The 115,343-nt window shown below is 43.9% G+C and carries 96 protein-coding genes, 2 tRNA genes and 6 pseudogenes (1 of these 104 running past the window's edge); 63 read left to right on the forward strand and 41 right to left on the reverse strand.

Annotated elements, in window-relative coordinates; translation table 11 throughout:
* Positions 1-46: 46 nt before the first annotated feature.
* Both AB4161_RS16100 and AB4161_RS16105 read right to left on the reverse strand, forming a co-directional pair.
* Positions 47-742, reverse strand: coding sequence for a VC0807 family protein (locus AB4161_RS16100; RefSeq protein ID WP_137001954.1), 696 nt, complete (start codon positions 740-742; stop codon positions 47-49).
* 321 nt (positions 743-1,063) lie between these two features.
* On the reverse strand, positions 1,064-1,636 hold the full coding sequence (locus tag AB4161_RS16105; RefSeq protein WP_372083620.1) for a YceI family protein: 573 nt from the start codon (positions 1,634-1,636) through the stop codon (positions 1,064-1,066).
* A 276-nt stretch (positions 1,637-1,912) separates the two neighbouring features.
* Here AB4161_RS16105 and AB4161_RS16110 point away from each other — a divergent pair, with 276 nt between their 5' ends.
* Both AB4161_RS16110 and AB4161_RS16115 read left to right on the forward strand, forming a co-directional pair.
* The gene (locus AB4161_RS16110; RefSeq protein ID WP_017069837.1) at positions 1,913-2,629 is read left to right on the forward strand and encodes a DUF1826 domain-containing protein; all 717 of its coding nucleotides are present in this window, start codon (positions 1,913-1,915) and stop codon (positions 2,627-2,629) included.
* Between the two features lie 343 nt (positions 2,630-2,972).
* Positions 2,973-4,859 (forward strand): methyl-accepting chemotaxis protein, encoded by a 1,887-nt coding sequence (locus AB4161_RS16115; protein WP_081228642.1) that lies wholly within the window; start codon positions 2,973-2,975, stop codon positions 4,857-4,859.
* A gap of 106 nt (positions 4,860-4,965) precedes the next feature.
* Here AB4161_RS16115 and AB4161_RS16120 read toward each other — a convergent pair whose 3' ends face one another.
* The gene (locus tag AB4161_RS16120; RefSeq protein WP_372083622.1) at positions 4,966-5,367 is read right to left on the reverse strand and encodes an ACT domain-containing protein; all 402 of its coding nucleotides are present in this window, start codon (positions 5,365-5,367) and stop codon (positions 4,966-4,968) included.
* A gap of 145 nt (positions 5,368-5,512) precedes the next feature.
* Positions 5,513-6,415, reverse strand: a complete 903-nt coding sequence (locus tag AB4161_RS16125) for a LysR family transcriptional regulator (RefSeq protein ID WP_372083623.1) — start codon at positions 6,413-6,415, stop codon at positions 5,513-5,515.
* Between the two features lie 160 nt (positions 6,416-6,575).
* Here AB4161_RS16125 and AB4161_RS16130 point away from each other — a divergent pair, with 160 nt between their 5' ends.
* The 3 genes from AB4161_RS16130 (at position 6,576) to AB4161_RS16140 (ending at position 10,906) form a co-directional block, all read left to right on the forward strand.
* Entirely contained in the window at positions 6,576-7,475 is a 900-nt protein-coding gene (locus AB4161_RS16130) for a Vmh family MBL fold metallo-hydrolase (RefSeq protein ID WP_372083625.1), read from the forward strand.
* Between the two features lie 310 nt (positions 7,476-7,785).
* Positions 7,786-8,601, forward strand: a complete 816-nt coding sequence (locus AB4161_RS16135) for a TauD/TfdA dioxygenase family protein (RefSeq protein WP_372083627.1) — start codon at positions 7,786-7,788, stop codon at positions 8,599-8,601.
* A gap of 256 nt (positions 8,602-8,857) precedes the next feature.
* Positions 8,858-10,906, forward strand: coding sequence for a response regulator (locus tag AB4161_RS16140; RefSeq protein WP_372083628.1), 2,049 nt, complete (start codon positions 8,858-8,860; stop codon positions 10,904-10,906).
* Between the two features lie 150 nt (positions 10,907-11,056).
* Here the strand turns inward: AB4161_RS16140 and cqsA are convergent, their stop codons facing one another.
* Both cqsA and AB4161_RS16150 read right to left on the reverse strand, forming a co-directional pair.
* Entirely contained in the window at positions 11,057-12,238 is a 1,182-nt protein-coding gene (gene cqsA / locus AB4161_RS16145; RefSeq protein WP_372083629.1) for an alpha-hydroxyketone-type quorum-sensing autoinducer synthase, read from the reverse strand.
* 282 nt (positions 12,239-12,520) lie between these two features.
* Positions 12,521-13,807 (reverse strand): annotated as a pseudogene (locus tag AB4161_RS16150) (PLP-dependent aminotransferase family protein); the annotation flags it as partial.
* Between AB4161_RS16150 and AB4161_RS16155 the strand changes: the two are divergent.
* A pseudogene (locus AB4161_RS16155) lies at positions 13,798-14,529 on the forward strand (DMT family transporter); the annotation flags it as partial. The pseudogenes AB4161_RS16150 and AB4161_RS16155 sit on opposite strands and share 10 nt — an antisense overlap.
* Before the next feature lie 117 nt (positions 14,530-14,646).
* Here the strand turns inward: AB4161_RS16155 and AB4161_RS16160 are convergent.
* Positions 14,647-14,784, reverse strand: a pseudogene (locus AB4161_RS16160) (GTP-binding protein); the annotation flags it as partial.
* A gap of 449 nt (positions 14,785-15,233) precedes the next feature.
* Between AB4161_RS16160 and ihfA the strand changes: the two are divergent.
* A complete protein-coding gene (ihfA, locus tag AB4161_RS16165) occupies positions 15,234-15,530 on the forward strand; it encodes an integration host factor subunit alpha (RefSeq protein WP_004734853.1) in 297 nt (98 codons plus the stop codon).
* Positions 15,531-15,702: 172 nt separating this feature from the next.
* Here ihfA and AB4161_RS16170 read toward each other — a convergent pair.
* Together AB4161_RS16170 and AB4161_RS16175 are read right to left on the reverse strand one after the other, a co-directional pair.
* A pseudogene (locus AB4161_RS16170) lies at positions 15,703-16,679 on the reverse strand (ABC transporter substrate-binding protein).
* A 211-nt stretch (positions 16,680-16,890) separates the two neighbouring features.
* Positions 16,891-17,667 carry a RelA/SpoT domain-containing protein gene (locus AB4161_RS16175; protein ID WP_017059130.1) on the reverse strand — a complete coding sequence of 259 codons (777 nt, stop codon included), beginning with the start codon at positions 17,665-17,667 and terminating at the stop codon, positions 16,891-16,893.
* Between the two features lie 324 nt (positions 17,668-17,991).
* On the opposite strand from AB4161_RS16175, the gene AB4161_RS16180 reads away from it, so the two are divergent.
* Positions 17,992-18,645, forward strand: a complete 654-nt coding sequence (locus AB4161_RS16180) for a thiopurine S-methyltransferase (RefSeq protein ID WP_372083630.1) — start codon at positions 17,992-17,994, stop codon at positions 18,643-18,645.
* 114 nt (positions 18,646-18,759) lie between these two features.
* Here the strand turns inward: AB4161_RS16180 and purT are convergent, their stop codons facing one another.
* The 5 genes from purT to sbcB form a co-directional block, all read right to left on the reverse strand.
* Entirely contained in the window at positions 18,760-19,935 is a 1,176-nt protein-coding gene (gene purT, locus AB4161_RS16185; RefSeq protein ID WP_017059132.1) for a formate-dependent phosphoribosylglycinamide formyltransferase, read from the reverse strand.
* A gap of 167 nt (positions 19,936-20,102) precedes the next feature.
* On the reverse strand, positions 20,103-20,990 hold the full coding sequence (gene cdd, locus AB4161_RS16190; RefSeq protein ID WP_372083632.1) for a cytidine deaminase: 888 nt from the start codon (positions 20,988-20,990) through the stop codon (positions 20,103-20,105).
* Positions 20,991-21,347: 357 nt separating this feature from the next.
* Entirely contained in the window at positions 21,348-22,025 is a 678-nt protein-coding gene (locus tag AB4161_RS16195) for an LrgB family protein (protein ID WP_004734865.1), read from the reverse strand.
* 2 nt (positions 22,026-22,027) lie between these two features.
* Positions 22,028-22,399, reverse strand: coding sequence for a CidA/LrgA family protein (locus AB4161_RS16200; protein WP_004734867.1), 372 nt, complete (start codon positions 22,397-22,399; stop codon positions 22,028-22,030).
* A 25-nt stretch (positions 22,400-22,424) separates the two neighbouring features.
* On the reverse strand, positions 22,425-23,849 hold the full coding sequence (sbcB, locus tag AB4161_RS16205; protein ID WP_017091224.1) for an exodeoxyribonuclease I: 1,425 nt from the start codon (positions 23,847-23,849) through the stop codon (positions 22,425-22,427).
* 1,043 nt (positions 23,850-24,892) lie between these two features.
* On the opposite strand from sbcB, the gene AB4161_RS16210 reads away from it, so the two are divergent.
* Genes AB4161_RS16210 through AB4161_RS16225 form a run of 4 tightly spaced genes read left to right on the forward strand, consistent with a single transcriptional unit; the run spans position 24,893 to position 29,010 of the window.
* Positions 24,893-25,327, forward strand: a complete 435-nt coding sequence (locus AB4161_RS16210) for a DUF4402 domain-containing protein (protein WP_004734871.1) — start codon at positions 24,893-24,895, stop codon at positions 25,325-25,327.
* Between the two features lie 52 nt (positions 25,328-25,379).
* Entirely contained in the window at positions 25,380-25,817 is a 438-nt protein-coding gene (locus tag AB4161_RS16215; RefSeq protein WP_054546464.1) for a DUF4402 domain-containing protein, read from the forward strand.
* Positions 25,814-26,524, forward strand: coding sequence for a molecular chaperone (locus tag AB4161_RS16220; protein ID WP_017090896.1), 711 nt, complete (start codon positions 25,814-25,816; stop codon positions 26,522-26,524). Before AB4161_RS16215 ends, AB4161_RS16220 begins: the two co-directional genes overlap by 4 nt.
* Before the next feature lie 47 nt (positions 26,525-26,571).
* Positions 26,572-29,010: a carboxypeptidase-like regulatory domain-containing protein gene (locus AB4161_RS16225; RefSeq protein ID WP_372083633.1), complete on the forward strand. Its 2,439-nt coding sequence runs from the start codon at positions 26,572-26,574 to the stop codon at positions 29,008-29,010.
* Between the two features lie 15 nt (positions 29,011-29,025).
* Here the strand turns inward: AB4161_RS16225 and AB4161_RS16230 are convergent, their stop codons facing one another.
* Positions 29,026-29,874 carry a sterol desaturase family protein gene (locus AB4161_RS16230; RefSeq protein ID WP_372083634.1) on the reverse strand — a complete coding sequence of 283 codons (849 nt, stop codon included), beginning with the start codon at positions 29,872-29,874 and terminating at the stop codon, positions 29,026-29,028.
* A gap of 87 nt (positions 29,875-29,961) precedes the next feature.
* Positions 29,962-30,975, reverse strand: coding sequence for a DUF2804 domain-containing protein (locus AB4161_RS16235; protein WP_372083635.1), 1,014 nt, complete (start codon positions 30,973-30,975; stop codon positions 29,962-29,964).
* 169 nt (positions 30,976-31,144) lie between these two features.
* Between AB4161_RS16235 and AB4161_RS16240 the strand changes: the two genes are divergently transcribed.
* Complete coding sequence (locus AB4161_RS16240; RefSeq protein ID WP_372083636.1) at positions 31,145-32,179, forward strand: AraC family transcriptional regulator; 1,035 nt, start codon at positions 31,145-31,147, stop codon at positions 32,177-32,179.
* 4 nt (positions 32,180-32,183) lie between these two features.
* On the opposite strand, the gene AB4161_RS16245 is transcribed toward AB4161_RS16240, so the two are convergent.
* Positions 32,184-33,134, reverse strand: coding sequence for a chromosome partitioning protein ParA (locus tag AB4161_RS16245; RefSeq protein ID WP_372083675.1), 951 nt, complete (start codon positions 33,132-33,134; stop codon positions 32,184-32,186).
* A 39-nt stretch (positions 33,135-33,173) separates the two neighbouring features.
* Positions 33,174-34,508, reverse strand: a complete 1,335-nt coding sequence (locus tag AB4161_RS16250) for a sphingomyelin phosphodiesterase (RefSeq protein ID WP_372083637.1) — start codon at positions 34,506-34,508, stop codon at positions 33,174-33,176.
* Positions 34,509-34,923: 415 nt separating this feature from the next.
* Here AB4161_RS16250 and AB4161_RS16255 point away from each other — a divergent pair, with 415 nt between their 5' ends.
* A complete protein-coding gene (locus AB4161_RS16255; RefSeq protein WP_010441213.1) occupies positions 34,924-35,445 on the forward strand; it encodes a DUF2058 domain-containing protein in 522 nt (173 codons plus the stop codon).
* 128 nt (positions 35,446-35,573) lie between these two features.
* Here the strand turns inward: AB4161_RS16255 and AB4161_RS16260 are convergent, their stop codons facing one another.
* Together AB4161_RS16260 and AB4161_RS16265 are read right to left on the reverse strand one after the other, a co-directional pair.
* Complete coding sequence (locus AB4161_RS16260; RefSeq protein WP_017059142.1) at positions 35,574-35,795, reverse strand: hypothetical protein; 222 nt, start codon at positions 35,793-35,795, stop codon at positions 35,574-35,576.
* Positions 35,796-36,102: 307 nt separating this feature from the next.
* Positions 36,103-36,987 carry a LysR family transcriptional regulator gene (locus AB4161_RS16265; protein ID WP_372083638.1) on the reverse strand — a complete coding sequence of 295 codons (885 nt, stop codon included), beginning with the start codon at positions 36,985-36,987 and terminating at the stop codon, positions 36,103-36,105.
* A gap of 132 nt (positions 36,988-37,119) precedes the next feature.
* Here AB4161_RS16265 and AB4161_RS16270 point away from each other — a divergent pair, with 132 nt between their 5' ends.
* Together AB4161_RS16270 and AB4161_RS16275 are read left to right on the forward strand one after the other, a co-directional pair.
* Positions 37,120-38,130, forward strand: a complete 1,011-nt coding sequence (locus AB4161_RS16270; protein WP_372083639.1) for an aldo/keto reductase family oxidoreductase — start codon at positions 37,120-37,122, stop codon at positions 38,128-38,130.
* Between the two features lie 9 nt (positions 38,131-38,139).
* Positions 38,140-38,532, forward strand: coding sequence for a heme-binding protein (locus AB4161_RS16275; protein WP_017066157.1), 393 nt, complete (start codon positions 38,140-38,142; stop codon positions 38,530-38,532).
* A 112-nt stretch (positions 38,533-38,644) separates the two neighbouring features.
* On the opposite strand, the gene AB4161_RS16280 is transcribed toward AB4161_RS16275, so the two are convergent.
* Both AB4161_RS16280 and AB4161_RS16285 read right to left on the reverse strand, forming a co-directional pair.
* On the reverse strand, positions 38,645-40,018 hold the full coding sequence (locus AB4161_RS16280; protein WP_017059148.1) for an L-cystine transporter: 1,374 nt from the start codon (positions 40,016-40,018) through the stop codon (positions 38,645-38,647).
* 185 nt (positions 40,019-40,203) lie between these two features.
* Complete coding sequence (locus AB4161_RS16285; protein ID WP_372083640.1) at positions 40,204-40,899, reverse strand: NAD-dependent epimerase/dehydratase family protein; 696 nt, start codon at positions 40,897-40,899, stop codon at positions 40,204-40,206.
* 718 nt (positions 40,900-41,617) lie between these two features.
* Here AB4161_RS16285 and AB4161_RS16290 point away from each other — a divergent pair.
* The 11 genes from AB4161_RS16290 (at position 41,618) to AB4161_RS16340 (ending at position 52,803) form a co-directional block, all read left to right on the forward strand.
* Entirely contained in the window at positions 41,618-42,229 is a 612-nt protein-coding gene (locus AB4161_RS16290) for a flavin reductase family protein (protein ID WP_017065519.1), read from the forward strand.
* A gap of 57 nt (positions 42,230-42,286) precedes the next feature.
* The gene (gene cobT, locus AB4161_RS16295; RefSeq protein ID WP_136984745.1) at positions 42,287-43,333 is read left to right on the forward strand and encodes a nicotinate-nucleotide--dimethylbenzimidazole phosphoribosyltransferase; all 1,047 of its coding nucleotides are present in this window, start codon (positions 42,287-42,289) and stop codon (positions 43,331-43,333) included.
* Positions 43,333-44,139, forward strand: coding sequence for an adenosylcobinamide-GDP ribazoletransferase (locus tag AB4161_RS16300; RefSeq protein ID WP_372083641.1), 807 nt, complete (start codon positions 43,333-43,335; stop codon positions 44,137-44,139). Before cobT ends, AB4161_RS16300 begins: the two co-directional genes overlap by 1 nt.
* A 9-nt stretch (positions 44,140-44,148) precedes the next feature.
* On the forward strand, positions 44,149-44,751 hold the full coding sequence (gene cobU / locus AB4161_RS16305) for a bifunctional adenosylcobinamide kinase/adenosylcobinamide-phosphate guanylyltransferase (RefSeq protein ID WP_372083642.1): 603 nt from the start codon (positions 44,149-44,151) through the stop codon (positions 44,749-44,751).
* A gap of 9 nt (positions 44,752-44,760) precedes the next feature.
* Complete coding sequence (locus AB4161_RS16310) at positions 44,761-45,378, forward strand: histidine phosphatase family protein (protein WP_372083643.1); 618 nt, start codon at positions 44,761-44,763, stop codon at positions 45,376-45,378.
* Between the two features lie 140 nt (positions 45,379-45,518).
* Positions 45,519-47,315 (forward strand): M3 family oligoendopeptidase, encoded by a 1,797-nt coding sequence (locus tag AB4161_RS16315; protein ID WP_372083644.1) that lies wholly within the window; start codon positions 45,519-45,521, stop codon positions 47,313-47,315.
* Between the two features lie 278 nt (positions 47,316-47,593).
* Positions 47,594-48,622, forward strand: a complete 1,029-nt coding sequence (locus tag AB4161_RS16320) for a succinylglutamate desuccinylase (protein ID WP_017057427.1) — start codon at positions 47,594-47,596, stop codon at positions 48,620-48,622.
* A 133-nt stretch (positions 48,623-48,755) separates the two neighbouring features.
* On the forward strand, positions 48,756-49,751 hold the full coding sequence (gene btuC / locus AB4161_RS16325; RefSeq protein WP_048658530.1) for a vitamin B12 ABC transporter permease BtuC: 996 nt from the start codon (positions 48,756-48,758) through the stop codon (positions 49,749-49,751).
* Positions 49,738-50,496, forward strand: a complete 759-nt coding sequence (btuD, locus tag AB4161_RS16330) for a vitamin B12 ABC transporter ATP-binding protein BtuD (RefSeq protein WP_102320088.1) — start codon at positions 49,738-49,740, stop codon at positions 50,494-50,496. The genes btuC and btuD overlap by 14 nt, the downstream gene beginning before the upstream one ends.
* Before the next feature lie 29 nt (positions 50,497-50,525).
* A complete protein-coding gene (locus AB4161_RS16335; protein ID WP_102320089.1) occupies positions 50,526-50,885 on the forward strand; it encodes a DUF6559 family protein in 360 nt (119 codons plus the stop codon).
* Positions 50,886-51,372: 487 nt separating this feature from the next.
* Entirely contained in the window at positions 51,373-52,803 is a 1,431-nt protein-coding gene (locus AB4161_RS16340) for a lytic polysaccharide monooxygenase (protein WP_372083676.1), read from the forward strand.
* A gap of 224 nt (positions 52,804-53,027) precedes the next feature.
* On the opposite strand, the gene AB4161_RS16345 is transcribed toward AB4161_RS16340, so the two are convergent.
* From AB4161_RS16345 to AB4161_RS16355, 3 genes are all read right to left on the reverse strand, one after another.
* The gene (locus AB4161_RS16345; protein WP_102393880.1) at positions 53,028-53,261 is read right to left on the reverse strand and encodes a hypothetical protein; all 234 of its coding nucleotides are present in this window, start codon (positions 53,259-53,261) and stop codon (positions 53,028-53,030) included.
* Between the two features lie 59 nt (positions 53,262-53,320).
* The gene (locus AB4161_RS16350) at positions 53,321-54,040 is read right to left on the reverse strand and encodes a hypothetical protein (RefSeq protein ID WP_102393881.1); all 720 of its coding nucleotides are present in this window, start codon (positions 54,038-54,040) and stop codon (positions 53,321-53,323) included.
* Positions 54,041-54,138: 98 nt separating this feature from the next.
* Complete coding sequence (locus tag AB4161_RS16355) at positions 54,139-54,978, reverse strand: LysR family transcriptional regulator (RefSeq protein WP_017068280.1); 840 nt, start codon at positions 54,976-54,978, stop codon at positions 54,139-54,141.
* Between the two features lie 193 nt (positions 54,979-55,171).
* On the opposite strand from AB4161_RS16355, the gene gntH reads away from it, so the two are divergent.
* From gntH to AB4161_RS16375, 4 genes are all read left to right on the forward strand, one after another.
* The gene (gene gntH, locus AB4161_RS16360) at positions 55,172-56,797 is read left to right on the forward strand and encodes a guanitoxin biosynthesis MBL fold metallo-hydrolase GntH (RefSeq protein ID WP_102393882.1); all 1,626 of its coding nucleotides are present in this window, start codon (positions 55,172-55,174) and stop codon (positions 56,795-56,797) included.
* 126 nt (positions 56,798-56,923) lie between these two features.
* Positions 56,924-57,439 (forward strand): hypothetical protein, encoded by a 516-nt coding sequence (locus AB4161_RS16365; protein WP_017068282.1) that lies wholly within the window; start codon positions 56,924-56,926, stop codon positions 57,437-57,439.
* Positions 57,440-57,624: 185 nt separating this feature from the next.
* On the forward strand, positions 57,625-58,134 hold the full coding sequence (locus AB4161_RS16370; RefSeq protein ID WP_102398476.1) for a hypothetical protein: 510 nt from the start codon (positions 57,625-57,627) through the stop codon (positions 58,132-58,134).
* Between the two features lie 115 nt (positions 58,135-58,249).
* Complete coding sequence (locus AB4161_RS16375) at positions 58,250-58,738, forward strand: GNAT family N-acetyltransferase (protein WP_017068284.1); 489 nt, start codon at positions 58,250-58,252, stop codon at positions 58,736-58,738.
* A 156-nt stretch (positions 58,739-58,894) separates the two neighbouring features.
* On the opposite strand, the gene AB4161_RS16380 is transcribed toward AB4161_RS16375, so the two are convergent.
* Positions 58,895-59,470: a nucleoside triphosphate pyrophosphohydrolase family protein gene (locus AB4161_RS16380; protein ID WP_304564037.1), complete on the reverse strand. Its 576-nt coding sequence runs from the start codon at positions 59,468-59,470 to the stop codon at positions 58,895-58,897.
* A gap of 213 nt (positions 59,471-59,683) precedes the next feature.
* Between AB4161_RS16380 and AB4161_RS16385 the strand changes: the two genes are divergently transcribed.
* A complete protein-coding gene (locus tag AB4161_RS16385; RefSeq protein WP_372083645.1) occupies positions 59,684-60,754 on the forward strand; it encodes a diguanylate cyclase domain-containing protein in 1,071 nt (356 codons plus the stop codon).
* Positions 60,755-60,782: 28 nt separating this feature from the next.
* Here AB4161_RS16385 and AB4161_RS16390 read toward each other — a convergent pair whose 3' ends face one another.
* Positions 60,783-61,349, reverse strand: a complete 567-nt coding sequence (locus AB4161_RS16390; RefSeq protein WP_102393884.1) for a DUF1415 domain-containing protein — start codon at positions 61,347-61,349, stop codon at positions 60,783-60,785.
* A gap of 85 nt (positions 61,350-61,434) precedes the next feature.
* Positions 61,435-62,634: an MFS transporter gene (locus AB4161_RS16395; RefSeq protein ID WP_372083646.1), complete on the reverse strand. Its 1,200-nt coding sequence runs from the start codon at positions 62,632-62,634 to the stop codon at positions 61,435-61,437.
* 110 nt (positions 62,635-62,744) lie between these two features.
* Here AB4161_RS16395 and AB4161_RS16400 point away from each other — a divergent pair, with 110 nt between their 5' ends.
* Complete coding sequence (locus tag AB4161_RS16400; RefSeq protein WP_017065533.1) at positions 62,745-63,617, forward strand: LysR family transcriptional regulator; 873 nt, start codon at positions 62,745-62,747, stop codon at positions 63,615-63,617.
* 89 nt (positions 63,618-63,706) lie between these two features.
* Here AB4161_RS16400 and AB4161_RS16405 read toward each other — a convergent pair whose 3' ends face one another.
* Positions 63,707-63,943: a glutaredoxin family protein gene (locus AB4161_RS16405; protein WP_016786183.1), complete on the reverse strand. Its 237-nt coding sequence runs from the start codon at positions 63,941-63,943 to the stop codon at positions 63,707-63,709.
* A 137-nt stretch (positions 63,944-64,080) separates the two neighbouring features.
* Between AB4161_RS16405 and AB4161_RS16410 the strand changes: the two genes are divergently transcribed.
* Together AB4161_RS16410 and rlmF are read left to right on the forward strand one after the other, a co-directional pair.
* Entirely contained in the window at positions 64,081-64,578 is a 498-nt protein-coding gene (locus tag AB4161_RS16410; protein ID WP_372083647.1) for a YgjP-like metallopeptidase domain-containing protein, read from the forward strand.
* Positions 64,579-64,582: 4 nt separating this feature from the next.
* Positions 64,583-65,905, forward strand: a complete 1,323-nt coding sequence (gene rlmF / locus AB4161_RS16415) for a 23S rRNA (adenine(1618)-N(6))-methyltransferase RlmF (protein WP_372083648.1) — start codon at positions 64,583-64,585, stop codon at positions 65,903-65,905.
* A 90-nt stretch (positions 65,906-65,995) separates the two neighbouring features.
* Here the strand turns inward: rlmF and pilW are convergent, their stop codons facing one another.
* A complete protein-coding gene (pilW, locus tag AB4161_RS16420) occupies positions 65,996-66,763 on the reverse strand; it encodes a type IV pilus biogenesis/stability protein PilW (RefSeq protein ID WP_017065536.1) in 768 nt (255 codons plus the stop codon).
* A 168-nt stretch (positions 66,764-66,931) separates the two neighbouring features.
* Positions 66,932-67,873 (reverse strand): homoserine O-succinyltransferase, encoded by a 942-nt coding sequence (gene metA / locus AB4161_RS16425; RefSeq protein ID WP_017066439.1) that lies wholly within the window; start codon positions 67,871-67,873, stop codon positions 66,932-66,934.
* A gap of 275 nt (positions 67,874-68,148) precedes the next feature.
* Here metA and AB4161_RS16430 point away from each other — a divergent pair, with 275 nt between their 5' ends.
* Together AB4161_RS16430 and AB4161_RS16435 are read left to right on the forward strand one after the other, a co-directional pair.
* Positions 68,149-68,517 (forward strand): ATP-binding protein, encoded by a 369-nt coding sequence (locus AB4161_RS16430; RefSeq protein WP_017065537.1) that lies wholly within the window; start codon positions 68,149-68,151, stop codon positions 68,515-68,517.
* Between the two features lie 74 nt (positions 68,518-68,591).
* On the forward strand, positions 68,592-69,014 hold the full coding sequence (locus AB4161_RS16435; RefSeq protein ID WP_019824122.1) for a DUF3859 domain-containing protein: 423 nt from the start codon (positions 68,592-68,594) through the stop codon (positions 69,012-69,014).
* A gap of 108 nt (positions 69,015-69,122) precedes the next feature.
* Here AB4161_RS16435 and AB4161_RS16440 read toward each other — a convergent pair whose 3' ends face one another.
* Positions 69,123-70,229, reverse strand: coding sequence for a M20/M25/M40 family metallo-hydrolase (locus AB4161_RS16440; protein ID WP_017059177.1), 1,107 nt, complete (start codon positions 70,227-70,229; stop codon positions 69,123-69,125).
* Between the two features lie 261 nt (positions 70,230-70,490).
* Here AB4161_RS16440 and AB4161_RS16445 point away from each other — a divergent pair, with 261 nt between their 5' ends.
* Positions 70,491-72,449 carry a diguanylate cyclase domain-containing protein gene (locus AB4161_RS16445; RefSeq protein WP_372083649.1) on the forward strand — a complete coding sequence of 653 codons (1,959 nt, stop codon included), beginning with the start codon at positions 70,491-70,493 and terminating at the stop codon, positions 72,447-72,449.
* A gap of 135 nt (positions 72,450-72,584) precedes the next feature.
* Here the strand turns inward: AB4161_RS16445 and AB4161_RS16450 are convergent, their stop codons facing one another.
* Positions 72,585-72,770: a hypothetical protein gene (locus AB4161_RS16450; RefSeq protein WP_017059179.1), complete on the reverse strand. Its 186-nt coding sequence runs from the start codon at positions 72,768-72,770 to the stop codon at positions 72,585-72,587.
* 273 nt (positions 72,771-73,043) lie between these two features.
* Between AB4161_RS16450 and AB4161_RS16455 the strand changes: the two genes are divergently transcribed.
* Positions 73,044-73,703: a DUF2726 domain-containing protein gene (locus tag AB4161_RS16455; protein WP_372083650.1), complete on the forward strand. Its 660-nt coding sequence runs from the start codon at positions 73,044-73,046 to the stop codon at positions 73,701-73,703.
* Between the two features lie 127 nt (positions 73,704-73,830).
* Here the strand turns inward: AB4161_RS16455 and AB4161_RS16460 are convergent, their stop codons facing one another.
* Positions 73,831-74,844: a porin gene (locus AB4161_RS16460; RefSeq protein WP_372083651.1), complete on the reverse strand. Its 1,014-nt coding sequence runs from the start codon at positions 74,842-74,844 to the stop codon at positions 73,831-73,833.
* 758 nt (positions 74,845-75,602) lie between these two features.
* On the opposite strand from AB4161_RS16460, the gene AB4161_RS16465 reads away from it, so the two are divergent.
* Together AB4161_RS16465 and AB4161_RS16470 are read left to right on the forward strand one after the other, a co-directional pair.
* Positions 75,603-75,679: transfer RNA gene (locus AB4161_RS16465), tRNA-Val, on the forward strand.
* Positions 75,680-75,749: 70 nt separating this feature from the next.
* Positions 75,750-75,826 (forward strand) — tRNA-Val (locus AB4161_RS16470).
* A gap of 557 nt (positions 75,827-76,383) precedes the next feature.
* On the opposite strand, the gene AB4161_RS16475 is transcribed toward AB4161_RS16470, so the two are convergent.
* From AB4161_RS16475 to AB4161_RS16485, 3 genes are read right to left on the reverse strand one after another with little or no spacing between them, the layout of a single operon-like run.
* Positions 76,384-76,692, reverse strand: a complete 309-nt coding sequence (locus tag AB4161_RS16475) for a hypothetical protein (protein ID WP_102321029.1) — start codon at positions 76,690-76,692, stop codon at positions 76,384-76,386.
* The gene (locus AB4161_RS16480) at positions 76,693-77,904 is read right to left on the reverse strand and encodes an Arm DNA-binding domain-containing protein (RefSeq protein WP_372083652.1); all 1,212 of its coding nucleotides are present in this window, start codon (positions 77,902-77,904) and stop codon (positions 76,693-76,695) included.
* Positions 77,897-78,133 (reverse strand): hypothetical protein, encoded by a 237-nt coding sequence (locus tag AB4161_RS16485; protein WP_102321027.1) that lies wholly within the window; start codon positions 78,131-78,133, stop codon positions 77,897-77,899. Before AB4161_RS16485 ends, AB4161_RS16480 begins: the two co-directional genes overlap by 8 nt.
* A 100-nt stretch (positions 78,134-78,233) precedes the next feature.
* Here AB4161_RS16485 and AB4161_RS16490 point away from each other — a divergent pair, with 100 nt between their 5' ends.
* A complete protein-coding gene (locus AB4161_RS16490) occupies positions 78,234-78,464 on the forward strand; it encodes a helix-turn-helix transcriptional regulator (protein ID WP_102393890.1) in 231 nt (76 codons plus the stop codon).
* Between the two features lie 201 nt (positions 78,465-78,665).
* Here the strand turns inward: AB4161_RS16490 and AB4161_RS16495 are convergent, their stop codons facing one another.
* Positions 78,666-79,520: a WYL domain-containing protein gene (locus AB4161_RS16495; RefSeq protein WP_102321025.1), complete on the reverse strand. Its 855-nt coding sequence runs from the start codon at positions 79,518-79,520 to the stop codon at positions 78,666-78,668.
* A 221-nt stretch (positions 79,521-79,741) separates the two neighbouring features.
* Between AB4161_RS16495 and AB4161_RS16500 the strand changes: the two genes are divergently transcribed.
* From AB4161_RS16500 to AB4161_RS16535, 8 genes and pseudogenes are all read left to right on the forward strand, one after another.
* A complete protein-coding gene (locus tag AB4161_RS16500) occupies positions 79,742-83,401 on the forward strand; it encodes an ATP-binding protein (RefSeq protein ID WP_372083677.1) in 3,660 nt (1,219 codons plus the stop codon).
* Positions 83,398-84,036 carry a hypothetical protein gene (locus tag AB4161_RS16505; RefSeq protein ID WP_136974917.1) on the forward strand — a complete coding sequence of 213 codons (639 nt, stop codon included), beginning with the start codon at positions 83,398-83,400 and terminating at the stop codon, positions 84,034-84,036. Before AB4161_RS16500 ends, AB4161_RS16505 begins: the two co-directional genes overlap by 4 nt.
* Complete coding sequence (locus tag AB4161_RS16510) at positions 84,036-85,334, forward strand: hypothetical protein (protein ID WP_372083653.1); 1,299 nt, start codon at positions 84,036-84,038, stop codon at positions 85,332-85,334. Before AB4161_RS16505 ends, AB4161_RS16510 begins: the two co-directional genes overlap by 1 nt.
* Positions 85,331-86,176 (forward strand): hypothetical protein, encoded by an 846-nt coding sequence (locus AB4161_RS16515; RefSeq protein WP_372083654.1) that lies wholly within the window; start codon positions 85,331-85,333, stop codon positions 86,174-86,176. Before AB4161_RS16510 ends, AB4161_RS16515 begins: the two co-directional genes overlap by 4 nt.
* Before the next feature lie 325 nt (positions 86,177-86,501).
* Complete coding sequence (locus AB4161_RS16520) at positions 86,502-88,148, forward strand: N-6 DNA methylase (RefSeq protein ID WP_372083655.1); 1,647 nt, start codon at positions 86,502-86,504, stop codon at positions 88,146-88,148.
* Complete coding sequence (locus AB4161_RS16525) at positions 88,138-89,331, forward strand: restriction endonuclease subunit S (protein WP_372083656.1); 1,194 nt, start codon at positions 88,138-88,140, stop codon at positions 89,329-89,331. Before AB4161_RS16520 ends, AB4161_RS16525 begins: the two co-directional genes overlap by 11 nt.
* Positions 89,332-89,500: 169 nt before the next feature.
* Positions 89,501-91,183 carry an SWIM zinc finger domain-containing protein gene (locus AB4161_RS16530; protein ID WP_372083657.1) on the forward strand — a complete coding sequence of 561 codons (1,683 nt, stop codon included), beginning with the start codon at positions 89,501-89,503 and terminating at the stop codon, positions 91,181-91,183.
* 132 nt (positions 91,184-91,315) lie between these two features.
* Positions 91,316-94,611 (forward strand): annotated as a pseudogene (locus AB4161_RS16535) (type I restriction endonuclease subunit R).
* Positions 94,612-94,696: 85 nt separating this feature from the next.
* On the opposite strand, the gene AB4161_RS16540 reads toward AB4161_RS16535, so the two are convergent.
* Positions 94,697-95,956: an adenylosuccinate synthase gene (locus AB4161_RS16540; protein WP_102547907.1), complete on the reverse strand. Its 1,260-nt coding sequence runs from the start codon at positions 95,954-95,956 to the stop codon at positions 94,697-94,699.
* Between the two features lie 401 nt (positions 95,957-96,357).
* On the opposite strand from AB4161_RS16540, the gene AB4161_RS16545 reads away from it, so the two are divergent.
* The 4 genes from AB4161_RS16545 (at position 96,358) to AB4161_RS16560 (ending at position 101,243) form a co-directional block, all read left to right on the forward strand.
* On the forward strand, positions 96,358-97,230 hold the full coding sequence (locus AB4161_RS16545; RefSeq protein ID WP_372083658.1) for a LysR family transcriptional regulator: 873 nt from the start codon (positions 96,358-96,360) through the stop codon (positions 97,228-97,230).
* A gap of 280 nt (positions 97,231-97,510) precedes the next feature.
* Positions 97,511-98,506 carry a CDF family Co(II)/Ni(II) efflux transporter DmeF gene (gene dmeF, locus AB4161_RS16550; protein WP_017059184.1) on the forward strand — a complete coding sequence of 332 codons (996 nt, stop codon included), beginning with the start codon at positions 97,511-97,513 and terminating at the stop codon, positions 98,504-98,506.
* Positions 98,484-98,900, forward strand: a complete 417-nt coding sequence (locus AB4161_RS16555) for a MarR family winged helix-turn-helix transcriptional regulator (protein ID WP_017059185.1) — start codon at positions 98,484-98,486, stop codon at positions 98,898-98,900. Before dmeF ends, AB4161_RS16555 begins: the two co-directional genes overlap by 23 nt.
* Positions 98,901-99,518: 618 nt before the next feature.
* Entirely contained in the window at positions 99,519-101,243 is a 1,725-nt protein-coding gene (locus AB4161_RS16560) for a methyl-accepting chemotaxis protein (RefSeq protein WP_372083678.1), read from the forward strand.
* Between the two features lie 145 nt (positions 101,244-101,388).
* Here AB4161_RS16560 and AB4161_RS16565 read toward each other — a convergent pair whose 3' ends face one another.
* The gene (locus AB4161_RS16565) at positions 101,389-101,628 is read right to left on the reverse strand and encodes a PAS factor family protein (protein WP_004733935.1); all 240 of its coding nucleotides are present in this window, start codon (positions 101,626-101,628) and stop codon (positions 101,389-101,391) included.
* 239 nt (positions 101,629-101,867) lie between these two features.
* On the opposite strand from AB4161_RS16565, the gene AB4161_RS16570 reads away from it, so the two are divergent.
* From AB4161_RS16570 to AB4161_RS16585, 4 genes are all read left to right on the forward strand, one after another.
* A complete protein-coding gene (locus AB4161_RS16570; RefSeq protein ID WP_372083659.1) occupies positions 101,868-102,866 on the forward strand; it encodes a DHH family phosphoesterase in 999 nt (332 codons plus the stop codon).
* 487 nt (positions 102,867-103,353) lie between these two features.
* Complete coding sequence (locus AB4161_RS16575) at positions 103,354-105,543, forward strand: immunoglobulin-like domain-containing protein (protein ID WP_372083660.1); 2,190 nt, start codon at positions 103,354-103,356, stop codon at positions 105,541-105,543.
* Positions 105,544-105,772: 229 nt separating this feature from the next.
* On the forward strand, positions 105,773-106,693 hold the full coding sequence (locus AB4161_RS16580) for a LysR family transcriptional regulator (protein ID WP_372083661.1): 921 nt from the start codon (positions 105,773-105,775) through the stop codon (positions 106,691-106,693).
* A 181-nt stretch (positions 106,694-106,874) separates the two neighbouring features.
* Entirely contained in the window at positions 106,875-108,920 is a 2,046-nt protein-coding gene (locus tag AB4161_RS16585) for a TonB-dependent receptor domain-containing protein (protein WP_372083662.1), read from the forward strand.
* Positions 108,921-109,049: 129 nt separating this feature from the next.
* Here the strand turns inward: AB4161_RS16585 and AB4161_RS16590 are convergent, their stop codons facing one another.
* Positions 109,050-109,793 carry a class I SAM-dependent methyltransferase gene (locus AB4161_RS16590; RefSeq protein ID WP_029235353.1) on the reverse strand — a complete coding sequence of 248 codons (744 nt, stop codon included), beginning with the start codon at positions 109,791-109,793 and terminating at the stop codon, positions 109,050-109,052.
* A gap of 459 nt (positions 109,794-110,252) precedes the next feature.
* Here AB4161_RS16590 and AB4161_RS16595 point away from each other — a divergent pair, with 459 nt between their 5' ends.
* From AB4161_RS16595 to AB4161_RS16615, 5 genes and pseudogenes are all read left to right on the forward strand, one after another.
* A complete protein-coding gene (locus AB4161_RS16595) occupies positions 110,253-110,777 on the forward strand; it encodes a GNAT family N-acetyltransferase (protein ID WP_372083663.1) in 525 nt (174 codons plus the stop codon).
* 14 nt (positions 110,778-110,791) lie between these two features.
* Positions 110,792-111,388, forward strand: a complete 597-nt coding sequence (locus AB4161_RS16600; protein ID WP_372083664.1) for a LysE/ArgO family amino acid transporter — start codon at positions 110,792-110,794, stop codon at positions 111,386-111,388.
* Between the two features lie 13 nt (positions 111,389-111,401).
* Positions 111,402-111,575, forward strand: a pseudogene (locus AB4161_RS16605) (porin family protein); the annotation flags it as partial.
* A gap of 213 nt (positions 111,576-111,788) precedes the next feature.
* On the forward strand, positions 111,789-113,042 hold the full coding sequence (sbcD, locus tag AB4161_RS16610) for an exonuclease subunit SbcD (protein WP_017067000.1): 1,254 nt from the start codon (positions 111,789-111,791) through the stop codon (positions 113,040-113,042).
* Between the two features lie 5 nt (positions 113,043-113,047).
* A protein-coding gene (locus AB4161_RS16615; RefSeq protein ID WP_372083665.1) for an AAA family ATPase crosses the window boundary here: on the forward strand, positions 113,048-115,343 show its 5' portion. It continues 1,421 nt past the right edge of the window; 2,296 of the gene's 3,717 nt are visible here — the first part of the coding sequence; the start codon lies at positions 113,048-113,050; the stop codon falls past the right edge of the window.

Here is a 115,343-nt window from a genome sequence, read left to right on the forward strand (position 1 = left end):
GCCTCCTCCTACTCGATTGCTGTCAGAGCGATTTGTTAATTCAGAACTATTTAGTAATAAAAATTTGTTCTGTTTCTAGTGATGTCATCGTGCGAACTTGACGCCAAATGTAGTAGAAAATACCTAACATCATCAGCATGCTTGGGATGGCGATTGCTGGGTAGCTGTAAAGTGTCAGCTTGCCAAGTTCTTCATTAAAGGCAGCGGTGCCAGCAGGGCTAGTCACAATCCAAGTCGCTAGGAAGTAGTTCATAGCTGAAGAAAATGCGAAAGTACTCGCGAATAGGTAGTTGGATGTCATTAGACAACGATCAAACTTTGCTTGGTTACCGAACTGCTTTAGGCGCTCTTCAATAAGAGAGATATTTAATAGGGCCGGTGTGAAGATAACTTTCTGGATAAACGGGTAGCGGGTGAAGGTTGAGCCAAGAACCGCCAAACCAATTAGACCAGGGATTAATGCTTCTTTTAGTGCTAACCAACGAGTGTCTAGCTCAAAGAAACCAATACCGCCCGTCAATAGCACGCTTACAAAGCCGAGCGCAGCGATGAAGTTGAACTTCTTATTGCGGATTAACTCCATGCCACCATAAGCAATAGGGAAGGCAAGGGCAACAAGCAAAGCTAAGCCTGTTCCGAGATGCTCATCTCCACTGAACTTCATTAAAATGAATGAAGGAAGAAAGACGTTAAACACGACTTCGAAAAGAGGACTCGATTTTTTGTTTTCTGCGTTACTCATAATTTCTAAATACATTATGTTATGGATTTGTTCTCTGGGATTGTTGTTTACCTCGCCCAAGATGTAAAGCCTTAAGGCGTCATGCTGTGTAACGACATGTGACATCAACGACATCTCTGAGCCTATATAACGCTCAATTTAATACTTTGTGAGGGATGTTTATCTGGCCGACTTGGGGAAATCGAGTGGAAATTTTGGTTTAGTTTATTCAAACCTAATTCAGTTTATTGCGTTGTCGCGTACTCTTACTCACATTCACCGCTCTCAAACTATTGATGAATGTGAAATGAGGGATAATAGAAAGGAATAGTTATAAGTCCATTATTGGTCGAAAAGTAGGTTAAAGCTTAAAGGGATTTGGTCGGAAATCGCTAATCCACCCACGGTCGCTGAAAGTTTGTTTAGATTCTCTGTCGATATCCCAAAATCAGCGCCGTTGACGATGATTGTCGAAGCTGAGCTAACCATGACAAACCCTGAGGATGGAACCACCACAACTGGGAAATCGATCGTTTTGGTTACGCCGTGTAAAGTAACTTCCGCTGCTACTGTTGTTCTTTTTGGATCACCAGATAGCATCGACGGTTCAACCTTCCCAGAGATCTTCACTTCAGGAAAAGTCATCGATTCAAAGTAGAGTTCATTCAGTCTCTGGTCACGAATAGCGACTCCGGTGCTCACGCTTTTCAAGTCCAATACTATTGAAAACTGACCCTCTTCGGTAAGTCCTCCAGACATAGGTTTGATGGATGCGGGCTCGACAATAAACTGCTTTTTAATGGTCGCGAATGTGATGTTCGATAACTTCGGATCTAATGTGTAGCCCGACTCCGCGAAAGATTGAGCGGAGATAGCGGTGCATAGGAGGCCGAATGTAGAGATTAGTTTTTTCATAAGTTGTCACCAGATTGATGAATTCACAGGTTTACGTTCTTGAGTCGTACGTTTTTAAAATGACTTTTTGGAAAGAGTGATTGAGAGAAGCTTAGTTCAGCATTCGAAAAATTACCGCAGGAAAAGAAGAGCGTCGCTGTATTACTGGAATCATGATCGACGAAGTGACTTGTTTAATTTTGGCTATGTTATAACATAACCAAAATTACTCTTGCCAAGAATAATTATTCTGTTGGTAAAAGGGAAGCGATGAGCATGTATCAAGGAGACGACGTAATGAATGCCGTGTTAACCAAGCCTTTGGCTACCAATAGCAGCCAGCCACTCAACATTAGTTCAGCTGTGAGTATTCAGGATAAGGCAAATCACAAGCCAAGCTTGAGTGCTTCTGAGCAGCCAACGGTATTAGCGGATATCTACCAAAGTGATATTAATATAGCGGTATGGCAGCGACAGTTTGATGAAGGCTTAACGACGGCAATTAGTGAATTTATCGCCTTGAATCCAAACTTTAGTAAGTCTGTTAGCGTGTCACCTGAAAATGCTTTCGATAAGTTGGAATTTGCCACCGATGGCACCGCCTCTAAAGCGCTGTTAGAAAACATGGCAGAGCTGGTGGATATGTTCTGTTGTTTGTTTGAGCTTGAAGAAGTCGGGTTGCGTTTAGCCGTTCTGAATCAAGCGATGTGCCCACGTTTCCATTTTGATCAAGTGCCTTGCCGCTTGGTGACAACTTATCATGGTGTTGCGACTCAATGGTTACCAAACGACTTAGTCGACCGTTCTAAGCTAGGGCTAGGGGCTAACGGACAGCCTGATTCTGTTTCAGGCCTGTACAACGACGAATCTGACATCCAGAAAATGGCCAGTGGTGATGTTGCGTTATTAAAAGGGGAGCGTTGGAGTGGCAATGAGAATAGAGGCCTTGTTCACCGTTCACCAGTCACTTCATCTGACGAAACACGATTGCTGTTAACGTTGGACTTTGGTTGATCAACTTTTGACTATTTAGTTCGCAACCTGTTTCTATTCAGACGTTCAACTCATTTAAATACCTTCCTAATGAGCTAACGGCATGGCGCGATCTGTGCCGTTATTATTCTCAAACAGAGACACTCATCAGCTGACCATGTTTAGCACATTAATTCAAAATTTAGAGTTCACCATTCCCTAAATCAATGGGTTACGATGCGTGCACTTACTCACATATATCAATATTTCAGTTCCTCATCGGTTTCTTAATTTATTTTAAAGCGTAAAATATATCCCGCTTGCAAACCTCTTTGGCAACCAATTTGTTCGCCACGGTTTTTTACTTCCACATTATAGGTTTCCTATGTTCAAGAAACTCTCGCTTAAAAATAAACTGGCGATTTCAGCCAGTATGGCCATTATCCTGGGGGGGATCTTGGTCGAGGCATTGTCTTTTCGTGCTTCATTGCAAAGGTTGGATACAGAAGTTGAACAGCGTTTAGAAGGCGCATCGGCTTCTTACAATCAATATGTATCGGATTGGATCTTATCCAAAGAGCGTGCGCTTACTTCTCTTTCGAAAGAATCCAAACAAGAAAGCTTGGTGACTCACCTAAAACAGGTTCGTGATTCAGCCTCTTTTGATAATGTCTTCTTGGCGTTTCCAGACGGTTCGCAAAAGAACGCAAACGGAGTGGTATTGCCGCCGGGCAATGATGACCCACGTCTATGGGGTTGGTACACCAACGCGGTAGCAAACCCTAGTAAGGTGTTCATGGATAATCCAACGGTTGCAGCTGCAACTGGGGCGAATGTTGTGTCGCTGGGTACTGCCATGCAATTACATGGTCAACAGGTTGTGTTAGGCGCGGATGTTGAAATTACCGACATTCTTAATAGCCTAGAGCAAGTGATTCTTCCGGGTGAAGGTTACATGTTCATCGCGACCAATAAAGGCACGGTTTATACGCACCCTGACACCAAGTTACTGAACAAAAATATCAGCTCACTTGGGTTAGATTTTGCGGACGTACAAAAGGCGCTGACTAGCGGTAAAGACACTTCTATCGAGTTGAATGGCAGCGACTATGTTCTGTACGCACGTGCGATTGATGGAACGAGCCTGATTACTGTGAGCGTTGTTAACCATGACTCTCTGGTTGCGCCACTATTTGATGCAGTGATTGGTCAAGTGTTGGTGACGCTACTTGTGGTGATCGTATGTACCATACTGTTTAACCTGTTGTGTACGATTCTATTCCGCCCGTTGAACCACGTTTCTCAAGCACTGGCGCAAATCGCGAATGGTAGTGGTGATTTAACTCAACGCATTCATGTTGAAAACCAAGATGAAGTGGGCGAGTTGGCTCATAACTTCAATACCTTTGTTGGAAGCTTACAGCAGTTGATTGGCCATATCCGTGGGCAGTCAGAACAGCTAAACAGCCAGTCAGAGCAAAGTGCTCAGCGTGCGAACCGTTCGGTGGATGAGCTTAATCATCAGCAGCAAGAAATCACTATGGTCGCGACGGCCGTAACTGAAATGGCGAGCGCCACGCAAGAGATAGCATCGCATGCCGAGCAAACAGCAAAAGCGGCGCAAGATTCAGCGACAAGCACTAACAGTGGTCACGCTCTGGTTGTGGATACCAAAGGTTCAATCAATAACCTAGCCAATGAAGTTAATGAAGCGGGTAGTGTGATTAGCGAACTTAACAAGCATGCTCAAGAGATCTCGACTGTACTCGCAACGATTCAAGGCATTGCAGAGCAAACCAACTTACTTGCTTTGAATGCTGCGATTGAAGCGGCTCGTGCTGGCGAACAAGGTCGTGGCTTTGCTGTGGTTGCTGATGAAGTACGTGTGCTTTCGCAGCGCACTCACTCTTCAACAGAAGAGATCAAATCAACGATTGATATCCTGCAACGCACGACAGCTCAGGCGGTTGAGCTGATGGAGAGCAGTTCTAAGTTGGCAATACATTCAGTAGAAGATGCCGATCGAGCTTCGCATGCGCTTGAAGAGATCAATACTGCAGTTGCTTTGATCAGCGATATGGCGACTCAAATCGCGACGGCTGCTGAAGAGCAAACACATGTGACGGGTGAAATTACCCAGAACGTGACGACCATTAAAGATGTTACCGACCACTTAGTTGTGGGCGCACAGGACAGCTTAACTGAGTCGAACGAACTTAAGAGCCAAGCCGCTGGCTTAAGTGACAAAGTGGCGACTTTTAAGCTTGCTTAACTGGTTCGCTCACTGATGCCTGATCAGTGAGTGCACGTTAAGCAATAAGCCAAAGCGACGTAGATTACGTCGCTTTTTTTGTATTTGTGAGTAATCGAATTCTTTACTAATCTACTTCTGAAAACTCTTTCAGCGCACTCATTGTAGCTTCTGCTTTGTCTTTTTGAACGAAGATGTGGTCGTGATAGTAGCCCGCAACCACGTTAGCGCTAATGCCGTAAGAGCCAAGCTTTGTCGCAAACGCCGCCGTTAATCCAACCGCTTCAAGGCTCGAATGTACCGATAAAGTGATAAGGCTAAATACACCGTCGAAGTTTAGCTGAGCTTTGGTCGCAACGTCTTCTTCCAGAACCAGCGTTAAACCTTCTTTCTCACGAAAAGTTGAGATTGGATTGAGCTGAACATAGTCTGTTAACGCTCCGTCGACAGTACAGAAAACATAGTTGCCTTCAATGAGTTCTGGTGACATGGACTTTAACAAAATGTCTAAATCGGTAATGGCAGTCATAGTCAGTTTCCCTGCGTTAATAAGCTAATTGATGATGTATGCAGTCACGATAGAAGCAACTGACAGTTAAGTAAAATTAATGATTTTAATTCTGCATCAGTTTTACTAATGGCAAGTTTTCCTCCTTAGTGATGGCATCGTACTTCTACCAACTTGTCGATTGTTCCATCTCGTCAGATAAATGGTCGATAAAGGCTCTTAACAGCGGTGTGACTTGTTTACGCGTTCCATAAATAGCATGAACACCGAGCGTTTTAGGTTGCCATTCAGAAAGCAGTGGCACTAATAGACCATCACGCATCAAGGTTTCCACTGAAGGGAAGGGCAGTAAACAGATACCGTTGCCTTTGAGTGTGGCAGAAAGCAGAACCTCTGAGGTGTTTGCACTGATATTCCCTTTAATCGGAACCGATTCGAGCCCATTGGGGCCATTGGGGCCATTGAACGTCCAAGCGGTTTTGCCAAAGTAACTGAACGATAAACAGTTGTGGTGCGCTAGATCTTGGGCTTCTGTGGGTGTGCCTTTCTCTTTTAGATATTGAGGCGATGCGCAAATCACGGAGCGGCATTCACCGATCTGCTTCGCGACAATATTGGGCGTCAGTTCGTTGGTTATGCGAATGGCCAAATCGATGCGTGACTCAACCAGGTTGACGGTCTGATCAGTCGAGATAATGTCGATAGAAACCTCTGGCCATTTGGCGATGAAGCGACTAATTGATTCCATCAAGAAGCTATCGACAATCGAGTAGCTCGCAGTAATACGCAGCTGACCTTTTAAATGCTCTCGGTTTTGGTTTCTGATCCCAGCTAGGGATGTTTCCAGTGCCAAAAGTTCTCTGGCGACCTCAAGTGTTTCTTTACCTGCGCTGGTTAAACTCAAGCTTCGTGTTGTTCTGTGAAGCAAGCGTGTGTCCATCCATGTTTCTAACTCACCCAAATAACGAGTGACCTTGGTTCGTGAGAGATCAAGGTGCTCTGCCGCTGCGCTCAAACTGCCACGTTCCACTATGGTGACAAAGACATTCATTGCCTCGAGTTTATCCATTGTTTTATTGCCTAGAGAATTAAACCGACCTCAGTATATGTCCGAAAACTGCAATAGTTAAAGTCAATTTGATATCTATTTCATCTAAAAACAATCAAATAAGATATTTGGACATTCAACGAGTTGGCAGGTGTTCAACTCCAAGTATCGGAATAAAGCCATGAATACGTTATCGAAAAACCTGTTATCAAAAAGCATGCTTTTAGGAACCATAAGCCTAGGAACCGTGCTGGCATCAAGTGTTGCTTTAGCTGTGGATCTGAACATCACTCACTATAACCCCGGTGAGAACGCGATATTCCCTGCAAGCTCGGTATTGGTTTCGGGTGAGAAAGAAGTGATTCTATTTGACGCACAATTCAGTGTCGCAGACGGACAAAATTTGGTGGAGCAAATCAAAGCCACAGGCAAAAAATTATCGATGGTTTACATCAGCAGCGGCGACCCAGATTACTACTTTGGTTTGGAACCGATAGTTTCGGTATTTCCTAACGTTAAAGTCGTTGCCAGTGAAGCCGTTGTCGCGCATATCAAACGCACCAAAGATGCAAAGCTTGAATACTGGGGGCCTATATTAGAAGGCAACGCGCCCTCTAAGGTGATTGTTCCAATGGTGATGAACGACACAACATTAAGCATCGAAGGTGAAACCATCGAAGTGAAAGAGATAAATACACACCAAGCTTACCTATGGGTTCCGTCTGAAAAAACGGTGTTTGGTGGCGTGTCGGTGTATAGCGGTGTGCATGTATGGATGGCAGATACTGCATCGAAAGAGATTCGTAGCCAGTGGTCACAATCGTTGGAGCGTATGAAAGCACTAGAGCCAGAGGTTGTAATTCCGGGTCACTATTTAGGTGAAATGCCAACAGGAATAAATGCAGTTCACTTCACGAAGGATTATGTGGCTGATATTGAAAAAGCGTTGGCGAGCAAAAGTAATCCAACATCGGTCGAGATCAGTGATTACATGAAGAAAGCCTACCCGAAATTTGAGGCTACGGAAGGCGATTTAGAACTTGGCGCGAAAGTGCTAAGCGGCGAGATGGCTTGGCACTAGAGTTGATTATCTCGGTTGTGTCCCAGAACAGTCTGAAGATTGTATGCTAGATTTATTGGTGATACACAACTGGAGATATCGATGATCTGGCTTTCAGTGAAAGTACTACAGATTGGACTTGTCTATGGATACAGGAAGTATCAAAAAACGAAAAGAGCTCCAGCTTAGGAGCTCTTTTTTTGTTTCGGAGAGACGACTTTCTATTTCAAGTGAGAAAGAAAATCAGCATTTACCCGGTTTACAGTTAGTAGTCAGATTAGCCTAGTAGCCAGATCCGCCCTGCAACTCAATATCACCAATAAGCGAAAGTATGTTGAAAATAGAACCCATTACTCCTCACATCGGCGCTCGTATTCACGAACTAGAGCTTTCTACATGCAGTGCTGATGAACTCGATAAGGTGTATCAGGCACTTATTGCCCATCAAGTGATCTTTCTCGACGGGCAGACTTTGTCTCCAGAACAACACTTGATGATTGCACAGCGCTTTGGAACGTTAGAACCTGCACATCCTTTCTTCCCTCGCGTGGAAAGTGCGCCACAGGTGAGTGTGATTGAAACAACCCGTGGCAATGCGCCAAAGGAAAGTTATTGGCATACCGACTTAACGTGGCGCAGCTTGCCGCCGAAAGCTTCCCTGTTGCATGCTCAACACATTCCAAGCATTGGTGGTGACACTATCTGGTGTTCTATGACTGCGGTTTTTGAATCTCTACATGAAGATATGAAAGCTAAGTTGAGAGGGTTGTCGGCGACTCATTCGCTTGTGGCCTTTGAAGGTATAGAATCAGAAGACATTGATCTCGATTGGCACAAATCCTTGATTAAAACAGCACAGGAGAATCCGCCAGTGGTTCACTCTGTTGTTCAAGTTCATCCTGAAACGGATAAAGAAACGCTCTGTATCAATGAACAGTTTACTCGTTATATCAACGAACTCGACCGCAAAGAGAGTGATGTTTTACTCAGCCAACTGTTTGAAATTGCGAGGCGCCCTGAGTTTCAAGTTCGTTTCAAATGGGACAACGGCTCAATGGCGATCTGGGATAACAGGGTAACGCAACATTACGCAGTGATAGATTACGGGGATACTCCAAGAAAAATGCATCGAGTAACAGTGACATAGCGGTAAGCTGAACACAGTTATCAAAAGAACACCGCGCATGCCCATCCCTGAACCAAGCACTCGTACTTAAATTTAAGCGTCAGCAGGGTGCATCATTCATCTACGCTTAATAATAAAAACAAATGCGTTGGTACATATTTGATTGAAACCTCACTGCTCGGACGTGATGTGTAATATAATCGGCGCCAAAATATAAGTATAAAAACCAAATCATAGAATTAATAAACGTCAGGGCTTAGAGAGCAAAGTATTTCGTATGAACGCGATTCGTAAAGTTTACCAGTACGCAGAACCGAATTTAACCCTCGTGGGTTGGATGGGCTTTGTCGGCTTCCCAATTTACTACATTGTGTGGGAGTTTTTGTTCCCGCAACCCTACGAAAACTTAGCGCTTCGCCTGTTTTGCTCGGTATTGTTCTTTGGCATTATATTTCGCAATCGCGTCCCATTTGAATGGCGAAAATACCTTCCGGCTTATTATCAAGTTGCCGTAACTATCTGTTTGCCAGGTTTCTTCTTCTACATGCTGCTAATGAATAATTGGTCCAACGTTTGGGTTATGTCATTCATGTCGGCTATTTTCCTCCATATTTTATTGGTGCACGTGACGAGAGTGATGTTTGCACAAACCTTTGCCGGTATTGGGATTGCTACCTTGTGCGCTTGGATTGCACAAGGCTTCTACCTCGAACTCACAATGGATTGGACGCATGTGCCAATCTTTTTGTTTATCTACTTATTCGGCAACTTGTTCTACTTCCGCAATCAGGTGGAACATGAAAACAAGGTGTCATTGGCGAAGTCTTTTGGTGCGGGTATTGCCCATGAGATGCGAAACCCTCTAAGCGGATTACTTACCTCTATTGATGTCATGCAGTCCATATTGCCGAACCCTAAAAGTGGCGATCAAAAAGGGCAATATGCGTTAAGCAATGAAGAAGTGATTCAGTTGCGTGAAGTGGGCGATGAAGCGATGGAGATCATTCATTCCGGTAACGAAACGATAGATCTGTTACTGACTTCAATTGATGAAAACCGAGTCTCTCGATCTACGTTTAAGAAGCATTCAGCGCAAGCGGTGGTTGAGGATGCGATAGACAGTTTCAATTACAAGCGCTCTGCTGATAAGTCAGCAATCTCCTTGGATGTGCAGAGTAACTTTGAGTTCTTGGGTAGCGACACCTTGTTGAAATACGTCATGTATAATCTGTTCAAGAATGCGTTCCATCATCGTAGCCCTGAAGATTTTCATATTCATGTCACCATGTCTAGTGATGAAGTGGCCAATCAAATAATGGTTACCGATAACGGATCAGGCATCTCAAATGATGTGATTCGACGCATTTTTCAGGACTTTTATACTACTGGCCAATCGGGTAATTACGGCTTAGGTTTGCCATTTTGTCAGAAGGTAATGCGCTCGTTTGGTGGTGAAATTAAATGTCAGTCTGAAGTGGATCAATGGACACAGTTCACGATGACTTTTCCGTCTTTGTCTTCCCATTCGGTGAAAGAAATCAAGAATGAACTGACTAAACTTAAGACTGTGCTAATGGTGAGTGACCAGAAAGTTCTCACCAATAAAATGACTGAGGTAGCCCGTTTTATGGGGTTTGAGCTCACGGTGTTGGATGTAGCATCAGCGCTTAAAAATAAGGAATACCAGTTCGAATTCGACTTGATTTTCGTTGATATGGAGAGCTTGGATTTAAGAGCCAATTGCCTCGATAGGATTGAATCGTTACTTTCGTTTACTGAGGCGCGAATCATTTACTTGTATGAGCGTCATCCTATCAAGCGTGTACGTAACATTTCTTTCGAGCCTATTTGGGTGGAAACACAAGTCTGGCTACTGAATACTAAAGCGACCATTGACCGTTTACTGTTTGACTCCAACTACGTGATACCATCGGTTGCTGTAAAACCGCTAGAGGCCACCACTAAACGTACGATTATGGTGGTCGATGACAATGAATCTCTACGCCGATTTACGGCAATGTTATTGGAAAAACAGGGCTTTGATGTTGTGCAAAAAGAAGACGGACAACAAGCCTTAGATGCGCTTGATACCGACGAAATCGACTTGATCCTAATGGATATTGAAATGCCAATCATGGACGGGGTTGAAGCTTCTCGCCGAATTCGCAGTGCCGACAAAGAATACTCTTCGGTGCCGATTATTGCTCACACGGGTGACAGTTCTCCCGTTACCTTGGAAAAGATGGAATCATCAGGCATGTCGGACTTTATTGTTAAACCTGCCGATAAAAACCGACTGTTTGATAAAATTGCTCACTGGATTTAGCGGGTGTAATAGTCTGAAGTTCACGGCCATTGGGTAGACATAGATTCAAGAAAGAGCTCAGCGAATTGCTGGGCTCTTTTTGTATCGCGACATGATAGCGTCCATTCAGTCCTGCCGTTGGTGTTGGTTATAAATATGGTTCGAAAAAGGTTACACGAACTCTAACTCGGGGTGATGGTACGCTTCGTGACAAACCGTGAGCACATGGTCAATGTCTCTTGGCGTCATGTCGGCATTCACTGAAAAACGGATGATGTTTTTGTTCTTGCCAGTCGCAGGGCGGCAGAATACTGCACCGAACACATCACGCTGTTCTAGGAAGTCACGCACACGTTCAGTGTTTCTTTCATTGCCGCACTCTAGCGCTACAATTTGAGACTCACTGCGGATGTTAAAGCCAATCCGTTTGAGACCGGTAGTAAGCGATTTAGCGCTTTTGAATAAGGCTTCTCGTTTGTCTTCTGCGCCTTTTATTACCTCTAATGTTTTCTCTAAACGAACCACCTCTTGTGGTAACACGGTCGAGCTGAAAATAGCTGGATACGCGACAAAAGGTAAGGTTTCTGAAAGCTGCTTCGGCCCAAGAATAGCGCCTGCACGATAAGCAAAGGTTTTAGCCAAGCTAACGGTAATGAAGTCGACTTGGTTAGTGATACCCAATGCGTGAACTAAGCCAGCACCATTTTCCCCATGCGTACCCAGTGAATGCGATTCATCAACGACAACGGCACAATCAAACTCCTGCGCCATTTCGTAGATGTCGCGTAGTGGGGCGATGGTGCCGATTGTGCTGTAAATCGAATCGACCACAATAACGCCGGAGCCGTGGCGCTCTAGCTGTTTGCGCAGGTGATTCATATTGTTATGCATAAACGGGTGGGCGAGGGCGCCTGCAGCGCGAATGCCTTCCCATAGCGACATGTGTGCAAAGAAGTCAATGTACACAGGTGTGCCCGGTGGGCAGATGGTTTGCAATAGCCCAATATTAGCAGCCCAGCCAGACTGAGAAAGCAAACAGCTCTCCATTCCGACATAGTTCGCGAGCTCAGTTTCAAACGCAGGTTTAGACTGCTCATCTTGTAAGAAAATTGCAGACATCACTACGTTGTCATCTTGTTCGACAATCGCCGCTTGATGGGCCTCTTGGATCGGTTTGTTATGTGACAGCGCTAAGTAATCATTGCTCTGCATCACAACGGAATTACGCTGGGGGCGTTTACCCAATACTAAATGCTTCTGGCTTTGGTTCTGGGTAATCAGGTCTTGAATATAGAAGTTCAAGCGTTCTTCGATAAAGGAAGGTAGTGGTTTGTTTTTTGTTTTATCACTCATAATAGTTCTCTTCAAATACAGGAAAACGCCAGCGCTGACGGCTGTATATTGACGATAAAAAGTGATGTGTCATTAGCCAAGTTGCATAATTTTGTGGGTGCTTGCAAACTCAGCATTTAAGGGTTTTGAGGCGAGTGGGTTTCCTTACGGTTCGGGGCTTTACCCGAATTAAGATAGGAATAATAGCCTTCTTTTTTATGACAAAAGGCTATTAGAATTCGGCATTCGAAGGCATTTAAAAAAGCGGATTTTGAAAGGCTACGTGCTACGTGCTACGTGCTATTAGCTGTGAATATGGATAAGCTCGATTAAGGCATCCAATTGCTGCTTGGCTCCACCCTCTAACGAATACCCAATATTGATGCGTAAGCAATTGCTGTAAAGGTCGAGAGTGCTGAACAGGTGTCCAAGCCTAATATCAATGTTCTTCTCGGTAATGCCCTGAGCAAAGGCTGACTGGTTCAAGCTTGGGATTTGCAGCCAAAGCACCATGCCACCTAGTGGATTACTTATCTTCACATCTTGAGGAAGGTGCTGAGCCAAATAACTTAGGTATTGTTGGCGCAAAGACAAGATCTGAGTGCATCTTCTCCTCACGTGCTTAGCGTATTGGCCAGATCCAATAAAGTCAGCAACCGCAAGCTGAGTGGGCAGGGCAACGCTGTAGCTCGCAGCTGAGAACTGAGCCTTGTATTCGTTGATAAACCTGCCCGGCAAGCACCATCCCAAACGGTAACTCGGTGACAAACTTTTCGATACTGATCCACACCATAAGACAAAACCGCCTTTGTCGTAGTATTTCGCGGGGAGCGGCGTGTGTGAGGAGTAGGACAGTTCCAGATACACATCATCTTCAATGATCGGCACTCGATAGTGATTCGCTAATTCAGCCAGTTTCTGCTTTTGAGTGGCTTACATGTTGATCCCTTGAGGGTTCATATGAGAGGTACAAAAGATCGCGGCATCGACTTGTTTATTTTTCAAATGCGCTTCCAGTTGTTGCAAGTCGACACCATCATCTAGAGACGGGATCTCGATGATTTTTCGCGACATTTGTCCGAGCAATTCCAGAATACCGTTGAAACATGGCGAGCTAATAGCGATGGTGTCGCCTTCTTTAGTGCAAGATTCAAGTGCGGCCTTAATCGCAGACATACAGCCAGCCGTAATCACCATCTCTTCAGGTGAAAAGTGCACATCGAGCTTGGCAAAATGAGTGGATAATGCCTGTCGTAAAATCGGCTCACCTTGTGTATCTGGGTAATGGTTAAGCCTGTTGCTCATACGCCTAATAGCGCGACGAAAACTTCGTTCCAGTTCAACGATTGACTGCTCATCATTGGTGGTGCTCGAAACCCCTAAAGGTCCGTTGATTGAGTTGTGAGTCGATGACGTTTGCCTAACGCTGGACACCTTACTCTCAAACTGTGCCCACTCTGGGGTTGAGTGAGCAGGTTTATGAGGAGAAACAAAATATCCCGCTTGCGGTCGAGAATGAATCCAACCTTGTGATTCCAGTTTTTGGTAGCAGCTCACCACGGTCGACATGCTGATCGCCTGTTGCTTGGCGCTACTTAGTCAGTTATGGCTTTGTGTTCGGTGTGGGTATCTGGGGGATGGCTTCATGGTCGATCACTGCTGGTTTATCGTCTGGGCTTTCATCGGTCTTACTTTCAACCAACGTATTAATCGGCATGGCGGTTGGCGTGTGGGTGTTCAAGGAGAGTGTTTCCGTTCGTAAGTTATTGGGTGCGATGCTAGCCATGTGTGCGTTGGCGGTATTGGTATCAGCAGCTACGGGTAATGTCACCGTTAATGGCGTGATCTTGATTATGATTGCGGCGTGCAGTTGGACCTTGATGGGCGTGATTGTTAAGGCATCGAAAACCACTCAAGCTTTTGCGTTCAATGTCTGGGGGATGCTGTTTGCTCCAGTGCCATTAGTGTTATTTGCCGTGATGTTACACGGTGACCAAATAATCTGGCAGGGCATCGAACAATGGGATTGGAACACGACGATTGCGGTGCTGTTTCAAGCTTACCCAACCACGCTATTTGGTTATTGGGTATGGAATAAGCTGCTAATCCAATACCCGTTAAGTACGACCGCGCCGTTAACCTTGTTAGTGCCTATCTTCGCATTGATTAGCGGTTACTTTATGTATGATGAGGTGCTGTCTGTGGCTCAGGTTGTTGCATCAATACTGTTTCTTGTCGGGATTGGTTTGATTGTGAAACCTGCGAATGTAACGAATACCAAAGCGACACAAACACTTGCTGAACAAAAATGATTGAAGAAAGCTGATATTGCATGAGCAGCTTTGAATGACAAATAAGACCTCGCACTTGTGAGGTCTTATTCTATGTCGAAGAAGTGAAGTTATTTAAATAACCAACTTACTAAGCAATCAACTAACCATACACGCAAGTAACTGGCTCTCAAGATCATCGTCTATTTCTAGACCGATCATTTCTATTCTGATTTCGATACACTCATCGAGTTCTGATTCCGTCAAGCCATCCTCTGTTAAGTTGTAACCGAAAACCTCAAAAGAACATAGGCTTTTATAAGTGAATTCGAATTAAATTCTGAAATGATACAAATCTTATATTTAATAACGCTTATTTAGTAACCTCTGTTGAGTCCCATATCAAATCAAGTGGCTGATTTTATTGGGTATCGGAGAAAAGTCTCAAAAATTATTATTTAGTTCGCTAAAGTTTTAAATTCTATTAATGGTTGTTTGTATGGAATATAACTCCATTTCGTTACTGTTGAGTAGATGGTTTTTAGCTATATATGTGAAATTTGAAGCGAGTTATCTTTCTGATTTGAAAGAATAATTAAATAGTTAAGATAAAAAAGTTGGCGAAAATCAGAAGCTTGGCATACACTTTCCTTGTAAATGACCTTATCTCATTGATTGAATAGGGTAAATGCTTTGGCGCTACTGGCGATGGTAGCAATGTTTAACATAGCTTTGAGGAAAGTTTTATGGCACTCACGAAGGCCGATTTGGCTGAGAACCTGTTTGAGACACTCGGATACAGCAAGCGGGATGCCAAGGAAACGGTGGAAGTGTTTTTCGAAGAAGTTCGTAAAGCGCTCGAAAATGGCGAACAGGTAAAACTGTCTGGTTTTGGTAATTTTGATCTTCGCGAGAAAAACGAGCGACCTGGTCGTAACCCGAAAACTGGTGAAGACATTCCAATTTCTGCTCGACGTGTTGTTACTTTTAGACCGGGACAAAAACTAAAGGCCCGTGTCGAAAATATTAAAATCGAGAAGTAGCCAAGCAATAGACCACGCCTAGCGTGGTCTTTTTGTATCTGCATAGAGTTTAAGCTAAACGCATTTCTTTAATTTTTAGTAACCTTTCTCAAACTCCATCTATTTACTGTCCGGTAAGAACTTGCTTTAGATGCGAAAACAGAGGCTAGGCCTCTGACTTTGAATCTTCACTCTAAAGGGCTTGTTGAACCTTACTTGCGATGTCTTCAGACACCCAAGGCTTCCATACCTGTGGTGAGCTTTCTAGAAAGTAATACATGGCTTCTTCGGCGTCGGCTTGGTTGTCTTCCATCCAGGCCAGCAACTCACTCATTTGTTTATTGGTAAAACCACGCTTTTCAAAGTATTGGTAGGCAAGAGGTTCGTTATTAGCAAAGGCTTCTGTGGTGATTGCGTGAACCGGTGCTGGTGGATACATGGTCACTTTAGGAGATTCACAATCAGGTTGTGTCGTACAGTTACGGAATTCCTCAATGTCAGTACCACTTCCGAAATCAACCTTCACCATTTCATACTTACCTAGCACAGGCGTAGGCGACCAGTAATATCCAAACCATGCTTTTTTGCGTTCGTAAGCTTTCGCTATCGTACCTGCTAAAGCGGCGCCTGAGCCGGGATCAACCATTTCAAAATTGTGATCTTCTAACTTAAGCGCATCGAACAGGTGACCGGAGGTAATCTGACAAGTCCAACCCGCAGGGCAGCTATAAAACGCAAACTTCTCATCATCTTCTGGGTGTTCAAACAGCTTTGCGTTTTTAATCACACCTTCAATGGTTGTAAGCTCTGGGTACTGTTCAACAAGGTAGTTTGGTACCCAGAAACCTTCTTCACCGCCGTTGACCAAAGACTTGCCCGCGTAACGTAGACGCTTATCCGCAACACCCTTATCCAACGCTTCTTTGATGCCATTAGTCCAAAGCTCTGGCGCAACATCAGGTTGACCTTTTTCAATCATTGACGTGCCCGTAGGGACGCTATCACCGGGGATTAAGTCCGCTTCACAGCCGTAGCCGTTATTCAAAATGAATTGGTCGACATGAGCAATAGGCTCGCCGAGTTCCAGTTCATGTCTGCAATGGTGATCTTTCCGCATTCGTCAGCACTAGCGTGTACAGAAAACGCAGCAAGTAGCGCGATGGAAAGCATGGATTTGTTATTCTGGATTGACGTAATTCCTTTTCTTGTCAGAAGCTTATTCGCTATAGAAACAGAAATGTTCGACGGAGAAAAGATACTGAGATCTAAATTTAAACGATCTGATTATTTGGGATAGGAAGTGGAGAGGCTACTCAACAAGTACTAAAAAGGGCTGCGAGTGCAGCCCTTGTGATGTTTATTGGAATAGCCTATCTATGTGTTAAGCCGCTTTAATGTGCGTTGTAATGTACGGTTGCCATGCTTGTTGGTAAAGCTCTAAAGATTGGCGTCGTAGGCTATTGATTTGTGCCGCTTCGATATCGTTGATTGGGCGATGTTCTGCAATTGCGTGACGCTCAATGCCTTGGATAATTTCGTACAGCTCGTGCTCAGGACCACTTTTCACGTCAGCAATCGCTTTTAAGTGAAGTTGAACCTCTGCAATGATGTTGGTTTTAGGCAAACGAACCAACAAGTTAAGGTCACGGTAACCAGAGTCAGCCGGCGATTTAAACTTATTTTTCAGCTTAACAACGTCTGCTTCACGGCTTAGCGCTTCGTAAACTTCAACCAAGCTCTCTACATCGTTCGCGATGATAGTTGCACGGGCTAAGTCGGTAATTTTTGTCACATCACCATCAAGCTCAAGGGCGATTTTTTCTTCTGCGCGAGCTTGAGATTTAACGCCAGCAAATAGCGCTTCAGAATTGGTGAGTAGGGCAGTACTTTTACAGATAGTTTCTAGTTCAGCTTGGCCTTGATGCGCTTTGCTGTACAAAATATCGAAGTCGGTGTAAGGCTGAGTCGGGCGTGAGTCGAAGGCCTTGATGCCGTAAAGGCCGCTCAAACTATGACGGAATACGTTTGAAGATACTTGGTTTTGCGCAGGAGTGCGCGTTTGATCTGTTGAACTTGTTGAAACAGGTGCTGCTGCGAATGCAGGCGCTCGGCTCAATACCAAAAGCATTAGGGCCGTCGTACGGAGAAATACACTCATTCAAACTCCAAAATACAAGGTTACAAAAAACGGGTAGTCAAAAGGGGTAACCAGTAACGCACAAGAGTAAAAACAGCTTAACTAATTTCACTACATATTAAATGAGGCTAGCTAAGACAGAAACCAATTCTAACGTTTAATATTGCTTTAAAATGTGAAGATATAGCCAAATAACCCAACCGTTAGTTCCGCAATTATCAGAACTTTGAACTTAGCCAGTTTCTGATTTTATCGAAATCAATTTAGTACTTTAAACCAAGCTAAGGTTGCTCTTACCTCTCTATACTGTACCCTTGCATTATGACTGTTTAACATGAACGAAAGATGAATAATCCTGAATTTTGGCACAATAAATGGGCAGCCAACCAAATTGGTTTCCACCTCGAAGATGTAAACCCACTTCTGATTAAATTTTGGGAAAAGACTGAGCCTAGCTACGAGAAGAGTGTGTTTGTTCCACTTTGTGGCAAAAGTGAAGATCTGATTTGGCTAGCTTCAAAGCATGAAGATGTTCAAGGTGTCGAGTTAAGCCAGATTGCGGTTCGCGCATTTTTCTCAGAGCATTTTTACACGCCGACGGTGACTCAAATCAGTGGTCAGCATGAGCTTTACCAATTCGATGAATTGAGTGTTTACACGGGAGACTACTTCACAGCGCCTATTCAGCCTGTTGACATTATTTATGACCGAGCTTCTTTAGTGGCATTGCCTGAAGAGATGCGAGTGCAGTATGTCGAGCGTTTGAAACAACTACTGAAACCGGGTGGTAAGATCCTTCTGGTGACTCTGGATTATGATCAAAGCGAGATGGCGGGACCTCCGTTTAGCGTACCTAAGTTAGAGATTGCTCAATTGTTTGTAGGATACAAAATTACATTGTTGAATCAAGATATAGCGAACGATGAACATCCGAAGATTGCTAAGAAAGGTTTGTCTCGCTTCTGTGAAGAAGTGTATTTGATTGAGTCAGACGCTTAAGTTCAGTCTGCTTAGTTAAGCCAACAGATAACACCAACAAAAAGACGGGCTCGATAGCCCGTCTTTTTTATTGTTCAGATTTGAAATCGTGATTGTTCAGAATTGAATAGCAGGTTAGTAAATTACTTTTACTTTAGAAGCACTCTCAATTGCATCTTCAATCGCTGTCTCAGTGCTGTTGCGACGAGTAAGCGCCACACCTAAACGACGGCGACCATCGATATCAGGTTTACCAAACAAGCGAACTTGCGTCTGTGGTGCGTCTAGCGCCTCTGTAAGACCTTCAAAACGAATGTTGGTTGAAGTGCCTTGGCCCAGAATAACCGCTGATGCACATGGGCCGTATTGAGTGATGGATTTGATCGGCATACCAGTAAAGGCGCGTACGTGCAGTGCGAATTCCGATGAGTCTTGAGACATAAGAGTCACTAAGCCAGTATCGTGTGGGCGAGGGGATACTTCGTTGAAGATAACGTGATCGCCTTTAACAAACAGCTCGACACCAAAGATACCGTGACCACCTAGTGCGTTAACCACTTGTTCAGCCGTGTATTGCGCGGCTTTAAGTGCATTGTCTGACATCACTTGTGGCTGCCATGATTCACGGTAATCTCCGTCTTCTTGGCGGTGACCGATAGGCGCACAAAAGTGAACACCGTCGACTGCGCGAACGGTTAGAAGGGTGATCTCGTAATCAAAGTCGATGAAGCCTTCAACGATCACACGACCTGCGCCAGTACGACCGCCTTCTTGTGCGTAGTCCCAAGACTTCTGAATGTCTTCTTCTGTTTTGATAACGCTTTGACCTTTACCTGAAGAGCTCATTACCGGCTTAACAACGCAAGGCATACCGACAAATTCAACGGCTGCTGAGAAATCTTCAAAGGTGTCTGCAAAGCGGTAAGGAGAAGTGCTCAGTTTTAGTTCTTCTGCGGCTAGACGACGGATACCTTCGCGGTTCATCGTTAGCTTGGTCGCATTCGCAGTTGGAACGACATTTAAGCCTTGTGCTTCTAGCTCTACCAACTTGCTGGTGGCAATAGCTTCAATTTCAGGAACCACATAATCTGGCTTTTCTAGTTCAATGATCGCTTGAAGTGCATCGCCGTCTAACATGTCTAATACATGGCTACGATGCGCAACTTGCATTGCGGGTGCGTCTGCATAACGGTCACAAGCAATAACTTCCAAACCTAAACGTTGGCACTCGATAGCAACTTCTTTGCCGAGTTCACCTGAACCTAATAGAAGTACACGAGTAGCATTTTCACGAGTAGCAGTACCAAACATAGAAATTCCTTCCGATCTTTTGAACAATTGATTGAAAACGGGGTGATCATACTTATTTCAATGACAAAAGCAAACGTTTGCGCAAGTTGTTTCGTTAATTACAGGTATAAAAAAAGCAGCCCTGTTAAATAGGGCTGCTTATTTAAAATTTTGTTAATTAGATGTACTTAGATTGCTAAGTAAGTCACTGGAATATCGGGATTAATCGCTTCTAATGTAGACTGCGTGTCCGCTAGGTGACTGATGCTACCTTCGGCAATTTCAACCAACGCTGCACTTTCAATCTGTTCAAAATCGAAGCCAGCCAGTTTAAGTTGAATCAACGCCACTTGTAGAGGAGGTAAGCTCGGGTTGAACGCTGCGTTTTCAGCGTAAGCACCGGTGAAAATCTCACCCGACGTCAATTGCAGTGAAACACCACTTAGGTTTTTGGTGTAAGGAGCATGGCTGCGGTTTAGTGCTGCTAGCGCTTCTACAACAATAGGCGTTGTTTCTTCAGTCGTGTGTTTATGATCAAGCTTAGTCATTAGGCCAGTCGTCACACCTAAGTCAGCAGGGCCGAATGAGTCTGGTAGGTACTCTTGCAGAGACATTTCATCACGTTGTGGAAGCTGAACTTTAAGTTCTTTTGCTGTGGTCAGTTCGTTCATGAATTGACGACAGTGACCACAAGGGCTGAAGTTGATGGTGATATCAGAAATACCTTGTTCGCCTTTCATCCAAGCGTGGCTGATTGCAGATTGCTCAGCGTGTACTGTTTGGCCAAGTTGAGCACCAGTGATTTCAAGGTTTGCACCAAAATACAGAGTGCCAGACAAACCACGCACGATTGCACCAACATAAAAGTCAGATAACGGAGCGTAAGAATAGGCTGCGGCAAAAGGAAGTAGCGCAATACGTAGCTCGTCATCCGCTAAACCACTTGCTTGCAGTAGGCTAGCAAATTGTTCTGGAGACAATGTCGCGTCAAAGTTGTCTGCTAATACGATGTCACTCAAAAGTGCTTTGATTGCTGTTGGAGCACTTTCCAGCGCCAGGGTAATACGACTGTTCATGTTGAATCCTTAATTGACCTTAGGCTTTAATTCTATGCAATGCTCAGGAATTTTCTGTGACTTTGATCACCACTGCGTTGTTGTTGTTACATTGGTTTGCATAATTAGAGTGAGGTCACAGATGAAATCGATTGCAAGAGTAAAAACTACCATTGATATCGCACTTATTGCTTGAAATTGAGTTTGGTTTGTCACGTATTGATGAATAAATGAGAGAAAAAAGCCCAAGCTATCACTGAAATAATCAGGTTATGCTTGGGCTTATTGATATCTGTAACGCCTAAAAGTCGCGAACCAGTGAGTTTAGCTATTTACCAACTCATCTATTAGAGCGCGTATAAACTGTAATCAAAGTGGTTAAGAATAGAACCAAACCACGAGCGAAAATATACTCGGTGCAATGATTGAGGTGATAACCCCACAAAGAACCAATGCCAACGAACTGAATGCAGCATCTTCCTGATTCTTTTCAGCACAGGTTGCCGTGCCTAAAGCGTGAGACACAGTACCCATGGTTAAACCACGCGCGATAGGGCTCTTAATACCAATGAGATTGTAGATTGGGTAAGCAAAAATTGCCCCAAACAGACCAACAATCAATACCAGTATTGCCGCAATTGCTGCTTCACCACCTAAATGGCTCGATACTTCCATCGCAATTGGTGTGGTGACTGACTTACCTAATAAACTCGCAATCAAAGTTAAGTCCGCTTTAAAAGCCACTGCGATTAATGCTGTCGTTGTCATCGACATCACACTGCCTAGCGTGCAAGCAAAGGTAATAATGCGCCAGTTGGCTCTGATTTGAGGTAGCTGTTCATAAAGCGGGTAAGCAAGTGCAACAACCGCAGGCTGAAGCATGTAGGTAATCCAGGTGTTGTCGGCATAGTAAGTCTCAAACGGTACTTTGAAGAACGTGAGTATCGGAATGATGATACCAATGCTGATCAGCAGGGGATTACACAGCGGTGAGTTTACTTTTTGACTTACCCAGCGAGCAAACAGGAATACCACGATGGTGAGTAGAATCCACATGATCAGTTACCTCTCGAAAGCAAGCGGTCTAAAAACCATGATAAGGACACCAACACCAGCAACGTGCCACCAACGGCGCTCGCCATAATTGGCAATGCGTTCGCGATGAGCATGTCGAAGTGATCCATCAACCCAACACTGATCGGAACAAACAGTAAGATCATTAGGCGGATAATCAAGCTTGCGCCGGGTTGTACCCAGTGCGAAGGAACAATACCAATCACCATGGCGGCAAACAGAATCAACATGCCAAAAATACTGCCAGGGATTGAGGTATCCAAAAAGTGCTGTAACGCGTTACCTGCTGTAAGTGCACCTATGATTAAGGTGAAGGAGATTAAGCAGTAAACCAGTTGGATCAATCTTTCTTTCAAAGTGTTACGTCTCTTGATAATGGAATTAGCTAGCTAACTTTTCTACGTATTGATAAACCGCCTTCAAGATAGCCATTTTCTTCTCGTCGCTTTCATGTTCATGCGCGAGGTTTTCAAGGTTGAGCATGTACTCTTCTAAACGGCTTTCATAAAACTCACGACAATGGTTCGCCCATTTCAATTGCTCAGCTTCGTCGAGCGTCCATGGGAAATGACGAGCACGGTAACGGAACAGTAACGGTTTAATACGTTCATCACCGAAGGTGATATCTAAAGCTGCCAAGTTATTTGGGTCAGTTTCGCGAATGATGTTCATCGCTGTTTTATCAGCAGGTGAGAAGAAACCGTCATAAAGGTGTGTATCAACATCATCACTCTTTTCGTACTCGCGCTCTTGTGAGTACAGGCCGATCAGTTTTTCGCGGATCTCTGGGTGTTCGCGCAGCAGTGCCAAGTTCTTCAAGCATTGCTGGCGATCAATACCGATGGTTTCGGCATTTTCAGCCGTCAGCGTTTTAGCTGGAGCAAGAATAGGGCACTTGTTCAGTTGAACCAATTTGATTGGTACGGGTAGCTCGTCTTCACCCAGTTCACTGCGTTTGGTGTAGAGTCTGTCTCTGAGTTCATCAGCGTCCAGTTCTAACAGTGGGCTTGGATCTTTGGCTAAATCAACCACGATAACGGCATTTTGATTGGTTGGGTGCCAAGCCATAGGCACAATCCAACTTGTGTAGTTGCAGTCACGGCCAAACATGCCCGAAACGTGCATCAATGGTGTCATGTTTACAATATCAACCAGGTCATTCAGCTTACGCTTATGACGCATGTTGTAGAGGTAATCGAACATCTTAGGTTGTGCAGCCTTTAACTTCTTAGCCAGTTCGATGGTCGCAATAACATCGGCCATCGCATCGTGCGCGTTCTCATGTTCAATGCCGTTTGCCACAGATAGGTGTTCCAGTTTGAAGCTTGGATAACCTTCTTCGTTCTCTGGCCAAACAATGCCTTCAGGGCGCAGTGCGTGAACAGCGCGCATTACATCTAACAGATCCCAACGCGAGTTGCCGTTCTGCCAACTCCACGCATATGGGTCGATGAAGTTTCGGTAACAGGTGTAACGCGTTACCTCATCATCGAATCGAATACTGTTGTAGCCAAGGCTTGTGGTGTTTGGTTTGGCTAACTCAGCATGGATCTTAGCGATAAACTCTGGTTCAGGAAGACCTTGTGAAGCCGCTTTTTGTGGTGTGATACGGGTGATCAGTGCAGCTTCAGGCGCAGGGAGGTAATCAGCGGGAGGTTGGCAATAGATAACCAGAGGCTCTCCAATAACATTAAAATCTTGGTCGGTACGAACACCCGCAAATTGACTCGGACGGTCTTTTGCTGGGCTAACGCCCCACGTTTCGTAATCGAAAAAGAAGTAGGTCGGCTGATTATCTGAACTCATTGAATTTCCTGAACAGCAAGCGCGGAACGTTTACTGTGGCTGAAGGTTAGTTTTGTTCAGTATCTGATAGTATGCGGTACGCGTGCAACCCAGATCACAAATAAATTGCTGGAAAACGGTGCTTTACTATTCAATCGAGTCGGTAGGGAAGGTTTTGAATCCAATTGTGGCTTTTCTATGGTCACAATTCTGCCAGTGTACCTCTTTTTTACCTATCTTTTCACTTTAGCTGTTGTAAGGCGATGAGTCGGGTTTCAGGTTTACCGCGAATGAGTTTGTTTGCCTTTTACTCTAAAGCCGTGTGATTAGAAACACCTCGTTGTTTTTGACTGGTGGCTAATCGGCTGTACCTGTACCTGAGGCTAACCCGCTGTGCTTGTGTCTAAACCGCAGCGCAGATGTTTAATCCGTAGCACAGATGTTTAAACTGCTTCACTTGCCTGTCTTGGCTCTGTCCAATCAAGGTGTTTTTCGCAATACAATTCCCTTAGATTTAATTGATTTTTTGGTATTTATGATTGTCGGGGTTAATTTGACTGGAGCGTTATGTCGGTCTCATTTTTAATACTTTCTATAATCCGTGTTTGAATTGGATATAAAGAAAACTCTAATATTTCATTTTTATTACAATTTATTTTAATTGTCAGTGTGTTCCACTTCTGAGACTGAATTGCAATACGGTGATCTATATAGTAATTAACCTGAATATAATAAGGGTTTATTCTTGTCCTTTATTCTTGCTCTTTATTTTAGAGCTACTTTAATTAAGGTCTTTTTATAAGGATAATTACGTACAAAAACAAAGGAATTAAGTGTAAAACCAGTTTTATATATAATTGGTGGAAATGATTCAATACCATTATTATTGTTAGTGTTATTTATATCAATTTGCGTGATCTTATTCTCACTGCGCCTCATTTCTTTATAAATAAGTGTCAATATATATATTTTCTAAATAGGATTGTTGTTACTTAATTGTTAACTTTGATTGACTATTAGGTAACCCTAATAATAAAGCCGATTTTATATAAAGGATTAAAGAAATGAACAAAGTCTTTAAGGTTGTTGCTGTATCTGCACTTTCTATCTCTTCAGCGAACGTTTTCGCTGTGAGTGACACTTTTGATGCAACACTAGAAGTAAAACAAGCAATTACAATGACAAAAACAAGTGATCTTGACTTCGGTATCATCACTTCAGACAACACAACGGACGTTGTTATCGCTCAAGGTGATGCTGGAGCTGCGGCATTTACTCTTTCTGGAGAATCTGGTGATGCAGTAACAGTAAGTATTTCTGATACTAACTTGGTTAACGGCGTAAATACGATTGCAGCTGAATTCGACTTTAATAACGCTATTACTCTTACCGGTGGTACTGCGGCTCTTAATATTGGTGGTACTGCACGTACTTCAAGTGCGACATTAGTTGCTGGTACATATACTGCTAACGTTGCAGTAGATGTAACTTACCAGTAATTAAATGAAACCAGTGTAATATTGTGGCTGCTATAAAGCAGCCGCTTTTACTATGAGTGTTCTATTAAAATACGCGATTTATATTGGTCTGATGATTTACTCCAGCCCTTTTCATGCGCTAGAAATCATTCCTGAGAATATGGAAGTGAAATTTCCGGGTATGTATATCTCTGGGTCGGGCCAGAATGCGGATTCAAACCCATCCAATAGTCAGGTTTATGTGGTTCGTTTTTATGTTGAAGGTGAACCTGGTAAAAAAATCGTGGTTTCTCTCCCTTCCAAGCAATATCTAAACCATTCTCGTAAATCCAAACGCCTGCGTATTAGAAAGTTCTATTTTGGTTGTGGCTTATCAAAGCGTGGTAGAGCCAAAATCAAAGGGAATGGAAGAAGCAAATTATTGTGTATTGGTGCCAAAGTGAAAATCGGCGCTAACCACCCAGCAGGCCTTTACACCAGTACAATCCCTTTTGAGGTTAATTATAAATGAAGTTGTTTATCTCATGTGTTCTCGGCTTAATCTTCACAACACAAGCCTATGCTCAGTTACTTATCGCACCGACTCGTTTTGTGCTGGATGCCGACACTTCGGTGACTGAAAAAATCGTCGTCGAAAACAATTCAGATCAACCGATTCGCTTGGAGATAAAACCGATTTATCGCCCGGTAAAGGCGAGTGGCTTAGTTCGAACTGACGCTAATATCGCGCAATCAGAAGATATCGCGAGTTGGATTAAAGTGTCACCACCAATAATTCGTGAACTTAAACCCAATCAAAGACGCACGGTTCGCTTACGTATGAATGCTCTGCCTGCTGACATGGCTGATGGTGAATATCGTGCTTACTTGTGGTTTTCCCCAATAGCAAAAGCTGCAGAGCTATCAGACATTGCGTTGTCTTCAAGTAAAACCAATAGTGATGGTTCAGCCTTTCAACTGAACTTTCACATCAACAGTTATGTACCCGTGTATGTTCAGAAAGGTGAGCAGGTGCAAGATGTTAAGTTTGCGTGTGACAACCAAAGCATCAAGATTCGAAACGATGGTAACTTTCAGTTTACTGCGAAATTGAATGTAGACGAGCATAGCGAAAAAGTGGTGCTACTTCGTAATGCTGAATTAACCAAGCCTTTCCCAAAAGGCTCAAAGATCTCACTGGTTCAGAACGAACAGCCTCTATACGAATGTGTTCTGTAGTGCTCGTTTCATTGTCGCTGACTCTGTAAAAGCCAGTGTTCAATTGCATGGTTTGGCGACTTTTGTTGCTCGCTTCACTGTTTCCTTTTGGTGCGTATTCGCAATCTAAAGCAGAAAGTGAGGCGAGTGAACTCTATCCAGCCCATGTTGAAGTTCGAGTCGGGAAAGTCGGGGATAGCTTTTATCGTGTCATGATGGATGACTACGAAGAACCCTTCATTTCGATATCCAATGCCGCTTTTTATCTGCTCGAAATGAATGGTCAGTGTGATGAAAGCGGATATTGCGAACTGTATTTGCCTCAAGATGTGGGAAGAGAATCTCCTCCGTACATTTTAGATACCGAACAAGCCATTTGTTATCGCGATGACAACAATATCCAGTCGATCAAATATCAAGTCATCGACTCAGAAACTTACATCCACTGGTACAGCTTACAAGCTTGTATCCCGGCAAAAGTGCGTTGGGATATTGATGATTATCGGCTCACCGTTACTCCAGAATTCAGTTCATTGACTGAACTGGAAGCCGCTATTTCTAAGATGAAAAATGAATCACGTAAAAAGGCCGAGGATCTCAAACGAGCTGAAAACACGCCAGCTTTCGAACCTGTTGCCGCCGTGGGTTTGGCGACTCGGTTAGCGACTTCGGTTTATCACGACAGTGAAACTGGCGGTGATGTTTACGCAATTTCAGACACCATATTAAGCACTGAACACTCCTTGTCTCGCTTGTCGATTGATTCACGAGAAGATAACCCCATCGTTTATTACAACATTGCGGTAGAAGCTCATGACGGTGAAGGCTCTTTGGAAGTCGGCCATGTGTTATTAGATGGCAGTGTCTTTACCGTGAATCAAACCCTCGAAGATGGGCTCTATTACACCAACCGAAAGCGACAGACAGAGTTCGGCAACCTTCAACTCGAACGAACCACTCAACCCAACATCAGTATCGATGTTTTGGTCAATGGCATTTATCAAACCACTTATCGCTCTGATGAGTTTGGACGTTTCGTGGTTGAAGAAGATAACATTTCCCCTGGTGACACCATCAAGTTTCGCTACTACTTATCGAAAGGTGTCTGGCAGGAAGAAGAGATCACCGTCGCCGGTTTAGAAGATGCATTTCTGCCAAGCAACGAGTGGGGCGTGCAAGTGGTGGGCAATGAAGGTGCAGACCGAGCTGGCGCTGTGTCGCTCGAATATGGGCTTGCCGATTACTTCACCGTGGGTAGTGCCTTTATGAGGCAAAATGGCAAAGACTTGATTGGTGTTCAAGGACGATACTTACCGGCGCATTGGTTCGCGGGTCATATCGGTTGGTTACCTGAGTTCAATCGCTTTCCAATGGAGTTTGATATTTTGATCAATGGTGATCAGTCGGCATCGATAGAGCTCAATAAAACCGATGAATTGGACTTAGAGTCGATGGAGTACGATGTTTTCAAATACAACCTGTCGCTTGCAAATCTAACGGCCTTTTTGACGGTAAGGGATGATGAAGATGAGTTGAGCGTTGAACCCAAGTTGAACTCGAAAGTGGCTCGTAATCTGTTTGTCTCATACGCCGGTGACTATCGATACATCAAAGCTTCTCATCAAGAAGACTATCTACACACTATTGGCTTGGCCAAAAGCGGGTTTTCGGATACGTCGTGGAATATTTCTGGAACTGTTGATGGCTCTGGTCATCATGAACGAACGGAGCTGTCTCTGAGAAATGCGTGCAAAGAGTGCCTGTTAGATCCGTTGGAGGTTTTTCAAGAGCTCACGACCAACGTATCGGCTCGCTATCAAAAGCAGGAGGTTTCGTTTACGGCTTCCTTAGAAGCTCGAGTTAATCCTTATTTGCTCTTTAAATTGGAAGGAACCGAAGACCGATACGGTGTCGAGATGACGACAGAATTCGGTGCTAAAACTTACTTTGATGAAAGTATTGGTGAGTTTGTTGAGTGGAATCGTTACAACCATTCTAAGCTGACGGGCGTTGTCTACGATCACCACAAACAGCCTATACAAGGTGTAAGCCTACAAATCTTGGATCAACGAGCGGTCAGTGATGCAAAAGGCCTATTTGAATTCTCAAGTGTTCCGGCTCGAGATAATCTACCTATCTATATTGATGAAGGGGCACTCGACCTTAACCTCACGCCGATTCAAAATCCTGTGTTTGTAAACACTAAGCAAGTCGGGCTAACTCATGCTCACATCGAAATGGTGGTGTCATTTGGCGTCGATGGCACAGTGGAAGGCGATCTAGAAAACAGTGCTTATCTGCACTTTAAACATATCCAGAAAGGCACCGAGTATTCGAGCGAGATTGAGAGCGATGGCTTTTACATGGTAGAGGGGCTCATCGCGGGCAAATACATTGTGACTTTAGAAATGGGCGACAAGCGATACGTGCAAGGTGCCGACTTGGACGGCGATTTCTGGGTAAGCGACCTCGCATTCAACCTCATCGATTTTCATAAGGTGTATTAGACCTGATCGCTTTGATTAGTCTGAAGGAGGTGAGAGTATCAATCGCACTTTCTGTTTCATGGTTAACTCTCGGTTCTTCAAATCTTTGAATATGGCCTTCCATTCTTGAAAGGTGACCACTATCGGGTTAAAACTGTTCACGGGCTTGGTGACGCCGTAACGCACGGTTTCAATTTCAGGCTCGAACGTACCAAACAATTTATCCCAAATGATCAAAACGCCGGCGTAGTTCTTATCGATGTATTGCGGGTTTTTGCCGTGATGTACTCGATGATGCGAAGGGGTGTTAAAGATGTATTCAAGTGGCCCCAAGCTTCGTATCCATTGTGTATGGACGAAGAACTGCAAACCTAGATTCAGAAGCACTACAAAGATGACCCATTTAGGGTCAAAACCTATGATGACGAGCGGTACCCAAAATAGCCACATGCCTGCGAATGGGTACATCAAACTCTGACGGAAAGCCGTACTGAAGTTCATCTGTTCTGAACTGTGGTGCGCGACGTGCGCGGCCCACATCCAGCGAACACGATGGCTTGCTCTATGGAACCAGTAATAGAAAAAGTCTTGTAACACCATCAATACAACAAAACTCAGCACGCCCATTTCAATGTCCATTAAACGCCAACCAAACATCCAGAGATACAACTGAACGACCAATAACCCGGTGAGCAAATCGGAGAGTTGATGCATTCCCGCAAGCGTGAAGTTACACATCACTTCTGAAAGTTTATAGCTGGAATTATCTGGTAGTCGACCTTGCTTCTGACCGATAAAATACTCAGCTAACATGCACACCACGAATAAGGGCGCTAATACCAGCAGTAGCCATTCTGGGTGATTGATTAATGCGTCGATATTCATGTTTTATCCTTGTTGAGACGCCATACGCGTTCTTAGTATCAAGTTTACTTAGACTTGCTCGCCTGAGATTCAATCAGCAGAATTACGTTACCAGCGAGCAAAGTGATCTTCTGTTAGGCCAAGAACACCATCGAGTTGATGTGTCACTCCATTGTTGTCTTCAATCGAGCCAGAAAAGTGACCAATGAACTGACGAAAGTTACTCTTTAACAGCCATAAATTGAGCTTTTCGCTGCGGTTATTTAAGGGCGTAAAGGTCAGGTTTATACGTCCATCTTGTGATGTTATCTGCCAAGGCAAGTTCGTGTCTTGGCGACTGAACGTAAACTGTACCGGGTTAAGCAAGTGTCTGGTTCCATTGACCCATAACACGTTTTCGCAGCCTCCGGTTTCATTCACGCCCGCCGCGAGATTTAGGCCAATATCTGTGCCATTGGATTGCGTGTTGATACTTGCCCAGCGCCAACTGGTTTCGCGTCTCATGTAGCCCGCTGAAAAGTCATAACCGGCACGAGCTTGTTCGAGAACGAGTGATTCTCCTTTGATTTGGATTTCACCGCTGATGCGCAAAGCATTGTGCTTTTGGGTGTAAGTCCAACCTGAATAACCCGTTGGGCTGCACATCGCCAAGGGCAAGCTGTCGGCTTCAGGCTCTAAAGCGATATCGGCCTTGATGAGTTTGGTATTTAATCGAACTTGCCATTGCCCGCCTTCAATATTAAAGATGATGCTTTGGCCTGCAATGTTTGTCGTGCCGTCAAATGGCGAAGCGGTAACTTGTTTATCAAACCCAAATGGCCTCAACCAAGATGACTCTTCTAGATGGTTGTTTTCAATATCGTACAGATAACAAAATGCCGAGCCTAAGTAGCGAATATCCGCGATTGCCACGCCAATAATGTGCGTTTCGGTGACGATGCTGACAAATTGAAATTGCTTGTAGTGGAAGTGCTTTTGCCAAAGATTTGCTTTTGAATCCATCGAGTTTCGGTAGTCAAAGTTCTCGACGTTCAGGTGCTTTGGGATGCCATCGAAATGTCCAATGATCGGCTGACCATTAGAATCAATCAAACTGTGTGGAGCAGGATTCGTTTTTATCATTGCGATAGTTCACATAAATTTAACAACTAAAGCCATTGTGCGATGAGTAGCGTAGAATTGGGAGGTCATATTCGGACAAGAGCGCGTTGTCAATCACGATTTTGTCAGTAGTGTTGTTGAAGCTGAGTAGTCATGTTGATGGGAATGGGCTCGATATAAGGAGAGACTATTGGAGATTATCGCGGAGTATAAGCCAACCGGACATCGGCATCAGTTGGGGACATTAGATATCGCGCTGCTGTTGAATACGTTAGAGCAACGAGGTATCGATATTGAAAGGCTACTCAATGATGTGGGTTTGCCGAATATGGATTGGCGAGACTCGAATGGAAAGCTGACTTACGCTGACAAGCTTGCGTTATTTAGCGCGGCTAATCAGAGTTTTCCTCACGATGGCTTGGGGCTTTGGTTGGGAGAACACGCTAGCTTGAGCCATTTTGGTGTGTTGGGTTATGCGCTATCAACCAGTCAAAATGTCGGGGAGGCCATCAAGTCGGGCTTCAAGTATTTGCGCCTGAACGGTCCTATTTTCTCGGTTAAATTGTTTCTAGACTCCGAGCAAGCAATGATTCAGATCGAGAACACCTTGGAAGTGGGCGATCTCCTGCCTTTCTGCAGTGAGTATTTCTTGAGTTCAATCGTCTCTTTGTTCAAAGAACTGACTGGTCATGAGTTGGATATTCACACTTTGGCTTTGCCTTTTGCTCGCCCTAATTACGCCAAGCTCTATGACGAGCGTTTCCAGTGCCCGGTGATTTTTGAACAAAACCATTGTGAACTGCGTTTTGATGCCTCGGTTTTATCACAAACCTTATTGACTCATGATGCCGCAACACTGAAGCGCTATCTTGCGTCTTGCCAGTCGATAGTGGAAACGCTGGACTCTGAGCATCTGCTGACTAACCAAATCAAAACGATCTTTTATCAAACCGCAGGCAGTTTCCCGAATATTGAACAACTCGCGGATGAGTTTGGTTGTAGCTCTCGTACACTCAGGCGAGAGCTAGTGACCCATGAATCCAGTTACCAAATATTGCTTACCGAAGTTCGAGTGGAGCTGGCCAAAGAGCTATTACTCGGCACAACCATGAGCATTGATGACATCGGTGAAAGGCTCGGTTATAGCGACCCTGCAAATTTCAGAAGGGCGTTTAAAGGTTGGCTCAATAAAACGCCCGCTCAGTTTCGTGATGGTTTAAGTTAAGGCGTTACTTGCTAAAGAACTGCTCCCTGAAATCGGTGACTTGCTGTTGATAATAACTGTCCCAATCTTGTTGAGTCCAAGTGGCATAACTTGATGAGCGCTGAGAGTCTAAGGTTGCTTTGAGCTGATCCAGTTGCTCGTGATAACTCATCACGGTTTGTTGCTGTTGTGCGACTTGTTGTTCTCGCGCGGCAATGTTGCTGGCCTGCGCTTCATCTAAGTAGGCATCTTGAAGGTCGGCTTTGACTGATGCTACTTCAGCAGGGCTATACCTGCTGGGTATCAAAGATACTGCCAGTTCATATTTTTGAAGCTGTGTTTCGGCGTTTAACGTGCCCGTATTGTTTTGCCATTCACTAAGCAAATCTTGATAGTTGGCCAAAAACTGGCTCGCTTCGTTCTTTTCAAGGGTGTTAGCGTCAAGCGTAAAATCCAGATGAGCAAACTGGTCAGCGAATAGCTGGTGGGCCAACTCTCCCCATACTTGTTGTGCAGATTGCTTGAATAAGGCAACACGATCTTCAAGAGTCTCTATGGATTCAAGTGGGATAGTGCTTGGTGTTAATTGCCAGTCAGCCGATAGCTGCGGATAGTCGCTCAGTAACTCAAACCATATGCCCGGCAATTCTGATTTCAATCGTGCGAGTTGCTCTGCGCAGTCATCGCGTTGTTGGCAAAGCTTCCAGAACCCATCGAGTTCATCGAACAAAGCCTTGCCTTCAAGCTCACTCAAGTTTTCAGCAAGAATTTTACCGTCCAGTGCTCCGGCTTGGGCTTGATTGCTGTGCGATGCGGAGTTTTCCGAACTAGCGGTTGCAGTAGGCGTGGAATTATCGTCATTAGTTGTCGTAGAAACACGCGGCTTAGGTTCTGTGTGTTGAGCAGAAGATAGCGCTGTTTCGTTCGTTTTTGATGACCACGAATAGCCAATAATGCTAGCCGTTAAGACGAGCATTAGGATTAATATAACTCGATGCATTATTGGTTCACCGAGTTACTTGATCACGGCGCTAACAGGGAAGTGGTCTGAAAGGTTGTAGTGCTTCCATAACTCACTGCTTGTTGATCTTGGGACATCCACGCGATTGTAGTTATGCGCTTTAGCGGCATACTCTGAGCTCACTACCACATAATCGAGATACTCAACGTTCTCGCCACCCGACATAGGCTCTCCCGCAAAGTTGTTGATGCGTGGGTCAAAGGTAGAAGCGGTGTAACCTGAGTAGGTTGGTTCGTCAGCTTGCAGGTTAGCGAACATCTGTTGGTAGTCGTCTGGGAACTTGAGCTTGTTCACGTTGAAGTCACCGCTGTAAACCACAGTTTCTGATGCCGGGATATTCAGAGACTGCGCCAGTGCACGCATCTGCTTGAATTGACGTTGTCGGTAATCACGAGCGGTGTCCGTATCGAATGATGCCGTGTGGGTACCGAAAACATGGTAAGCCTGACCATTCTTGATCACTTCCGCGTAGTTAACACCTTTATCAGCAAAGCAATCTGTGCCCGTACAATCAGGGAAAACATACTGAGCTTCGTTAACGATAGGATAGCGGCTGACAATGATCACACCACCGTCGTATATGTTAATCCCATCTTTATCGAGCATTTTGGTTTGATAAGGATACTCTTTTGCAAGTTCACGCAAGAACTCATCTCTGCCGTTAGCAAACACCTCTTGAAGCGCCAACACGTCATAGCCTTTTACGTATTGAGGGAGTAGGTCATAGCGGTCACCAATATGTGAAGCGATGGCAGGCAGCGCCCAGATGTTGTAAGTCATGACCTTGAGAGTATTGGCATCCGGCTCTGGTTGCTCATCCACTTTTGGTGGGGTGATGGTGTAATAAATATCATCATAGCGCGCTGTAGAATCGGCTTTGAGGGCTAGCTCTGCATTGACCCCGAACGCATCGGTTGTGCTGCGATGAATATTACGATCGTCATGCAATGTTAGGTTGACGTCTGCGGCACTCAAACCATGTTGCAGTGTCGAGTTATACCAATGTCCCTTCATGGTTTGGTTGAGCGTGACACTTTCGCCCACAGCGTTTGATACCACAGTGTCAAACTCATAGGTCTTCCCAGATTTCACACCAGTCCAGCGGTTGAAACTTATCAGCTTCTTCGTCTCCCAAGGACCAATCTGTTCAACATGCTGTTGCCACTCATCACCGAGTTGAAGCAGGTCGGTACCAGTGTGGTTGGCTTGAATGGTCATCACTTGATTGGTGTTATTGGTGAGATACACGTCGGTGTCTGCGATCGCAGAGGTCGAAGCGATTGATGTGGATGCCACAAGTGCAGCTAACCAAGTCCATTGAGTTTTCATCGTTTACGTTATCCTTATTGATTGATGTCTAGAATAACGTAGTCAAGAGTTATGACATTGGAGTTATAACTCTATGGCATTTATTCAAATATGAGATATATGCCAAGGTTTTATAAAATTGATTAACCATTGAAAATTAACATATTGTCTTATCGGAATGATAAGTGGTACGCGCGCGAATAATAGGGTCAGTTAATGCTTTCGAGTCGGTGGAACAGCCAATATTGGCGTGCTTAAGTGAAAACTGTGTGTCGCGGTAAAGTGGAGGTTGTGAGCAACAAGAAGGGAATATGGACACAGCTTAGAGCTATCAGCATAAATTTTGCGATTGTTCTGTAATTTACTCTTGTTCAGTAAACAGAAACCTCAAAAACAGGTATGATAGTGCCGTTTTTAATCCTGAACTGGGAAAGTCATGGCAAAGTTAACACTCCAAGAGCAGATGCTTAAAGCTGGCTTGGTAAATGAGAAAAAATTAAAGAAGGCGAAGAAAGGCTCTAAAAAGTCTCGCGTTCAGTCTCGTGAAGCAAAAGCGGCAGCTGAAGAAACTAAACTGGCGCAGCAAGCGAAAGACAAAGAGCTAAACCAACAGTTGAAAGAACAACAGTTGAGCAAAGAAATTAAAGCTCAAGTGAAGCAACTGATTGAGATGAACAAGATCGAACAGAAGAACGGTGAGATCAAATACAACTTCACCGACGGTACGCTAGTTAAATATCTTTACGTAGAAGAGCTGACTCAAAAGCAACTAAGTAAAGGCATTCTAAGTATTGCTCGTCAAGGCGAGAGCTATGTTGTTATTCCAACAGCAGTAGCGAACAAGATTGCTATGCGCGACGAAGAATCTATCGTTGATACGCAGGCAGGTAGCACAGACGAAGTAGACGAAGATGACCCGTACAAAGACTTCGTGATCCCAGATGATCTAATGTGGTAATCCGTTTTACCTAGCTCCATTTTAATGGTTAGCTAAGTTTACAGGATCTAAGAATGCAGCGAACAATCACTCGATTGGCGCTGCATTTTTTTTGGCGCGAAATGACTTCAACAAATCTTGAATAAAGCTTAGTGTTCTGACATGCCGTAAACAAGGCTATCATTGGCACTTGCATGATCGATAAAATCGGTATTAGCGCGCTGTTCGTGTTGGTCATAGCCATCGAAGTAACAGTCGCCAATTTCATTGCGCGGGCAAACGTGAATGTGGTCTTTGATGACCAGTTCGGTAGAGCAGCATGGGCAGTGTTTTACATGTCCAGTGAGTACCGTAGATCGATTTGGTTTCATACATCATCCTGATAGGCACTGTAATATGATTGCCTATTTGCACCCTAAGTTACGCAAATTAGTGTGTCGTTATGATTTCATTTTTAAGTCAATAAAAAACGATTCGTAGAGTGAATGTTTAGGTATTAATGTAAATGTAAGAGCAAGAAAAAATAAAAGAACTAGGACGAGTAGGCTTGAAAGTAGATCGGCCATATAGTCGACTTTCACTGGTATCACATTCAGCCGAAGAGGTTGAAGTAGAGCTCGCTACGACGAATATGTTGGCCAGATGAAACCAACAAGCCCTAGTGAGCTGTGCATCATTTTATCGACTTAAGCTTTCAAAGTAATACTGAACAAATTTAACGAACACTTGGTGTTTCTTTGCCGGATAAATAACTTGCGGATAGAACAGATAAATGCTGTTGCCTTGTTGCAGACATTCATCAGGCAGCACTCGCTCTAATTCTCCCAGTTCGACCTCTTTGGCAACGTAGTAACTTGCAATACGGATGATGCCACTGCCTGCCATAGCTTGTTGCTTAAGCAGGTGGTTGTCATTACTTGAAAGCCAGCCGGACACATCAATATTTACCGATTTTAAAGGCCACTCGGTTTGGTGCAGAGTTGCTAAGCATTGATGATCACTTAAGTCACTCACATTGGTAGGGCGACCAAATTGGTTAAGATAACCGGGAGTCGCGACTAAATCATGTTGATAGCTAATCAAGTGTTTCGCCACCATGTTGTCAGGTGGCGTATTGGTGGCACGAAACGCGATATCGATATCATCTTGATTGAGATTAAAGTTGGTGTAGCTACTGTTTATCTCGAAACGAATCTCAGGGTATTGCTGCCTAAACTGTTGGCAGATATCGAATAGATATACCTCAGTAAACATCTTTGGCGCAGTGAGGCGTAATAGGCCTTTGACGATGTCGTGTTGCTCAGAAACACTGCGTTCAAGCTGTAAGACTTGCGAGCGAATCGTTAAGCCTTGTTGTAACGCGCGTTCGCCTTCTTGGGTTAAACGAACACTGCGAGTGGTTCTGACCAAAAGCGGGCACTGTAAATCGTTCTCTAAACGTTTGATCTGTTCAGAAAGGTAGCTCTTAGAGATACCGAGCTTTTCGGCTGCCTTGGTAAAGTTGAGTTGCTGAGCAAGTTCTACAAACAGGATCAGTCGTTCTATTCTTTTGTGTTCGTTCATTCGCGCGTTCCTACCAATCTATTGTTCGTCATATCAAACAATCATTTCGTAACTAGCATATTCTGTTTTTTAAAAAGAACAATATGATAGAGGCATATTTCTGGTCAGCAAATCTTCTAAGCGAGAATCGATATGACGAACAGCACTGAATCTACAAACAAAACGAATGACAAAAAACGTATCCCATTATCAAATTATCTACCGAATGTTGGGCAAATTGCCTATGGCTGCATGGGGTTAGGTGGTGGCTGGAATGATAATCCAGTGACGAGTGCGGATGTTGCTCAAACACGAAGCGTAATCGGCACCGCGCTAGAATCGGGCATTAACTTATTCGACCATGCGGATATCTATACCTTCAGCAAAGCTGAGCAAGCCTTTGGTCAAGCATTACAACAAGCGCCTGATCTGCGTGAACAGATGTTCATTCAATCTAAGTGTGGGATTCGTTTTGAAGGCGAGGGCAATGTTGGTCGTTATGATTTCTCGGCTGATTGGGTAGGCCAATCGGTAGACGGTATTCTCAATCGATTGAATACTGAAAAGCTTGATGTGCTGTTATTGCACCGCCCTGATCCTTTGATGGAACTCGATGAGCTAGCAAGAACGTTAGAGAACTTAGAAGCGCAAGGTAAGGTCGATTATTTTGGTGTGTCGAACATGAACAGCCATCAAATTCAGTACCTGCAATCTGCGCTTGGGCAACCCATCGTCGCGAATCAAGTTGAGATGAGCTTAGCCAAATTGGATTGGTTGAATGATGGGGTGATGATTAACTCGCAAGGGCACCATCAATCAGACTTCGCCGCAGGCACTCTTGAACATTGCCAATTGAATAACATCCAACTGCAAGCTTGGGGCTGTTTGGCACAAGGCCGATTTGCTGAGCAAGGTTTGTATTCAGAACATGAAAACGTGAAAAAGACAGCGCACTACGTGGCTCAGTTAGCGAACCAATATGGCGTAGAAAGTGAAGCGATTGTGTTGGCATTTTTGCTTCGTCACCCTGCTCGTATCCAACCTGTAATTGGCACCACAAATCTAGAGCGAATCAAAGCTTCGGCAGTCGCGACTCAGATAAACCTGTCTCGTGAAGAGTGGTACAACCTATACGTGTACTCACGTGGTCAAGCACTGCCATAAGGAATGAATATGTTGAATCAAAAGATCGCGCAACAACTGGTGTCTAACGCTCTAGACATTGCTGAGCGTAATCAACAAGCAATCGCGGTGAGCGTGTGTGATACGCACGGTGAGTTACTGGCGTTTATTCGCATGGATAATGTGAGTGTTCAAGCCGGATTGTTAGCACAGAACAAAGCTTATACATCTGCAAGAGATAGACAGCCAAGCGGTAACTTAGGTGCTTGGGCGAGAGAAACTGGTAAAGACTTAAGTTACTGGACTGACCCAAAGATCACTGGCTTTAAAGGCGGTGTTCCCATTGAATTAAATGGGCAGGTGATTGGCGCTATTGGTGTCAGCGGATTAAGTGAAGACGACGATGAAGCACTTGCCGAAAAAGTCATTCAACTTGTGTTCTAAGCTGTTGCTCGTGAAGTAATGGAAGTTAGAAGTAACAGATAATAAAAAACCGATGCATGTGCATCGGTTTTTTTGTTTAACGAGACTCAAGTGCTTGAATCAATCGAACCCATTAAGCGTTCGCTTGTTCCAGATCTTGTTGCTTGTCTTTCTTGCCTAATAGGCGGCTTGTGATCGTACCGGCTGTCATAGCACCAGATACGTTAAGCGCCGTACGTGCCATATCGATAAGTGGCTCGATAGAGATAAGCAGTGCTGCAATCGTTACAGGAAGGCCCATAGCAGGAAGTACGATAAGCGCCGCGAACGTTGCACCGCCACCTACGCCAGCAATACCGAATGAGCTCACTGTGATAATGGCAATCAGAGACAGAATGAAGTTGATGTCCATTGGGTCGATGCCAACTGTAGGCGCAACCATGACTGCTAGCATTGCAGGGTAGATACCCGCACAACCGTTTTGACCAATCGTCGCACCGAAAGAGGCAGACAGGTTAGCAATCGCTGGTGGCACGTTTAGCTTAGTGATTTGAGCTTCAACGTTCAGTGGAATTGTTGCTGCAGAACTACGAGACGTGAAAGCGAACGTCAGTACAGGCCAGATCTTTTGGAAGTACTCTTTCGGGTTTACACCAACAAAAGAAACCAACACACCGTGTACGACGAACATCAGTAGAATCGCAACGTAAGATGCAACGATGAAACCCAGTAGGCTGAGGATGTCAGAAGCACTTGATGTTGCAACTACCTTCGCCATTAACGCTGCGATGCCGTATGGCGTTAGTGCCATGATCATCTTAACTAAGCGCATAACGATAGATTGTGACGCTTCAACGAAAGTACGGATTGGAGATTCTAGTTCTTCTTTCTCTGCCATCACTTTACGAGCAGCGATGCCCGTTAGCACACCAAAGATAACAACCGCGATGATAGACGTAGAGCGAGCCCCCGTTAGGTCTGCAAATGGGTTAGTCGGAATAAAGCTGATCAGCATTTGTGGAATTGTTAGGTCTGAAACGCTACCGATGCGGCTTTCAAGTGTTGCGATACGTGCTGTTTCGCGAGCGCCTTCTGTTAAACCTTCAGCAGACAGGCCGAATGCTTGCGTTACAACAATACCAACAATCGCAGAAATCGCGGTTGTTGCTAACAGTACAGAAATGGTGATACCAGAAATCTTGCCCAGTGAGCCGCCTTTTTCAAGCTTCACTACTGCTGCAATCATTGAAACCAATACTAATGGCATGATCACCATTTTCAGTAGGCCAACATAACCACGGCCAACAATATTTACCCAGTCTAGTGTTTCGTTGATGACCGGATTGCCTTCACCAAATAACAGCTGTAGACCAAGACCAAATGCGCTACCAAATACTAAACCGAGTAAAACGAGGCGAGAAAGTGTGTTTTCTTTTTTCTGCTGTCCGTAGAGAAAAAAGAGGATACCAGTGAATACCGCTAAGGCAGCGATAGCTGAAAATGACATTTGTTTTCCTTATGAATCTCTTTAAATCGATAGGGCGCTTAGATATATGGGCGCAAATACTGTTAGCTACAGTAGCGACCTGTAACAAAACGTAAAATAAGGAAAAGTAATTTATTAGAACGATTAGTAATATCCACTCAATAGGATGGGTGGATATTCAACATTGTGATGAATAGGTGAGCTTTTTAGCGATATTTTGCCAATAAATTGAGCATGTCACTTGACGAGTAAATTTCGATATTTTGGAAATTATTTTCGAATAACCGGAACAACATTGCTTTGGCTACGTCTTCCGACTGAATAGGGCGTAGGTTTTTGAACTTACCAAGCATAAATGGAGACAGCAGAGGAAAGACACTTTGCAGGAGTTTTTCATCAGCTCTAGGTTCATCACGCTCACCCACCAGAGGCCCAGGGCGTGCGATGAAAAGCTGCTTGAAGCCAATACGTTTTAAATTTTGTTCCATTTGTCCTTTACAGCGAAGGTAGTGCGAATAGGAATCTGGTGAAGCGCCATAGCTAGAAACGACCGCTACGCGTTGAACCCCAAGAAACTTCATCGACTGTGCGACTTGGCTAACCAGTTCCACATCGATTTTGCGAAGCGCTTCTTTTGATCCTGCCTTTTTCTTAGTCGTACCTAAGCAGATAACGCCAAGATTAGGCGTCGCATTCGTCTCATCCCAACGGGTAACTTGCAGGTCGCTGTGAATGAGTGTGTGGAGCTTGTTGGAATCAAACTGTGAATCTAACGCTCGGCGAGATAGGGCATAGATATGATCAACGGCGGGTTCATCGATGAGCAACTTCATCACATGATGACCAATTAACCCGGTTGCACCAGCCACCACGACCGATGTTTTGTCTCCAGAAATGCTCATTTTAATCCCTTCTTCACTCCACAAGTGCTTGTTTAATATAAACAGTGTTTGAATTTTAAGCGAATAAAAGTTTGTTAAACGAGTGGTCAGTAGTATGTGGGGAGTCGCCTGTTTATGGAAAAAGAGATGATTTAGTTTGGCTCGACGCATAAGTACGGTCTGAAGCATAAGTACGATATGAAACATAATGGCGGTGGGAAAGATAAATGCGGTTTGAAACTTAAGTTAGGCGTTAAACATAACAAAGCCCGCTGGGCGACGGGCTTTGTTACTTTTCTTGCTTCTTACTAGGTAAAGGACAGTGGTATTTTCCTTACCTTTTTGCTAGCTTTCTTACTTGATTTATTTGGTTTTCTTTTACTTGAATTTGGAATCATTACACCTCCTAAATCGTTGTTCTGTTTTGTCTTTCAATCGATTGTCTTTCTTCGTGTAGCGTCAGTGTTGTGGGCATTCACTGTATGGGTACTTATCAATGGAGAGATTAATAAGTAATTTAGATAAGGCATAAACGATGCCAAAATGTAAGTTATTGATAAATCTATTATCAGTATTATTTGTGTTTTAGGGTTCGTCAATTTGACTGTCAATCTGAGAAAAAACCAGTGTGATCTGTTTAAATTAAGAACACTCTCTGCGGTTTCTGCCACATAGCCATAGATACAGCCTTGCTTAACACGTAAACTGAGTCGTAATTCACATAGACCAAGGACGTGCTATGAACCTCAAGCTTGATACTCTTGCTCCCACTCAGATTTATCACCTGATGACACAAACCGTTGTTCCTCGCCCGATTGCGTGGGCATTGACGGAATCTTCTGACCAAGAGTACAACCTCGCGCCTTTCTCTTATTTCACGCCTGTTTCTAGTAATCCGCCGTTACTGATGTTATCGGTTGGGAAGAAGCCGTCCGGCGAAATCAAAGATACCACTCGTAATGCCCTAGAAACGGGTAAGCTAGTGATTCACATTGCTTCTTCAAGTTCTGCCGAAACCATGACGGCGACAGCAGCTACCCTTGAACATGGTGATTCGGAAGTCACCGCGAATAACATTGATCTGGTTGAATTTGAAGGCTTCTCTTTACCGAGATTGAAAGAGTGCGCGGTCGCTTTTGGATGCACCTTGTACGAAGTAAAAGAGGTTGGAGAAGTGCCACAAAGCCTTATCTTTGCTCAAGTCGAAACCGTGTACATTTCCGAAGACGTGATCGACAAAGACAGTGAGCGTCTTAAGATCGACGCGTTAGCACTTGATCCTTTATCTCGATTGGGTGGCGGTGAATACGCCACGCTTTCCAATGTGTTTTCTGTCGCACGCCCTAAGTAGCAATACCTAAGTAGCAGCCCTATATCAACGTACCCAGAATAAGCGTTTTTAAAAACTATGTTAGATACCCAATACTCGCAGTACATCCAACACCGTATTGACCAAAAAACCAAGCCACATGGCGCGCTTGGCTTACTAGAAAAAGTCGCGCATCAACTGGCATTGATTCAGAGCCAAGGCAAACAAGCTGCGGTTGAACACATCGAATTGAATACGCCAAGTATCATTATATTTGCTGGCGACCATGGCATAGCTGATGAAGGTGTGAGTATTGCTCCAAGCGCGGTAACACAGCAGATGGTGTTGAACTTCCTAAATGGAGGTGCAGCGATTAATTGCTTCTGTGCGGTGAATAATATCGATATCACGGTAGTCGACACGGGGATATTGTTGCCTGTGGAATCTGATAGTGGCATGTTGATTTCTCAGCGCTTGGGTACGCGAACCAAAAACTTTGCCAACGAAGCGGCAATGAATTTAGAAACGGTGGAACGTGGGATTGAACTGGGCGCAGAGCTTGTATCTAGAACCATTTCGAATGGCACTAATATCATCATGTTTGGTGAAATGGGCATCGGCAATACCAGCAGCGCGTCAGCGATTTTAAGTGCGTTAGCGAATCGTTCTGCAGATGAATGTGTTGGCCTCGGAACTGGCATCAACAATGAACAGCTTACACGTAAAGTGACTGTGGTTGAGCAAGGTGTTGCACGTTGCAAAGGTTTAGATGCGACTGAAGTTAAAGATATTAAAGAGGTACTAGCACAAGTCGGCGGTTATGAAATCGTTCAAATGGTCGGTGGTTTCCTTGGTGCTTACCAAAACAGAACACCAGTATTAGTCGATGGCTTTATCGTGTCGGTTGCGGCGTATGTCGCGACCTTAATTGAACCGAACTGCCGTGACTATATGATCTTTGCACATCGCTCTGAAGAGTCAGGGCACAAAATTCTGTTAGAGCTACTAGACGCTGAGCCGTTGCTTGATCTTGGGTTGAGATTGGGCGAGGGCACTGGTGCAGCTTTGGCGATGCCAATTATTCGTGCGGCAGCCGAGTTCTATAACAACATGGCGAGCTTCGAAAGCGCTGGAGTCACGGTTTAATGAGTGATACTCCAGAAGGATCGTTGAAAGATCGAGTCACTTATCAATGGGAGCTGTTTGCTCTGGCGATGGGTTTCTTTTCTCGATTGCCAATGCCAAAGAACACGCCTTATTCAACAGAGCGAATGAATCGTTCTGGTCGCTACTTTTCAACGGTTGGTTTGTTACTTGGTGTTCTATGTGGCGGTGTGTTCTTGCTACTTGATGCGGTACTGCCGAGTGCAGTAGCGATCTTCTTGATGATGAGTTTCAGCTTAATGCTCACTGGCGCCCTCCATGAAGACGGATTGACCGACATGGCGGATGGCATCGGTGGCGGTATGACATTGGAATGCCGCTTGACCATCATGAAAGACAGCCGAATTGGCACATATGGTGCGTCTGCGCTGATCATGGCATTGCTTGGTAAGTGGGTTCTGCTGCATGAGCTCCTCAGCTTGACTGGATTGTTTATGGTCATCGTGACGAGCTACACCTTTAGCCGAGCGATCGCAGCATCGCTAATTTACGACATGCCTTATGTCAGTGATTTGGACACGAGCAAGAGTAAGCCATTGGCCAACAAGCAAACTAAAGGTGAACTTGTCTTTTTATTGTTTGTGGGCGTACTGCCTAGCCTGTGGTTTGGTCTTGAATTCGCTATGGTTTTATCGGTCGTCGCCTATCTGTTCAGAGCAGGTTTCAAAAAGTGGTTAACGGCTCGAATCGGTGGCTTTACTGGCGACTGCTTGGGGGCAGCACAGCAGGTGATGGAGTTATTGATTTACCTGGTATTCATTACTGCATTTTACAATGGCTTTCTATAACGGTTTCCTATGACAAACACGAATCAAATTAGTCACACAAGACAGCGAAACAGCTATCTGGTTTTGGGCGGGGCTCGTTCAGGTAAGTCGAGTTTTGCAGAGCAACAAGCATTATGTGCGTTTGAAGCATGTTCAAATGGACGCCTCAATTATATTGCGACAGCGACATATCTTGATGATGAAATGCGAGAACGAATCGCGCACCATCAACAGCGTCGTGGCGAGCAGTGGATTGAGCATGAAGTACCCGTCGAATTAGCCGAAAAACTGCTGTCTTTTGAGAAAGAAGATGTGGTGTTGATTGACTGTCTAACCTTGTGGTTGAACAACATCATCTTTGAACTGGGTGACGATACAACCAATGAACAGGTTGAAGCCGTGGTTGAAGTATTGGTCAAAAGCGTCGAGCAAAGCCCAGCGCAAATTATCATGGTGTCTAACGAAGTTGGCTTAGGTGTGGTGCCGTTGGGTAAAGTGTCGCGCTTATTTGTAGACAATGCAGGACGAATGAACCAAGCGCTAGCTCGCGTCGTTGAGCGCGTCACGCTGGTTGCTGCCGGATTGCCGCTGCACTTAAAACCATCTAATCACTTGCTTGATACTCAAGCCTAGGTCACGCACATGGTCAATGGAACAACCAAAAACATCTATCTGCTAAGACATGGCAAAGTCGAAGGAAAAGCTGCACTCATTGGTTTATCTGATGTATTGGTGAGCCCTGAGCTTCAAGAGCAGATATGTCAGGCGCTTGCTACACAAGACATTACCTTTGATAGCGTGGTTACCTCGCCATTAAGACGATGTGGTGGTCTCGCGAGCTTGTATGCAGAGCGTATGTCTGTGCCTTTGTCGGTTGCACCTGGCTTTCAGGAAATGAACTTCGGTGAAGTCGATGGTGTCCCATTTGATGAACTTGAAGACAAGTGGGGAATGCTAGAAACCTTTTGGCAAAACCCAGCAAATCATCAACTGACTGGTGCAGAAAGTTTACAGAGCTTCCACGACAGAGTAACTCAAGCTTGGTCGCAACTTTTGAACAATCCAAGTGACAATATATTGTTGGTTACTCATGGTGGTGTGATTCGTATTCTGTTAGCGGAATGCCTTGATATCGATTGGAAAAATCCGAGTTTGTACTCGAAGTTATCGATAGAAAACGCGTCGATAACTCATATTCAAATCACTCAGTTTGCACAGAGTTTTATCAGCGTTAAATCGATAGGGCTGCCTGTTCTCTGAGTGTTCAAAAAACACAGTTTGAGAATTAACAATCTATTAGATCTGTAAATAGACACAGATCTAATAGATCGAAATATAAAGCGGCGTTCACAGCCGTTATACCTGATTGGTATTACTACCTACGTGAAAGGAATTTAGTCATGACAACACCGAGTTGGGATCTAAGCATTGCTTACAGCGATCTTAATGATGCAAAAATCGAACAGGACATTGAACTCATTCAGCAGTGTATTGAGCTGTTGAACTTACACGTTGAAAAGCGTCACATCATTCTAGCGATGCAAAATGCGATTCAGACTTCAGAAGCGGCAGGCACGTTACTCAGCACGATCAACACTTTTGCTAATTGCCACGCATCGGTTGACGCGACACACACAGAAGCGAAAGCACTGCTTGGTCGTGTTGCGAAGCTGAACTCTGAAATGGCTCAAGCGTTCAGCCCTTACGAAGACACGCTAATTCACGCAGAACTAGAATTTATTGATGCAGTATTAGAGCATGACAGCGCAGATGTAGCAGGACAACGCTTTGCTATCGAAAGTTCACGTAAGTTATCAAGCAGTCGACTCAGTGTTGCTGAAGAGCAGTTATTGGCAGCGATGAAGGTTGATGGGCGTGACGGATGGGGTCGTTTATACGATAACCTAACCGGTTCTTTAAAACTGTCGCTAAAGCTGGACGGTGAAGAGGAAGCTCTAGGTTTTTCACAAGCCGCGAGCTTGTTATACGGCAGCGAATTCGACAAACAAGAGCCGGCATGGCGCGCGGTTCAAGGCGCAATGAAAACGCATCAAGAGTCGTTTGCTTCGATTCTAAATGCATTGGCGGGTTGGCGACTAACGGAAAACAAAAAGCGCTCGAAAATTAGCGATGTGCATTTCCTTGCTCCAAGCCTACACGGTAGCCGCATTGTGCCAGAAACGTTAGACACCATGATGTCGGTAGCAAAAGCTAATCGAACGGTTGGCCAGAAAGCGGGTTTGTTGATGGCAAGAGTTCACGGCTTAGATGAAATGAAGCCTTGGAATCATTTAGCAGCAATGCCACCACTTGGTGACGCTGAATCTAAGATCTACCCATTTGATGAAGCTATCGAAGTGATCAAAACTGCGTTCGCTGAAGTAAATCCAGAGATGGCTGATTTTGTCGCTTTGATGGTTGAGAACGGTTGGATTGATGCCGCTCCAGCTGCCAATAAACGTTTAGGTGCGTACTGCACTAAATTTGCTGCGACACGCACCCCGCTTGTGTTCATGACATGGAGTGGTAGCCGCTCAGACTTAATGACATTAGCGCACGAGCTAGGCCACGCGTTCCACAACTGGGTGATGAAAGACATGCCGTTGTGTCAAACACGCTACCCAATGACGCTAGCAGAAACGGCTTCGATCTTTGCTGAAAACATCGTTCGTGACCATCTATTGAAGCAAGCAAAAACACGCAATGAGAAACTTGAAATGCTATGGGAAGAGCTTTCTTCTTCTTTGGCATTAATGGTGAACATTCCTGTGCGTTTTGAGTTTGAAAAAGCTTTCTACGAGCAGCGTGAAAAAGGTGAGCTAACGGCTCAGCAGCTGTGTGACTTGATGGAAACGACTTGGAAAGAGTGGTACGGCGATGCAATGACAGAAGCCGCCCCTTACTTCTGGGCGAGCAAGCTGCACTTCAGCATCTCTCAAGTAAGCTTCTACAACTACCCATACTTGTTTGGTTACCTATTCAGTAAAGGTGTTTATGCTCAGCGAGATGCGAAAGGCGAGCAATTTTACGGCGATTACGTGTCGTTGCTTCGTGATACAGGCAGCATGATGGCGGAAGAAGTCGTTCAAAAGCACCTGGGTATGGATCTGACTCAAGCGGATTTTTGGCAACAAAGCATCGACATGGTCAAAGTTCAAATCGATGAATTTGAAAGATTGCTCGATCAGGAAGATTAATTGATCTCAATCTGTTCATGGCAGGTAAGAGCTGTGTTAGCTTACGTGGCTCTTATCTTGCTGACATGACTTGAGAAAAGCTGAGACAACCAAAAGCTGCTTTAAATAGAGAAAGTTATTTGGAACAGATGTCGGTTAGTAAAATCAGCAGGTAATACAAAAATATATGGGTAGTATTTGTGAGTGATAACGGAGTTTCTATTGATAAGTGCGATCCTAGCAACACAATTTCTATGTACAATTTATTAACATACGGCCGTGCAATTAAGGAGTAGCGCATGACGAAGACCCTCTTTCGCCAATCATTTCTTTTTGACAGCCTAGATCTTGAGCAAGAAGTGGTTGCAGGACAGACCGTACTGAGTAACGGTGTTCAAATTAAGCTTCATCAACGCGGTGTATTGGAAGTGATTCCCGCAGAGTACAATTCTGAAACCAAGAATATCATCTTTTCAACAGGTGTTCATGGCGACGAAACTTCACCAATGGAGCTGATTGATAAGCTCATTGAGGATATTGAAACAGGCTTCCAAGTAGTGACAGCAAGATGTCTATTCATCATTGCTCACCCGGAAGCAACCAACGCGCATACTCGTTTTCTTGATGTGAATATGAACCGTCTGTTTGATGAAAAACAGCACGAAAGCAACCGAGAAGTGGATATCGCGAAGAACCTTAAGTACTTGGTGACTGAGTTTTACAAAGAAACGGTACCTGCCACTCGTTGGCACTTAGATCTGCACTGTGCGATCCGTTTGTCTAAGCATTACTCTTTCGCCGTAAGCCCTAAGGTTCGCCACGAAGTTCGCAGCAAAGCTTTGTTCGACTTCATCAACAGTGCTCACGTTGAAGCTGTGTTGTTATCGAATGCGCCAACGAGCACTTTCAGTTGGTACAGCGCTGAAAACTTCGAAGCCCAAGCACTGACAATGGAGCTAGGGCAGGTAGCAAGAATTGGTGAGAACCAACTTGATAAGCTAACTGCTTTCGATTTGGCAATGCGCAATCTGATTGCTGAAATAGAACCAGAGCATTTGCCGAAGAAAACCATAACATATCGCGTAAGCCGAACGATTGTTCGTTTGCACGATGACTTTGATTTCATGTTCTCTGATGACGTGGAGAACTTTACCGCGTTCAAGCACGGAGAAGTGTTTGGTCATGATGGTGATAAGCCATTGATGGCGAAGAATGAAAACGAAGCAGTGGTATTCCCAAATCGTAACGTGGCTATCGGTCAACGAGCGGCCTTAATGGTGTGCGAAGTTGAAACACGATTCGACCACGGTCAGCTTGTGTACGATTAATACCGAGTCGAGTTATAGCAACGAAAACAACCTCTCAACTGGTTGAAATATCAAGGTTCACATTACGGTGTGAGCCTTGAGTTTATTTAGGGATACAGGTAAGGTTACGCGAACAATTTCAAAGTAGCTTGATATGGATTTCCAACAACTTCTTCACCAAAAACAGCGCAAATGGACCCGAGCCATTTATCTGATGACAGCACTGCTTGTCACGCTGAGTGCGATTTACCTAATGGTTGGCGATCTCTTCATTTCCCCTCTGGACACCTTGTCCACGTTAGAACAAAAACTACTGATTGATTTACGCTTACCTCGATTATTAGCAGCGATTGCGATCGGGGCAGGGCTAGCTGTATCTGGCGCAAGCTTACAAGTCTTATTAGGCAACGTATTAGCAGAGCCCGGTGTGCTCGGCATTTCTGGTGGTGCAAGCTTGGCGATGGTTATCGTACTGTTCTTCTTGCCGTTTGCTCCTACCCCAGAACTGTTCATGATTGCCGCCGTTTTAGGGTCACTTTGTTTTACCGTGATTCTAGTGAGCATGGTAAAAACCATGCGACTCACCACGGCTAAATTACTGCTAGTGGGCGTCGCGTTAGGCATTCTTTCTGGCGCGATGGTGACATGGGCGTTCTATTTTAGTGATGACTTAAGTCTACGCTTATTGATGTATTGGCTGATGGGCAGCTTAGGTGGCGTCACTTGGTATCAACACTCGCTCACGTTGGTGATGATCCCCGTGATTATTTGGCTGTGCCTGCAAGGTAGTAAGCTAGATAAGTTAATGATTGGCGAAACGCATGCCGCACAGTTAGGCGTAAACGTACCGAGATTGCGCTGGCGTCTAATTTTCGCCGTGTCTATTTTAGTCGGCTGCGCGGTAGCTTTAGGTGGCGTGATCAGCTTTGTTGGCTTGGTTGTGCCACACTTGTTGCGTTTAGCGATTGGTACTGATAACAAATACCTTCTTCCTTTGTCTGCCGTTGCTGGCGCTGCGTTGTTGGTGTTTGCTGATATCTGTGCAAGAACCTTATTAGATTCCGCAGAGCTGCCTTTGGGTGTGATGACCACCAGTATCGGTGCGCCTATCTTCATTTGGATGTTAATTAAAAATCATGATTCAAATTAAGAGCCTGAGCGTCGGCGCTCGTTTATTACCACTATCATTTGAGCTCAAGCAAGGGCAGGTGACTCACGTTATCGGCCCTAATGGCAGCGGTAAAAGTACCTTGCTCGAAGCGATATCTGGAATTGGTGATGGTTACAAAGGCGATATAAAGATCGACGGGCAGGATTTGTCGGAGCTGTCTTTACAAGATTTATCATTGCATCGCGCTTACTTGTGCCAAAGCGCAAGGCCAGCCTTCAACTTAGAAGTGTTCCAATATCTTGCATTGTCACTGCCAGGCTCCTCACACGGCCTTGATGCTGAAATCAACGCAGCTTTGGAAGAAATCAGCCAGATGCTAGACATTGCAGACAAACTTCATCGCTCAATTCAGACACTGTCTGGTGGTGAATGGCAACGCGTACGTTTGGCGGGAATGTGCCTGCAAATTTGGCCGACACTTAACCCATACGCGAAGCTGCTGATCCTCGACGAACCCGCAGCTCCGTTGGATATTGCTCAAGAAGCCTTGTTGTACAAGCTTATCGAACGAGTGGCTGAGAAGGGCATTGCGGTTATTATGGCTAACCACGACCTGAACCGAACCTTGAGGCATGCCGACCAAGTACTGCTGCTCGAAAAGGGCGTACTACAAGCATCTGGCAGTGCAGAGCAAGTGCTTGTGCCTGAACAGCTAGAATCCGTATTTAACACGCAAGTAAAAAGCATCTCGGTCGACAATCAAACTTATCTGCTGTTTGGTTAACTTAAGCTCATCAATACAAGGCAATCTATATGTTTAGATATATTCAACGACGACGAATCAAGAAAGTAATCAAATCACTTTCTGCAAAGTTGGTGAAAGCGTACGGAAGCAGTGACTTTTTCTCTATTGGGCAAGTAGAAACGAGTTCATGTGAATTAAGTAAGCGCCAACAACTGGTTGCCTTAGCATTGTTTGCTGATCCACAAGACCTTGCTGCTGAAATTGCTCCAGCCATTCAATTGCTGCGTAATAATGTGTCTAATGACTTCTTCGGTGGTGAGGAATATAACGCGCGTGATGTACTTAATTTGTTGGGCGGTGGCGGTTGGAAGGGCGGTCGTATGGACGATGATATGTCGAATCGATTTGGCATGAATAGCCGCTATTAGTTTAGCTCGTTCAAATTAACGTTTAATGATTTATCCATTTATAAACGTATACGCTCAATAGCTTAGCGACTTTACAGCAGTCTCAACAACGTAATAATAATGATGATAAAAAGCACTCAATATCATTATTTATGCGAGCGTTTCACTCCAATTAATTCAATGAAAAAATACCTTCCTAGCGATCTATTTTCTTAGGGAATGCGTAATTTTTGTCGGTAAAAATTGATAATTCGAACCAATATCATCTATCTACAACGCATTTGTTTGAGTTGTGTGATGCTGATTCCTATTAATATAAAACCCGCTGTTATTGATAAAATTGACGTATATATTTTTCGTTGTTCTTTAAGTCGGAAACTATAAACCTTCGAATTACGGTGCTGGTTGGTTAGTAACCAATTGGTTTTGTGTTTAGGGTAAAATAATAGAGAGTGGGAAAGTGACAACAATAAATAATAATATTCTAAAAATAGCAGTGGGTATGGCTATGCTATCGAGTGTGCCGTCAGTGGCAAATGCTCATGGTTGGTCTGAGTTTCCAAGCGCGCGTCAGAACACGTGTTACGAGCAAGGCGGGATTTGGTCGGGTACACCACCTAATGCTGCGTGTGCTCAAGCAAAAGACATTTCGGGTTCATACCCGTTTGTTCAACGTAACGAGTACGCGAAAAATGTCCAAGATTTCAATAATATCAATGCTGTAAAAGCGGCGATTCCTGACGGCACGTTATGTTATGCCAACGATTCGCAAAAACGCGGCATGGGTGCGCCTCATACTGGTTGGACTCGTACCGAGCTAAATACTGGTACGTTTGAATATGTATTCAATGCGACAGCGCCACACAACCCTTCTTTCTGGGAGTTCTACCTAACGAAACCAAACGCGGACCTAAGCAAAGGCCTAGCGTGGGGAGACTTAGATCTTATCCAAGAAGAGGGTAACGTTCCGGTTAATGGCGGCAAGTACCGCATTAATGTCACTATTCCTTCAGACCGTTCTGGCGATGCGATTCTATTCGTTCGTTGGCAACGTGATGATGCTGCGGGCGAAGGCTTCTACAACTGTTCAGACATCACTATCGCGGGTGGCACAACCCCTCCACCAGAGCCTACACCTCAACCTGATCTAGTCCGTGGCGACCTGTTTGTTTCTGACCAGTTTGGTACGCCAGAAATTGGTGATACGGTTAAGTACGACATCATCAACAAGTACGGTGAAGTCGCGCGTAGCTTCGACATCGTTATCGACGCTTCAAACGTTAACGATTGGGCTCGCTTGTTGGCTTCAGAGATTAACGGCTGGCACGAAGAGTTTAAAGATGGCGCGATCTTCATTGGTGATTGGCACGCTGAAATGCAGCACTACATGTACTTCCAAAACGATCCTTCACGTAACTTCTTTAACTCAAAAGATAGCCGTGCTTCTGGTCAGTTAACGCTGATTGATGGTGGCGACGGTGGTGTTGAACCATTAAAAGGCGACATCTACGAGCTAGTGAAGAGTGACAACGTAGTGAATGCTGGCGACAAAGTTGTAATTGCAACAAGCGAAGCGGCGACATTGACTCAAACTCAAGGTACTTCTGTAAGCATTCAAAATAACGGCACGGCTTCTATCGTAGTTGATACCACTGGCATCACTGCAAACGAAACTTTATCGTTTATGGCTAGCTCGATTGAAAGCGACAGTTTTGAAACCTTCACTTTTGAAGTAATTGCTGATGAAGGTGGCGTAACACCAGACCCAGACCCTACGCCAGATCCAGGTACGTGGGACTCATCAGCGACTTACCTTGGTGGCGAAGTCGTGACTTACTCGAACCAGTCATGGAAAGCACAATGGTGGGTTCAAGGTGGTACTAACCCTAAAGCGACTTACGAAAATGACAAATGGGGCGTTTGGCGTCCAGCCAACTAATCTTAACTATTGTTAGTTAATTAGCCTTGCAATAATAACCAAGACACCACACTTTTTGACGAGTGTGGTGTCTTTTTTAGCGTCTGCATTTGCGGTTTTGAATGTCATCAGCCTAGAAAAAGTGATTCAGGAACGGAGTCTTAATCACTCAGCACGGCTCTATAAGAAGATGAGAGTTATATAGAAAACAAGAGCTATATAACGTTTTGTAATGTGTTGAAGAATTATTTCAGAATAAGGTTTTCTTTAATCTCATCGTTAAGATACCCCTGATCAAAATCTGGTGTCATAAATTCGACGGAGGAGGAGTCTAGATAGCTGGTTTCTAGATGACTCGGCTCTAGATAATGGGGGTCTAAGTGATCAGCACTTACGTAGGTGGGAATCGCAGAAAACAAAACGATACTGATCGCTGCAGCGATATTAATGGCTTTGTTGCGTTGAGGAGTCATTTTCATAGTAGTGCCCTCGAAAGGTGGGCAAATCCATCTGCCTATGAGAATTGAATCTGAGATGTTTAGAAGTCGTAAGACAAACCAAGCGTAATGATATTGTCGTTGTCGATCGGGCCCATCGATTGGCCGTTCAAGTAAAGGTCACCTTCGTTGGTATTGAAGTAGGTGTATTTCACGTAGGGTGTCCAGTCGTCGATGCTTTTAGAGAGAACGACTTCGTGCTCATTGGTACGGTAGTCGCCTTGATGAAAGATTACGTTGTCATCGTTGTGGGTAAACCCGCCATTGGATCCATCACTGTTTTCGTGAGTGTATTGATAAGCTAAATCCCAGCCTGCGAGTGAGTACCCCGCACCGGCGATGAACTTATTGGTGTTGATCGTGGTGTCGCTTACATTCTCGAGTACTTGCCCTGACTGGTTATATCCCAATCCACCGAATACATTGAAGTTGTCGTTCACTTGATAATCGATAATACCTTCGATTAATAACTCTTCACCGTTGTCCCATTTACCGAGTTCACCGTATAGGTTGAACGTGAAGGATTCGCTGATGTGAAAGTCGTGTCCGTAACCCGCGGCTAGCCAACCCTGGTCATCAAAACCTATATAGACTTGTCCATTTTCTGAGGTATCGATTAATGCGCCAGCTTCTGTGGTGTAGACACCGTTATCAGCAGCATTAGAGGCAACGTTTTGTTCGATGTAAACTTGAGTCGAAGTCGCAAACGCTGCGCTGCTGAGTAACGTAAGTGGTAGAGCAATAAGGTTAAGTTTTTTCATGGATTCTCCAGTGTCGTTCTATTGAATTAACTTGCTAGAGAGTATGTGATTAAACTGAATTTATATTAATAGGGTTAACTTTAGTTAAAACCTCAGTTTCATTTATGTTTCCTTAATGCTGATTTGATTGCTTCACGGGTTTTGATGTGCTGTTCGTCTTTAGCGTAGCGGCGGTGATAGAGCATTCGAAACGTGATCGGTCTTAATTTGATGGGGATAGGGTGAACGCGTAAGCCAAGCGCTGGTGCAAGCATTTCTGCAAAAGAGCGAGTAGAAGCGGCGATATAATCTGTCGTGCTTGCCAAAATCAGCATGCTTGAAATTGAGCTGGTTTCAATTCTGACTTTTCTCGGCTCGATATCGCTCTCTGATAAAAACTCGACCGTGTTCATGTTGGCGCGTTTGATCTTGAGCGCAATATGTTCCTCTTGGAAATACTCTTCTTTACTTAGTGTCTCACCAATTCGAGGGTGGTTGATTCGAGTCAGACACACGGGCTCCTCATCGACGATGGTTTCTTCAATCAATGAGTGTTTCTTACTCGAAAGTACATCAATGACGATATCTACTTTTTGTGCAGTAAGCGCATCAAACAGTTCTTCCTCTTCGAGTGGCGCTTCCGTAAAGCTTACGCCTTCAACCTGGCTAACGAAATGAAGCAAGCTCTCTGTGCAATAGACTTTAAGGTCATTCTTTTGCTGCTCAACCGTTCCAATGATGTTCAATGGGTCTTCTATCTTATTAGCGAGTGATACCGCTGCTCCAGTAGGCGCGATACCTCGTCCTTCTCTCACAAATAAAGCCTTGCCCACGACACCTTCGAGTCTCTTAATCGCCGCGCTTACCGCGGGTTGAGAAATATCGAGCTGCTCTGATGCCACGGTGATAGAGCTGTGTTTGTAAACGGCCAAAAATGTCGTCAGTAGATTAAGGTCCAAATTCAGTTCCCTCTATTCTTATTGCCACTCATCCAAATCATGGTGGAGTCGTTATTAACTCATAAATGAAATGGAGGTTTTAAGTAAAGTTTACACTATATATCAAGGTTCTGTTTATTAATAAACTTGTTTGTATCGGAGTGAGGAAGGAACTTCATTCATTTACTAAATACTCAGACCGATAGGTGAAACTATGAGAACTTTCGCAAAATTATCAATCATCTCTTCAGCAATGATCATCACGACCACCGCTTTTGCTGCTGACCCAATGATGCAATACAACACCAAGCAAACTAACTCTGATATTCAAAAACTCGAGAAATTTGAATATCACGAGGGTGAAACCCTTGAAGAGTATCTGAGCACTCAACCTAAGGGGAACTTGTATTCTTCAGAAGAAGAAGTGCTTTCTGTGTTAATGGGCGGTGTAAACAATGGTGACTATCGCAAAGAAACCAATTCAGGTTGGAAAGAAGGCCTGATGTTTGAGGGCATTGCACCTTATGGCGATCACATGGTGTCGGGCGCCAACTGGTTCCCACGCACTGAAGAAGTTCAACCGGATGAAATGCGTGTCACGTTCATGGGGACATCACCAATGATTCGCCCGGGGCAGGCAAACACCTCGATATACGTCGAATTGGGTAACGGCTCTAACTTTGTCTTTGATTTAGGTGAAGGATCAATTGCGAACTACGTAGCGGCGGGTGTCGCGATGAATGAACTCGACCATATCTTCATTACTCACTTACACGTAGACCATTACGGCTCGTTACCTTACCTGTATCAATTTGGTGGTTGGAATGGTCGCTGGGAAAAGCCGCTTAACATTTATGGTCCGAGTGGTGCGACTCCAGAATATGGCACTCGTCATATGATTGAAGGCATGCAACAAATGTTGAACTGGCACACCGATGCATTTGATGTGTTCCCATCAGGCAACGACATTGTGGTTCACGAGTTTGATTTCCGCGACGACGGTGGCGTTATCTATGACCAAGACAATGTGGAAGTGATTCACTGGCGACGCAGTCACGCAAAAGATGGCGCGTCTGGTTACCGCTTGAATTGGACTCAAGATGACGGCCGAGTGCTTTCATTTGTTTGGACAGGAGACGGTCGCCCAACAGAGTTGGATTTGAAATACGCAAAAGGTGCAGACTTGTTCATTACTGAGCTGCAAACCGAAACGTTTGGTGTGTCTTCGATTATTCAAGGTGTACCGCCATTCTTAGCACGTTACACCGTTGATACTCACCATACACCAGCGTACGCGGCGGGTTATGTGGCGAATGAAGTACAACCGCGCTTGTTCATGACAACGCACATGACATTCGACCCATATCTCAATGAGGAAACCGTTGCAGAGGTTCGCCACCATTGGCAAGGGCCTTACCACTTCGGTGCGCCAGATGGCATTGTCGTTAACATGACTAAAGATAATGCGTGGGTTCGTGAAGGTATTTTACCTGATTTCCCGAATGCGCGAGCGCCACAATTTGATATGGCCGATGGGTCTGACTTTAGAATCCCGCTGCCGAAAAACAGCCGTGAAGACATACAAGAACAAGAGATTCGTGATTTAGAGTTGGATCCAAAACTGTACTATCCAGAAGGCTACCACCCAGAGCTGTTAACTGAGTGGCCAGTCGACCGTGACATCGTGATCCCAGCTGAACAAGTACCAGAAGCAATGAAGCAAGGTATGAACACCAAGCAAGAATACATGGATAGAGTGCGTGCTCACCACAACCTTGAGCGCAAGTCGGTAAGTCGTCCAACTGAGCCTGGTGAAGGAGCAGGAACCGACAACAAATAGGGTATTTGCAGTGAGGGCTGATATTGCCCTCACATCCTAAAAAGTTAGGTAAATAAACCCATTCTCTTACTCAATCATAAAAACTATTGCTTACAACATCTTTGCTTAGAATATCTGGAGTTCATTATGAAAAAATCAATTTTAGCGGTCGTCATTCTATCTTTAGTGTCAGCGTCTGTTTTCGCTAACGGACAATCCAATGCTCACAACTATCAACCTGGTGCGACGAATAACTCAGAACGTTTAGCGGATATTGATCCTAACTACGAACTGACCTTACCTTCAGAAAAAGAAGGCTACACCATGTATGACAACCAATCCATGTCAGATGGCGGGACCTACACAACGTATGTTAAACCGAATCCTTCCGATGCAATGCATGTCGCCGATGAAGGCTCACTAAAAATAACGCATGGAGAAGGTGGTGTCATTATGACGGAATACACCACAAAGAATGGCCAACACACGTTTTCAGTGATGTGCGGCTACACCTCGGGTCCATCGTACTGGGCTGACGGAAAACCAGCGAAGGTATGTGAAGAGGCGCAAGCACTAGCGGTTGCATTGGAAGCAAAAGGTGAATGGGAGGTGAAGCCAATGACTTACACCATCGCACCAGCAAGAATCGTAGTTGATAAGTGATTTTTGTCTATAGAACGCTCGTTATATCGAGCCTCGTTATCCAATCATATTGATTATTTGTAGTGAGACAGAGGGGTACTCAGGCTGAAATGGTCTTGAAGTTCCCCTTAACTTAGCTCATCTCACAAGAAGCTAAGTCAGCCAACTAATCAAATTTGTATTCGAAAATACAGAAGGTCTATCCCATGAAAAATACCATTAAGCTACTGGCTATCGCATGTGTTTTACTTACTCCAATGCATGTCGCCGCTGCCGAACATAATCATAGTCACAATCATTTTAACCCTGAATTAGAGAAACTTGGCGACGATATTATTGGTCTAACCGTGTGTTACAAAAATGGTCATCTATCAGATGAGAATCAAGAGCCTGCGTTTATGAACCTTATCAACCATGCCAATGTCGAGGGTGAGGAGTTGGGGATGTACTACATGGATAAGTTGGGTCCTAAAGCGGAGCAAATTATGAGTGATGACGACGCTCGTCGCTTATGGACTCAAGATTATTGTGCTGATTTGACTGACACTTATTTGGATTCAGATAAGTTAGCTCAAAGATCAAATGAACATCAAAGTCATTCACACGGCCACGATCATGGACATCACCATAATCACGATCACCATGGACATGGTGACTTGACACCGGAGGTACTTGAGCAAGATATTGAGAGAGGGCGTTTACTCAGTATCAATTAAGCCCAATAAGATAAGTTCATCTAACCTATTGTTAAATATTCACTATTTGATAGTGTGTCTAGGTGCACATTAAGGATGTGTTTCATATTTAGCGATGAAAATAGTAGGAGTTGCGATGAGTATTATAGTGAGACGGTCTGAACCGTCAGATGCAAAGGGAATAAAAGAAGTTTACGAATGCACTAATGCTTATACCGGTACGCTGCAACTCCCAAATCCATCTCTGGAAAGCTGGCAAAAACGAATCTCTAATATGCCTGATAACGTGTACTCGTATGTCGCGATGATCGACGATGAGATTGTTGGCAACTTGGGAATGGAAGTGTGCGTGAATCCAAGAAGACGACATGTGGCTTCATTTGGTATGGGTGTTAAAGACGATGTGCTAGGCAAAGGTGTGGGTAGTCAGCTGCTCGCGACCGCGATCGACTTGTGTGATAACTGGATTAACATCAAGCGAATGGAGTTAACGGTATACACCGATAATGAAAGAGCGATCAGCCTGTATAAGAAGTTCGGTTTCGTGATTGAAGGAGAGTCCGCAGGGTTCGCTTTCAGAAATGGCGAATATGTGGCGGCTTATCATATGGCTCGACTGGTATAGCATTTAGCTACGATTAACACACAGCTACGATTAACACAGTTAGAATTAACTGACAGATAATAAAACGCCACGTTATTTAAACGTGGCGTTTGCTATTTTGGTGCGCTGGTGCTTTAAAGAGCTACAGCCATAACCTTAGTTCAGTCGTAAACTTAGTTAAGCCGTTAGTGGCTCAAGGTTCGCAGGACGGTAGTGTACAGATTTTAGTACTTTACCTTGGCGAACTGTCTTGCCTTCCGATACGAAATCTTCCGCACACTTAGCGATGATGTATTCGCCTTTTTGAACCGCCATCAGCTTGATGTTCTGCTCAGCATAGAAAGCTTCTGTTTCAGCATATTCAGTTTCGTTGCGACATACTTTGCTCATGTTGCTTGAGTGTACTTCGTCCCAGCAAGGTAAGAAGTCAATTGAGCGGTTTTTAGAAACATTCAACAGTAGGTCGATCAGGTAGCTGATTGCTAGGTTGTCTTCAACCTTAGCTTGGCCAAGGTGAACCAGACGTCCCATCAAAACATAAACGCTGTCTACGATAGCGTCCGCTTGTTCGATTTTAGAGTCAGCTTCTGCAAGTTCTGTTAGCTCTTCGATCGCTAGAGAGGTATGTAGCGTATCGCCTTTTTCGTCCATTGTTTCAGGAGCAGCAACCGGCAGATCAAAAGTACTGCGGAACTCTTCAATGTCGCGGTAAAGGTGATCGTAGATTTCTTGGTTTAGTTGAGAAAGGTTCATATTCCTATCCATTTTGTTTCGTTAATGGATCATTTTAACAAAGGTAGTAATGGGGTGCTAACGCAAAGTGGAAGAACGCAACTTTTATTCATTGGACCAATGAGGTATTTTGCATACAAACTAATTGATTATTATGTTTTTTTACACTTTACTCTTCTTAATATACGAAATATTAATGTTGCCATTAATGTCAGCAGTAGTGGAATCCCATTTATGAACCAAGCCAGTGAAAGCGAAATTGTTATACGCCGCTTGTATCAAATCACCAATGATTATCGAAAGGGCTTCGATATTCAGATCGCTCAGCTGCTTATTATGGGGCTTGAACGCTTCAACCTTGATATTGGTATCTTATCGAAAGTAGATGGCAACACTTATCTAGTAGAACATTGCGTGACTCCAGAAGGTGTCGACTTAAAAAGCGGTGACATGTTCGACTACCGTTCGACGTATTGCGAAATTACCTGCAAGTCGAGTGGCCCTATCTGCATTGAACACTGCGGTAAACACAAAATCTACGCGAGACATCCTGCTTACCAATCCTTTGGCTTAGAATCTTACATTGGCATTCCCATTTTCGTCGACGACGAGCTCTATGGCACTCTAAATTTCTCGAGTGGTAATCCGTATTATCGCGAGTTCAAAGAGTTTGATATTGATGTAATGAAGTTGATGGCCTCGTGGATCGAAGTGGAATTGGTTCGAAGACAACAAGAGCATAAGCTGCAAGAGTTGAACGAGAAGCTAGAATACCAAGCTCTGTATGATCCTCTCACTCATCTACCGAATAGACGTTGCTTGTTTAAAACGTTGAATGCAGAAGTGGAGCAGTTAAAAGGATCTTTAGGAAAGGGAACCTTGGCGGTTGTCGACATCGATTTCTTTAAACAGGTCAATGACACTTATGGCCACCAAATGGGTGATGTTGTCTTAAAGAAAGTGGCGAACGTGCTGAGCAATAACACTCAAGAAGGTGAGTTTGTGGCGCGCTTTGGTGGCGAGGAGTTCATTCTTTGGTACCCAAATAAAACCCCAAGTTGTGTTGAAGATAAGTTCATGACTCTTTTGCAAGAGATGAAGAAAATCACGCTTGATAGAAAGCCAGTCACTATATCAATCGGTGCGTGTCATTTTGAGTTGAGTACAGGGGATACCAAAGGGGAAAGGATGTCGGCGTTAGATAAGCTCATCAAAGTTGCCGATGAGTGTCTGTACATTGCGAAACAAAATGGACGAGATCAGTTCATTTCTCGTCCATATCATCAAGAGCGCTCAGGAATATGAGCCATCTTGTTAGCGATTAGCTGAACGATTAACTAAACAAGTAAGGGAACAGTTGACGGCGTTCTTCTGGCGTTAAAGACTCAACTCTTGCGATGTTGGTGTCTGGGATCGCTTCAGGGTTAGGGTAGTGCTTCAGTACCTTTTCCATGCTTGCTTCACGAATCAAATGGTAAACAGGGTATGGAGAGCGATTCGTTAGGTTTTCATCGTCTTCTGGATCCGCACCACCAAAGCAATAGTCAGGATGGAACGTTGCCACTTGGTAAACGCCTTCCCAGTCTTGCTGTTTGATCAACGCTTCAACCCAATCAATGAACATGTTGTAGTCGAAGAAATCTTGCAGCATGTTAGGAACCACCACTAAAGTCGTCTCTAATTCAGCAACTGGCGTATTATCTAACTCTACGAAATGCGTCATGATGTCTTCCAGTAACGCTTCTTCCGTATTCGCTTCACTCACAAAGATCTTAATCTGTTTATTACGTTGTGGCTTGGCTGCGAATGGGCACAGGTTTAGGCCAATAACGACATCGTCTAACCATTGTTTAACTTGGTCGTGGATGGTTTGAAGATCTGTGCTTTGAGTGTTCGACATAACAGGTTCCGAAATGAAATTTTGCGTAGGATATCAGAACGGACGTTAATCAAAAGCAATAATTGAGTTACAAACTCAGTCGTAGTTATGCTTGTGCGAGTTTGGAAGTCGATACTTGTAGCTGTTTCAACTGATAGACCCAAGCAAATATCGCGACATAGAAGATTGAACCACCTGCAATCACGCCATTCCAACCGAACAGTTGCCAGCAATATAAAAGCAAGAATCCACCTAAACTACCGCCAATATAATAGTGAACCAGATAGAGCGCGGTCGCTGTCGCCTTAGCGCTCGGTGCTTTTTGACTCACCCAAGAGTAGGCAAGAGTGTGGGCAAAGAACGCACCGCCACTAATCAATAACAAGCCAGCTAACATGAACGGGACTTTATCGACCGCAGAAACCAGCATTCCAATTAAGCTAATGCACACGCCCATCAAAATTCCGTTTAACGGATCAAAGCGAAGTGTCCATTTGTTTGATAGCTTAGAGCTGACCGTACCGGCCAAGTAACATAGGAATATCAGCGAAGCTAAACCTACAGGCACTGAATGAGGCGCAGAGACTAGCCTAAAGCCCATCACCGAGTACAGGTTAACGAACAGAGCAAAGTTAGCACCCCCAATCAACATCGCGAGCCACAGTGTACGGTTTTTTAAGTGCATTACAACGGAGCGGTTGTGATGAAAGAACAGCCCTTTTTGAGGTTTGAAGTTCTGTTGGTCAGGTAGGCGATAGGCAATAAATAGTGCACCAAGCAATGAACCGACAACGAAAAACAGTACAGTTGCATGCCAATCGAAATAGTCTGTAATTAAGCCGCCTAATACACGTCCGAAGATTCCACCCAATGAGTTGGCCGCAATATAACCTCCAATCGCGACAGCAAAGGCTTTGGGTGTTAACTCCTCAACCATATAGGCAACCGCCACGCCTGCAAAAGCTGCGACCGCAATTCCCATGAATGCTCGGGCAATAACGAGTTGCAACAAGGTAGTCGTGAACACCATGCTTAACCCTATTAATGGGATAGCGAACAGACTGAACAGAATAATGGGTTTACGACCAAAGGTTTCAGAGGCAATTGCCCAAGGTACCAAGCTAATCGAAAGGCCGAGTGTTGTAGCAGCAAATAACCAGTTGATCTGAGTTTCAGATACTTGGAAGTGCTCCGCCATGTGCGGCAAGATAGGCTGAAAGAGGTAAAGGTTACAGAAAATGATAAATGAACCAATCGCCAATGATTGAGTGATACGTTTGTATTGAGGACTGCCTTTATCAAACATTTACGTTGTGCCTGCGCGAGTTAGTAAGCTATTTGTGAACAAGTTATCAGTACAGGTGTGATTAAAGAAATATATTAAAAATATCACCTCTATATATTAAATATATCGCCATGCTTGAATCAAAACCACTTCGACATTTTCTGGCTGTTGCTCAGTTTGGTAACTTCACCCAGGCGGCCAAAGCGCTGCATATCGCACAGCCTGCATTGAGTATCTCCATTAAAAAACTAGAACAGACACTAGAGTTGATTCTATTTCGTCGAGGCGATAAATCCGTCACTTTAACGGAGGAGGGCAAAGTACTGTTTGAGCATGCAAAGCGAATCGCCCAGCAGTTTGATGATGCTCAGCTCGCGATGAATGAACTAAAGGGGCTAGAAAAAGGCGAGGTTCGATTAGGCGCTCCAAGTATGATGGGCAGTTACTTTTTCCCCCAAGTAGTGATGGCATTTAAAAGCCAATACCCAAACCTAAAGTTGACCTTGATTGATGCTGGCACCGCATCTATTCGTGAAATGCTGTTAAACGGCGAACTCGATATTGGCGTAATCAACCATGAAAACGTGCCTGATGATCTTGAAACTGACCACCTGTTAAGCTCAGAAATGTTAGCTGTAGTTGGCAAAGATCACCCACTGGCAACGCAACCATCCATCACCTTTGAAGAATTTTTTGCTCAAGAGCTGATCATGTTCAAATCGGGCTACTTCCACCGCGATTTTATCGATGCGACTTGTAAGAAGTACAATCTCGATATGACCATTGCGTTCGAAACCAATTTATTGCCAATGATTCTTTCTATCGTGAAGCGAGAGTTTGCCATCACCGCGTTGCTTAGCTTGGTGACAGAATACGAGGAAGATGTCGTAGGCGTGCCATTTAAAGACCCTGTGAAACTGAACCTATCTTTGGCGTGGAGAAAGGAAGGGTATCTGTCAAAAGCAGACCGAACCTTTATTGATTTCGTTAAGCGGTATGTGTGATTTAGTAAGATTTAAATAAACAAAGCCCGAACATCCTAGATTGGATATTCGGGCTTTGTTGTATAGAAGTATGACTGGCTCAGAGCACGTTAGGTGTTCTTTGAGTTATACATCTTATCGAAGTTTTTCTGATTCCAGCCGACCATCACTTGATCGCCGATTTTAAGCACGGGGATAGAACGAGCACCCATTGCTTGCAATTCTTTACGGCCACGCTGCATCTTTGCATTCGTCAGGCGGTAAACAATTTTCTTAGAGTCTAAATACCTTTGGGCATCTTTACAGTGCGGGCATTTGTCTGCGACGTACAATACAACACGTTTCATTTTTTCATTCTCTTGGTGAATCTCGCTAAAGTGTAACGAATCCTAGGTGATTAGAAAAGTGTGATCAGTTACACTATGCGGCTCAATTTTCAAGACCACAACGTATTGTCGTGGTGTAACTTGTACGGTCTTTCAGCATGCATCCTTCTTTACGCTATATTCAAGGCTATCCTAAGCACATTCTTGATCCTGTTGCTCAACTTGTAGAGTCGGGTAAATTGGTGCCTTGGTTTGAAGCTCGCTACCCAAAGAATCATGAAATAAAAAGCGAGAAAGCCCTGTTTGACTATGCGATTGAGATAAAAAATCGCTACATGAAAAAAACACCACCGATCAGCAAAGTGATTTACGACGGCAAGATACACCTAATCAATAATGCGTTAGGTCTGCATTCTTACGTTGCTAAGAATCACGGTGGAAAGATCAAATCAAAGAATGAAATTCGTATCGCCAGTGTTTTTAAAAATGCACCAGAACCTTTGCTAAGAATGCTGGTGGTACACGAACTGGCGCATATCAAAGAGAAAGAGCACGACAAAGCCTTTTACCAACTATGCTGTCACATGGAACCGGAATATCATCAACTTGAGTTGGATGCCCGTTTATTCATGATGTATTTAGATTTAAAGAAGTAGCCCAATGAGCCAATCACAAAATAGAACGACGCTAAGCCTGTCGAAAAACAGCACTTCATCAGCAAAAACAAAAGACAACCAAGCTGATGTTAAGCCAAGTACAGCTAAGCCAAGCAGCGACAAGCGTATTTCTACAAAGAACACATCTGATAAAAGCCGCAAGAATAGCGCACCTAAAGGCGCGGGCAATAACAAAGCAAAGCGACCTTTTGCAAAAGACAGTAAAGGGAAGCAAGGTGCAAATAAAGGATCATCGAATAAGGGTTCTTTCAATAAAACGGCTTTTAACAAGAACGCAGCTCAGAAAAGACGCTCGGCTGAAAAACCTCAAGGTGGATTACACCCAAGAAACCAGCACACTGGCCGCTATAACTTCGAGTTACTAGTTGCAGCCTTGCCTGAGCTAAAAGAGCATCTGATCAAGAATCCGGTTGGCGAAGACACCATTAATTTCTCTGATCCATTGGCCGTTAAGCTACTCAACAAAGCTTTGTTGTCGCATCACTATGGCGTTAAACATTGGGATATTCCTGCTGGTTACTTGTGCCCGCCAATTCCTGGTCGTGCAGACTACATTCACAGAGTGGCCGACATCCTTAATAGCGATGGCCAAGGTGAACCCTATAACCACGCGTCTGTGAAAGCATTAGATATTGGTGTCGGTGCAAACTGTATCTACCCAATCATTGGTGCGACAGAGTATAAGTGGCGTTGTACAGGGACAGATGTTGATTCAGTCTCCATCAAAACAGCGAACTTCATAGCGGAAAGCAACCCTAATCTAAAAGGTAAGATCCGCGCTCGCCTACAAGCTGACTCTGAATCTATCTTTAAGGGCGTGATTAAGGATAATGAACGTTACGATGTCACTATTTGTAATCCTCCATTCCACAGCTCTCTTGAAGAGGCTGAAAAGGGGTCACAACGTAAACTGGATAATCTAGCGGCGAACCGTGCTAAGAAAGCCGGTCAGTCATTCAAGCCTGAAACGAACAAGAAGCCAGTTAAGTTAGATAAATCAACTAAGCAAGCTAAACCAACCTTAAACTTTGGTGGTCAAAAAGCCGAGCTTTGGTGCCCAGGTGGTGAAGCCGCTTTCATTATGAAGATGGCAAGAGAGAGTCAACTTTTTGCTACTCAAGTTTTGTGGTTTACGACATTGATTTCTAAGAAAGACAACGTCGATATGGTTCGTTCAGAACTGGGTAAGCTGCGAGCGAAACAAGTAAAAGTCGTCGAGATGTCACAAGGCCAGAAGGTAAGTCGCTTTATCGCATGGACCTTTATGGATGACGAACAAAGACAAGAGTGGATCGCGCTAAAATAGCGGCTGCACTTAGTTAAGATATTAAGCTGAAATACGGACGGGCTTGTTGTTAACGCAACAAGCCCGTTTTTTTTGTGTTTTGCATATAACCTAAGCAGAAAGCAACTCATCTAACTTACTCTGATATTTCTGCTCTAGAGCTTTGTTACCTGCTTTGTTTTCGAGATCGACCAAGATTTTAAGCGATGGAATTTGATAGCCATAACGCTGGTGGAATTTGAATAAACGGATTCGAGCGTCATTGTAATCGGCGTCACTCACTTCAATTTTTGATAACTGTAGTATCGATTTTACGCGGTTTGGATCGTGGTCAATCGCTCTGCTGAAGTAGTACTTCGCTTGGTCGGTATTGCCAGCCTTAAATGCGCAAAACGCGGCGTTTTCATAACTTGCAGACACCAAGTAGTAGTAGGGTTGGTCGATGGCGCGATTGAAGTAATTATCGGCTTGTTCGTATTCGCCCTGTTTACACAAGAAGGTACCGTAGTTGTTCAATACATTGCCATTTCTTGAATCAAGACTGAGTGCTTTGCGGTAAGTGCTTCTCGCTTCATCTACTTCACCCACTTGTTCGTAGTAATGCGCCATTGAAAGCCGAGCACGGTAGTAGCTAGGTGCGTGTTTAATCGCGAGCTCAAGGTTTTCACGCGCTCTCACCATATTGCCTTGTCCCATATAGCCCAAACCTAATTCGATTCGAGATTCAGACATCGCGATAGGATCACTTTCAATCTTTGGCGGTCCTTCAGTGACAGAGACACAACCGGCCAAGGAAAGCGAGGCAAGTAGTACCACACTTGATAACGAAAGAGGGCGGGACAACGAAATCGGATTTGAAAATGATGGCTTGGCAGGCATGTGAAGCTCCTTATGAACACCAACCCATCATATGAAATCAAACCCATTGAAGTCGTAAATCTATCATGGAATGCGACCCACACACCATAAAAAAACCGCGTCCAATTCGTCGTTTTATCAACAACATACTGAACACGGTTTATGTGTTTGTGAATCGGAAGAAAGAACTTAATCGTCTTTGGTAAAGTTGTCTTCGCTGAAATGATCCAGATCGTAAGGCGTTTGTTGGTAAACGCAGTAGTTTAGCCAGTTTGAGAACAACAAGTGTCCGTGGCTGCGCCAGCTTGCAACCGGTTTGTTGTCTGGATTGTTATTCGGGTAGTAGTTGATTGGTATCACAGGCTCCATGCCTTCACCCAAATCTCGAATGTACTCATTGTGAAGTGTGTGAGAGTCGTACTCAGGGTGACCCGTTACAAACACGTTTCGCTTATCTTTGGTTGCTGCTAGGTATACGCCTGCAACATCAGAAGTTGCAAGAACATCAAGGTCAGTATGTTCCGCTAAGTACTCTTGAGAGAAGTCCGCATAGCGAGAGTGCGGAGCTAAGAATGTATCGTCGAAGCCACGTAAAATAGGGTGGTATGGGTTATGTATCTCGTGGTTATAAACACCAGACAGCTTCTCTTTACGAGTGCGTTTTGGCAAATCATATAATAACTTCAAACCAGCCTGAGCCGCCCAACACACGTATAGCGTTGAAGTAACGTGCTTGTTTGCCCATTCCATGATGGTTTTCAGGTGATCCCAGTAGATCACATCTTCAAATTGAACCAAGCCAAGCGGCGCACCAGTGATGATCAATCCATCAAAGTTTCTTTCTTTGACCATTTCAAATTGGCGGTAGAAGTTATCAAGGTGTTCAGTCGGTGTGTTTTTACTTGGTCGGTCATCAATGCGTAGCAGCTCTACATCCACTTGCAATGGGCTGTTCGATAGTAGGCGTAAAAATTGAGTTTCAGTTTCAATCTTCTTCGGCATTAGGTTGAGGATCAAGACTCGAAGTGGACGAATTTCCTGTGTCGATGCTCTTGATAACGGCATAACGAAGATGTTTTCTTCACGAAGAACATCGGATGCTGGCAATTGGTCTGGAATGCGAATAGGCACAGCTTTCTCCCTAAGCTAGATATGTAGACGTCTATACATCTAAATCTATAGTAGTTTGATACGCTTGTCGATATGCAAAATGGATAGATGTAAATTATTTGTGTTTTCTATCAGAAGCAATCCACGCGCTTCGAGGGGAGTCTCATTGTATTCAGTGATTGTCTGAGTCGTGTGTAAGTACTTGGTTTTCGTATGCTGAGCAGAGGCAGTTATCAGAGCAACTCGTTACTATTTACGATAAACTCATGTTTTCAAATTAGCCTGTACAGTGACAGATGAAGTTAATACTCATTCGAGGGTTGCCCGGTTCTGGCAAATCAACAAAAGCAAAAACCTACGATGCATTGCATGTCGAAGCCGATATGTATTATGTGAATGAGCAAGGTGAGTACCATTTTGATCCTAGGCAGCTGCAACAAGCTCATGAGTGGTGTCAAAACACAGCTGAAAACGGCTTAAAGCAAGGGTTTGATGTGGTTGTTTCGAATACCTTTATTAAGCATTGGGAAATGAAAGCCTACCGCCAACTTGCACTCAAATATAAAGCAGAATTAATTATCGAAGTGTGCCGAGAGCAATATGGCACGATTCACGACATTGAACCTTCAGTAATTAAGCGTATGGCGAAAGACTGGCAAGAATAGCCTCGTGCTTATCCAGCTTGGCTGAATGGAAAATTGAATCAAATTAATAGAACAACTTCAAGGTAACGATTGAAATGGCAAAGCGCTCTGTTGTGGTCGACATGACTTCTTATGGTATCTATTCCACATGGGATTCCAAATCTAAAGATCTTCCAAAAATCCAAGAGTTCACCACTACCGTTGATGCCGAAATCGATGTGGAATTTGGCTATATCTTGAATATCAAGAAAGCCAAAGGCGAAAAGATTCGTTACTGCATTTATCACCCAAACATCACCACAGACAAAGGTGAAGTGCTCGAACCGTTCGATGGTGAAGAGTATGTCGGCAACAATGACTGGGATTTCTACTTAGGTGACACTATCTGGGCACCTGTCTCGAACAAGTTAGGTAAATGGCGCATGACGGTTGAGCTAAAAGGCAACATTATTGCTGATAAGACATTCGACCTCGTAGCAAAAGACGAAGGCCAATTCTGGAAGCGTAGAGGGTTTTAGGTTCGACCTTCTATGTTCACCTAAACAACAAAAAGCCGAGCATCGTGATGATGTCTCGGCTTTTTTCATTGTGCTAGATAGAAGTGACTACCTAACTAATGGATTCGATTATTGCGTTACGTAAGCCACAACAAACTCAGTGATTGCGACCATGTCTTTCACTGCAATGTACTCTTCAGTGGTGTGAACTTTCGCCATACCAGTAGAAAGGTTAACTGTTGTCAGGCCTTTTGCGTTGAAGTTGTTTGCATCGCTACCGCCGCCAGTGCGTTTAGTGTTCGCTGTGACGCCAAGCTTCTCAAACGCCGATTTGATAGAAAGAATGTGCGGATGATCGTCTGCAATAACGAATGCATCGTAAGCACGAGTTGATTCGATTTCTACTTCAGCGCCGAACTGCTTAGCACTTTCTTGGAATGTAGAGATCATATGTTCAACTTGAGCCGTTAGCTTTTCGCCGTTTAGAGAACGTGCTTCAGCCACGACTTTAAGCTCTGGCATTACGATGTTAGTTGCTTGACCACCTTCAACAATACCAACGTTTGCTGTCGTTTCTTCATCGATACGAAGTAGGTTCATCTTAGTGATAGCGTCTGCAGCAACTTGAATTGCGCTGATGCCTTCTTCTGGTGCTAAACCAGCGTGAGCAGGGCGACCTTTGATTTTAGCAACAATCTTCTGCTGGCCAGGCGCTGCGTTTACGATAGTGCCAATTGGACCGCCTGTATCAAGTACGATTGCGTGCTCAGATTGAATGTAAGACATATCGAAGTTCAAAGAGCCGAACAGACCGCCTTCTTCGAATACAGTAAATGCAATCTCGATAGTTTTGTGCTCTTGTCCTTCAGCTTTAATGCAACGAACCGCTTCCATGATAGCTGCGATACCAGACTTGTCGTCACCACCTAGAATTGTGTTGCCTTTTGAACGGATGATACCGTCTTCGATGATTGGCTCAATGCCGATGCCTGGCGTTACTGTGTCCATGTGGCAGCTGAACACTGTGCTACCTGGAAGAGTGCCATCTAGACGAGCGTAGATGTTGAAACCATTAGACACTTCTTCAGGAACCGCCAGTTTGTGAACTTCAAAACCTAGTTCACCGAGTTGCTCAGCCAAAGCTTCAGCAATCGCTTTTTCGTTACGAGATTCACTATCAATTTTCACTAGATCGCAGAAATGTTCTACAAGACGTTGTTCATTAATTTGGGTCATTGTTAATTCTCATTATGCTTCCGCTTGTTCAAAAAGAAGCCGCGGAGGTAGGAACAGGAAAATCACTATAACGCCAATGAGGTAGATGATTGTCTGAGTTAAATCAAGAAAGTTGCCTGATTATTCTAATTAATGAGAAAAACCCAATTCAGATCCACCAGTGCGCAGGATTTTAATCTGTATATCTGTCGGGTATAATGTTTGACCGCTCTTAAAAAAACGTCAATAAAATTGGAATTCAATCAATAATGGCCCTGATAAATGAATAGAAACAATGTGTTAGGTTCATTCCTTTTCGTGGTGCTGATGAGTATTGTGCTGGGGCTGTATTTGCTCTATCCAACTTATGACGACGATTTAAAGCATATTCGCCCTGAAAACCCGAGTGTTTATAGTCCAGAGAAAGAGTTATCACTCTCTCAATATGGATCTGCGTTGTTCGATATTCTCGATGTATCTCGCGGTGACCCTAATTTAGCTTCCCAACAACTTGAGGCTCTCCAAGCCAAGTTCCCAGACCAAGATAAAGCCATCTATCGTGCTTACGAATTGATGATTTTGTCCAACCTCGCGCAACATAAGTTGGATACCGAAGCGGTTTCCGAATACGTCAGGCAGATTAAAGCACTCGCACAACACGAACATATGGGTTGGCTAAAGGCCCAATCTCTCGTTGAATTGGCGATTGAATACATCAGTAAGGGTGAGCTAGCGGAATCTGAAATCCAAATCAGAGCAGCGATAGATATCGCAGAATCGCTTCACTATGAAGAGTTGTTGATTAAGGCCTATAACACGGCTGGTGTCATCAATAACATCCGCAATGACTTTCCTGAAGCTCAATACTTTTTCCATAAAGGTTTAGACCTTGGTAAGAAGTACCCTCATCACATCTACAACAGCAAGTTAGTGTCAAATATGGCACTGCTTTATATCTATTTGGAAGACTGGCCTAAAGCGCTCAAGCTGATTAAAAGAGCCAAAAAACTCTATTACAAGAGTGGACTACTCGAAGCGTCTACCATCGGCGTGCTGCATGTGAATGAGTCTTTTGCTTATCTGCGCAGTGGTGATTTAGTCAAAGGCCGAGAAGCATATCAAAGTGCGGCTAAGCTAAATGGCGATAACGTGAGTGAACGATACAAAATCATCCTATTAAAAGCAGAGAGTGATGTGTTGTTGGCGGAAAAGAACTTTGAGTCAGCACGACAAGTCGCAAACTTGTGTCTTAGATACCCAGGCGTGGACAAATACACACTTCAATTGGGGCAGTGTTACCTAAATAGAGCCTTAGCGAACATTGGTTTGAACCGAGATAATTTTGTTTTTGCTGATCTAAAGCGATCGTCTGCAATGTTCGATGTTGTGGGGACTCGCAGCTGGAAGGTCCTCGGCTTAAGAACACTTGCTGAATACTATGATTCAAGAGGCGACAGCGAGAACGCACTTCGCTACTTCAAGCTCTATTACAAGGGTAATAAAGCGCTGCTATTTGATAAGCGCCAGAGTGATATCTTTTTACTCGAGCAAGATTTCGCTACGGCATCATTAGCTCAAGAAAACGAACTGCTTAACGCAGAAAAAGAGTTGGGTGAGCTGACATTAGATAAGCAGCAATTACGGAATCGAATCGTCGTCGCTTTGGGTATCATGGTGATGATAAGCGCCACGTTACTATTGATAAGGTTACGCTCGATCCAGAAGACCAACAAAGAACTACTTAAGCAATCAACAAGATGCGAACTGACAGGCTTATACAATAGGCGTTACTTAGAGCAACGGTTAACTCAGCCGATGCCACATCATTTGTCGTCGTTTGGGTATACGCTCGCTATTCTAGATTTAGACCGCTTCAAACAAGTTAATGACACTTATGGCCATGATATTGGTGACCAAGTGCTGGTGGAAGTCGCTAAGCGTTTAGAGAAAATCTTATCAACAAACGATGTAGTGGCAAGATGGGGTGGGGAAGAGTTTGTTTTGTTGCTGGCTGGGAATCAAGATCCTAATAAAGAGCTTAAGCTTATAAGGCAAGCGATCGCTGACCGAGCGATTGAAACGCATTCTGGCCCATTAGAATTAACCACATCGATTGGTGCGACGACTCATCTAACGGAGCAACAGTTGAATAGCCGTACCTATAAGAAACACTTGAAATCGGCAGACGATGCTTTGTATCAAGCTAAGCAGTCAGGGCGCAATAAAGTCGTTATCATTTGAGTTCCTAAACTTAGTTAATCCCCTGCAATCAAGAAACCTGAACTTCAATAACTAAGCGAATAAGAGTGCTTATCTGAACTAATACGGCTATTTACTCTTATTCGCTTAATTCATACTGTGATTTGGCTTGGTGGGTTACTTAGCGACACCTTGAAGCATTTCAACCAATTCGCCTTCTGTCGCTGGTTCGCTAGCGAGTTCAATCACAGCCGAAGCTCCTCCCTTTAACATGTAGGCTTGGGTTCCGCAGTGGTCATAGTGGAACCATTTACCATCTACACATACGTCGGTATAACATCTTGGGTCTTGTTTAAGTTCCATATCAATTTCCTTATTAACATTTGCCTAACGTTTTTCAGACTAGTTGATCACAAATCCAGGTAAATTGATCTAAATCAATCTAGAGTGTAATTGATGATTTAATTATCAAAATAAGAGAGGTGTGTCTAGCGAAGGAGCGACCTCTCGTTGGGCACTGCGCTCAAAGGTCGTGATTCTGGTTGGCAACTCTCGCTCTTTTGCTTGCCAGGTGATGCTTTTCTACATACGCTAGCTACTCTCTTAATCCCTATACAGACTTGATTGTGTTGGAAAATGACTAATATCTTTATCGTTGTAATTGTTCTGGTTGTGTTCTTTTACTTTATTCAAAAGTATGTGGTGAAACACGATGACACCAAAGACCACGCTTATCAGAAGAAAGGCGCGTTGATGTCGGCGCAACAGGCGACATTCTATAATGCGCTAAAATCAGCTGTGGGCAACCATGGGGAAGTGTTTGCTAAAGTCAGCATGTCGAACGTACTTGTTCCTGCTAAGACGAACAATAAGAAGAATTGGTTTATCGCCAACAACAAGATCTCACGTAGTTACTTCGACTTTGTTGTTTGCGACCCGCGAACGCTAGAGCCCCGCGTTATTATCGAACTTGATAACGGCAAAGAGCTCAATAAAGGGAAAGTCGATCGCGAAAAGCTACTAATTCACGTGTGTAAATCGGCAGGTTTACCTCTGATTGGTGCATCTATTAAACACAGCTACCAAGTGAGCCGTTTGAAGAGCTTACTGGCAGCACACATCGATTTAATCGAGCCATCAAAAGAAGTGCGATTTTGTAAGAAGTGTGGTAGCCCAATGACCATCAAACTGGCAAGCCAAGGCGATTACAAAGGCCGACGCTTCTTCACTTGTAGCCGCCAGCCAAACTGCACCTATACCGAAAACTACAACGTTGTATTCGATGTTGAAGAATAGTTGGTATCGATAGTAATGCATCCGGTTGGACTCCATTCAATCGCTTAGATACGAATAAGTTATACAAACTAAAAAGCCGAGCATTGATTATGCTCGGCTTTACTAATATTAAGTGGATTGGTTTAGACTAAAACGCGTAACGCATACCGAGCTGTAGCTCATCTTCGTCGTTATCGCCTTGCCCACCTTCGCCCTCGTCTAACATGTTAAACTTATAACTACCAAAGAAGGCCACATCGCCAATATAACGTGCGTATTCTAGACCGATAAAGTTAATGTCGTAATCTGCAATATCGTCAGCTTCAAAGTAGCTGTAGGTCAGGTTGACGGTGTTGACACCAAACGAGTATCCCAAGTAAGCATCGGCAGAATCGTAGTCTGAATCTTTTACGCCTAGACCTGAAATACTACCAAATTGATAGAGTGCGGCGAACCAAACCCCCTGATCGTTGGTGTACTTAACCGCACCAATATAGGCATCAGAAGTTTCTGTATCTGTCCCAACGCCATAGGTTTCATCACTTGACGCATAACCGACGCCAATATCTAACCCAATCGAAGTGCTGCCGGCGACAACTGCACCGAAGCCGTCACTTTGTGCTGATTCACTATCTGAATTGAAATTGCCATCAATTTGAAAGGTGATGTTGTCGCTTGTCAGTTCATAACGTAAAACATTTTTTGCTCGATCAGCAGTCGACACCGTGTATTCATTGATATAGCCGCTGAAGGTTTCAGCCATATCCGTCCAATCGGTTAAGTAGGTAACGGCATTATTTTGGTGGCCATAATAGACGTTACCGTGATTGGTTTGAACACCCGTATATAAGAATCGAGTGTTAATGCCGATATCATCTGATGCGCCATCTTCAGACTCTGTTAGTTCGAATTCATATTTCCCAAAAAAGGAAACATCGTCCGACGCTTTTTGTGTGCCATCGACACTTAAGCGGACACGTGATCTATCACTATAGGTGCTACTATTACCAGCACTTTTATTCTCATCAGAGAAATTCCCTCGAACTTCTGCGCGGCCGCCGATATTGAATACTGTTTCATCTGTCTCATAAATGGTCGCCGCCGATACGGCAGATGTCGATAGTATGCTCACCACTGCAATGGCGATATGTGATTTTTTCATAATTTATTCCCTATTTTTCACACTTGTATTTATCGCAAACCATAAATTCACGTATAGCATTGAATTTAGATTATTGATTCCTACAGGTTATGAATATAGGCGCGCTTTACCATTATGCAAATTTCATTATGTATTACTGTGCTGTATGTATTCAAAATAGCTATGATGTGTGGGGTTGGGTTTTGAATTGCTTATAGATTGTTGCTCTTGAGGGAGATTAATTGTAGCTGATGTTTTTCGACTATAGAGTGCTATCGTATTTATGTATGTTGGTAATAACCCGGCCACTTTATATGAAAAATCCGAATTTAGTCATTGCGGCCTAGTAATTCGATGACGACGATTACAAAATCGTGGTGATTTTTATGAATGATGTATTTCAGTGAGTTACAAAGCCTCTGCGTGCCTTTCACTTATAATGATCAAAATACTACGGTAACCCAATGGGCAAGCAAAATTTTTGACACTAAATATAGGCATTGATCTATACCTGTATGGTTACTGTAAAGGCCAAGAAAAACGGTATAGACAACAAAAATCCCAAATTGAACACATTAGGTTAGTTAATTGGTTGTCATCAAGGATTAGAATTTTTTCTAACTAAACTTTGTTTTTCAGCGGTTTGACGATAATCTGGGTGTAAAATCGACATGTTGTTATGTCTTTGATTGCAAATTGAGCAAACGAATCGCAAGATGCCAGTTAATACTTGCACCATCTGTTTATCATGGATATCATCGTTGGCGTTCTAAGGGAATGCGTCCGTAGCTCAGTTGGTTAGAGTACCGCCTTGACATGGCGGGGGTCGGTGATTCGAGTTCACTCGGACGCACCATTCCTTCTTTAGTTTTTATTGCATAACTATTGAGTTTGTCACAATGGTAGTAATAAGAAATTAGAACATCGCCCGCTTAGCTCAGTTGGTTAGAGTACTTGCATGACATGCAAGGTGTCACTGGTTCGAGTCCAGTAGCGGGCACCAAATTCGTTCTTTCTGAACAAGCAAAAAGCCCACCTAGCGTGGGCTTTTTTGTGTCTGCGTTTCTGGAAAGTACCTTAAATAGCATCATTCTTGTCTGCCTCCCCGTTGAATAATTATTGGATGGGCTAAGTGACTCATATCTCTCAAACTCGATTTGTGACCGCGTGGTGACCATGCTGTGACAACCTTCTAAGCATCTACAGTTGGGAGTAACAGAACATTTAAGAAATAGTCATCAGCACATTTTTAAAAAGAATGCTCTCGTTAATCTGAGTCTGGTGCGGTTTGAAGGGTCCAGCACTACGGTTAATGCAAAACTACTATAGAACTTAGGCTCAAGTTATCAACGTTAACTTTGTGCGGCCAGTGAAGTGGGTGTGCAACAAATTATAGTGTTCTTGTTAACGGGTGATGGCTGATGAGTTATTTCAAGGTGCACTAGGCGCCAGTTGTAGGTGAGGGTAGATTCAAGCAGAGTATGGAAATGTTCAAAAATGGGAAATAGAAAAGAGCCAAATAAACATGGGTTCATTTGGCTCTTTTTTGAGTAGCTCTCATTAATGCAATTGCTTCAAAGAAAAACTGATCCGTGATTGCATTGCAATCAACAGCCAACTGGCATCTCGATTATTTGGCTTGTCTTTACATAGATGTAGTGCTTTTAGTACACCGCGCGTGACTGAATCAATAAAGACATGTTCATGATGGAATTTGTCTGGCCACAGTTCAGTACGTTGCTTGATAAGTTCGTAAATTTCATCGTATAGCCAATCAATATCTTGATGAGAGATTTTCTGAAAACGCTGAGCCTGAAGAATGTCACAGCACAAACTGGTGCAGTGAATAGCTAGAGGTGAATAAGCCATTTACTTTCCTCCATTTAAATTAGCATCTAATAACTTTTCAAAAGCACTGCCGTCTTGCCTGGTTAGGTTTGGTATATATCGGCTGTAAACTGTGAACAGCATTTTTGTAGTGGTATGGCCCATTTGGCGAGCTATCCACTCAGGTGCTTCTCCGGCTGCTAACCATAATGTTGCAGCCGAATGTCGAGTCTCATAAGGGCGGCGATATTCCATTCCCAAGTTTTTAAGTGTCGGCTTCCAGATTCGGTCTCTGACGTTACCTTTATCTAAAGGGTTTCCAGCTGCATTGCAGAACACATACTCCTTAGTACCAGTCACTTTGTATTGGGATTTTATAGCTTTAAGTACAACAGATGACATTTGAATGTCTCTTGTTGAACCCACCGTTTTCGTTGTGTCTGAACGGCCGTGTACAAACGTTTCTCGAACTGAAATTAAACCACGCTCAAAATCTATGTACTTCGATTTCAGACCATCGATCTCTGAGGTGCGCATTCCGGTGAAGAAACGAACGGTGAAGTAATCTTTAAAATCGGAACGTACCGATGATAAAAACAAGTTCACTTCGTTAAAATCAAACGGGTTTACACTAGTGCGTTCAACACGTAGTGGTTTGATGTTTTCAAACGTCGAACGAAAATCGTAGCGATCTCCGGCTTCGCTCAAAATCATGCGCAGTGGTGTCATGACATGATTAATGAACTCGGCAGATAATTTTTTGCCGTTGTTACGCGGTTTCACTAAAGAAGCACGGTACTTTAAGATGTCAGGTCGAGAGATCTTCGCGACGTCTAAATGCCCGAAGTGGGGTACAAGGTACGACCATAAGTAGATCTTCATACTGTCCTTATAGCTCTCTTTCCAACGCACTTCGTTTTCGTCATACCACTCTTGTGCGAAGCTTTCGAACAAGACAGTTTCAATTCCTTGTAGCTCTTGTACTGCCGTTTTGTAATTACCAAGTAATTCCTGTTTGCGTTTTTGAGCTTGGATGTCTTGTTTCAAAAATGTTTGAGCTTTCTTAGACTCAGGGAAGTACTCACTATATACAAAACAACTCAGGCGAATGTCCGCTTCAATTTGATTTAGCAGTTTCTGTAGCTTGCGTTGGTTTACTTGAGTTGCAGGCAGTGCAGTTTGCTCACGGCAACGCATACCTTCATATCGGAAGTCGAGATAGAGCTTACCGCTACGTGAATTGATACTACCCATGACACACCCTCCCGCCAGCCATTGGAATATACTGAAGGTTACGTGATGCAGATTGGTATAATTCTGCCTCTACCTCTTCCCAAATGTAGAGAATTTTTCTACCATTGAATGGTCGAATGTAGTGTTTACCTTCGATGAAAATTGAATCTCGCAGAGTCGAATTGATATAGTTGGCGCTAAATTTGATACGACCTGCAAGCTCTTTTGCTGTAAGTAATAATTGGTCCATTTGACCTCCATTGTTTGTGTTTTAACAAGACACAAAATCAGCTTAACCATACTTTTGTGTTTTATCAAGACACATTATTATATCTTTTAGGAATTGATGTGTGATTAGATATAACTTAAAGGAACTTATAGATAAAAAATCAGCGGAAGAGGGACGGAAGATCTCTGGAGCTCAAATTGCTGCCGAAATAGGTATTCAGCGTTCGGCCATGGCGAAAATGATCCGAGATGAAGGGTACACTACAACCACAAAAACTCTTGATGCCTTGTGTCAGTACTTTGATTGTGATGTGTCAGAGGTTATTTGGTATCAGAAAAGGAATATTAGCTAAAAACTTATCGAGTGAAATGTAGGGTGTTTTTAGTCGTCACTTTACAATAGGTGTAGGCTGCTGTTTTAAAGCATTCAGCAAGGAGCGTTTATTCATGGATCTTTACACCATAAATACAGTCAGCCCTAGTTTCGAGTAGACAGATAATGTTCCATCTAGAACATCACCAATCTTATCGGGTTGTCTCGAACGAACCTTGATTTATCTAGGTAGACTTTCGTCAAAGTGAGCAGTCAATTGATAGGCTTCTGGTTGTTCTTTTAGCAGCTTTTGGTCTTGTATGACGCCCATACGTCGCAAGTAATAACTGACTAAAGCTCCACGAGTTACTATTTCCATCTTCTTGTTTTTCATAGCGTAGTCGTCAGCAACAACAACTTGTTGTTGCTCAGACAAGTAAGGGTTAGGTGTAATCATTAACTTAACTTGATGGTTCCAGTTGTCATCATGTTCTCGCATTTTTGGTGACTTATCCATTAAGTCAGGTTCGTTCCTAAAGCGACTTAACACGAAATCTCGAAATTCATTTTTCTCTTCACAATATGCTCTTACATGCCACCTGATCCCATCATAGACTAAGCTGTGAGGCGCAATAATTCGACCTCGAACCTCAGGTGTAGAGAGCGATACATAGTCAATATCGACGCGAAGGTTAGCCCTTGCTGCCGCAATTAATCCTCGAACAATGCTTGGTGATATAGCCCTTTCAGGAACGTTCAATACGGTCGATTGAGCTTCCCCCCAATTAAAGAACTCGAAGGTCTCTTCTTGGTTATATTGCTGATGAAGCATAAGTAGATACTCATGAGCAGTGCCTTGAGTAAATAAAGGCTTAAAGTTGTCTGCTGGCCTATAGCCTTTAATTGTTCTATCCAGTATCAATTGACCTTGGTCAGTTAAGCTAATGTACTTGTTGATATCCCTAGAAGCTTGTTGTCTCCCTATGTGAAAAGCATCACATAGGTGATTTGTCGTCAGTCGACCCTCCCAAAGAGCAATGATCTCAATTAGTCGAAATCGTACTTGTTGGTCCCATTTGATATCTGCTTGACTCATGTTCGTGCTCATAAATGTTACATGTTGATGTATACAGTATATACATGTAGTGAAAAAGTACATATATTTATTGTGGATATTGGCAAGGGCAAGAAAAGTCAGGAATCTTTACTGTGAGAGAGTCGATGGTATTGAAAGCTGTAACCTGATTTAGTGGCCACAAATTCAAACTGGTTGATTTTCAGTCAAGAAAAACAACATAACTCGAGATAGATACGATGATGTATGCCGGATTGACCAAAGTTATCGCAATAAATTCTTATCAGAAAAACAAGATGTTTTCTGAGTATTCTTTTGACGCTCCCACTCAGATCACTGGCGGTAACGGAGAAGGCAAAACATCACTTTTAAGGCTCATTCCGTTCTTTTATGGAGCGACTGGCACGCAGATCGTCAGGAAATCGAATGTCAATAAGCCCTTTGCAGAATGGTATTTACCACACAACAACAGTTATATTGTTTTCGAGTACATTACTGCTCGTGGTCAAGTTGCTCATGTCATTTGTTATCGAAACCTTAGTACTAAAGGTGGCATTGTTTACCTTTTCGTTAAAGGTCAGTTTGAGCAGTCAGTGATCATTAAACAAGACAGCGAAGATAAGCCTTACGCTATCGGCTGTACAAAGCTGGCCGCGGAGCTGAACGCTAACGGCTTAGAATACGAGTCGCGTATTACTAGCGTCAAAGAGTACCGCGAAATTATCCAAAATATTAATGCAGGGAATTTGAGCAATCAGTTCCTGAGCTACTCTTTGTGCTCTGGTCGTCATGATGTCCGTCACATTGAAAAAATCACAGCGGCGTTGATTCAAGGTGAATTCAATATGGCCGACACAAAGGCGCTTTTCCTGGATATCCTCGAGCAAGGAAATAGCACATTAGAGTTTGGTGTGGATGCAAACAGAATTGAACAATGGTGTGATGACTACAACGGCCTAACAGCGTTCCTAGCCAAAAAAGAAGCGTTCATTGAAGCTATTGCGAACAATAAGCAGATTGCCTATCTAACCACTCAGCTCGCCAATGCCTTAACAATCATTCGTGAAGCCTCTGAAAGCCTTGATGAATCTCTTAAGAAAACCGAAATCGAGCGCTCAGATTTTCTTGAAAACAGTGACAAGCAGATTGGCGAAATTAATCAAGATAAGCTTGATAAAGAGGTTCAAAAGAGCGCTCTTCAACGCTCTATCACAAGTATTAACTCTGAGATCGAAGTACATCACAGCAAGCTTATAACATACGAAAATAGTGGTTATCCAGAACTGTCCGTTAAGCTAAAGCAATTGCCAGAAATGGAAGACAGGGTGGCACAACAAAGACAAAGTTACGCCGATCTTGAAACTAAGGTAAATGATGCGAAAGCAAAGTATGAGAAAGACAAACAAAACCTTGTTAGTAAGTTCAATAAAGAAAAGTCTGACCTAACAGAGCAAAAACTTGATGCCGAGAAAGAGTGCAAGGTTAAAAAAGACAAGATAGACGATGTATATCAGCCACAGTTAAAGGAACTGACCCAAACCCATACGATTTTTACAGCGGATAAATCTCAGGCTCTTATGGAGCATAGGGCTGAACTCGCTACTCAAAAGCAGCGACTAAAGAACCCAGATATTGATGAGTTTCTCATTGAGCAGAGAGAGCAGTTGGAGTCTGAGAAGGACAGATTACAAGAACAAGTAGACACGTTAAAACACACGACAACTTTGAGTGAGAAGGAAGGAGTCAACTTACAAACTAAACGTGAAAAGCTACTCGAAAGATTAGAGGCCACTCGTCGAAATATGCGCGATGCCGAAACCAGGCTAAAAGTAGTCAGTAACCGATTAGACCCAGATTCAGGAACCTTGTTCTCGTTCCTGGAGGCTAATCGACAGGGGTGGCAAAGCTCTCCACTTGGTCGTGTTCTCACCGATGAGCTTTTGATGGACACGACACTCACACCATCAATGACTGAAGATTCAGGTTCAATGTACGATTTATATATCGATACGAGCAACCTAGCAGATTGTAGTGTCACCAACAAAGCTGATGTGGAAGAGCAGGCTCACTTGATGGACCGTATCGTTGAGCTTGAAGACGCAGAGGCTGATTTCAATAAGCAAATTTTGAAAAATGATTTTGCTGTTAAGCAGTCAACGCTTGAGTTATCACGATTACGCAATGAACTGCGAAACGCTGAGGGTGACCTATCACAAACTAAGGTTAACCTTAAAAACAAGAAAATAGAGATTGCCCGTGCAAAAGAGGGCTTAGTCGAAAAAATTAATATAAACATCAAATCGATTGAGAAAGCTATAGCCCTGATTGAGCAGGAAATCTCAATGACGCTTGAACGTTTTGAAGAAGCAAAATTAGAGCTAAACAACGACAGGCTTACTCAAATTAGCAATGTTGAATCATCACTTGATCTCACGATCGGAGCTATAGATGAACTACTGGAAAAAAGTACTCTGACGTTGGGCGAGAACAAACAGCGCATCAAAACGGAGTATGAACAGCGGTTGAGTGATCAAGGTATTAGCGGTGAAATCTATCAACGCTACAAAGAAGAAATTGAATTGCTTGATAATGAGATCAAAAACTTAAAAGTGAAGTCTCATAAAATCAAAGAATATGAGATATGGCTTGCTGTTTATGAAGTGGATGATCCTAAGAGACGTGACGATCGCAATACTAAAGTCAAAGAACTTGAAACGGTGCATCAAGAGTTTGAATCTTTTGAAACTAAACTGAAAGAGTTGAGAGCCAAAGCTCATCGAACCAAAAAAGAGTTTGATGAGAAGCTTTCTATCTTGAGAAACCACAAACAGCGAGCTGACAGTGCAATCTCTCGCCTAACTAACTATGTGATGTTTGAGGGCGAAGAAGGCAGCCAAGAAGCGCTCGATTATAACGGCGATTTAAATTCACTCTTGAGCTATGTAGAGAGCAAACTCCCGGAGTTAGAGAGGCTTACTAAGCTACGTAAAAAAGATATACAACAGATGGAAACTATCACTCTCAACCTTGGTGACGGGGAGCTGTATCGTTTCTGGAATGAAAGCAGCCGAAACGCCATTACAGAGGATATTGTTGCTAGTGACTCTAAGCGAATAGATATTCTAGAAATCATCATGAATGACATTATTCCTCAGGTGACCAGCATAACAATTGAAAGCGCGGTCAACATGGGGCGTATGCTCGTTGACTTCAAGCATCGGCTACTCGGCTTCGACCGTGACATTAAGAAACTTGGTCGTAATATCTCTGAACAAGTAAAGCTCAATAACACGTTCTCGGTGGTTGGTTCTATTGACATTAACGTTGAAAGTTCACTTTCCAAACTACAAGGTTGGCAAGATATTATTAACTTCTCTGAGATTTACGAAGAGTGGGATAAAACGGGATCTGCTGAGCTACCAACCAAAGAGTTTTTCAACGCTTTAAGTACACTGACATACCATATTAGTGCCGAGAAAGTTAAAAAGCCTACTGAGCTGTTTGACATCAAATTTGAAGTCATCGAGAACAACCAGCGTAAAACGGCCAAAACAGATAAAGATATGCGTGATTTGGCCAGTAATGGTACGAACTTGCTCATTCAATCCATGTTGTATTTAGCACTTCTGACACAACAACGTGGAGCAAGTCGACTATCAATAACTTACCCAACCGATGAGATTGGTAAGCTGACGGCAGAAAACCAAGCCAAACTGCTCAAAATGATGGGGGCACATAACTTCAATGTTATCGCGGCTCAACCCGATGGCAATAATCGTACGGCCAACTTATTTAAGTATCTGTATCACTTAACGCCTTACAAGAACATTTTCAACAAACCTAAAGTAAGCAAACTTGCGTTAGCTAAAGCCGCTGAAACTAGCACAGGAGTAGAAGCATGAAGCCAGTATCACAAGTCTTAGAATCTCTACTTAGTGGTAGCTTTATCTGCCCAGCAACGGATCGTGAAGCTTACAAGACGCTTAAAGAGGATCGTACACGCCGAGAAATCAATCAAGCGTTGACTCTTATGGGGCGCGAGCTCCAATGTACGAGCAGAACCAGCGCCTATTATGTTACCTATAAAAGTATCGACGACCACAATCGTCGTCAGGTGACCGCGTTGATGAGTAATGTACACGGTATCATTCGACCTGTGGTTAAGTTCGTAGCGACAGTCAGTGAGGCTGCTCAAGTTGAAGCAGTGATGGTTGGTGGTGATGAGTTAAATGTGCCTATGCTGAGTGCGCAAATCCAATCGTCTCCTAGCTTGATGGAGAAACTCGATAGTATTTATCGACTTCCAAAAGTGAGTCGAAAAAAAGTGCGTGACAGTGCAGCGGATAAACTCAATGTAGTTGTCGAATTTCTGGTTAAAGAAGGGGTGGCTCATTTAGTAAACAAAGAGCGCCAACTCTATGTGATGACGGGAAAATTAGACTTTGTCTACGAGGTGCTCGATTTCATCGATACGCATGAAAAGATCGTTGAGACAGTTAACAAAGCAAACGAGAACCAAGGGGAGTTCGACTTTTGATGAGCCCTCAAAACAATGGGAAACATGGTGGTGTTAACCACATGCTTCGCTTAATCAGCCAAGCAAAGGACACATTAACGCATGTTTTTGAAAATGGCACGATACGTGAGACTCATGAAAACGCCAATGACCTACGTAAATTAAAAGAAGCCCGTGTTGTTATCGTGACAAGCCGCGGCTACCGCGTGCACCCTAAGATGGAAGCATTGATGAACTACTTCCTTGAAACGGAAGCGAGTTCATTTCTTGGGACTCAACATGCTGAGCGCATTCCAGAAATTCAGAGCTTAGCGCAAGAATACCTGGAAGCTAAATTAAATGGCAAAAGAGAACAAGAGGCGGATAGGTTTAATAGCCTTGAAGGTGTGGTTTATGAAATCACAATGGACTTGCAAGAGTCTTGTCGTCGCTTAAGAAACCGTATCAGTTATGATTTTGGCTATGGCCATACGCTCGCTCAAAAACAAAAAGAGAACCAAGTTGCTATAGAGCAAGCTGAAAAGCTTGTTACTGGCATGAAAGCTTTCTCTTTTAAGTTGTTGAGTGAAATGGCTGGAGATAACTCAGAGCTCAACACCTTGTTTTGTGCTGAAATGCACAGTGCGATTCGTAGTTGCCAACAAGAGCTCGGATCTATCCTAATTCAACTCCGAGCTTTGATGCTGAAGTATCGTAACCGCGAACGCGATAAGGACCTGATCAATGCCTTTGATCGGTTTATTGATCAAGAGCCACACTGGACACCAAGTGACGATTTAATTTTGCCTGATGAGGTAGCAAAGCACGACGGCATTCCGATGTTTTGGCTTTCAGAACCTATTCAATTTGCACATCACCCAAATCCTGATGATATGGACCAAGAGCCGGAATTGGCCGATATTGTTGAAAAAATTACGGCACAGCCCGCCGAACAAGAAGAGCTTCCGGTTGTTGAAGAAGCTGAGCGCCGAGAATTGACTCTTGATGTTGAAATACAAGAGCTGATTGAAGCGGACATTGATTCTCATTGCGATACCTTTTTTGCTGAAGCCTTTGTTGGCAAAGGAAAAACCAGCATTTCCGCTTTGGAGTATTACGAGCAAATCAATAGTGACTTACCGGAAGATCTTGACCAGCTCACTTGCGCTAAAGACGTGTGGCTATTTAGCGTGCTTAATTTCCATAGTTCAATGCTTCCCGAAGATAGCAAAGGCTTTACCGTTGAGCCTATCGGGTCTTATACCTATTTAGCAAAAGGTAGCAATATAGGTTACGGCAACCTTCACTTAGAAGATGTGTCTATAGCGAGGAAACTGTGAGTAGAATTATTGATGATATAACGGGTAGTGATTTAAATCGGTTAAAGCAACTCTTCTCTCCTGCGAAGGTTAATGAAGGTGCCAGTGTAGCGCTGAGTGGCGTGTTTGATACTTTTCATCGCGACTTTAGTGTTGGGAGCGCCAGAGGAGAACATTTGCAGCTGACGCCTAGAGATATACGTCAAATTAGGAAGGTGATTAAAGAGCAATCTGGTTTTGATCTTTTAACTGATCCCATCCCTAATTCTCGAACGGATATGGCTCAGTTCTTTCCTAACGAGAAGTTAAGCTCAAGTCCTGTCAAAGACAAGGTCATTAAAGTTTATGGGATTTTGTCCACGAACATAAATGGTAAATCATATGACTTACAAGAGGGCATGAACATTGAGGTAGCTCTAAGTCATTTGACGAGCATTGAGCACAGCCAAGTTGTGATTGTTGAAAACTATGAAGCATTTTCTAAGTTTAGATTAGTACAAACCGACATAGGGCCTAACCCTCTTATCGTTTACCGGGGGGATAAGGACACGGGAGTAATCTCAAAAGAAATTGCGTTGGCTTTTCCAGACGTAGAGCTTATAGCTTGGTTTGACACCGATCCTAAAGGTATTTCTTTAGCTTTATCATCGGGAGCGACTTATATGCTGCTACCTAATTTATCAACAGATACTCTCAAAGAGCATGGCCGATCAGAGCTATTTGCGGACCAATACCAAAACTGGAATCGAGTCTCAAAATTTATCCCCCCTAAGTTAGAGTCCATTATGTCTGAACTGGAAAAAGGGATAACCCAAGAGTCAATCATGGCAAATCAAATAGCCGTAAGGTTACACCAAATTTAGTCACGTAAATGTTGAGCTCCCCTGTAAGTGCGGAGATAGGCATGTTTACCTTGGGGTAATCAATCAAATGTTGTGAAGCTCATGCAGAGTGCCTACAAGACTGTTAAGTGCTGCTAATCTAGCCACTGAATTATTTATAAAGATTAAACGAATTTTGTGGCTTTTTTAAAATGCTCGATCATTTGGATATTTCCTTATCTTAAGGCACGTAAAAAGCGCCTAAAATTGGAGCTTTATCAATTCAACTCATTCAATTTCATATATAATCGCCCTCAATAGTCTGCGCTTGAAAGCAGAGTCCTACATTATTCGAGTAATTAACAACATGGCAAAAGCACCCGCTAACAAGAAACCCGCCTCAAAAGCTAAGCCTGCGTCAAAAGCTAAAAAAGCGACCAAAGGCTTTGAAGAGACCCTTTGGGATACCGCTAATCAGTTGCGTGGTAGTGTTGAGTCATCTGAATACAAACACGTGGTATTAAGCCTTGTGTTCTTAAAGTTCATCAGCGACAAGTTTGAAGCACGCCGCCAGAAGATGATAGACGACGGGCAAGAAGCGTTTGTTGAGATGAAAGAGTTCTACCAACAAGACAACATCTTCTTTTTACCAGAAGATGCGCGTTGGTCATTTGTTAAAGCGCGCGCTAAGCAAGATGATATCGCTATCATCATCGATACCGCTTTATCGACTATCGAAAAAAACAACCCTAGCTTAAAAGACGCCCTGCCAGACAACTACTTCTCGCGCCAAGGTTTGGAAGTGAAAAAGCTGGCGTCACTTATCGACAGCATTGAAAACATCGATACGTTAGCTAACGAATGTGACATGAGCGAAGAAGACTTAGTCGGTCGTGTTTACGAATACTTTCTAGGTAAGTTTGCAGCAACCGAAGGCAAGGGTGGTGGCGAGTTCTACACGCCTAAGTCAGTGGTAACACTGTTAGCTGAAATGCTAGAACCTTTCCAAGGTAAGATCTACGACCCGGCTTGTGGCTCGGGCGGTATGTTTGTTCAGTCTTTAAAATTCATTAAAGAGCACGAAGGGCGCACCAAAGATATTGCTATTTATGGTCAAGAGTTGACCTCGACCACTTATAAACTGGCGAAGATGAACTTAGCCATTCGCGGTTTATCTGGCAACTTAGGTGAACGTGCAGCCGATACCTTTTTTGCTGACCAGCATAAAGACTTAAAAGCTGATTACATCATGGCTAACCCACCGTTTAACCTTAAAGGTTGGCGTAATGAGGCCGAGCTAACCGATGATGCGCGCTTTGCTGGCTATCGTACACCGCCAACAGGTAATGCCAACTATGGTTGGATTTTGCACATGCTCTCGAAGCTAAGTGAAACAGGCACGGCAGGCTTTGTATTGGCGAACGGCTCAATGAGTTCAACCACGTCCGGCGAAGGTGAGATCCGCCAGCAGCTAATCGAGAACGATCGCGTTGAATGTATGATTGCTCTGCCGGGGCAACTGTTCTTTACTACGCAGATCCCTGTATGTATTTGGTTTATCACTAAAGACAAAACCGAAAACACCACCAAAGGTTTCCGTAACCGCCAAAAAGAGACGTTGTTTATTGATGCTCGTGAAATGGGCACCATGATTAGCCGCACCAATAAAGAGCTGACTAAAGATGATATCGCGCTGATTGCCGATACATACCACGCTTGGCGCTGTGATGAAGCAGAACTTAAAGCGCGTATTGAGCGTGGTGATGGCAAAGTAGAGAAGTATGAAGATAAAGCAGGCTTTAGCAAATTAGCGACCATTGCTGATATCAAGGCTAATGATTTTGTGCTGACTCCGGGCCGCTATGTTGGCGCAGCGGAAGTTGAAGATGATGGCATTCCGTTTGAAACCAAGATGAGCGAGCTTTCACAAACCCTATATAGCCAAATGAATCAGTCCCAAGAACTAGATAAGACGATTCGCCGTAATTTGGAGGCGTTGGGTTATGGGGAGTAACTTTTTCTCAACCACAATTGGTGAGCAGATTACTCTTCAAAGAGGGTTTGATATAACCAAGAAGGAGCAGCAAGAGGGTAATGTGCCTGTAGTTTCTTCAGGAGGAATATCAAGTTATCACAATGTGTCTAAAGTAGAAGCGCCCGGAGTCGTTCTCGGTCGAAAAGGTACTCTAGGAACAGTGTTTTTTGTGGAGAAAGACTTTTGGCCTCATGACACATCCCTATGGGTTAAAGATTTCAAAGGGAATAATCCACAGTTTGTGTACTACTTTTTCAAAGGTATGTCTGCGGAATTAAAAAAAATGGATGTAGGTGCAGCAAACCCTGCTCTTAACCGCAATCATGTCCATCCATTGCAAGTTGAGTGGCCTCGGAGAGAGGTTCAAGACCAAATAGTATCTGTTGGAGCAGCATTAGATCAGAAAATTACTCTTAACAACCAAATAAACCAAACCCTAGAGCAAATGGCACAAACGCTTTTCAAATCTTGGTTTGTCGATTTTGACCCAGTAAAAGCCAAAATGAATGGCGAACAGCCAAAAGGGATGGATGCGCCTTTTCTTTCAAAAGAAGTTGCCTCGCTTTTCCCAGAAAAGCTCGTTGAGTCTGAGTTGGGTTTGATTCCAGAAGGTTGGGATGCGGTTCAAGTTGGTGACATCGTACAACGATTAAAACCAAAGAAACGCTATACCAAGAAGCAAGTTGAGCCTTATGGTAAAACGCCTGTTTATGAACAAGGCGCAAGTATTTTGCTAGGTTTTCATAACGATGACGCAGGCTTTGATGCTTCTCCAGAAGACCCTGTTTTCATTTTTGGTGACCACACCTGTATCACACACTTATCTTGTTCAAAGTTCGATATATCCTCGAATGTAATTCCTCTTAAGGGTAGCGTTAGACCAACGATTTGGACTTACTATGCGATCCAAGGAAAGCAAGAGTTTCAAGAGTATCGACGTCATTGGTCTGAGTTTATTATCAAAGATGTTGTGCTACCTCCGGTGGAATTAGCGGAGAAGTATGCTGAATTAGTAACAACTAAATACTTGATGATGGAGTCGCTGAAACGTCAGTCTAAAGAGCTAGAGCAGCTACGAGATACCTTGCTTCCTAAATTGCTCTCCGGCGAAATCGATTTAGAGAACCTGCCAGTAGAACAAGCTAAGGCGCTGGCAGAGTAACCTTTCGTCATTCCAGAAAGTGAGGGACGAACTTATCAGGAATCTCGTTTTTGACGGTGGTGAAAAGCGAGATCTCAGATACCTCGCGCCTCGGTTCTGAGATAACGAAGGTGGGAATTAGATGAATCCGAAATAGAACAAAGCAAAGCGTAGGTGGAACCATAATATAATGAACGCAACTAATACTCGTGAAATCGACATTTCTGAATTGACGACACTGTGTGAAACAAGCACTTTGCAAAAAGGCATCTTGCTTTCACGCAGTGGTGCAGTACGCAAGCTTAACCTTGTTGGCAACACCGCGACCGCACAGGTCAAAGGCAGCCTCAATTATCAAGTGAGCCTCGATTTCACTGGCGATCTGGTTGGCACTTGTACTTGCCCTGCGGCGCAATATCAAATGTTGTGCAAGCACGGCGTGGCGGTTGCCCTTTGCCTACAAGACCAAAAACAAGCTTTAAACCAAAGTAGTGAACGAGATACCATAAAAAATCACCTGCAAAGCCTTGGTGAAGAGGCCATGGTAGAGATGCTACTCGAATACCTAGAAGAAGATGAGTACACATGGAATGCACTGCTGACAAAAATTGAAATACGCGAAAAGCCAGCCGTATATGGCGAGCTGAAAAAGTTGGTTACCCAAGCCTTACCGCGAGAACAGCTCTGGGATTGGCGAGAAAGCCATGATTATTTCAACTCAGCAGAAATTCAATTGAACATGATCATTGAATCAATGCAAAGCCTTAACGCCGATCATCAATGGAAATTAATCAACTACCTTGTTGAACGGTTGAATAAGGTGCTAGAGCAAATTGATGACTCCAATGGCGATCGTTATGGCATTGAAAGCATGATTAACGAACACATGCCAAAGACGCTGGCAAAGCTTAATTGGAGTGAGCAAGAGAAAGCGCAGTGGATGTTTGAGCGTTTGACCCATTACGAATTTGACGTATTTCCTTCGATTGAAGAGAGTTTTGGAGCGATTTGGCAATCTAACACCCACTTTCTAACCTTATGCCGCCAAGCGATAGATCAAGCATCGCAAGATGAGAGTAGCTGGAACTTACGCTCATGGGCAGTTCCGTTAATGAAACACAGCTCCGATTGGCGTGAAGTGGCGGAAATTAAACAAAAAATAGCACGAACGTGTCGAGATTATCTTGAAGTTGTTGATATGTTCATTGATGAGCAAGAGCCGTTAGAAGCTGAGTTTTGGTTAGCTAAGGCGAAAAAAATGGCGAGTGATTATGAACTTCGTGCGTGCGAACAAGCTCAATTCCGTCTTTATGTTGAACTAGGTGAAATCCATTCTGCATGGGTATTAGCTAACCGTTTGTTAGAACAATCACCAAGCTTTCAATATTATCAACAGTTAGCGAAGTTTAAAGCCAATTACCAAATTGATGATGTTGAATTTTTCTCCCGCACTGAACTGCTACTTGCCAATGCCTATCAACAACCAGACCGCTATAATCAAGCTTCTGATCGTACGGATGCCTTGGTTCTGTTCTATATCGATAACCAGCAATTAGACAAAGCGTGCGAATGGGTTGCCGAACATAAAATATCAATACAAGGACTTATTTCGCTTGCCGATCATATTGTGGATGATAAACCTGAAAATACGCTGGATTATTATCTGCGAGCAGTCTCATCTTATATCGAACAGACCAATAATACGGCTTACGATCAAGCTTTAGAGTTACTTCGACGTTTAGAGAATATGCTGAAATCGCATCCTACTCAATTGGCGACATTTTATAGTCAGGTGGCGCAACTCGCTACCACGTACAAGCGTAAGCGTAATATGTTCGCTTTAATTCAGAAATATTATTCAAAATATATCTGATTCTGCGGAGGTGACAAGATCTGCGGTGTTGAGAAAATGGAACAAAGCCCGAAACCGAGTTACTACAAAACAAATTTAAATAACTCAATTTAGAAAACAACAAACAACGTCAAACAGCAGTAGGAAAAGGCGATGAGCTTAAAATTCACAGAAGCCAAATTAGAACAGGCCATTATTGAGCTATTGGGTGAGCAAGGCTACCCACACGTAGTGGGTGAACAAATAGCGCGTGAAGACAAAGAACAAGTACTCATTGTCGATGACTTACGACGCTACCTTGCCAAGGAGTACCGAGGCGATGCTATAACCGAGAGCGAAATCGACACCATTGTTCGTATGATCTCAACGTTGCCTGCCAGTGATTTGTACCATAGCAATAAAACCTTCTGCCAATGGCTAACGAATGGCTTCTTGTTTAAGCGTGAAGATCGCTCAAAGAAAGACCTCTATATTGAGTTAATCGATACAAGACATTTGGCACAAGCCTTACGCTTGATGTTTGTCCCGCTGCTAGAGAATAAATCTAAAGCAGACAACTCTGATAGAAAAGTTGCTGAAGGTAAGGTTACGTACCTAGAAACAAATCGGTTAGAAGCGACTGACACCAATATCTATAAAATCGTTAGCCAGCTAGAGATTGAGGGGGTCGATGAACAAATTCGAATCCCTGATGGCATCCTTTATGTGAACGGCTTACCGCTGGTGGTGTTTGAATTTAAAGTGCCGTGCGAGAGAAAGACGCGACCATTTTTGATGCATGGAAGCAAATCTGTGTGCGTTATCGCCGTGATATTCCCAAGCTGTTCGTCTACAACGCGATGTGCATCATCAGTGATGGTGTGAACAACAAAATGGGTAACCTGTTTGCGCCGTATGAGTTTTTTTACGCGTGGCGCAAAGTAACGGGCAACGAGTCTACCGAAAAAGAGGGTATTAACTCCCTCTACACCATGATTGCTGGGTTATTTAACCAAACCAGATTACTTGATGTGGTGAAGAACTTTGTCTTCTTCCCTGATACTTCAAAGAAAGAGATAAAAATCTGTTGCCGTTACCCGCAGTACTACGCAGCGCGTAAGCTTTACTACAACATCGACAAAGAACGTAAGCCATACGGAAGTGGTAAAGGCGGCACTTACTTTGGTGCAACAGGGTGTGGTAAGAGCTTCACCATGCAATTTCTATCGCGCCTATTGATGAAAAGCATCGATTTTGAAAGCCCGACCATTGTACTTATTACCGACCGTAACGATCTCGATGATCAGCTTTCTAAACAGTTCTGTAATGCCTCTGATTACATTGGTGATGAGATGGTTGTGCCAGTTAAAAGCCGTCAAGATTTAAGAGACAAGCTGCAAGGCATCAAGAGTGGTGGTGTGTTCCTGACTACCATCCACAAGTTCACCGAAGACATCGAATTGCTTTCAGAGCGTACAAACATCATCTGTATTTCCGATGAAGCTCACCGTTCACAGGTCAACCTCGATAAGAAAGTGGTGATCAAATATCAAGATGGTATAGCCGTCGATGTGAAAGAGACATACGGCTTTGCTAAGTATCTGCACGATTCTCTACCAAGCGCGACTTACGTTGGTTTCACCGGAACGCCGATAGATGCCACCCTTGATGTATTTGGTGATGCAGTAGACAGCTACACCATGACAGAATCGGTTAATGATGAAATTACGGTTCGTATTGTTTATGAAGGCCGAGCAGCCAAAGTCATTCTTGATAACAGCAAGCTTGAAGAGGTAGAGAAATACTACCAAGCGTGCGCAGAAGCTGGCACCAATGAACATCAGATAGAAGAGAGTAAGAAAGCTACTGCCAATATGAACGCGATTCTTGGCGACCCTGACCGTATTGAAGCTTTGGCGAAAGACTTTGTTGAACATTATGAAGGGCGAGTTAAAGAAGGTTCTACGATAAAGGGCAAGGCGATGTTTGTCTGTGCGAGTCGTGAAATCGCGTTTGATTTTTATAAGCAAGTCAAAATCTTAAGGCCAGAATGGTTTGAGGAAAAGCTATCAATTGATGGCGTCGAGCTGACTGATAAAGAGAAAGAAGAGTTAAAGCCACTTGCGATGGTGCAAATGGTGATGACGCGCGGCAAAGACGATGATCCTGATCAGTACAGCCTGTTAGGAACCAAGGAATATCGAAAATCGCTCGACCAGCAGTTTAAGAGTCCTAAGTCGAATTTCAAAATAGCCATTGTAGTCGACATGTGGCTAACAGGTTTTGACGTTCCTGAATTGGATACTATCTACATCGATAAGCCGTTGCAGAAACACAATCTGATTCAAACCATCTCACGTGTTAACCGTAAGTTTGAAGGCAAGGCCAAAGGGCTGGTTGTCGATTACATTGGTATCAAGTCGCGAATGAATCAAGCCTTAGCGATGTATTCAAAGGCTGATGACACTAATTTTGAAGATATTCGTTTTTCCGTTATTGAGGTGAAGAACCATCTCGATCTGTTAAGGCAGATGTTCCACAAGTTCGATACGTCAGGTTATTACACAGGAGAGCCGTGTAAGCAGCTAGAGTGCCTTAATCAGTCGGCAGAATACATCCTTCAAACCAAGAAAGGTGAAACCCGATTCATGGCTTTAGTCGGCCGTATGAAGGCGGCTTATGATGTTTGCTGTGGTAGTGAATTGTTATCTCAGCAAGAGCGCGACCAAATTCACTTTTATATCGCAGTGCGCTCTATCATCTTTAAGCTAACCAAAGGTGATGCACCAGATACGGCACAAATGAATAAGCGCGTTCGCGAGTTAGTGGCAGAAGCACTTCGTGCCGATGGAGTAGAAGAGATCTTTACCATTGGTGATGAGCACGCCGAAGCAATCGATATTTTTGACGAAGATTACCTAGCTCGCATCAACAAGATTAAGCTGCCTAACACCAAAATTCAGCTACTTCAGAAGCTACTAGAGAAGGCGATAAGCGATTTCAAGAAGGTCAACCAGCTACAAGGGATGAATTTCTCTAAGCGCTTCCAATCGCTGGTGGAGCAATACAACGAACGTCGTGAAAATGATGTGTTGAATGGTGAGGAGTTCGATACCTTCTCTCAAGAAATGACCGACATTATCTTTGATATCGTGAAAGAAATGGGCTCGTTTGAAGACCTAGGCATCGACCTAGAAGAGAAAGCGTTCCTCGATATCTTGAACCACATGCGCAAGAAGTACGATTTCACTTACGACGATGACAAGATGCTCGAACTGGCGAAGGAGATGAAAACCACAGTAGACAATGTCGCTCAATACCCAGACTGGGCAGGCCGCGATGACATCAAAGCCAAGTTGAAAGTGGATTTAATCTTACTGCTACACAAATATGGCTTCCCACCAGTAGCCAATGATGATGTTTACAAAGGCGTGCTAGAGCAGGCTGAGAATTATAAGAAGAATGTGTAGTCGCTTTAAATTTGATGACATTTGATTTTATCAATGAGTATTTCAGCTAAAACAATCACTTTAGCTGAAATACTCGAATAGAGATCTAACCTCGAATGATCATTTGCTCGCGCTCTGGACCTACCGATACCATCACGATTGGCACACCCATCAGCTCTTCGATACGAGTAACGTAATCTTGCGCTGCTTGAGGAAGGCTCTCAAACGTGCGGCAACCCGTGATGTCTTCATCCCAGCCAGCCATATCTTCATATACGGGCTTTAGCTCAGCCGTTTGTGGCCAAATCGGGTTCTCAGTATGTTCACCTGAGTAAGCGGTACAGATTTTAAGTTCAGACAAACCAGACAGGCAATCGATCTTAGTCAGTGCTATTTCCGTTGCAGCTTGTAGGTCAACACCGTTGCGAGTTGCCACTGCATCAAAGTAACCCATGTCACGTGGGCGGCCTGTTGTTGCGCCGTATTCGTTAGAGCTTTCGCGGAAGCTGTCTTGTTCTTCCATTGCAGTTACTAGCGTGCCAGTACCAACAGACGAGCTGAATGATTTAGCAACAGCGATAACACGTTCAGGACGAAGTGCAGGTAAACCGCTACCAATGCCAGCATAAGCTGCGGTTACATTCGAAGATGTTGTCCAAGGGTATTCACCGTAGACAAGGTCGCGACCTGCGCCTAACTGAGCTTCAAACAGTAGGTTTGCGTCTTGTGATTGCAGCGCTTTAAGCGGCTCAGTTACGTTGCAGATGAACGGGCGCCACGCTTTAGTTACTTCAAGTAGCCATTCTGTCATTTCAGAAGCAGTCTGGGAGAAGTCACATTGAGGGTAGAGCGCTTTAAGCTGAGGCATCTTCCAATCAAGTAGGAATTGAATACGCTGCTCTAAAATTTCAGGTTGATTCAGCCAACCGACAAGAATGCCTTTCTTCATTACACGATCGCCGTACGCTGGTGCAATGCCTTGACGTGTAGAGCCGTAAGCGCCATCGCCCAAACGCTCTTCTTCAAGCGTATCTTCAAGAGCATGTAAAGGGAGACACAGTGTCGCACGATCTGAGATCGCCATTTTCACTTTGATGCCAGCCTCTTGAACTTCTGCAATCTCTTCAGTTAGCGCAGCAGGGCTGATCACCATGCCAGGGCCAAGAACCGCCGTACAATTAGGATTAAAAATACCACTAGGTAGTTGGTGCAGTTTGAATGTACCGAAGTCATTTACCACAGTATGACCTGCATTGTTTCCGCCTTGGAAACGAATGCTAGCAGAAGCTTGGTCTGCTAAAAAATCGACGATGCGGCCTTTGCCTTCATCACCCCAGTTTGCGCCCACAACAACGATAGATGGCATAATTTTTCTCCTAACTGATTGAGGAATCATGTTAGGCCTACAAGGTGGATAAGAGAAATTAATTATCTTTATTATCTTGATAAGGATTCCATATATCCTTAAAGTCTTAAGCTACAAGCGAGACTCCCTATCGCGTTCGTTCCTCACTGTAGGGAATGACGATGTGGGGGTATTCCTCAATTTAATGAACGGCGATAATCAGTAGAGAAACGTCAAAACAACCGTCATTCCAGAATCGAGGAACGAGGTATCAGGAATCTCAAACCACAAACGAGATTCCCTATCACGTTCGTTCCTCACTGTAGGGAACGACGATGTGAGGATATTCCGCACTGAAGGGAATGACGGATGGGGCATTCTTCATTTTTAGGGAATGATATAAGTGACACGAGAGAGAGGACATGATGCTCGATATTAATTTGTTGAAGACGTTTGTGACGCTTGCGGAGTACAAGCATTTTGGGAAAGCGGCCAATGCACTGCACATGACACAACCCAATGTGAGTTTGCACCTAAAACAACTGGAACAACAAACACGCATAAAGTTGATAGAGAGAAGCCCTTTTCAATTGACTCAAGCGGGTGAACGGCTATTGGAAACAAGCCAAAGAACGCTACTCGAACTGCAGATTTGTCAGGCCGATCTCAATGCCATTAACGACCTTAAAATAGGGACGTTAACCATTGCCGTAAGTGACATCATTTCTCGATTTTTGCTAATTCGTCCGTTCCAGAAGTTCAAAGCGCAGTATCCCGGTATTGACCTTACGCTCTTGAATACCACGTCATCTCAGGCATCGAATTTAGTTAAAAATGCTCAAGCGGATATTGGTTTTGTTATCGCCAAAGAGCAGCACAACGAGTCTTTGTATTTCACTAAGCTGCAAGAGCTTTCTTGGTGTGCGCTTGGCGATGGGGTTGATATCCGAGACTCTGATGCAGAGCTCACTTTGATTCTACTAGGTCATGATACGAGAACGCGTGACTTTATTGATGAAGGTTTACCAAGCCTTAATCTACCTAATTATAGGGTGATGGAAGTAGGGAGTGTCGATGCTCAAATCGACTGGGCAGAAGCGGGATTTGGTGTGGCTATTGTCCCGGAGTTTGCGGTATCCACCAAGCAGCACCTGCATTCGAAAGTGACACCATTGACCAACTTCTCGAGCACCAGTCTTGGTTATATTGTTCGGCAGAACCAAGTCTTGTCGAAAGCAACCAAGCAGCTGTTAGGTTGGGTGAATGATGAGATTACACTGTTGCAAAACCAATAACTCCTTCTGATCTTAGTAGCCCACCTCGTGTGGGCTTTTTTGTGTCTGCAAAGCGCAGCTGTTTCTCCACCTAACAGGCTGTCGAACTAATTAGATCGCCCTATAAATTATTACTCTCCCAAATCAGAGCCTTAAAATTCATCGTTGACAATGTTTGATAATCAAACTAAATTCCATTTATTGATTTGATAATCAAACTACTTGTGAGTCAAAGCACTTTTTAAGCAAGATTAATCAGTAACGACTCCTAACATTGAACACACGAGCTAAGGACGCCATTTTGAGTTTTCCAACACGTCACCAACACAACTTTTCTTCACATAACAGTCAAGGTGAGAAACGCACGTTCTATGTCCTGTTATTGACCGTCGTTACCATGGTTGTCGAAATTGTTGCAGGTACTATTTACGGCTCGATGGCATTGCTTGCCGATGGTTGGCACATGGGGACGCACGCCGCAGCGTTTGGTATCACCTTATTTGCATACCGTTATGCGAAGAAACATGCCGAGAGCGAACGTTTCTCTTTCGGTACTGGCAAAGTCAGCGTGTTAGGGGGCTACACCAGCGCGATTGCATTGGGGATTGTGGCATTGTTGATGCTGGTGGAATCAGTACATCGTTTGTTTAACCCACAAGCGATTCAGTTCAATGAAGCGATCATCGTTGCTTGTATTGGTTTAACTGTGAATGTGGTGAGTATGTTTTTACTTGGCGATCACCATCATGATCACGGACACGAGCATGGCCACAATCATAGTAAGAATCACGGTCATTCACATAGCCATGAGCACGACAGCGACCATGGTCATAAACATGGCGAGCATCACGGACACCATCATGATCACAACCTACGCGCAGCCTACATGCATGTGTTGGCGGATACTCTAACTTCGCTGCTTGCGATTGTTGCGCTGCTATTTGGTAAGTTTTACGGTTGGAACTGGTTAGATGCAGCAATGGGAATGGTTGGCGCATTCGTGATTGCTAAGTGGACGATGAACCTTATGAAACAAACCAGCCCAATCCTGCTGGATGAGAATATCGACCAAGATTATCGTGACTCAGTGACCAAAACCTTAACGCCTTATGCGTCGGTCACCGATTTCCATATGTGGAAGGTGAGTGGGCATCACTATTCAGCAGCGATTACTCTTGAATCAAACAGTGATAAAACCGTCTCTGAATATAAACAAATGCTCGCCAAGTTTGATAAGATTAATCATCTTACTCTTGAAGTGCATTCAAACGACCATGCGAAATATAGAACAGCTTAACCAAATACTGACTGAGTTCTACGATAAAATGTCTTCGTGGGAGCAGTCTGTTGTCAAAGAGACGGGTTATTCCCTGGCTCAAGTACACACCATTGAAGTACTTGGTATGCATGGTGCGTTAAGAATGAAAGAGCTCGCTGAAAAGTTGGGTATTACCACGGGTACACTTACTGTTCAAATAGAAAAGTTGGTTAAAGCTGAATTGATTGAGCGCCATGAACACCCAACAGATCGTCGTGCGATTGTGGTTGCCTTGACGGATGAAGGGCAGAAGATACACGTTCACCACAATCAGCTTCACTTGAATTTGGTTAATGAGCTGACGCAAGATATCGAAGAAGACGAGAAAGCGGTGTTATTGAAGTGCCTAACCAAGATGGTAAAAGCGTTTTAGCCAGCCTTGAATTCGCACCTAACTCTTTAGCTGCAAAGCGATTGACTAGAAAATCAAAAGATGGACCTGACTCGAATTGAGTAGGTCCATTTTTTTCGCCGTTTACGCTCTACTGTACAATCATCAATAGACGGATTCACTGTTTAAAAACCAAGTCAAAACCTCCAATATTGCGCTTCGCTCGTGCTCTTCTGGAGAGCCAAAAAAATGTCATCATAAAGAATGCATCCAAATGTGCGTCAAAGTCTTTTAATTCAATGCCTTGTATACCATGACATTCAAGCCATTTATGTTCCGTCAAATAGCTGTCTCTCACTTTTATCATTCAACTAATGTACATGTATTCAATTTGTGTTATTGATGCTTTTATCTTTAGTGAAAAGATTCATTCTCTGTTTGAATACCATTGAGAATGTCACTGCTGGTGGGCTGAACAGTCGCTAGATTTAGTGCTCATTACTGATACAAAAAATATAACAATAACCAGGTCGCGCAAGTTGGATATCCATTCTTTGATGCGATTTATTTAGATACTCATAGTTAATTTAGTAAAGACGAGCCACGTATATGAATATAAAGAAAAAGCTCTATTCGTTGGGGATGTTCTCCATCTTCGGCATGATTTCACTGCTGTTTACCACATCACAATTTGCAGACACCACCGCTCAAATGAGCGAAGCCAAACAAATTACCAAAGAGCTTGAAGTGCGTTTGCTCAACCTTCGCCGTAACGAGAAAGATTTTTTACTGCGTAGCGATATGAAATACCTCGACAAGTTCGACGTAAACTACAAAAAATTCTTAGCGTCTGAATCTGAGCTAGATACAGTGCTCAGTGATTTAGGTTTAGCCAACAGCACACACCTACGTGAAGACATCGAAACTTACCACACCAGCTTTGTTAACTTAGTTAAAGCGAGCGAAGTCTATGGGCTATCACGTGACAAAGGTATGCTAGGCGAGTTTCATGTTTTGCTCGATAACATCAGCGCGACAGCCAGTGCGGAACAAAAAATCGAGCTTTACCTGTTCAATGACTTAATTGAGAAGGGGGAGTTTGACCCGAGTGTTCTTTCTATAACTTCAAATATGAGTAGCTCAGCGGCTTTGATAGACGCTGCTCGCCAAGTGGTTGAGCAAAAGCGCGTGATCGGTTTGAAGCATAACGAAGGCCTGCTAGGCGAAGCGCGTTCTGGTTCGCACGTTATCGAGACTCAGTTTAAAGAATTCTCGGCGGTGCTAGACCAACAAACGCAGCAAGAGATGGACAAACTATCGCTGATCAACAACATCCTTTGCGTCACACTACTTGTGTCGATCATTCTGTTCAGCTGGTTAATCGTCCGTTCTATCATTGGCAAAATTGAGTCACTGCTTTCGGTTATCCGTAATATCGTTAACTCAAACGACGTGTCTATTCGCTCTCACCTAGATGGTAAAGACGAACTCAGCACGCTAGGCCAATACTTCAACCAACTGTTGGATCAACTGGAAGGGCTTATCGCTGCCTCTCAATTTAAGTCACTGCAACTGACACAAAGCACATCGAACATGCATGATGAGCTAGAGTCAGTAATCAAACAGTTTGAAGTTCAAGCAAATCACACATCTACAATGACAACGTCAGTTCAAGAGATGGTACTCACCATTGGCGAGATCTCTGAAAGCACATCGGTTGCCGCTGAAGGTGTACATCAAGCGAAAGTGAATGCCGATAAAGGCCGTGAAGTGGTGGTTGAAACCATCAGCAACATCACCCAGTTGTCTGAACGTCTTTCAAGCAGCCAAGATTCGATCAGTTCACTGAACCATCATGTTGACCAGATCGGCGATGCAGTAAACATCATCCAAGGCATTGCAGAACAAACTAACCTATTGGCATTGAACGCAGCAATTGAAGCAGCACGTGCGGGTGAACAAGGTCGTGGCTTTGCGGTAGTTGCCGATGAAGTACGCGCACTAGCAAGCAGAACGCATCAATCGACCACAGAGATAACTTCAGTGGTGAGTGCAATTCAAAGCCAGATGCAGGCGTCGATGGCAGAGATTGGCGAGTGTAATCAACAAGGTCAACTAACGCTGAAAGATTCGGAAGAGCTGGATGCGAGCTTGCAACTTATCTTGAGCGACATGGAAAGCATCCAAGGTAATTCAGAACGTATTGCTTCAGCGATTGAAGAGCAGGGCGCAGTAATGGCGCAAGTGAGTGACTCAATTACTGAGCTGAACACTATCTCGAACGACAATAACGCTTCGGCGCAGCATTGCTTAGTTGAAGTGGACAAGGTAGCAGAGCAAGCGAACGATATGGACCAAGCGGTCGCGCAGTTCAAGACTTCATAAACAACATAGAACTTACTAAAACAAAAGGCGTGGATCATCTACGCCTTTTTTGTGCCTGAAATTCAAATAGATAAATGACGAGAATAAAAAAACGGCCCGATCTGGGGGAAGATCTGGGCCGTTATATTACGTATTAAAGGGGGGACTACTTATTTCGGCCTTCCAGCACATCCAGTGCCAGTTCAACCGCTTTATCAATATTGTCGCATCCCGCTAACTTACCTGAGCTGATAGGACCAAGCACATTAGCGTATAACGAGAGCTGCTTGTTAAATGGCAGGCTCAACTGCTCATATAAACGCTGGCGAATCTCGGCATGTTGCTCAGGAGCGTGAGCAGCAAGGCTTTTCAAAGTGTCATAAACAAGAGTGGTGGTAGTGTTCATTCGTCTCTTTATCATTAAGTGGGAGGCGCTTATTTTATAATCTTTTCGTATTCTTTTACTGTGACATAAGTCATACAATATTATTAATGTGTTTGTCTTTTCAATCTAATGAGAATAAGGCATTCCAAAATAGACTTAAGTATCTGTGAAATATAACTAAAATAATGACAGACTATCGAACACACAAACGAATTGGCGCGTTTCTGGCAAACGGTTAAATCTATAGGAAGAGGAACAACATGCACTACGACGTATTCAACGGAGACGCAGATGGCATAATCGCGTTGTTACAGCTGCGATTAAGTGAGCCAAGAGAGAGCGTGCTCATTACTGGTGTTAAGCGTGATATTAAGTTGGTCTCTCAAGTTGTTACTCAAACTATGGAGCCGGGTAAGCAAGGTGATGTTTCTTCCGTTACCGTTTTAGATGTATCGATGGAGAAAAACCTGCCTGCACTGCACTCACTGCTAGACGCAAACATCAATGTATTTTATTGCGATCACCACCGAACAGGGGATGTCCCAACTTCTAGTCATTTAGATACTCTGATTGATACCGCGCCAGAGAGCTGCACGAGCTTGCTGATTAACCAGAAGCTGAATGGTGCGCATGTGGCTTGGGCAATCGCAGCTGCCTTTGGCGACAATCTAAAAACGGTGGCGGCGCGGCTAGCGGATGAAAATGGATTCGCTCAATCTCAAAAAGAGTTTCTAGAAGAGCTAGGTACCTTGATTAACTACAACGGTTACGGTTCGTCACTCAGTGATTTGCATTTCACGCCAGCTGAGCTCTACGAAACCCTTTATCAATACCCGAACCCGTTTGATCTTTTGGATGATAAAGACTCGGTGTTTTATCGACTACGAGATGCTTATCAAAATGATCGCCAGCAGTTATCAAACCTTGCTCCTGTTTATGAAAGTGAAGTCGCACGTGTGTTTGAACTACCAGGCGAGACTTGGGCAATGCGCATCAGTGGCGTATTTGGTAATGAAATCGTTAATCAAGATCCAAACCGAGCGCAAGCAGTATTAACGAAAAACCAAGACGGCGAGTCTTACACGGTGAGCTTACGTGCGCCATTATCAAATAGAACGGGTGCAGACGAAATTTGCTCAAGTTTTGCGACTGGCGGAGGAAGAAAAGCAGCGGCTGGAATTAATCAACTTAATGAACTTGACAAGGTGAATTTTATTTCACTATTGGATGCATATTATTCATCTGGCACTGACGGTTAACTGAAAAACTCCCGACGTATACATTCAAAATCCTACAAATTCTTGCTCCTATATTCCGTTATACGTGCGTATTGCTAGCACATGTATGATGGCTATATCCAGGCTGTTTTAGTGATATCACTCGCAATGGCATCTGGTCTTAGGTCAGTAATTACGGCGTATTTGGGATGATTTTTGCCGATTTAAAGTTTATTTTTTCCTATCGGTGATTTTTTATATTTTTGGTTAATTATCTTAGTGAATTAAGGTTGATTAAATATTTATATGGTCAATGCATTCAGCCGAAAATAACAGTTTTTAGCATTTCAATTTGAATGAAAAGTCAAAATCATATTGATTCTGATATTCAATCTGTGACTTAAAATCACAAGTTAAATCAAAGGTCATCTTTTCCTATAAATTCCATTACTTATCTATAAATATTCATGATTACAATGAATTGGTTCGGTTGTGATTGGCACAGCTGTTAAGTAAGGAAGTGGGACTAATGTTGAAACGTAAAGCTCTACAATTAGCAGTATCGCTCGGCATGGCGGCAATGTCTGGCGCTGTTTATGCGAATGGTTCAGATATGACGAATCCAGACTCTGGCGTGGTGGTTGGCTATTGGCATAACTGGTGTGACGGTGGCGGCTACCAAGGTGGTAATGCGCCATGTGTGACGCTGGATGAAGTGAACCCAATGTACAACATCGTGAATGTGTCATTCATGAAGGTTTACGATGTGGCTGATGGTCGAATCCCAACTTTTAAACTGGACCCAACCATTGGGCTTTCAGAAGAACAAATTATTGACCAAATCTCTGAGCTCAACAAGCAAGGTCGCTCTGTACTGTTGGCTTTGGGTGGTGCTGATGCACACGTAGAGCTAGAAACCGGTGATGAAAGAGCCTTTGCTGATGAGATTATCCGTCTTACCGAGCGTTACGGCTTCGATGGCCTAGATATTGACCTTGAACAAGCAGCCGTAACCGCCGCAAACAACCAAACCGTGATTCCGGATGCACTTAAGCTAGTGAAAGATCACTACCGCGCGGAAGGTAAAAACTTCCTTATTACAATGGCGCCTGAGTTCCCGTATCTCACGACAGGCGGTAAGTACGTTCCTTATATCGATAATCTAGAAGGCTACTACGACTGGATTAACCCACAATTTTACAACCAAGGTGGCGATGGTATCTGGGTTGAAGGCGTGGGTTGGATTGCTCAAAACAACGATGCGTTAAAAGAAGAATTCATCTACTACATTTCTGATTCTCTTATCAACGGAACGCGTGGCTTCCACAAAATCCCACATGACAAGCTCGTGTTTGGTATTCCTTCAAGCATCGATGCTGCAGCAACCGGTTTTGTACAAGAGCCACAAGATTTATACGACGCATTTGATAGCCTAACGGCGCAAGGTCAACCGCTACGTGGTGTGATGACTTGGTCTATCAACTGGGACATGGGCACCAACAAAAACGGCCAACAATACAACGAGCAGTTCATTAAAGACTACGGCCCGTTTGTACACGGTCAGGTAACGCCACCACCAGTCGAGGGCGAGCCCGTTCTTAAAGGTGTCGAAAATACGCGTGTTCTTCACGGCACAACGTTTGATCCTATGGATGGCGTGACGGCAACAGACAAAGAAGACGGCGATCTAACGTCATCAATCGATGTCGAAGGTTACGTTGAAACCAGTGTTATTGGCACTTACGTTTTGACTTACCGAGTGAAAGACAGCGATAACAACGAAACCACTAAAGCGAGAACGGTAGAGGTTTACAGCCAGAAGCCAGTATTTAATGGCGTATCTGACACAACAGTTGTGTTGGGTACTGCATTTGATGCTATGGCAGGCGTGACGGCGAATGATGCTGAAGATGGCGACCTGACAAGCACTATTACACACACTGGCAGTGTCGATGTAAATGAAATCGGCAACTACACACTTGTGTATAGCGTGACAGACAGCGCGAACCAAACCGTAACCGTTGACCGTAAAGTGTCTGTAACTGATGGTTCTAACTGTGCTGCTGCATGGGATGCCGACACCGTTTATGTTGAAGGTGACCAAGTATCTCATGACGGTTCAACGTGGGGAGCAGGTTGGTACACTCGCGGCGAAGAGCCAGGAACAACAGGTGAGTGGGGCGTTTGGAGAAAAGTTTCAGACTCTTCATGTGGTGGTAACCCAGATCCGGGCGATGACTTAGAGCTTTCGGTTTCAGGACTTCAATCACAATATGCGCCAGATAACGGCAACGTGCGTTTAGATCTGACACTGACATCAAATGAAGCATTAGATGTTACCGCTATGGTGATCAACAGTGCAGGTACTGTGGTTGAGCAAACTAAGGTTAACGTAACGTACAGCCGTGCTATTACCATCGACTTATACGATGTAGCGGAAGGGCAATATGCACTTGAAGTAGTCGGTAAAGCATCTGACGGTGAAATGGTGATGGTAAACGATTCGTTCGCTGTTAAAGACGGTGGCGGAACAACACCTCCTCCAGGTGATTACCCTCCATATGAAGCGGGCACAAACTACGCAGCAGGTGACATTGTGGTCGGCAGCGATAATGGCTTGTACGAATGTAAGCCTTGGCCATACACGGCATGGTGTGCAAGCGCGTCTTACGCTCCAGCAGATAGCCAATACTGGCAAGATGCTTGGACAAAGCTGTAGTCTGATAGCTCAACGCTAGCAATATAAAGTAGACGATCAAAGAGAGGCCATTGTGCCTCTCTTTTTTATGTTTAAACAGTTCTGACTTAGAGCTTTAAAACCCACTTAACCTTAAACTCTGCTCTGCATATTGCTCTAGATCAAAATAGGAGTGATTATCAATTGTATTACATGTTAAGAAATAGCACTATGCGCACATTGAATTTTATATATTGTTAATATTTGCATAATGAATCTTGCTCAAGTCGACCTCAATCTACTCGTTATTCTTAAACACCTTCTTGAAGAGAAGCACGTTTCCAACACGGCATTGGCGCTGGATATGAGCCAACCTACGGTGAGCCGATCTCTGCAAAAACTGCGTACCGTTTTCAATGATGATCTATTGGTGCGAGCGGCTTATGGCTATGAGTTAACGCCAAAAGCAGAAGCCATAAAGCAAGATCTCAATTCGGTACTGACACGTTTAGAAAAGCTGGTACATGGCGATGTATTCGAGCCGCAAAGCAGTGACAGTACGGTTCGCTTCTTTGGTTTAGTGCCTAATGTCGCGCACTTGCTGCCCAAGGTAGTTGCGGAGATACGTCAACAAGCGCCAAACATGACTGTTGATATCGACTCGATTCCTAAACGACACTTTGAGCCTCTGTTATCCGGTGATGCGCACTTTGTGTTGTCGACCCACGAGCCGTTAAGTTCAGAGCAAAATTTGTATCGAATGTTCGTGATTAGCCGCGATTACCGTTTGCTGATGAGTAAAAAACATCCTTTGGCGGACAAAGAGATCACGGTTGATGACTTGTTGAATAGCCAACTTGGTCAAATCTCACTGCAAGGGGATAAGAAGCTCTCGATCGAAAGTCGATTTAAAGATCTTGGCTTGATTGATAAGCAGCGCCAGCTGTCCATTCCAATTCAGCTTTCCAATTTTAACGTCGCGCCGGATATGGCAGAAGCAACCGACATCATCTTTCATTTACCGACACCTTTTGCTCAACAAGCCGCTAAGCAAAGAGATCTTGTTTGTAAACGCGTGCCTAAAGCGTTGCGCCACCCATCAGAAGACGTCTATCTATATTGGCATAAGCGCTTTCATAACGACCCGATGTGTCGCTGGGTTCGCAACATATTCAAAGAACTTTATACATAATTCATCTGCAGGGTGAATGAAAATTATGAATACCTATCGAGTTGAATATAGATCTCTTTCGTTATTTGAATGGTGAATAACGAGAATCGATTTTTGGTATGAAACTTTCGTTGATAAGAATGGTAGTCGGTTGTTTAATGCAAACCATTATCATTACTAATCACATATAAGAATGAATATCATGTCTGAGAGATCTCTTTTGATTCGCAAACCCCTTTTGATTCGTAAACCCCTTTCGATCGCAGTCGCTGTTATTTGTACCTCATTTTCGGCTAACGTGTTGGCGCAAGAAGAAGCGCAAGCAACAGATGAGCAAATGGTTGTTACGGCAACTCGTACCGAGATGGCACTAAAACAAGCGCCAGCTTCGATGTCGGTTATCACCGCGCAAGACATTGAAGACAGCCCTGGTATTACCTTGGCAGACATCGTTGCCGAATCAACGAGTGTTGAGTCTGATTTTGATAGCACACGTGCTGGCCGTCAGATGATCTCTATTCGTGGTATGGATTCAGACTACACACTAATCATGGTGAATGGCCGTCGTCTTAGCTCTGCAAGTGCCATCATCCGTGGTAACGACTTCGACCTATCAACGATTCCTGCTGATTCGATCGAACGTGTTGAAATAATCCGTGGCCCAATGTCTGCACTTTACGGTTCAGATGGTATGGGCGGTACAATCAACATCATCACTAAGGCTCCAGAAAACGATTGGAGCTCTACACTGAGCATGGACACTTCATCTCCACTTGATGGTGATGGAGGGGAAGAGTATTCGATGGGCTTCACGACATCTGGTGCGTTGATTGAAGACGAGTTGTTTGCTCGCCTATCTGTTAACCAAACTAGCCGTGATGCTTGGCAACCCTATTCTGGTACGCATAGCTCTGGTTACGATCGTTCAGACATTACTGCGTTAGAAGAAAGAGAGACATTAAGCTTACTCGCGAGCCTGACATGGAATGCAACAGACAACCAAACCATTGATTTCGATTTTGGTTACAGTGACGACGAACGTGAGTCATCTGCGGAAAACGTATCATCTGTGATTGAGTCTGACACACGTGTTGTACGTCAGAGCCAAGCGATCACACATAGTGGTTTTTGGAGCTGGGGTGACACGCAAGTACGTTATTCACGTGAAAATGTGACAGATAATGATGCTGCGGACTCAGATACTAACTATAGCAGTGACATCGAAGAGCTGACTCAAATTGTTGAAGCTTCGGCGACCACTTATCTTGGTGATAGTCACACCGTAACGTTTGGTATGGACTACCAGTTGAGTGAATTAACCAACAAAGAAAACTTAGTCAATGGTACATCTGAAGCTTATCAAGGTGCGTTATTTGTTCAAGACCAATGGTTAATGACGGATCAACTAACGGCAACCATTGGTGGTCGTTTAGATAAGCATGAACTGTACGGTGAAGAGTTCAGCCCACGTGTGTACTTGGTTCATCAAACAACGAATGACCTGATCATCAAGGGTGGTGTGGGTAAAGCATTTAAAGCACCAACATTGACTCAAAATCAGACAGACTACACAGTTAATAGCTGTAAAGGCGTATGTGATTTACATGGTAATGAAGATCTTAAGCCCGAAACCAGCTTGAACTATGAGATCGCTGCGATTTATAGCCAACCTCGTTGGAATGTTGAAGGTGCCTTATTCCGAAATGAAATCAACGACCTAATTGATCGTGATGAAACCTATTGTGAGAACGGCGGAGTGTTTGAATCGGGTAAAGGTTGCGCTGATAGTTCAAGCTCAACTGGCTATGTGAATGGTAAGCGTACTTATACAAACGTATCAGAGGCTGTAGTTCAAGGTGCTGAGCTTACAGGCCAATTCCAAATTACTGATGAATGGGGTGTGTCTGGTAATTACACATTCTTAGACACTGAAGATAAGTCTACTGGTGACGAATTACTTGATCGTTACAAGCATTCGGGTTTAGTTAAACTGAACTGGAGCCCAACTTACGATCTAAGTACCTTCGTGAGTGCGCGTTACCGTGGTGAACGTCAGATCGAAAGCGATCTAACTCAAGACGCTTACACAACGCTGAACCTAGGTGCTGTCTACAACGTGAATGCTTCAGTACGACTACGTGCAGGTATCACGAACTTAACTGACGAAGCTGTATCACAAGAGCTAGAGAGCATGGGCTATGTTGAAGAGCCACGTACTTACTACGTAGGTATGACAGCGGACTTCTAATTTAGAGTTCAGTAACTGATAGCTTGATACAAAAGAACCCACACTGGCTGATGCTCTAAAAGGAGAATGGCGAGTGTGGGTTCTTTTTTGATCTATAGATTTGGTTTAATTTGCCGTTTATCTATTAATCTAGATTTTGACACATGTGATCAGCGCATTACCGGACTGAGTATCCCAAGGAATCAGCTTGTCGTAATCGTGCTCGAAGATATTAACCTCGAAGTAGGGCTTCAATATCTCGATTAACTCTTTAAACGAGAATGCCACCATTGGGTGTTCATCATTCCACATTTGAGTTTCACCAGCAGTCGTCTTTTCGATGCTAAGCTTTAGCGCTTGCTTATCACCCTGACCAGAGTAATACCAACCAGAACGGAACGTGAAATCGTCTTTGTCTTGGTTTGTTGTGTGTCTAACAAACAGGTCGTTGCTGATCTTGTCTTTATCAACCACGTTAAAACAGAAAATACCTTCTGGCTTTAACGCACGATGCACACTTTCAATACACTCTTTAAGCTTCTCAAGGCCATCGTTGTAATGGATGGAATACAGGAAGCAAGTGATAAGATCGAGTGGTTCCGTGACCTCAAAGTTACTCATGTTTTGTACTGAGAACTTGGCTTCCGGGCAGCGAACTTCTGCGATATCTAACATCGGCTTGTTAAGATCTAGGCCACCGCTTTGGTAACCGAAATCAATAAAATGACGAACGTGTGGGCCAGTGCCACAAGCTAAGTCGAGGTGTGTTTTTCCTTCATTTCCAAAGATTTGATGGAGTCTACGTACGCAGTTACTTTGCGCTTGGTAGTCAATATCTACACACATTAAATCATAGTAACCGGATAGGTCGGTATAGAGTGCGTTGGCGGACATATTTGCCTGCAGCATAAGCTGAAAAATTAGGGTGGCGCATCATATACCGAAATTGGAAAATCGCAATCAAATATTCGATCAATGAAAGCGTTTTATTTTCTAACTTATGGTCGTTTTAAATGAGACCGTTTAAAGGGATGTTTAAGCTGCCAACAACATCAGTACGCGTGTCATCGCTATTCACTTTGCCCTGACTACTTATTCGTTAACTAAAACAGGTGTTGCTCCCTCAATGCAGCGACCATACGGGCTTTGCGGAACGCTTTTATCACGAGACGAGATAGGAAAAATATGGTATCTAGGTAAACCCAGTGTGACATTTATAATTTTATGATTAATCAGTAATTTTACTGATTCAAACCGAGTTCTTGAAAAGGAAACAATTAAGGAAAGTGGGCTGTTGATAAAAACCAAATCACTCAAGCTAAATAAGCGAACTAAACAAGGAGAGTTGTAACAATGACATCAGCAATAAATGCACAGGGTTCAATGGAAAATAGAACAGCATTGGAAAGCAGTGCTTCAATAGAAATTAAGGTGGATGACTTGTCGGGTGGGGAAGTCGTTGAATTGCTTGAAGAGCATCTTGCTGATATGTACGCAACTTCGCCAGCCGAAAGCGTCCATGCACTGGATCTAGATGGGCTCAAGTCACCAGAAATTACCTTTTTCAGTGCTTGGAAAGACAGCCAACTGCTTGGGTGTGTCGCCATTAAAGAGCTGAATACCCAACACGCTGAACTCAAATCAATGAGGACCTCACAGTTTGCTCGAAAGTCAGGTGTTGCGAGCCAACTTTTACAGCACGTATTGGATACAGCAACCGCCCGCCAGTATCAAACAATCAGTTTAGAGACCGGCTCAGAAGACTACTTTAAGGCTGCGCGTAACCTGTATGAAAAGTTTGGCTTTGGATACTGTGAACCCTTTGCTGATTATGTGTTGGATCCGCACAGCCAGTTTATGCGTATTGAGTTGCGTTAAGAGGCTAACCTTAGATGTCGACTTACTTTGCAGGTTTCTCCCTTGGCCTTTCGCTGATTCTTGCGATTGGCTCTCAAAATGCGTTTGTTTTAAAGCAAGGGCTTAAGAACCAACACGTATTGGCAGTTTGTGCTGTATGTGCCATTTCTGACGCCTTACTGATTAGCTTTGGCGTGACGGGCTTTGGCGCAATCGTTAAACAGTTCCCACAAATTGAGCAGTTCGCCCGTTATGGTGGCGCTATCTTTTTGGGTGTCTATTCATTCTTAAGCTTCCGATCAGCATTTACCGAAAACCACGCCTTAGAAGCCACGGCAGAAACTAAAGACTCATTAACCAAAGCGATTGCGATGTGTTTGGCGTTCACTTGGCTTAACCCGCATGTGTATTTGGATACTGTGGTATTGCTGGGGTCTATCTCAACTCAATATCAACCGGATCAAATGTTGTTTGGCGCTGGGGCGGTATCGGCGTCATTCGTGTTCTTCTTTTCACTTGGATATGGCGCTCGCTTCTTGGCTCCAATGTTTAGGAACCCGAGAGCGTGGAAGGTGTTGGAATTTGTCGTTGGCGTGATCATGGCATCTATTGCAATATCTTTGATTGTCTAGCTGCGCGTAATTAGGCTTCCATTTTGGTATAGGTGTTGAATACACGCCAGTAGAAAGCCTAACCTTACGTTTAATCTCACAAGCAGATGCAGTAAATATCGAATTCTTCGGCCCGAATGGTAATAGACTGGCAAGCCGTGATGTAGCGTTTAGCACAGTAACTCTGGGCGCTTCGTACAATTTTTGACGACCTCTGTGAAATAGCTTAAAGCTAAAGCTATGGACACCTAAAACCGCTCTAACGTTGAGCGGTTTTTTTATGTCAAAAATAACGATTGGTCACGCTATGGGCGGAGTTGGTCCAAAGCCTGAAATTAGTTGGTTTTCACAAGCTTATAAAAGGGAATTATCTCGACTATTTTGGTAGATTAAAGGTATTACAGACTTCCAGTGAGCAGCAATGAAGATTCTTCACACGTCCGATTGGCACCTTGGCCAAAACTTCTACAATAAAAGCCGTAAGAATGAACATGAACGGTTTTTACAATGGTTACTTGAGCAAGTTACAGAGCACGACATCGACGCGATCATTGTTGCTGGCGACATTTTCGATACCAGTACACCGCCGAGTTACGCTCGTGAGATGTATAACAAGTTTGTGGTCGATTCGAACAAGATCGGTTGCCAATTGGTGTTATTAGGTGGAAATCACGATTCAGTCTCTGTGCTTAAAGAGACACAACAGCTGCTCAAATACATGGGCGCAGACGTGATTCCTAATACCAATGAAGATCATGCGACTCAGGTTGTCGAACTAAAAGGCAAGAACGGCGATGTAGAAGCGCTGGTTTGTGCCATTCCTTTTATTCGCCCTCGCGATGTGTTGATGAGCCAGGCGGGTGTCACTGGCGTTGAGCGTCAGAAGCAACTCGGCGATGCAATCAAACAGCATTATCAAAGTGTTTATGATGCGGCGGTTGCTAAGCGCGCGACGTTTGTAAACAGCGAGCACATGCCGATTATCGCTACCGGTCATTTAACGGCGATGGGTGTCCAACAATCGGATTCTGTGCGTGATATCTATGTCGGCAACCTTGATGGTTTCGCCGCTGATGGCTTCCCAGACGCAGACTATATCGCACTTGGTCATATCCATCGCCCACAAGTGGTGGCAAAGCGTGAATACATTCGTTATTCAGGCTCTCCAATCCCACTAAGTTTTGATGAACTTAAGTCTCAGAAACAAGTGTGTGTTGTTGAGTTTGTTGAAGGTGAGCGCACCATTTCTCAATTGCCTGTTCCCACATTCCAACCTCTAGCTGAAATCAAAGGCGACTTGAGCGAGATCGAATCTCAGCTGAACCAATACATAGGTTTAGATAGCGAACAAAGCGTGTGGTTATCGATCGAAGTGCAAGCGCAAGATTACCTTTCAGATCTCCAAGAACGTATGCGTGCATTGACCGAAGGCTTGAACGTAGAAGTACTTCAACTGCGCCGTGCAAGAGAGCGTCGTAATCAAGCATTAGAGCAAGAGTCGGCAGAAACCTTATCTGAACTGAGCCCGATGGACGTGTTTAGCAAGCGTATTGCCTTAGAAGAGTTTGAAACGGATTCTGAAAAAGCGCGTTTAGAGCGCATGACGGTGAAGTTTAAACAAGTGATGGTTGAAGTGTCTGAGAGCGCTCAAGCGCCAAACAAAGTAGAAGAGTAACCAGTATGAAGATTTTAAGCCTAGAATTTGAAAACCTGAACTCTTTGAAAGGACGTTGGAAGCTCGATTTCACCCAATCACCGTTTGCAGAAAATGGTCTGTTTGCGATTACTGGCCCAACAGGGGCGGGTAAAACCACCATTCTTGATGCGATTTGTTTGGCATTGTTCCACCGCACACCGCGTTTGAAGAGCATTGCCAAAGGCAACAATGAATTAATGACACGTGGCACGGGTGAGTGTTTTGCTGAACTGGAATTTGAAGTGCAGGGCAAAACGTACCGTTCTAACTTCCATCAAAAGCGAGCGCGTGGAAAACAAGATGGCGCATTACAAACGCCAACGTGTGAATTTGCCGATGCTGACACAGACAAAGTCTTAGAGACGATGCTGACCAAGAAAACCAAGTTGGTGGAGCAGGTAACAGGTCTCGATTTTTCACGCTTCACTAAATCCATCATGTTGTCTCAGGGTGAGTTTGCGGCGTTCTTAAATGCCAATGCTAACGACCGTGCAGAGCTACTTGAAGAGCTGACGGGAACAGAAGTTTATAGCCTGATTTCAGAGCGTATCTACGATCATTTTAAGTCGAGTGAAGAGTCGCTTAATCAACTTAAAGCGAAAGCTGAAGGTGTGAGCTTACTGTCTGAAGAGCAAATCAAAGAGCTGACCGCAGAGCGTGAAACGCTAGAAGTAGAGCAGAAGCGTTTAGCCGAGCAATTAAAAGAGTGGCAAGTGCATCTTAGCTGGTGGAAAGACGTGACCAAAGCTGAGCAAACTATTGCGGCCAGTGAGCTCGATCTGAAAACCGCTCAAGATGAACTAGACCGTAACCAACCGTCACTAGAGCGCTTGGCAAACAGTGAGCCGGCTGAAAAGCTGCGTCCAGTACACAAAGATTTAAAGCGTTGCGAACAAGAGGTGAACACTACTCAAGCTCACCTAGATAACAGCACCAAGTTACTTGCCGTTCGTGATGCAGAAATGCAAGACGCGCAAACTAAACTGACTCAAAGCAGTGCGATTGTCGAACAGGTAAAAGCCGAACAGCAGGATCAAGAGAAGATCATCGAGCAGGTTCGCCCGTTAGATAACCAAATTGCCGTACTCAAAGATAAGCAAACTGCGGCCGTTAGTGCAGCGAATACGCTTAACGAGCAACATACGCAGCAGCGTAATCAACAGATTGTTTTAGTCCAAAAAACAGATGCACTGAAGCAACAAGATAAACTCAGCACTGAGTACCTAAATACGCATCAAGCTGACCAACATCTGGAAAAATACCTAGGTCAGTGGCAAGCAAAGGTCGAGCAAGTTCGTACTCTAGAGCGCCAGCATTCAGAGCAGTTGAATTCAGCGAAGCAAGCTTTGTCTGCAGTTGATGCACAGCAAACGATCATCAAATCCGCGCAAGATGCTAAAGCAACGCAAGATAAAACTTTAGCTGAATTGGTTGTGCTAGAAAGTAGTGCAAAGCAACAGTGGGAAGCCTTGCAAGGCAACACTAGCGAGCAAGTGTTGAATTCGCAAAAAGATCTGTTGGAGTTTTGGAATCGCAATACGCACTCATTACTCGAGATCAATCGTTGTTTCCTAAATGCCCAACAACAGCTGCACGCAAAAACACAGGCACATCAAACCAACACCCAGTTGGTCGACAAGCTTTCGAAAGAGCGTGAAGTGTTGCTTCTGCGATACCAAGAAAAAAAGACCTCACTTGAACGTTTAGTTCGCTTAATTGATCAAGAAGGTGACCTTGCGAAATACCGAGCGTCATTGAAGCCAGGTATGGATTGTCCATTGTGTGGTTCAACAGACCATGCGATCGAACAATCACAAAGTTCGAAGGATTTGAATGCCCAGAAAGAGCTTGAGGAACAAGAATTAGCAGCGATTCAGAAAGAAGGCCAAGAGCATCGTCAGCAGTTAGATTCTCTTACCCTTGTGATTGTGGCGCTTAACGATGACATTCAACGTGCGCAAGCGGATATTCAACAAGCTCAGCTGAATTGGCAAGGCGTTGTCGGCAAGCTTCAACAGAGCTTATCGGATTTCGTTGGCACGGCTCCTGAACTGGCACTGCTAACGATTAACGATTTAGGCAATGAAGCTACAGTCGCGACCTTTGCTCAGCAGTGTGAACTTCAACTAAGTCAGAGCGCGCAGCAACTCAAAGCGTTGGGTGATGCTAAAGCGCATTACGCTGAAGCTGAGAAACAACGCCTGTCTGTAAGTGTTATGGCTGACAAGGCGCAGTCTAATCTCGAGTTGGCCGAGCAACGCTTAGCTGATTTGAATAAGC

The sequence above is a fragment of the Vibrio sp. 10N.286.51.E5 genome (genome assembly GCF_041469125.1).
GTDB lineage: Bacteria > Pseudomonadota > Gammaproteobacteria > Enterobacterales > Vibrionaceae > Vibrio > Vibrio crassostreae_C.

Bases quoted from the DNA above. Each gene is read 5' to 3' on its own strand.
- AB4161_RS16100 (WP_137001954.1), bottom strand. From the start codon at position 742: ATGAGTAACGCAGAAAACAAAAAATCGAGTCCTCTTTTCGAAGTCGTG.
- AB4161_RS16105 (WP_372083620.1), bottom strand. From the start codon at position 1,636: ATGAAAAAACTAATCTCTACATTCGGCCTCCTATGCACCGCTATCTCC.
- AB4161_RS16110 (WP_017069837.1), top strand. From the start codon at position 1,913: ATGAATGCCGTGTTAACCAAGCCTTTGGCTACCAATAGCAGCCAGCCA.
- AB4161_RS16115 (WP_081228642.1), top strand. From the start codon at position 2,973: ATGTTCAAGAAACTCTCGCTTAAAAATAAACTGGCGATTTCAGCCAGT.
- AB4161_RS16120 (WP_372083622.1), bottom strand. From the start codon at position 5,367: ATGACTGCCATTACCGATTTAGACATTTTGTTAAAGTCCATGTCACCA.
- AB4161_RS16125 (WP_372083623.1), bottom strand. From the start codon at position 6,415: ATGGATAAACTCGAGGCAATGAATGTCTTTGTCACCATAGTGGAACGT.
- AB4161_RS16130 (WP_372083625.1), top strand. From the start codon at position 6,576: ATGAATACGTTATCGAAAAACCTGTTATCAAAAAGCATGCTTTTAGGA.
- AB4161_RS16135 (WP_372083627.1), top strand. From the start codon at position 7,786: ATGTTGAAAATAGAACCCATTACTCCTCACATCGGCGCTCGTATTCAC.
- AB4161_RS16140 (WP_372083628.1), top strand. From the start codon at position 8,858: ATGAACGCGATTCGTAAAGTTTACCAGTACGCAGAACCGAATTTAACC.
- cqsA (WP_372083629.1), bottom strand. From the start codon at position 12,238: ATGAGTGATAAAACAAAAAACAAACCACTACCTTCCTTTATCGAAGAA.
- ihfA (WP_004734853.1), top strand. From the start codon at position 15,234: ATGGCACTCACGAAGGCCGATTTGGCTGAGAACCTGTTTGAGACACTC.
- AB4161_RS16175 (WP_017059130.1), bottom strand. From the start codon at position 17,667: ATGAGTGTATTTCTCCGTACGACGGCCCTAATGCTTTTGGTATTGAGC.
- AB4161_RS16180 (WP_372083630.1), top strand. From the start codon at position 17,992: ATGAATAATCCTGAATTTTGGCACAATAAATGGGCAGCCAACCAAATT.
- purT (WP_017059132.1), bottom strand. From the start codon at position 19,935: ATGTTTGGTACTGCTACTCGTGAAAATGCTACTCGTGTACTTCTATTA.
- cdd (WP_372083632.1), bottom strand. From the start codon at position 20,990: ATGAACAGTCGTATTACCCTGGCGCTGGAAAGTGCTCCAACAGCAATC.
- AB4161_RS16195 (WP_004734865.1), bottom strand. From the start codon at position 22,025: ATGTGGATTCTACTCACCATCGTGGTATTCCTGTTTGCTCGCTGGGTA.
- sbcB (WP_017091224.1), bottom strand. From the start codon at position 23,849: ATGAGTTCAGATAATCAGCCGACCTACTTCTTTTTCGATTACGAAACG.
- AB4161_RS16210 (WP_004734871.1), top strand. From the start codon at position 24,893: ATGAACAAAGTCTTTAAGGTTGTTGCTGTATCTGCACTTTCTATCTCT.
- AB4161_RS16215 (WP_054546464.1), top strand. From the start codon at position 25,380: ATGAGTGTTCTATTAAAATACGCGATTTATATTGGTCTGATGATTTAC.
- AB4161_RS16220 (WP_017090896.1), top strand. From the start codon at position 25,814: ATGAAGTTGTTTATCTCATGTGTTCTCGGCTTAATCTTCACAACACAA.
- AB4161_RS16225 (WP_372083633.1), top strand. From the start codon at position 26,572: ATGGTTTGGCGACTTTTGTTGCTCGCTTCACTGTTTCCTTTTGGTGCG.
- AB4161_RS16230 (WP_372083634.1), bottom strand. From the start codon at position 29,874: ATGAATATCGACGCATTAATCAATCACCCAGAATGGCTACTGCTGGTA.
- AB4161_RS16235 (WP_372083635.1), bottom strand. From the start codon at position 30,975: ATGATAAAAACGAATCCTGCTCCACACAGTTTGATTGATTCTAATGGT.
- AB4161_RS16245 (WP_372083675.1), bottom strand. From the start codon at position 33,134: ATGCTCGTCTTAACGGCTAGCATTATTGGCTATTCGTGGTCATCAAAA.
- AB4161_RS16250 (WP_372083637.1), bottom strand. From the start codon at position 34,508: ATGAAAACTCAATGGACTTGGTTAGCTGCACTTGTGGCATCCACATCA.
- AB4161_RS16255 (WP_010441213.1), top strand. From the start codon at position 34,924: ATGGCAAAGTTAACACTCCAAGAGCAGATGCTTAAAGCTGGCTTGGTA.
- AB4161_RS16260 (WP_017059142.1), bottom strand. From the start codon at position 35,795: ATGAAACCAAATCGATCTACGGTACTCACTGGACATGTAAAACACTGC.
- AB4161_RS16265 (WP_372083638.1), bottom strand. From the start codon at position 36,987: ATGAACGAACACAAAAGAATAGAACGACTGATCCTGTTTGTAGAACTT.
- AB4161_RS16270 (WP_372083639.1), top strand. From the start codon at position 37,120: ATGACGAACAGCACTGAATCTACAAACAAAACGAATGACAAAAAACGT.
- AB4161_RS16275 (WP_017066157.1), top strand. From the start codon at position 38,140: ATGTTGAATCAAAAGATCGCGCAACAACTGGTGTCTAACGCTCTAGAC.
- AB4161_RS16280 (WP_017059148.1), bottom strand. From the start codon at position 40,018: ATGTCATTTTCAGCTATCGCTGCCTTAGCGGTATTCACTGGTATCCTC.
- AB4161_RS16285 (WP_372083640.1), bottom strand. From the start codon at position 40,899: ATGAGCATTTCTGGAGACAAAACATCGGTCGTGGTGGCTGGTGCAACC.
- AB4161_RS16290 (WP_017065519.1), top strand. From the start codon at position 41,618: ATGAACCTCAAGCTTGATACTCTTGCTCCCACTCAGATTTATCACCTG.
- cobT (WP_136984745.1), top strand. From the start codon at position 42,287: ATGTTAGATACCCAATACTCGCAGTACATCCAACACCGTATTGACCAA.
- AB4161_RS16300 (WP_372083641.1), top strand. From the start codon at position 43,333: ATGAGTGATACTCCAGAAGGATCGTTGAAAGATCGAGTCACTTATCAA.
- cobU (WP_372083642.1), top strand. From the start codon at position 44,149: ATGACAAACACGAATCAAATTAGTCACACAAGACAGCGAAACAGCTAT.
- AB4161_RS16310 (WP_372083643.1), top strand. From the start codon at position 44,761: ATGGTCAATGGAACAACCAAAAACATCTATCTGCTAAGACATGGCAAA.
- AB4161_RS16315 (WP_372083644.1), top strand. From the start codon at position 45,519: ATGACAACACCGAGTTGGGATCTAAGCATTGCTTACAGCGATCTTAAT.
- AB4161_RS16320 (WP_017057427.1), top strand. From the start codon at position 47,594: ATGACGAAGACCCTCTTTCGCCAATCATTTCTTTTTGACAGCCTAGAT.
- btuC (WP_048658530.1), top strand. From the start codon at position 48,756: ATGGATTTCCAACAACTTCTTCACCAAAAACAGCGCAAATGGACCCGA.
- btuD (WP_102320088.1), top strand. From the start codon at position 49,738: ATGATTCAAATTAAGAGCCTGAGCGTCGGCGCTCGTTTATTACCACTA.
- AB4161_RS16335 (WP_102320089.1), top strand. From the start codon at position 50,526: ATGTTTAGATATATTCAACGACGACGAATCAAGAAAGTAATCAAATCA.
- AB4161_RS16340 (WP_372083676.1), top strand. From the start codon at position 51,373: ATGCTATCGAGTGTGCCGTCAGTGGCAAATGCTCATGGTTGGTCTGAG.
- AB4161_RS16345 (WP_102393880.1), bottom strand. From the start codon at position 53,261: ATGAAAATGACTCCTCAACGCAACAAAGCCATTAATATCGCTGCAGCG.
- AB4161_RS16350 (WP_102393881.1), bottom strand. From the start codon at position 54,040: ATGAAAAAACTTAACCTTATTGCTCTACCACTTACGTTACTCAGCAGC.
- gntH (WP_102393882.1), top strand. From the start codon at position 55,172: ATGAGAACTTTCGCAAAATTATCAATCATCTCTTCAGCAATGATCATC.
- AB4161_RS16365 (WP_017068282.1), top strand. From the start codon at position 56,924: ATGAAAAAATCAATTTTAGCGGTCGTCATTCTATCTTTAGTGTCAGCG.
- AB4161_RS16370 (WP_102398476.1), top strand. From the start codon at position 57,625: ATGAAAAATACCATTAAGCTACTGGCTATCGCATGTGTTTTACTTACT.
- AB4161_RS16375 (WP_017068284.1), top strand. From the start codon at position 58,250: ATGAGTATTATAGTGAGACGGTCTGAACCGTCAGATGCAAAGGGAATA.
- AB4161_RS16380 (WP_304564037.1), bottom strand. From the start codon at position 59,470: ATGAACCTTTCTCAACTAAACCAAGAAATCTACGATCACCTTTACCGC.
- AB4161_RS16385 (WP_372083645.1), top strand. From the start codon at position 59,684: ATGAACCAAGCCAGTGAAAGCGAAATTGTTATACGCCGCTTGTATCAA.
- AB4161_RS16390 (WP_102393884.1), bottom strand. From the start codon at position 61,349: ATGTCGAACACTCAAAGCACAGATCTTCAAACCATCCACGACCAAGTT.
- AB4161_RS16395 (WP_372083646.1), bottom strand. From the start codon at position 62,634: ATGTTTGATAAAGGCAGTCCTCAATACAAACGTATCACTCAATCATTG.
- AB4161_RS16400 (WP_017065533.1), top strand. From the start codon at position 62,745: ATGCTTGAATCAAAACCACTTCGACATTTTCTGGCTGTTGCTCAGTTT.
- AB4161_RS16405 (WP_016786183.1), bottom strand. From the start codon at position 63,943: ATGAAACGTGTTGTATTGTACGTCGCAGACAAATGCCCGCACTGTAAA.
- AB4161_RS16410 (WP_372083647.1), top strand. From the start codon at position 64,081: ATGCATCCTTCTTTACGCTATATTCAAGGCTATCCTAAGCACATTCTT.
- rlmF (WP_372083648.1), top strand. From the start codon at position 64,583: ATGAGCCAATCACAAAATAGAACGACGCTAAGCCTGTCGAAAAACAGC.
- pilW (WP_017065536.1), bottom strand. From the start codon at position 66,763: ATGCCTGCCAAGCCATCATTTTCAAATCCGATTTCGTTGTCCCGCCCT.
- AB4161_RS16430 (WP_017065537.1), top strand. From the start codon at position 68,149: ATGAAGTTAATACTCATTCGAGGGTTGCCCGGTTCTGGCAAATCAACA.
- AB4161_RS16435 (WP_019824122.1), top strand. From the start codon at position 68,592: ATGGCAAAGCGCTCTGTTGTGGTCGACATGACTTCTTATGGTATCTAT.
- AB4161_RS16440 (WP_017059177.1), bottom strand. From the start codon at position 70,229: ATGACCCAAATTAATGAACAACGTCTTGTAGAACATTTCTGCGATCTA.
- AB4161_RS16445 (WP_372083649.1), top strand. From the start codon at position 70,491: ATGAATAGAAACAATGTGTTAGGTTCATTCCTTTTCGTGGTGCTGATG.
- AB4161_RS16450 (WP_017059179.1), bottom strand. From the start codon at position 72,770: ATGGAACTTAAACAAGACCCAAGATGTTATACCGACGTATGTGTAGAT.
- AB4161_RS16455 (WP_372083650.1), top strand. From the start codon at position 73,044: ATGACTAATATCTTTATCGTTGTAATTGTTCTGGTTGTGTTCTTTTAC.
- AB4161_RS16460 (WP_372083651.1), bottom strand. From the start codon at position 74,844: ATGAAAAAATCACATATCGCCATTGCAGTGGTGAGCATACTATCGACA.
- AB4161_RS16475 (WP_102321029.1), bottom strand. From the start codon at position 76,692: ATGGCTTATTCACCTCTAGCTATTCACTGCACCAGTTTGTGCTGTGAC.
- AB4161_RS16480 (WP_372083652.1), bottom strand. From the start codon at position 77,904: ATGGGTAGTATCAATTCACGTAGCGGTAAGCTCTATCTCGACTTCCGA.
- AB4161_RS16485 (WP_102321027.1), bottom strand. From the start codon at position 78,133: ATGGACCAATTATTACTTACAGCAAAAGAGCTTGCAGGTCGTATCAAA.
- AB4161_RS16495 (WP_102321025.1), bottom strand. From the start codon at position 79,520: ATGAGTCAAGCAGATATCAAATGGGACCAACAAGTACGATTTCGACTA.
- AB4161_RS16500 (WP_372083677.1), top strand. From the start codon at position 79,742: ATGTATGCCGGATTGACCAAAGTTATCGCAATAAATTCTTATCAGAAA.
- AB4161_RS16505 (WP_136974917.1), top strand. From the start codon at position 83,398: ATGAAGCCAGTATCACAAGTCTTAGAATCTCTACTTAGTGGTAGCTTT.
- AB4161_RS16510 (WP_372083653.1), top strand. From the start codon at position 84,036: ATGAGCCCTCAAAACAATGGGAAACATGGTGGTGTTAACCACATGCTT.
- AB4161_RS16520 (WP_372083655.1), top strand. From the start codon at position 86,502: ATGGCAAAAGCACCCGCTAACAAGAAACCCGCCTCAAAAGCTAAGCCT.
- AB4161_RS16525 (WP_372083656.1), top strand. From the start codon at position 88,138: ATGGGGAGTAACTTTTTCTCAACCACAATTGGTGAGCAGATTACTCTT.
- AB4161_RS16530 (WP_372083657.1), top strand. From the start codon at position 89,501: ATGAACGCAACTAATACTCGTGAAATCGACATTTCTGAATTGACGACA.
- AB4161_RS16540 (WP_102547907.1), bottom strand. From the start codon at position 95,956: ATGCCATCTATCGTTGTTGTGGGCGCAAACTGGGGTGATGAAGGCAAA.
- AB4161_RS16545 (WP_372083658.1), top strand. From the start codon at position 96,358: ATGATGCTCGATATTAATTTGTTGAAGACGTTTGTGACGCTTGCGGAG.
- AB4161_RS16555 (WP_017059185.1), top strand. From the start codon at position 98,484: ATGCGAAATATAGAACAGCTTAACCAAATACTGACTGAGTTCTACGAT.
- AB4161_RS16560 (WP_372083678.1), top strand. From the start codon at position 99,519: ATGATTTCACTGCTGTTTACCACATCACAATTTGCAGACACCACCGCT.
- AB4161_RS16565 (WP_004733935.1), bottom strand. From the start codon at position 101,628: ATGAACACTACCACCACTCTTGTTTATGACACTTTGAAAAGCCTTGCT.
- AB4161_RS16570 (WP_372083659.1), top strand. From the start codon at position 101,868: ATGCACTACGACGTATTCAACGGAGACGCAGATGGCATAATCGCGTTG.
- AB4161_RS16575 (WP_372083660.1), top strand. From the start codon at position 103,354: ATGTTGAAACGTAAAGCTCTACAATTAGCAGTATCGCTCGGCATGGCG.
- AB4161_RS16580 (WP_372083661.1), top strand. From the start codon at position 105,773: ATGAATCTTGCTCAAGTCGACCTCAATCTACTCGTTATTCTTAAACAC.
- AB4161_RS16585 (WP_372083662.1), top strand. From the start codon at position 106,875: ATGTCTGAGAGATCTCTTTTGATTCGCAAACCCCTTTTGATTCGTAAA.
- AB4161_RS16590 (WP_029235353.1), bottom strand. From the start codon at position 109,793: ATGTCCGCCAACGCACTCTATACCGACCTATCCGGTTACTATGATTTA.
- AB4161_RS16595 (WP_372083663.1), top strand. From the start codon at position 110,253: ATGACATCAGCAATAAATGCACAGGGTTCAATGGAAAATAGAACAGCA.
- AB4161_RS16600 (WP_372083664.1), top strand. From the start codon at position 110,792: ATGTCGACTTACTTTGCAGGTTTCTCCCTTGGCCTTTCGCTGATTCTT.
- sbcD (WP_017067000.1), top strand. From the start codon at position 111,789: ATGAAGATTCTTCACACGTCCGATTGGCACCTTGGCCAAAACTTCTAC.